This is a genomic window from Halioglobus sp. HI00S01 (assembly GCF_001635445.1).
GTDB lineage: Bacteria > Pseudomonadota > Gammaproteobacteria > Pseudomonadales > Halieaceae > Halioglobus > Halioglobus japonicus.
The window spans coordinates 1-115343 of the sequence record NZ_LWEE01000010.1; the positions used below are offsets into that span (position 1 = coordinate 1).

At 58.1% G+C, this 115343-nt stretch carries 102 protein-coding genes, 4 tRNA genes, 1 other RNA gene and 1 pseudogene (1 of these 108 running past the window's edge); 69 read left to right on the plus strand and 39 right to left on the minus strand.

From position 1 onward, the window contains the following. Positions 1-6: 6 nt before the first annotated feature. Positions 7-171, plus strand: coding sequence for an N-acetyltransferase (locus A3709_RS01985; protein ID WP_255359713.1), 165 nt, complete (start codon positions 7-9; stop codon positions 169-171). A gap of 2 nt (positions 172-173) precedes the next feature. Here the strand turns inward: A3709_RS01985 and A3709_RS01990 are convergent, their stop codons facing one another. The 6 genes from A3709_RS01990 to A3709_RS02015 all read right to left on the minus strand — a co-directional run bounded on the left by A3709_RS01990 (position 174) and on the right by A3709_RS02015 (position 8597). After that, entirely contained in the window at positions 174-1538 is a 1365-nt protein-coding gene (locus A3709_RS01990) for an aminotransferase (RefSeq protein WP_066049319.1), read from the minus strand. 5 nt (positions 1539-1543) lie between these two features. Beyond that, complete coding sequence (locus A3709_RS01995; RefSeq protein WP_066049322.1) at positions 1544-2800, minus strand: aromatic ring-hydroxylating dioxygenase subunit alpha; 1257 nt, start codon at positions 2798-2800, stop codon at positions 1544-1546. Positions 2801-2865: 65 nt separating this feature from the next. Beyond that, complete coding sequence (locus A3709_RS02000) at positions 2866-4245, minus strand: glutamine synthetase family protein (RefSeq protein WP_066049325.1); 1380 nt, start codon at positions 4243-4245, stop codon at positions 2866-2868. Between the two features lie 8 nt (positions 4246-4253). Beyond that, a complete protein-coding gene (locus A3709_RS02005) occupies positions 4254-5432 on the minus strand; it encodes an aminomethyltransferase family protein (protein WP_066049331.1) in 1179 nt (392 codons plus the stop codon). Beyond that, the gene (locus A3709_RS02010) at positions 5432-6988 is read right to left on the minus strand and encodes an NAD(P)/FAD-dependent oxidoreductase (protein ID WP_066049334.1); all 1557 of its coding nucleotides are present in this window, start codon (positions 6986-6988) and stop codon (positions 5432-5434) included. Before A3709_RS02010 ends, A3709_RS02005 begins: the two co-directional genes overlap by 1 nt. Further along, on the minus strand, positions 6981-8597 hold the full coding sequence (locus A3709_RS02015) for an NAD(P)/FAD-dependent oxidoreductase (RefSeq protein ID WP_082849823.1): 1617 nt from the start codon (positions 8595-8597) through the stop codon (positions 6981-6983). Before A3709_RS02015 ends, A3709_RS02010 begins: the two co-directional genes overlap by 8 nt. A gap of 187 nt (positions 8598-8784) precedes the next feature. Between A3709_RS02015 and A3709_RS02020 the strand changes: the two genes are divergently transcribed. The 4 genes from A3709_RS02020 to A3709_RS02035 all read left to right on the plus strand — a co-directional run bounded on the left by A3709_RS02020 (position 8785) and on the right by A3709_RS02035 (position 15447). Further along, positions 8785-9438 (plus strand): TetR/AcrR family transcriptional regulator, encoded by a 654-nt coding sequence (locus A3709_RS02020; RefSeq protein ID WP_066049340.1) that lies wholly within the window; start codon positions 8785-8787, stop codon positions 9436-9438. Continuing rightward, positions 9435-10898: a sulfotransferase gene (locus A3709_RS02025; protein ID WP_066049344.1), complete on the plus strand. Its 1464-nt coding sequence runs from the start codon at positions 9435-9437 to the stop codon at positions 10896-10898. The genes A3709_RS02020 and A3709_RS02025 overlap by 4 nt, the downstream gene beginning before the upstream one ends. 64 nt (positions 10899-10962) lie before the next feature. After that, positions 10963-13434, plus strand: coding sequence for a TonB-dependent receptor (locus A3709_RS02030; RefSeq protein ID WP_066049347.1), 2472 nt, complete (start codon positions 10963-10965; stop codon positions 13432-13434). A gap of 18 nt (positions 13435-13452) precedes the next feature. Next, positions 13453-15447 carry a tetratricopeptide repeat-containing sulfotransferase family protein gene (locus tag A3709_RS02035; protein WP_066049350.1) on the plus strand — a complete coding sequence of 665 codons (1995 nt, stop codon included), beginning with the start codon at positions 13453-13455 and terminating at the stop codon, positions 15445-15447. Positions 15448-15459: 12 nt separating this feature from the next. Here the strand turns inward: A3709_RS02035 and A3709_RS02040 are convergent, their stop codons facing one another. Both A3709_RS02040 and A3709_RS02045 read right to left on the minus strand, forming a co-directional pair. Then, positions 15460-16374, minus strand: coding sequence for a hypothetical protein (locus tag A3709_RS02040; RefSeq protein WP_066049353.1), 915 nt, complete (start codon positions 16372-16374; stop codon positions 15460-15462). Then, a complete protein-coding gene (locus tag A3709_RS02045) occupies positions 16371-16958 on the minus strand; it encodes an aspartyl/asparaginyl beta-hydroxylase domain-containing protein (protein WP_066049356.1) in 588 nt (195 codons plus the stop codon). The genes A3709_RS02040 and A3709_RS02045 overlap by 4 nt, the downstream gene beginning before the upstream one ends. Before the next feature lie 199 nt (positions 16959-17157). Here A3709_RS02045 and A3709_RS02050 point away from each other — a divergent pair, with 199 nt between their 5' ends. After that, a complete protein-coding gene (locus tag A3709_RS02050; RefSeq protein WP_066049359.1) occupies positions 17158-18333 on the plus strand; it encodes an aromatic ring-hydroxylating dioxygenase subunit alpha in 1176 nt (391 codons plus the stop codon). Positions 18334-18340: 7 nt separating this feature from the next. Here A3709_RS02050 and speB read toward each other — a convergent pair whose 3' ends face one another. The 6 genes from speB to A3709_RS02080 form a co-directional block, all read right to left on the minus strand. Further along, complete coding sequence (gene speB, locus A3709_RS02055; protein WP_066049363.1) at positions 18341-19279, minus strand: agmatinase; 939 nt, start codon at positions 19277-19279, stop codon at positions 18341-18343. Positions 19280-19394: 115 nt separating this feature from the next. Next, on the minus strand, positions 19395-20189 hold the full coding sequence (locus tag A3709_RS02060; protein ID WP_066049367.1) for an SDR family oxidoreductase: 795 nt from the start codon (positions 20187-20189) through the stop codon (positions 19395-19397). A 111-nt stretch (positions 20190-20300) separates the two neighbouring features. Then, positions 20301-21818, minus strand: coding sequence for an alpha/beta hydrolase domain-containing protein (locus A3709_RS02065; RefSeq protein ID WP_066049370.1), 1518 nt, complete (start codon positions 21816-21818; stop codon positions 20301-20303). Positions 21819-21929: 111 nt separating this feature from the next. Next, positions 21930-22139 (minus strand): hypothetical protein, encoded by a 210-nt coding sequence (locus A3709_RS02070; RefSeq protein WP_066049374.1) that lies wholly within the window; start codon positions 22137-22139, stop codon positions 21930-21932. Between the two features lie 401 nt (positions 22140-22540). Next, positions 22541-22617: transfer RNA gene (locus A3709_RS02075), tRNA-Arg, on the minus strand. 54 nt (positions 22618-22671) lie between these two features. Beyond that, complete coding sequence (locus tag A3709_RS02080; RefSeq protein ID WP_066049378.1) at positions 22672-23295, minus strand: TetR/AcrR family transcriptional regulator; 624 nt, start codon at positions 23293-23295, stop codon at positions 22672-22674. Between the two features lie 123 nt (positions 23296-23418). Between A3709_RS02080 and A3709_RS02085 the strand changes: the two genes are divergently transcribed. The 6 genes from A3709_RS02085 to A3709_RS02110 all read left to right on the plus strand — a co-directional run bounded on the left by A3709_RS02085 (position 23419) and on the right by A3709_RS02110 (position 29644). Next, the gene (locus A3709_RS02085) at positions 23419-24708 is read left to right on the plus strand and encodes an aromatic ring-hydroxylating dioxygenase subunit alpha (RefSeq protein ID WP_066049383.1); all 1290 of its coding nucleotides are present in this window, start codon (positions 23419-23421) and stop codon (positions 24706-24708) included. Then, positions 24705-25265 (plus strand): aromatic-ring-hydroxylating dioxygenase subunit beta, encoded by a 561-nt coding sequence (locus A3709_RS02090; protein WP_066049388.1) that lies wholly within the window; start codon positions 24705-24707, stop codon positions 25263-25265. Before A3709_RS02085 ends, A3709_RS02090 begins: the two co-directional genes overlap by 4 nt. Before the next feature lie 163 nt (positions 25266-25428). After that, complete coding sequence (locus A3709_RS02095; RefSeq protein WP_066049394.1) at positions 25429-27360, plus strand: transglycosylase SLT domain-containing protein; 1932 nt, start codon at positions 25429-25431, stop codon at positions 27358-27360. 26 nt (positions 27361-27386) lie between these two features. Further along, positions 27387-28349, plus strand: a complete 963-nt coding sequence (arsS, locus tag A3709_RS02100) for an arsenosugar biosynthesis radical SAM (seleno)protein ArsS (RefSeq protein WP_066049396.1) — start codon at positions 27387-27389, stop codon at positions 28347-28349. A gap of 2 nt (positions 28350-28351) precedes the next feature. Next, positions 28352-29026 (plus strand): TIGR04283 family arsenosugar biosynthesis glycosyltransferase, encoded by a 675-nt coding sequence (locus tag A3709_RS02105; RefSeq protein ID WP_180962024.1) that lies wholly within the window; start codon positions 28352-28354, stop codon positions 29024-29026. Between the two features lie 3 nt (positions 29027-29029). Continuing rightward, positions 29030-29644 carry a TIGR04282 family arsenosugar biosynthesis glycosyltransferase gene (locus A3709_RS02110; protein WP_066049402.1) on the plus strand — a complete coding sequence of 205 codons (615 nt, stop codon included), beginning with the start codon at positions 29030-29032 and terminating at the stop codon, positions 29642-29644. Positions 29645-29688: 44 nt separating this feature from the next. Here the strand turns inward: A3709_RS02110 and A3709_RS02115 are convergent, their stop codons facing one another. Together A3709_RS02115 and A3709_RS02120 are read right to left on the minus strand one after the other, a co-directional pair. Continuing rightward, complete coding sequence (locus A3709_RS02115) at positions 29689-30078, minus strand: hypothetical protein (RefSeq protein WP_066049405.1); 390 nt, start codon at positions 30076-30078, stop codon at positions 29689-29691. A 320-nt stretch (positions 30079-30398) separates the two neighbouring features. Then, the gene (locus tag A3709_RS02120; protein ID WP_066049408.1) at positions 30399-30758 is read right to left on the minus strand and encodes a translation initiation factor Sui1; all 360 of its coding nucleotides are present in this window, start codon (positions 30756-30758) and stop codon (positions 30399-30401) included. A gap of 97 nt (positions 30759-30855) precedes the next feature. Between A3709_RS02120 and A3709_RS02125 the strand changes: the two genes are divergently transcribed. The 4 genes from A3709_RS02125 (at position 30856) to A3709_RS02140 (ending at position 34761) form a co-directional block, all read left to right on the plus strand. Beyond that, positions 30856-31083 (plus strand): SlyX family protein, encoded by a 228-nt coding sequence (locus tag A3709_RS02125; protein ID WP_066049410.1) that lies wholly within the window; start codon positions 30856-30858, stop codon positions 31081-31083. Positions 31084-31148: 65 nt separating this feature from the next. Next, positions 31149-32384: an acyl-CoA dehydrogenase family protein gene (locus A3709_RS02130; protein WP_066049414.1), complete on the plus strand. Its 1236-nt coding sequence runs from the start codon at positions 31149-31151 to the stop codon at positions 32382-32384. A gap of 11 nt (positions 32385-32395) precedes the next feature. Next, positions 32396-33514, plus strand: coding sequence for an acyl-CoA dehydrogenase family protein (locus tag A3709_RS02135; protein WP_066049418.1), 1119 nt, complete (start codon positions 32396-32398; stop codon positions 33512-33514). Between the two features lie 125 nt (positions 33515-33639). Beyond that, positions 33640-34761 carry a hypothetical protein gene (locus tag A3709_RS02140; RefSeq protein ID WP_066049421.1) on the plus strand — a complete coding sequence of 374 codons (1122 nt, stop codon included), beginning with the start codon at positions 33640-33642 and terminating at the stop codon, positions 34759-34761. On the opposite strand, the gene A3709_RS02145 is transcribed toward A3709_RS02140, so the two are convergent. After that, complete coding sequence (locus tag A3709_RS02145) at positions 34758-35903, minus strand: epoxide hydrolase family protein (RefSeq protein WP_369795106.1); 1146 nt, start codon at positions 35901-35903, stop codon at positions 34758-34760. The two genes, A3709_RS02140 and A3709_RS02145, sit on opposite strands and share 4 nt — an antisense overlap. Positions 35904-36140: 237 nt before the next feature. Between A3709_RS02145 and A3709_RS02150 the strand changes: the two genes are divergently transcribed. Both A3709_RS02150 and A3709_RS02155 read left to right on the plus strand, forming a co-directional pair. After that, positions 36141-36842, plus strand: a complete 702-nt coding sequence (locus tag A3709_RS02150; RefSeq protein WP_066049424.1) for a class D sortase — start codon at positions 36141-36143, stop codon at positions 36840-36842. Between the two features lie 12 nt (positions 36843-36854). After that, positions 36855-37415 (plus strand): hypothetical protein, encoded by a 561-nt coding sequence (locus tag A3709_RS02155; RefSeq protein WP_066049427.1) that lies wholly within the window; start codon positions 36855-36857, stop codon positions 37413-37415. 82 nt (positions 37416-37497) lie between these two features. Here the strand turns inward: A3709_RS02155 and A3709_RS02160 are convergent, their stop codons facing one another. Next, positions 37498-37833 carry a hypothetical protein gene (locus A3709_RS02160; protein WP_066049430.1) on the minus strand — a complete coding sequence of 112 codons (336 nt, stop codon included), beginning with the start codon at positions 37831-37833 and terminating at the stop codon, positions 37498-37500. Next, positions 37830-38789 (minus strand): MBL fold metallo-hydrolase, encoded by a 960-nt coding sequence (locus tag A3709_RS02165; protein ID WP_231871077.1) that lies wholly within the window; start codon positions 38787-38789, stop codon positions 37830-37832. Before A3709_RS02165 ends, A3709_RS02160 begins: the two co-directional genes overlap by 4 nt. Before the next feature lie 142 nt (positions 38790-38931). Between A3709_RS02165 and A3709_RS02170 the strand changes: the two genes are divergently transcribed. The 4 genes from A3709_RS02170 to A3709_RS02185 are packed head-to-tail and all read left to right on the plus strand — an operon-like array spanning position 38932 to position 45606. Then, positions 38932-39672: a 1-acyl-sn-glycerol-3-phosphate acyltransferase gene (locus A3709_RS02170; RefSeq protein WP_082849825.1), complete on the plus strand. Its 741-nt coding sequence runs from the start codon at positions 38932-38934 to the stop codon at positions 39670-39672. Positions 39673-39695: 23 nt separating this feature from the next. Next, positions 39696-40316, plus strand: coding sequence for a class I SAM-dependent methyltransferase (locus A3709_RS02175; protein ID WP_066049436.1), 621 nt, complete (start codon positions 39696-39698; stop codon positions 40314-40316). Next, positions 40313-42067 (plus strand): autotransporter assembly complex family protein, encoded by a 1755-nt coding sequence (locus A3709_RS02180; RefSeq protein WP_066049438.1) that lies wholly within the window; start codon positions 40313-40315, stop codon positions 42065-42067. Before A3709_RS02175 ends, A3709_RS02180 begins: the two co-directional genes overlap by 4 nt. Next, a complete protein-coding gene (locus A3709_RS02185; protein ID WP_066049442.1) occupies positions 42064-45606 on the plus strand; it encodes a translocation/assembly module TamB domain-containing protein in 3543 nt (1180 codons plus the stop codon). The genes A3709_RS02180 and A3709_RS02185 overlap by 4 nt, the downstream gene beginning before the upstream one ends. On the opposite strand, the gene A3709_RS24925 is transcribed toward A3709_RS02185, so the two are convergent. Further along, positions 45603-46247, minus strand: coding sequence for an OmpA family protein (locus tag A3709_RS24925; RefSeq protein WP_066049445.1), 645 nt, complete (start codon positions 46245-46247; stop codon positions 45603-45605). The genes A3709_RS02185 and A3709_RS24925 overlap by 4 nt on opposite strands. A 147-nt stretch (positions 46248-46394) precedes the next feature. Here A3709_RS24925 and A3709_RS02195 point away from each other — a divergent pair, with 147 nt between their 5' ends. Continuing rightward, complete coding sequence (locus A3709_RS02195; RefSeq protein WP_066049448.1) at positions 46395-47396, plus strand: metal-dependent hydrolase; 1002 nt, start codon at positions 46395-46397, stop codon at positions 47394-47396. On the opposite strand, the gene A3709_RS02200 is transcribed toward A3709_RS02195, so the two are convergent. Continuing rightward, positions 47386-48564 (minus strand): alanine--glyoxylate aminotransferase family protein, encoded by a 1179-nt coding sequence (locus A3709_RS02200; RefSeq protein ID WP_066049450.1) that lies wholly within the window; start codon positions 48562-48564, stop codon positions 47386-47388. The two genes, A3709_RS02195 and A3709_RS02200, sit on opposite strands and share 11 nt — an antisense overlap. A gap of 179 nt (positions 48565-48743) precedes the next feature. Between A3709_RS02200 and A3709_RS02205 the strand changes: the two genes are divergently transcribed. Further along, positions 48744-50279, plus strand: coding sequence for a long-chain fatty acid--CoA ligase (locus A3709_RS02205; protein WP_066049454.1), 1536 nt, complete (start codon positions 48744-48746; stop codon positions 50277-50279). Positions 50280-50323: 44 nt separating this feature from the next. On the opposite strand, the gene ppdK is transcribed toward A3709_RS02205, so the two are convergent. Together ppdK and A3709_RS02215 are read right to left on the minus strand one after the other, a co-directional pair. Beyond that, positions 50324-52927: a pyruvate, phosphate dikinase gene (ppdK, locus tag A3709_RS02210; protein ID WP_066049456.1), complete on the minus strand. Its 2604-nt coding sequence runs from the start codon at positions 52925-52927 to the stop codon at positions 50324-50326. Between the two features lie 93 nt (positions 52928-53020). Further along, positions 53021-53908 carry an LLM class flavin-dependent oxidoreductase gene (locus A3709_RS02215; RefSeq protein WP_066049459.1) on the minus strand — a complete coding sequence of 296 codons (888 nt, stop codon included), beginning with the start codon at positions 53906-53908 and terminating at the stop codon, positions 53021-53023. Positions 53909-54165: 257 nt separating this feature from the next. Here A3709_RS02215 and A3709_RS02220 point away from each other — a divergent pair, with 257 nt between their 5' ends. The 4 genes from A3709_RS02220 to rlmKL are packed head-to-tail and all read left to right on the plus strand — an operon-like array spanning position 54166 to position 58938. Continuing rightward, positions 54166-54873: a hypothetical protein gene (locus A3709_RS02220; protein ID WP_082849826.1), complete on the plus strand. Its 708-nt coding sequence runs from the start codon at positions 54166-54168 to the stop codon at positions 54871-54873. Further along, positions 54870-56003: a hypothetical protein gene (locus tag A3709_RS02225; protein ID WP_066049462.1), complete on the plus strand. Its 1134-nt coding sequence runs from the start codon at positions 54870-54872 to the stop codon at positions 56001-56003. The genes A3709_RS02220 and A3709_RS02225 overlap by 4 nt, the downstream gene beginning before the upstream one ends. A 14-nt stretch (positions 56004-56017) precedes the next feature. After that, on the plus strand, positions 56018-56761 hold the full coding sequence (locus tag A3709_RS02230) for a helix-turn-helix transcriptional regulator (RefSeq protein WP_066049465.1): 744 nt from the start codon (positions 56018-56020) through the stop codon (positions 56759-56761). A 2-nt stretch (positions 56762-56763) separates the two neighbouring features. Beyond that, positions 56764-58938: a bifunctional 23S rRNA (guanine(2069)-N(7))-methyltransferase RlmK/23S rRNA (guanine(2445)-N(2))-methyltransferase RlmL gene (gene rlmKL, locus A3709_RS02235; protein ID WP_066049468.1), complete on the plus strand. Its 2175-nt coding sequence runs from the start codon at positions 56764-56766 to the stop codon at positions 58936-58938. 336 nt (positions 58939-59274) lie between these two features. On the opposite strand, the gene A3709_RS02240 is transcribed toward rlmKL, so the two are convergent. Further along, positions 59275-60300 (minus strand): NADP-dependent oxidoreductase, encoded by a 1026-nt coding sequence (locus A3709_RS02240; RefSeq protein WP_066049470.1) that lies wholly within the window; start codon positions 60298-60300, stop codon positions 59275-59277. A 111-nt stretch (positions 60301-60411) separates the two neighbouring features. On the opposite strand from A3709_RS02240, the gene A3709_RS02245 reads away from it, so the two are divergent. Both A3709_RS02245 and A3709_RS02250 read left to right on the plus strand, forming a co-directional pair. Beyond that, on the plus strand, positions 60412-60867 hold the full coding sequence (locus tag A3709_RS02245) for an NAD(P)H-dependent oxidoreductase (protein ID WP_231871078.1): 456 nt from the start codon (positions 60412-60414) through the stop codon (positions 60865-60867). Further along, on the plus strand, positions 60868-61350 hold the full coding sequence (locus A3709_RS02250) for a PaaI family thioesterase (protein ID WP_066049475.1): 483 nt from the start codon (positions 60868-60870) through the stop codon (positions 61348-61350). It begins immediately after the preceding gene. On the opposite strand, the gene A3709_RS02255 is transcribed toward A3709_RS02250, so the two are convergent. After that, entirely contained in the window at positions 61325-62233 is a 909-nt protein-coding gene (locus A3709_RS02255; protein WP_066049478.1) for a LysR family transcriptional regulator, read from the minus strand. The two genes, A3709_RS02250 and A3709_RS02255, sit on opposite strands and share 26 nt — an antisense overlap. Positions 62234-62341: 108 nt before the next feature. Here A3709_RS02255 and leuC point away from each other — a divergent pair, with 108 nt between their 5' ends. The 19 genes from leuC to A3709_RS02350 all read left to right on the plus strand — a co-directional run bounded on the left by leuC (position 62342) and on the right by A3709_RS02350 (position 83443). Then, positions 62342-63760 carry a 3-isopropylmalate dehydratase large subunit gene (leuC, locus tag A3709_RS02260; RefSeq protein WP_066049482.1) on the plus strand — a complete coding sequence of 473 codons (1419 nt, stop codon included), beginning with the start codon at positions 62342-62344 and terminating at the stop codon, positions 63758-63760. A 12-nt stretch (positions 63761-63772) separates the two neighbouring features. Then, positions 63773-64420 carry a 3-isopropylmalate dehydratase small subunit gene (leuD, locus tag A3709_RS02265; RefSeq protein ID WP_066049485.1) on the plus strand — a complete coding sequence of 216 codons (648 nt, stop codon included), beginning with the start codon at positions 63773-63775 and terminating at the stop codon, positions 64418-64420. Positions 64421-64504: 84 nt separating this feature from the next. Beyond that, positions 64505-65587: a 3-isopropylmalate dehydrogenase gene (leuB, locus tag A3709_RS02270; RefSeq protein ID WP_066049488.1), complete on the plus strand. Its 1083-nt coding sequence runs from the start codon at positions 64505-64507 to the stop codon at positions 65585-65587. A 15-nt stretch (positions 65588-65602) separates the two neighbouring features. Then, the gene (locus A3709_RS02275; protein ID WP_066049491.1) at positions 65603-66628 is read left to right on the plus strand and encodes an aspartate-semialdehyde dehydrogenase; all 1026 of its coding nucleotides are present in this window, start codon (positions 65603-65605) and stop codon (positions 66626-66628) included. A 210-nt stretch (positions 66629-66838) separates the two neighbouring features. Continuing rightward, positions 66839-69118 (plus strand): FimV family protein, encoded by a 2280-nt coding sequence (locus tag A3709_RS02280; protein ID WP_082849827.1) that lies wholly within the window; start codon positions 66839-66841, stop codon positions 69116-69118. Continuing rightward, positions 69111-69950, plus strand: a complete 840-nt coding sequence (gene truA / locus A3709_RS02285; protein ID WP_231871079.1) for a tRNA pseudouridine(38-40) synthase TruA — start codon at positions 69111-69113, stop codon at positions 69948-69950. Before A3709_RS02280 ends, truA begins: the two co-directional genes overlap by 8 nt. Before the next feature lie 78 nt (positions 69951-70028). Further along, positions 70029-70667, plus strand: a complete 639-nt coding sequence (locus tag A3709_RS02290) for a phosphoribosylanthranilate isomerase (protein ID WP_066049499.1) — start codon at positions 70029-70031, stop codon at positions 70665-70667. Beyond that, positions 70668-71888 carry a tryptophan synthase subunit beta gene (gene trpB, locus A3709_RS02295; RefSeq protein WP_066049502.1) on the plus strand — a complete coding sequence of 407 codons (1221 nt, stop codon included), beginning with the start codon at positions 70668-70670 and terminating at the stop codon, positions 71886-71888. A gap of 12 nt (positions 71889-71900) precedes the next feature. Beyond that, positions 71901-72722 carry a tryptophan synthase subunit alpha gene (gene trpA / locus A3709_RS02300; protein WP_066049505.1) on the plus strand — a complete coding sequence of 274 codons (822 nt, stop codon included), beginning with the start codon at positions 71901-71903 and terminating at the stop codon, positions 72720-72722. Positions 72723-72772: 50 nt separating this feature from the next. After that, positions 72773-73714 carry an acetyl-CoA carboxylase, carboxyltransferase subunit beta gene (gene accD / locus A3709_RS02305; RefSeq protein WP_066049508.1) on the plus strand — a complete coding sequence of 314 codons (942 nt, stop codon included), beginning with the start codon at positions 72773-72775 and terminating at the stop codon, positions 73712-73714. Next, complete coding sequence (gene folC, locus A3709_RS02310; protein WP_066049511.1) at positions 73707-75002, plus strand: bifunctional tetrahydrofolate synthase/dihydrofolate synthase; 1296 nt, start codon at positions 73707-73709, stop codon at positions 75000-75002. Before accD ends, folC begins: the two co-directional genes overlap by 8 nt. Continuing rightward, positions 74999-75685 (plus strand): SPOR domain-containing protein, encoded by a 687-nt coding sequence (locus A3709_RS02315; protein WP_066049514.1) that lies wholly within the window; start codon positions 74999-75001, stop codon positions 75683-75685. Before folC ends, A3709_RS02315 begins: the two co-directional genes overlap by 4 nt. 64 nt (positions 75686-75749) lie before the next feature. Continuing rightward, on the plus strand, positions 75750-76262 hold the full coding sequence (locus A3709_RS02320; protein ID WP_066049516.1) for a CvpA family protein: 513 nt from the start codon (positions 75750-75752) through the stop codon (positions 76260-76262). 19 nt (positions 76263-76281) lie between these two features. Next, positions 76282-77805 carry an amidophosphoribosyltransferase gene (gene purF, locus A3709_RS02325; RefSeq protein ID WP_066049519.1) on the plus strand — a complete coding sequence of 508 codons (1524 nt, stop codon included), beginning with the start codon at positions 76282-76284 and terminating at the stop codon, positions 77803-77805. 10 nt (positions 77806-77815) lie between these two features. Then, entirely contained in the window at positions 77816-79018 is a 1203-nt protein-coding gene (locus A3709_RS02330; protein ID WP_066049522.1) for an O-succinylhomoserine sulfhydrylase, read from the plus strand. 21 nt (positions 79019-79039) lie between these two features. Further along, positions 79040-79960 (plus strand): MoxR family ATPase, encoded by a 921-nt coding sequence (locus tag A3709_RS02335; RefSeq protein WP_066049524.1) that lies wholly within the window; start codon positions 79040-79042, stop codon positions 79958-79960. 8 nt (positions 79961-79968) lie between these two features. Beyond that, complete coding sequence (locus A3709_RS02340) at positions 79969-80967, plus strand: DUF58 domain-containing protein (RefSeq protein WP_066049527.1); 999 nt, start codon at positions 79969-79971, stop codon at positions 80965-80967. Next, positions 80964-82949 carry a DUF3488 and transglutaminase-like domain-containing protein gene (locus A3709_RS02345; RefSeq protein ID WP_066049530.1) on the plus strand — a complete coding sequence of 662 codons (1986 nt, stop codon included), beginning with the start codon at positions 80964-80966 and terminating at the stop codon, positions 82947-82949. Before A3709_RS02340 ends, A3709_RS02345 begins: the two co-directional genes overlap by 4 nt. Beyond that, positions 82949-83443: a GNAT family N-acetyltransferase gene (locus A3709_RS02350; protein ID WP_066049533.1), complete on the plus strand. Its 495-nt coding sequence runs from the start codon at positions 82949-82951 to the stop codon at positions 83441-83443. Before A3709_RS02345 ends, A3709_RS02350 begins: the two co-directional genes overlap by 1 nt. Here the strand turns inward: A3709_RS02350 and A3709_RS02355 are convergent. Genes A3709_RS02355 through A3709_RS02365 form a run of 3 tightly spaced genes read right to left on the minus strand, consistent with a single transcriptional unit; the run spans position 83413 to position 86143 of the window. Next, entirely contained in the window at positions 83413-84519 is a 1107-nt protein-coding gene (locus A3709_RS02355) for a DUF2855 family protein (protein WP_066049536.1), read from the minus strand. The two genes, A3709_RS02350 and A3709_RS02355, sit on opposite strands and share 31 nt — an antisense overlap. A gap of 5 nt (positions 84520-84524) precedes the next feature. After that, positions 84525-85703, minus strand: a complete 1179-nt coding sequence (locus A3709_RS02360; RefSeq protein WP_066049539.1) for a trans-acting enoyl reductase family protein — start codon at positions 85701-85703, stop codon at positions 84525-84527. 5 nt (positions 85704-85708) lie between these two features. After that, the gene (locus tag A3709_RS02365; RefSeq protein WP_066049541.1) at positions 85709-86143 is read right to left on the minus strand and encodes an MAPEG family protein; all 435 of its coding nucleotides are present in this window, start codon (positions 86141-86143) and stop codon (positions 85709-85711) included. A 114-nt stretch (positions 86144-86257) separates the two neighbouring features. Between A3709_RS02365 and A3709_RS02370 the strand changes: the two genes are divergently transcribed. The 5 genes from A3709_RS02370 to A3709_RS02385 all read left to right on the plus strand — a co-directional run bounded on the left by A3709_RS02370 (position 86258) and on the right by A3709_RS02385 (position 89486). After that, complete coding sequence (locus A3709_RS02370; RefSeq protein ID WP_066049544.1) at positions 86258-86986, plus strand: TetR/AcrR family transcriptional regulator; 729 nt, start codon at positions 86258-86260, stop codon at positions 86984-86986. Between the two features lie 236 nt (positions 86987-87222). Beyond that, positions 87223-87714 carry a DUF1295 domain-containing protein gene (locus A3709_RS24400; RefSeq protein WP_231871080.1) on the plus strand — a complete coding sequence of 164 codons (492 nt, stop codon included), beginning with the start codon at positions 87223-87225 and terminating at the stop codon, positions 87712-87714. Further along, positions 87711-87977 (plus strand): hypothetical protein, encoded by a 267-nt coding sequence (locus tag A3709_RS24405; RefSeq protein WP_231871081.1) that lies wholly within the window; start codon positions 87711-87713, stop codon positions 87975-87977. Before A3709_RS24400 ends, A3709_RS24405 begins: the two co-directional genes overlap by 4 nt. A gap of 104 nt (positions 87978-88081) precedes the next feature. Then, on the plus strand, positions 88082-88471 hold the full coding sequence (locus A3709_RS02380; protein ID WP_156507538.1) for a hypothetical protein: 390 nt from the start codon (positions 88082-88084) through the stop codon (positions 88469-88471). Then, on the plus strand, positions 88455-89486 hold the full coding sequence (locus A3709_RS02385) for a right-handed parallel beta-helix repeat-containing protein (protein WP_066049550.1): 1032 nt from the start codon (positions 88455-88457) through the stop codon (positions 89484-89486). Before A3709_RS02380 ends, A3709_RS02385 begins: the two co-directional genes overlap by 17 nt. Before the next feature lie 140 nt (positions 89487-89626). Here the strand turns inward: A3709_RS02385 and A3709_RS02390 are convergent, their stop codons facing one another. After that, positions 89627-92428, minus strand: coding sequence for a bifunctional aconitate hydratase 2/2-methylisocitrate dehydratase (locus tag A3709_RS02390; protein ID WP_066049553.1), 2802 nt, complete (start codon positions 92426-92428; stop codon positions 89627-89629). Between the two features lie 191 nt (positions 92429-92619). Here A3709_RS02390 and A3709_RS02395 point away from each other — a divergent pair, with 191 nt between their 5' ends. Both A3709_RS02395 and A3709_RS02400 read left to right on the plus strand, forming a co-directional pair. Continuing rightward, the gene (locus A3709_RS02395; RefSeq protein ID WP_066049555.1) at positions 92620-93090 is read left to right on the plus strand and encodes a DUF1289 domain-containing protein; all 471 of its coding nucleotides are present in this window, start codon (positions 92620-92622) and stop codon (positions 93088-93090) included. A 111-nt stretch (positions 93091-93201) separates the two neighbouring features. Next, positions 93202-93816, plus strand: a complete 615-nt coding sequence (locus A3709_RS02400; protein ID WP_066049557.1) for a tRNA-(ms[2]io[6]A)-hydroxylase — start codon at positions 93202-93204, stop codon at positions 93814-93816. Between the two features lie 30 nt (positions 93817-93846). Here A3709_RS02400 and A3709_RS02405 read toward each other — a convergent pair whose 3' ends face one another. Both A3709_RS02405 and A3709_RS02410 read right to left on the minus strand, forming a co-directional pair. After that, positions 93847-94563, minus strand: coding sequence for a UDP-2,3-diacylglucosamine diphosphatase (locus A3709_RS02405; RefSeq protein WP_066049561.1), 717 nt, complete (start codon positions 94561-94563; stop codon positions 93847-93849). Next, positions 94564-95061: a peptidylprolyl isomerase gene (locus tag A3709_RS02410; RefSeq protein ID WP_066049564.1), complete on the minus strand. Its 498-nt coding sequence runs from the start codon at positions 95059-95061 to the stop codon at positions 94564-94566. It lies immediately after the preceding gene. Positions 95062-95253: 192 nt separating this feature from the next. Here A3709_RS02410 and A3709_RS02415 point away from each other — a divergent pair, with 192 nt between their 5' ends. Continuing rightward, complete coding sequence (locus A3709_RS02415) at positions 95254-96912, plus strand: glutamine--tRNA ligase/YqeY domain fusion protein (protein WP_066049567.1); 1659 nt, start codon at positions 95254-95256, stop codon at positions 96910-96912. Positions 96913-96917: 5 nt separating this feature from the next. Next, complete coding sequence (gene cysS / locus A3709_RS02420) at positions 96918-98294, plus strand: cysteine--tRNA ligase (protein ID WP_066049570.1); 1377 nt, start codon at positions 96918-96920, stop codon at positions 98292-98294. A 61-nt stretch (positions 98295-98355) separates the two neighbouring features. On the opposite strand, the gene folD is transcribed toward cysS, so the two are convergent. Further along, a complete protein-coding gene (gene folD / locus A3709_RS02425) occupies positions 98356-99201 on the minus strand; it encodes a bifunctional methylenetetrahydrofolate dehydrogenase/methenyltetrahydrofolate cyclohydrolase FolD (RefSeq protein ID WP_066049573.1) in 846 nt (281 codons plus the stop codon). 155 nt (positions 99202-99356) lie between these two features. Here folD and A3709_RS02430 point away from each other — a divergent pair. From A3709_RS02430 to A3709_RS24935, 6 genes and pseudogenes are all read left to right on the plus strand, one after another. Next, a tRNA-Pro gene (locus A3709_RS02430) sits at positions 99357-99433 on the plus strand. Between the two features lie 648 nt (positions 99434-100081). Continuing rightward, a complete protein-coding gene (locus A3709_RS24930) occupies positions 100082-100312 on the plus strand; it encodes a helix-turn-helix transcriptional regulator (protein ID WP_082849829.1) in 231 nt (76 codons plus the stop codon). A 48-nt stretch (positions 100313-100360) separates the two neighbouring features. Continuing rightward, complete coding sequence (locus tag A3709_RS02440; RefSeq protein WP_082849830.1) at positions 100361-102211, plus strand: ATP-dependent endonuclease; 1851 nt, start codon at positions 100361-100363, stop codon at positions 102209-102211. A 382-nt stretch (positions 102212-102593) separates the two neighbouring features. Then, positions 102594-102669, plus strand: a tRNA-His gene (locus A3709_RS02445). Between the two features lie 135 nt (positions 102670-102804). Then, on the plus strand, positions 102805-103056 hold the full coding sequence (locus tag A3709_RS02450; RefSeq protein WP_066049582.1) for a hypothetical protein: 252 nt from the start codon (positions 102805-102807) through the stop codon (positions 103054-103056). 18 nt (positions 103057-103074) lie between these two features. Then, positions 103075-103143 (plus strand): annotated as a pseudogene (locus A3709_RS24935) (hypothetical protein); the annotation flags it as partial. A gap of 8 nt (positions 103144-103151) precedes the next feature. Here A3709_RS24935 and A3709_RS24410 read toward each other — a convergent pair. Genes A3709_RS24410 through A3709_RS02465 form a run of 3 tightly spaced genes read right to left on the minus strand, consistent with a single transcriptional unit; the run spans position 103152 to position 104603 of the window. Continuing rightward, the gene (locus tag A3709_RS24410; protein ID WP_156507539.1) at positions 103152-103553 is read right to left on the minus strand and encodes a hypothetical protein; all 402 of its coding nucleotides are present in this window, start codon (positions 103551-103553) and stop codon (positions 103152-103154) included. 24 nt (positions 103554-103577) lie between these two features. After that, complete coding sequence (locus A3709_RS02460; protein WP_066049586.1) at positions 103578-103913, minus strand: hypothetical protein; 336 nt, start codon at positions 103911-103913, stop codon at positions 103578-103580. A 60-nt stretch (positions 103914-103973) separates the two neighbouring features. Continuing rightward, positions 103974-104603: a TetR/AcrR family transcriptional regulator gene (locus tag A3709_RS02465; RefSeq protein WP_066049589.1), complete on the minus strand. Its 630-nt coding sequence runs from the start codon at positions 104601-104603 to the stop codon at positions 103974-103976. Positions 104604-104745: 142 nt separating this feature from the next. Here A3709_RS02465 and A3709_RS02470 point away from each other — a divergent pair. The 3 genes from A3709_RS02470 (at position 104746) to A3709_RS02480 (ending at position 106758) form a co-directional block, all read left to right on the plus strand. After that, positions 104746-104822, plus strand: a tRNA-Arg gene (locus A3709_RS02470). 177 nt (positions 104823-104999) lie between these two features. Beyond that, positions 105000-106283: an amidohydrolase gene (locus A3709_RS02475; protein WP_197484046.1), complete on the plus strand. Its 1284-nt coding sequence runs from the start codon at positions 105000-105002 to the stop codon at positions 106281-106283. Positions 106284-106302: 19 nt separating this feature from the next. Beyond that, a complete protein-coding gene (locus A3709_RS02480; RefSeq protein ID WP_197484047.1) occupies positions 106303-106758 on the plus strand; it encodes a cystatin domain-containing protein in 456 nt (151 codons plus the stop codon). A 471-nt stretch (positions 106759-107229) separates the two neighbouring features. On the opposite strand, the gene A3709_RS02485 is transcribed toward A3709_RS02480, so the two are convergent. From A3709_RS02485 to A3709_RS02500, 4 genes are read right to left on the minus strand one after another with little or no spacing between them, the layout of a single operon-like run. Continuing rightward, positions 107230-108882, minus strand: coding sequence for an amidohydrolase (locus A3709_RS02485; RefSeq protein WP_066049594.1), 1653 nt, complete (start codon positions 108880-108882; stop codon positions 107230-107232). A 46-nt stretch (positions 108883-108928) separates the two neighbouring features. Continuing rightward, on the minus strand, positions 108929-109534 hold the full coding sequence (locus tag A3709_RS02490; RefSeq protein WP_066049596.1) for a TetR/AcrR family transcriptional regulator: 606 nt from the start codon (positions 109532-109534) through the stop codon (positions 108929-108931). Continuing rightward, on the minus strand, positions 109531-112656 hold the full coding sequence (locus A3709_RS02495; protein ID WP_066049599.1) for an efflux RND transporter permease subunit: 3126 nt from the start codon (positions 112654-112656) through the stop codon (positions 109531-109533). The genes A3709_RS02490 and A3709_RS02495 overlap by 4 nt, the downstream gene beginning before the upstream one ends. Position 112657: 1 nt before the next feature. Next, positions 112658-113773 (minus strand): efflux RND transporter periplasmic adaptor subunit, encoded by a 1116-nt coding sequence (locus tag A3709_RS02500; protein WP_197484048.1) that lies wholly within the window; start codon positions 113771-113773, stop codon positions 112658-112660. A gap of 153 nt (positions 113774-113926) precedes the next feature. Here A3709_RS02500 and ffs point away from each other — a divergent pair. Next, an RNA gene (ffs, locus tag A3709_RS02505) (signal recognition particle sRNA small type) lies at positions 113927-114023 on the plus strand. Positions 114024-114118: 95 nt separating this feature from the next. After that, positions 114119-115343, plus strand: partial view of a DNA polymerase III subunit gamma/tau gene (dnaX, locus tag A3709_RS02510; RefSeq protein ID WP_066049605.1) — the 5' portion only. 557 nt of this gene lie beyond the right edge of the window; the window shows 1225 of its 1782 coding nt (coding positions 1-1225); it begins with the start codon at positions 114119-114121; the stop codon falls past the right edge of the window.

Sequence of the window (115343 nt, forward strand, 5' to 3'; positions counted from 1 at the left end):
GGAGGGGTGGGGCGGGCCTTGATGAAGCGAGCGGAGGTTCACGCCCGCAAAATGAAAGCCTGTCGTATCGATCTGGAAACCGCCAGTGACAATATCATCGGTCAGGCTCTATACGAAGACCTGGGCTACGAGCGCGAGACCCACTTCTACAAGTACTCGCTGGAGCTCTAGATTTACCCCAGTAGTTCTTCCTGTGCTTTTAGCAGAGCCTTGCGCAGCGCGCTCACCAGGTCGTCCACTTGCTCGCGGGTCAGAATGAGCGGGGGCGACATGATGCAGACGTTAATCAGTGGGCGCACCAGTAATCCGAACTCACGACAGTGGCTGTCGATCAGGTCGCCCAGGTGGTAATCCTGCTCTAGAAGGGCTTCTCCCTCGGCGTCGCTTCCCAGGCTCATTTCTACTGCGGCCATCATGCCCATGCCCCGCACGTCGGCGACCAGAGGTAGGTCCATCAGGGTGCGCAGCTGGGCCTGGAAATACGGTCCCACATCGCGAACATGTTCCAGCAGCTGTTCCCGTTCAATGATATCCCAGCTCTCGAGTGCTGCGGCGCAGGATACCGGGTTGGCCGACCAGGTGAAGCCGTTGCTATAGCAGTTGCCCTCGGCGTTGTCGCCACTGATTTCTGCCATGAAGGCGTCGGATACGGCATAGCCGCCGAGTGGCAGGTAGCCAGAGGTCACACCCTTGGCAAAGGTGATGATGTCGGGCACCACGTCGAATAGGGTTTCGGATGCAAACCAGTGCCCCAGTCTGCCGAATGCGGTGACTACTTCATCGGCAATATAGGTGATTCCGTGGCGCTTCACGACTTCCCAGCAGCGCCGGTTGTACCCTGTGGGTGGTACCAGTACGCCCCCTGATCCCAGTATCGGCTCGGCGATAAAGCACATGATGTTCTCAGGGCCCAGCTCGGCAATCTTGGTTTCCAGTTCAGCAATCAGGAAATCACAGAATGCTTCCTCGGAGGCAAAATCCTGTTCCTGATAAAAGGCGCAGGGTGCGGTGAGAAAGTGCACCAGGTCGACGGCAGTGTCCATGGCGGTCTTGTCCCGCTCTTTGCCGGTGACGGATGCGGATAGATAGGTACTGCCGTGGTAACCCTTGTCGCGACACAGGATGTGTTTGCGCTGCGGCTCGCCGCGAATGTTTCGCGCCAGTTGGCATAGGCGCAGGGCGGAATCCACGGCGGTAGAGCCGCCGGTGGTAAAGAACACTCGATTGAGATCGCCGGGGGTTTTCTCGGCGATGCGTTGGGCGAGTTCGGCCTCGAGGGGATTGATGGTTGAAAACGCGGTGCTGTAGCCGAGTTCGACAATCTGGGTGGCTACTCTATCCGCTATCTCTTGCCGGCCGTAGCCAGTCTGCATGCACCACATGCCGCCCGGGCCGTCGATCATGCGCTGGCCATTGTCGTCATAAATATAGACGCCTTCGCCGCGGACGATCACCGGGGTGCTGTCGTCTTCGCCCAGATTGGGCAGGTCCGCCCACGGGTGGAGCAGGTGCTGGTTAAATGTATCGCGTACAGACATGGTTGTTACGCCGCCTTGGAAAGGTTTTTGAGATACCACTCGACGAAGTGCTGAAGTGTTTCTTCGTACTCCGGGTGGTAGGGGCCGGGCTCGAAAAAGCGTGAATTGGCGCCTTCGGAGTTGCGGTTGATGATGTATTCATCTTCCATTGTGGTGTGATGCCACAGCCACGTGACTTTGTCTCGCTCGTAGTCTGTTCCTTCTACTGCGTCTCCGCGCACGAACCAGACTACTTCCATGTCTGTTGAGGTCAGGCTGCGAGGAATGAAGCGGTATAAGACGCAGTGATCCGGGTAGTTCAGCATGAATGTGAGGGGCCCCAGCTGGAAGTCACCTGCGCCGCCGTCGTAGCCCTGGATGTTACCCATCAGGGGTGCTACAGGTTGACCGTCCTCGCTACCCGTCAAGTAGCCGTCGAACAGGCCATAGCGGGATGTGTAAGCACAGCAGCCGAAGCCTTTGGCGTCATTAAAGATGGCATAGTGTTCTTTGCCCATGCCCGTTATGCCGGTGACTTCTTCGGTGCGGTCAAGCATGGCCTGCACCACGTCTTCGACCTTGCAGTACAGATCTTTCAGAGTGTGCATGCGCGCGTAGGCGCGATGCGATGTGGCGCAGTGGTAGCACTCCAGATAGTTCTCCAGAACAAACTTCCAGTTGGCGTCAACCTTGTAGGTCTGTTTGTGGGCGATCTTGGCATTCTCAAGATCATAGGCCCCCAGCGGCGCCTGAAGAGGCTCTAATGCGGGCAGGAAGTCTTCGGCCTCTGGGTCGCAATTGATGAAGATCATGCCCATGTGCACCTGAACCCGGGCCTGCTTTAGTCCGTAGTTGGAGGTGTCGAAGCCCTCCAGCATTTCCATATCGCGGGCGGCTTTGAGTGAGCCGTCGGTGCGGTAAACCCAGCCATGGTATGGGCAGACAAACGTCTTGCGTTTGCCGCTGGCCTCCTCGCAGACGCGAGCGCCGCGGTGGCGGCAGACGTTCATCAGGCAGCGCACCTGGCCATCGTCGTCGCGCACGATAATGAGTGAATCCTCGCCGATCTCGAACAGCAGATAGTCGCCGGAGTCCGGGATCTCGGAAATGTGCCCCGCGTAAAGCCAGCTGCGGAAGATCAGTTGATCGAGTTCGCGCTGGTACACCAGGTGTGAGCGGTAAAAGTAGGGGTCCATGGCCCGCCCGTGGTTGGCGATGGATTCCTCGAGCTTCTGCGCCATTTTGGTTGCGGAGTCATCGACGTCGGTGGCGATGAATTTCATTGCGGCTTACCCTGAATTAAATGTCCGTTCAGGATACTAAATGGTCATTTAAATTGAAAGCATTGCTACAGCGCGCGCAGATACCACTCGTAGTCCTGTGTGGGGATTGTCGTGTGATACATCGCTTCCTCTGCGCGCCGCATACTGCTGTAGCCACGGCAGAATTGTTGCCCAAGGTAGGCGGGCATGATTGAGGATTGGCTGAATTTTTCAATTGCGGCGAACCAGCGGGTAGGGATGTGTACTTCCCTGGCGCAGTAGTCGCTGAGTTGTTCCACCATGGGGCCTGGGTCGGTCTGCGTTTCCATACCGTGCAGCATGCCTGCCAGTACGGCAGCAACGACGAGGTAGGGGTTAGCATCCGCACCGGCGACCCGGTGCTCGAAGCGCCGGTTCTCCGGTCCTGACACTGGGATGCGCACAGCGACTTCACGGTGATTGTAGCCCCAGCGTGGCTCCAGTGGCACATAAGCCCCTTCGACAAAGCGCCGGTAGGAGTTCGCATTGGGGGCAAATAGCAGGGTGTTCTCTGCCATGGTGGCTAGAACGCCGCCCATTGCGTGGCGCATCGTGTCAGATATGCCAGGTTCGGTGCTGCCTGCACCGGCGAACAGATTGTTGCCATCTTTGTCGTACAGGCTGGCATGCAGGTGCATGCCACTGCCAGGGTGTTCGGCGAAGGGCTTGGCCATAAACGTAGCTGCCAGGCCGTGGCGGTGAGCGACACCTTTGACCAGCCGACGCAGTAGCAGCGTGTCGTCACAGACTTTCATAATATCTGAGCCGTGACGGGTGTTGACCTCCCACTGGCCCGGTGAAAATTCAGAGTGCAGTGTTGTCAGGGCGATCCCCTGAAGCTCGCAGGCCGTGCGCAGGTCGTCGAGAAAGCCATCCAATTGCCATAGGTCATTGGCTTCTACGTATTGTGTGCCGTGCTGTTCGAGGCCAGTGCCAGGTATGCGGCCGAGTAGGGGGCGTGGCCTGTTGTCATCGCCGGGGGCTATCAGGTAGAACTCCAGCTCGGTGGCGACAACGGGCGACAGTCCATGCTCGCTGAACTTGTTGACGACACGCTGCAGTGCCTGCCTTGATTCTATCCAGCAGGGTGATCCATCGAGCTCGACGTGTGAGGTCAGTACCTGACCCGTGGGAGAGTCCAGCCAGTTGATCCTCGCCAGCGAGCCGGCGATAGGGCTGAGGCGGACGTCGCGTTCGCCTTCCATGTCGTCGGCGTCGATATCCACGCTGTACTCACCCATAGGGGTGATGACGGGTAGGGTAATCGGGCTTTTCTGGTTGCCCTTGAACAGGCCTTCCATTTCATCGCGATGCAGCCGCTTGCAGCGTAGAATACCGTTCAGGTCCGGCATCATGACCTCAAACATTTTCAGGTCGGGGTTTGCCGCAGTAAATGCCTGCCATTCTACAAGGGTGGCCTGTGTCATGGTTCGTCCTAAAAGAGTGCGGGCGGCGTAAGGCGCCGGCGCGCTGGGTTGAAGGGCACTTTGTCCACTACCCGGCAGGGCGCCAGCTCACGGGACCAATGCAGCTCACGCTGAAAATAGATCTCCGCAGTATAGCGCTCACCGACCTGGCCAAACGGGTCTTCCAGTTGGGCGAAGGCGATGTTGGTCTTTGCGGTGGGGCACCAGGCAGCGGAGGTTACGGTGCCGATCACACGTTTGCCGTGAAAAATAAATGAGTTGTGAGCAGGTTTGTTGCCCTCGACATCGAGTACTGCGAAACGATAGCGAGAACCCGCTTGTTGTTCCTCTAGTAGTGCTCTGCGGCCGTTGAATACGGGTTTGTTGAAATCCACCAACCAACCCAGACCGAGTTCGAAGGGGGATCGTGAGCGGCCTGCACGTACTGCATTCAGAGCAGGCACGAAGTCCACGCCCGCCTGAATAAATCCTGCTTCAATTCGCGCCAGGTCCAGCGCGTCGGCACCAATGGGCTTGATCAGGTTGTAGTCGGTCGATTTGAACAGCGCGTCCCATAGCGGCTCTGCGCCCGAGGGCTCAATCCACAGTTCATAGCCGAGGTCACCTGTAAAGCCGGTTCTACTGACCATCAGGGGCAGTCCGGCAAAATCAAATGACATCATGCCAAACGGTTTTAGCTGGTCGAGCCCAGTCAGTCCCATGTTGAGCAGGTTGGCGCAGGATGTCGGGCCCTGAACCGCGAGGGCTGCGACCTGGGCGGTCTCATCTTCAATGCTGACGTCAAAGCCCAGTGCGGAGCAGAGCAGCCAGTCCAGCCCGCGGGCCCATGCGCATAGTCGGAAGTCGTTCTCGTCCAGCCGAAATATCGTGCCGTCGTCCAGTNCCTGCCCCTGTTCATCACACCAGACTGTGTAGCCGACACGGCCCACCTTGATCTTGCTTACATCGCGTGTGACCAGCCGATTGAGATATGCCTCAGCATCCGGGCCGCTAATCCGGTACTTGTTCATGGGGGACAGGTCGAACACCCCAGTCGTGCTGCGAATCGCGAAGTACTCGAGCTCTACGTCGCTGTAGGCGTTGGGGGTGGTATATCCCTTCCAATCTCCCCAGCAGTTGATTTCACAAGCGGCAGCAACCCGGCTGTGGAACGGTGTGTGCAACATCATGGTGTCGTCGCTGCTCATCATTTCTCTCCCTGCCTGAGGACCTGCCGCGCGGCGTTGCGCCCGGCCAGGCCCATGAGTCCGCCGCCGGGGTGAGTGCCCGCTCCACAGAGGAACAAGCCGTCCACCTGGGTGGCATTCTGGCTTGCTCCGGGGAAGGGTCTGTTCATCAGTATTTGGTCCAGGCTCATCTCGCCGTGATGCCAGTGACCGCCAGCCATGCCGAAGCGCTGTTCCAGATCCTGCGGTGTGAGCAGTTCTGCGGCGGTGACCAGATCGCGGATGCCGGGGGCATAACGTTCCAGTAGTGCCAGCAAGCGATCGATAAAGGGCTGTCGATGTTGGCCCCAGCCGCCGTCGGGCGAATAGGGCGCGAATTGCACGATCGCTGAGAGCACATGCTGGCCAGTTGGTGCCAGCGCGGGATCATTGTGCGTGGGAATGCTTATGTCCATAACGGGTTCGGCGGAATATTCGTCGTACTTGATAGCGTTAAAGGCGCGCTCGACATAATCGAGGTTGGGGGCGATAACCAGTCGTTGACCCAGCTGCTCGCCAGTGAGGCCAGTGAAGTTGGGTTCAGCGCTCAGGGCAAGATGCAGCTTGGCGGTGCCACTGCCATGGCGAATCTGGGTTACACGTCTCGCGGTGCCCGCCTCGATACGCGGGTAGCCCACCAGGTCGCGGAAGGTGGTAACAGGGTCGATATTGGATATGACCGTCGATGCGCGGACACTCTCGCCGGAGTCGAGGCGCACACCTACCGCTTTGTCGGCTTCCATGTCGATGGAGTCGACCCGGGAGGCAAGGCGAATGTCTGCGCCGGCGGCGCGGGCACTGTTGGCCATGGCCACGCCCAGCTCACCCATGCCGCCCTCAATCTGGGCGACACCCGTGAAACCAAACTCGGCTGAAAGTTGACGATATAGGTACGCGAAAACACTGCCAGGAGTACGCGGGCCGCTGCGTGAACCGAGAACGGCATCCATGCTAAGGAGAGCTTGCAGTGCTTCGCTTGAGAAAGTTTCCTGCATCAGATCATACATATTCATGAGCACGATGCGCATGAACTCGCTCATATCTTCTTTGCCGAGTAGCTTGAGGCCAAGGCCCAGCTTGAGCAGCGAGAGGCGATCTATCAGGTTGGCCTCAGTGAGTCGGGGAGAGCGTTCAGCAAACAGCTTGGCAAGCAGGCGTAGGTAGCGTTTGTTGCGGGTGTTAAGCACCTCGAGTGCGGCCTGGTCATCGGCGCTCGCGCCGCTGAGCTGGTTCCCCGACAGCACCAGATGCGAACCGCTCTCTGAAAGCGAGATGCTCGCCAGGTCGCGAGCGGCCCATTTCAGGCCATGGGCCTCCAGGGCCATCTCTTTGGCTACAGTGGGATGCAGTTGGTACAACCACTGTGCACAATCCGATACGGTAAAGCCAGGTGCGAACTCTCGGGTAGAGGCGCAGCCTCCCGGTTGATCGGAGGCCTCCAGTACCAGTACTTTGCGGCCTGCTTTCGACAGGTGGGTCGCGCACACCAGGCCATTGTGCCCTGCACCAATAACAATGGCGTCATAGTGATCAGTCATCGGAATACCCCGCTGGCACAATGTTGGGTCGTCGCAGGTCGCGCAGGATTTCCCGCGCTGCGTTGGCACCTGGAGCTGCCATCACGCCACCTCCCGGGTGCGTGGCAGAGCCGCACATGTAAAGACCGCCCAGCGGGCCTCGGTATTGTCCGTAGCCGGGGAAGGGGCGATTGAACAGTAGCTGGTCAAAGGTCAGTTCTCCCTGGAATATGTTGCCTTCGGTGAGGCCGACCTCAGCCTCGATTTCTTTCGGGGTGCGAGTCTCGCAATGCAGGATGAGGTCCTTGAAGTCGGGGCTGTACTGTGCGATCTGGTCAATGACGGATTTTTCAAAGCCGGCCTTGTCTTCCGCGGTCCATTCCCTGCCTTTAATCAGCGGCGGGGCGTACTGCACAAACACACTCATCATGTGCTTGCCTGGCGGTGCCATGGTCGGATCGGTCTGGGTGGGAATTAGCATGTCCAGATAAGGATCTTGAGACCAGGTGCCATCCTTCCAGTCGTCGTAGGCGCGCTCCAGTCGCTGCAGATTGTCTGTGAAGTGCATATCACCCAGCATCAGTACGCTGTCTTTTTCGATACCTTGGAACGTGGGAAGGCCATCGAGGGCGATATTCAGTTTTCCCGACGAGCCGCGAATCTTGAAGTTCTCAGCCTTATTGACGACGTCAACCGGGAGGTCGCCGGGGCGCATGATATCCAGGTAGGTGCGCTTGGGGTCCAGAGATGACACGATAACATCTGCATCGTATTCGTCGCCATTGCGCAGGGCGACGCCTACTGCTCTGCCGCCGCGTACTTTGACGTGACCGACATCTGCATCGCAAATGATCTCTCCGCCGAATGATTTGAAGGCGCTTGCCAGAGCACCGGATACGGCGCCCATGCCGCCGCGGGCAAAGCCCCAGGAGCCCACATTGCCATCCACATCGCCCATATAATGATGCAACAAGACATAGGCGGTGCCCGGCGAGAATACGCCAAGCGCTGTGCCGATGACGCCGGATCCTGCGTAATGCGCGCGTATCACGTCAGATTCGAAGTATTCGCTAAGGTAGTCTCCGACACTCTTGGTCCAGAAGCTGACAGTGTCGGCCAGGCCTTCTTCACCCATTTCCAAAAATGCGCCGGCGAACTCGGCCAGGTCGCGCAGGTCGCGCAGCTTGAGCGATGTTGGATCGGGCGGCCGTTTGAGCAGAAATGGCCGGATCAGACGGGTCTGCTTCTGGGTGTCGGCGGAATAACGCTCGTAGGCATTGGCATCGCGTATCGAGTGGCGCGACATTTCCCGGTAGCGGCGATTACGGTCATAGTAGTTACCGTAGTGGTCGCCATTCTGCATGAATGTAATGCCACCTCCGTAGGGCACAACCTGCAGCCCGTGGCGCGGTAGCTCCAGGTCGCGCACCAACTCGGGGCGCAGGAGGCTGCAGACATAGGAACAGTTGGAGTACTTCCAGCCTTCGTGCAGTTCACGGCTTACCGTTGCGCCGCCGATGTAGGGGTTGCGTTCCAGTACAGCCACCTTGAGACCGGATTTGGCAAGGTAGGCAGCATTGGCCAGGCCGTTGTGACCTGCGCCGATGATAATAGCGTCAAATTTACTCACACCGCTCTCCAGCTTTTGCGGTAACCAGGGATGAGCCGAGCATGCCATGACGCCCGGGGCATGTCCATGCATGAATGAATGATCATTCATTTGAGATTTTTGTTGATCCTGTCACTGCTATCATCTAGTGTTGACGGTAGTAGTTCTGCACAGAATAACCAGCCTAGACAATTACGGAGCGAGCGGCTTGGGAAGTGGCGAGGACAATACAGCGGGGCGGCGGCGCGCCCAACCACGCGAAGTCAGGCGTGATCAGCTGATCAAGGCGACCATGAAGTGCATCGCCGAGAACGGCCTGTCCGGTGTTACCATGGCAAAGGTAACAAAAACCGCCGGTCTCAGCCTTGGCATTGCCAACCTACATTTCGAGAGCAAGGAAAAATTGCTCCTCGCCACGCTGGACTCTGTTACCCGAGAATACAACGACGGGCAGAGCGGGATTCTGACTGACCCCGGCTATGCCACGATTCCCGACCGGATTGACGCTTTATTGGCGTTCGATTTCGGCACCCAAACTACGGATAAATCCAAGCTGGCCGTCTGGTATGCCTTCCTCGGCGAGGCCAAGTCGCGCCCTACCTATCTGGCCAGTTGTTCGCGCCAGGACATCAAGGCCGAGCGTCTGTTGACGAGTCTGTTTGAACAAGCTCTGGTCGACGGCGGATATCGCAATGTTGATCCGAATCTGCTCGCCGCAGGCTACATCAGCCTGGTGGACGGACTGTGGCTGAACGTTCTGCTGGCGCCGCGCCGGCTCAGTCGCAAAAAGGCCATGGCGGCCGCCCGTCAGTACCTGGCCAATGCCCTTCCTGGCCACGTCAATCCGGGGGAGAAAGCATGAATGCCGCTTTAACTGCCAGCGACAACGCCGACAAGTTCAAGGCAGTTCACGGTCAGCTGTTGGCGGTGATCGAGCGCGACCCGAGTGTCGCTAAACCCTACTCGGATCTGGGCGAGTTACTGTTGCAGTCGGGCAGGGTGGTAGAGGCATTATCAGTCTTGGAGAAAGCGACAGATCTGGAGCCCGGGTTTGCTGCCGCCCACTACCATACGGCACGAGCTCTGACCACGCTGGGGGCGCACAGTGACGCGGTGTTTGCCTATAGACGGTGCCTTGACGTGGCGCCAGAGCACGCCGCGGCCTGGTTGGGCCTGGGGCATGCCTGCAATGTTCTCCGGCAGCGCCAGGACAGCATTGCCGCCTACCACCGCTGTCTTCAACTCGATCCCGGGCATAGCGATGCCTATTACAGTCTCTCCCGGCTGGGTTCATACCGGTTCAGTGACAGCGAGATTGACGAGATGGGTCGGCAGTTGCAAGACGATGAGCTGCCAGAAGCTTCCCGTGTGAAGTTACTCTTTTCCCTTGGGCGTGAATTTGAGGCTCGAGGACGCTACCGCCGTGCCTGGCGCTTCTACCGGCAGGGCAATGCCGCCCAGCGCAAGCGGGTCAATTACGATCCGGTGAAAACCGAAGCTGTTGCGGGCAGCTTGGTGAATTTTTTCGGTGGTGATTACTTTAGTTCAATCGCTACAGGCGCTTGCCCGGACCGGGCGCCTGTTTTTTTGGTGGGAATGCGCCGCTCTGGTGCTTCGCTTGTTGAAAAGATCATCGCCGCCCACAGTCATGTTGAGAGTACCGGTGAATTGCCCCACCTTGCCGAGATTGCCGAGGGTTTGGCTGAGGCCGCTGACACAAATAAACCCTTCCCACATGGTCTAGCGGACCTGGATGCTCGGCAGCGCTACGACCTGGGTGAACGCTACGTGCAGATGGCCAGGCCTTATCGCCGCGAGATAACACCCTATTTTATTGATCGAGCGCCTGGAAATTTTAAGCTGATCGGTTTGATTCACAGCATTCTTCCTAACGCGAAAATTATTGATGTCAGGCGTCACCCATTAGATGCCTGCGTGCGCAACTTGACCGAGCTATTCCCCCGGGGACAGGCTTTCAGCTATGATCAGGTCGAAATGGGCGAGTACTACCTGCAGTATTCGCGTGTTATGGATCACTGGGATGAGGTGCTTCCAGGTAAGGTCCTGCGGGTCGATTTCGAAAATCTGGCCCAGGATCTCGAGGCGGAGGTTGTCAGGATTCTGGCGTACCTGGACTTGCCCTGGGAAGACAGTTGTATGAACTTTCATGAGAGTAGCCTGCTAATGCGAGCGGCTCGGAATGAAGGGGCAGATACCGGTAGCGCTGTGGGAGTCGGTAATTGGCGCCGCTATAGAAGAGGATTGATAGCGTTGACAGAAGTTCTCGCACCGGTACTGGGCGGGGCAGCAAAAACCACATAAACCCTATGCGCTGCTCGCAGTGCTGCAACATTTAAAATGGCTTGGTCCACAGCAGGTAAGGAATATGAATAAGAACGTAGACGGTTACCTCGACGAGACATCTGCGGCGGCACTGCCTCCGCGCAAAACAATGGCGTTGCTGGTGTCGGCGGCACTGGGCACGACCGCCGCTTCCCAGGCGCATGCGCAGGCGGTGCTCGAAGAGATTATCGTTACCGCGACCAAGCGAAAATCGAACATTCAGGACTTGCCCCAGTCGATCTCAGCCTTCTCGACGGATGACATTCAGCGTCAGGGCTTTCTCGGCATGGACGACTACGCGGGCAAGATTCCCAGCCTGTCAGTTTCCACTCGGGATCCTGGCGCAACCACCGTGGTGTTTCGTGGCGTAGCTGCCTCGGGTATCCAATTCGGAACTACGCCATCCTCAGGTGTCTACCTGGACGAGCAGCCGATCACCGCCGCTGGTACGAACCCGGATCCACGCCTTGTAGATATTGAACGTGTTGAAGCGCTGAGTGGTCCCCAGGGCACGCTGTTTGGCGATGCCTCTCAATCCGGCACGTTGCGGATCATCACCAACAAACCAGACCCTACTGAATTCAGCGGCTGGATAGAAGGGTCATTGGGAGCGGTCGAGAATAGCGATGATCTGGACACAGACCTATCGGCGATGGTTAACATCCCGCTGCTTGAAGACAAGCTGGCGATTCGTCTGGTGGGCTTTACCGCCGAGGAAGCGGGCTATGTCGACAACGTGCTGGGCACCAATCAGCCCGACCAGTGGGAAGAAAACCGTATTGCTGCGGGTCTTCCGGTGCGCGATCGTTTTGACAATGCCGATAAGATAGAGGATGACATCAACTCCTCAAGTATCAGCGGCGGACGCGTAGGCCTGCGCTGGTTCGTAAATGAGGACTGGACCGTCGATTTGGCGGGTATTGTTCAGCAACTCGATGTGGATGGCTTTGGCGACACCAATCTGGCCGTTGGAGACCGCGAGCAGGTCCGTTTCGAAGACGAATCGATGACAGACGATTGGTATCAGGTGAGCCTGACGCTGGAGGGCAATCTGGGCTGGGCGGATACCGTGTTGACCACGAGTTATTTCAGTCGCGATTTCACCTATGAGGCGGACGCTACTGATTACCTCCACGATTTTGACCAGAAATATGATCCTGCCTATGCGGCTCCGGGTTACTATCCTGCAACGATTTACGACTTTACCGGTGCGCCGCGCGCCAATGCATTTGAAGAATTCGAAGACGAGCGTTGGTCGGTCGAGGGACGTCTGACAACCCCGGCAGATTCCGACAGTCGCTGGAGCGGTCTGGTTGGCTTTTTCTACGGCAAGACGGAGCGGGAGGAACTCTTTACCGCAGACATTCAGGGCTTTAGTGACACCGATTACTATGCCAACCAGGGTTATACTTACCTTAGCTACCTGGCGAATTCACCTTACTACAATCCCAACTACGATACCTTCCACAATACCGACAGCGATAACTTCTTCTTCGGTACTTACGATCTGGAAGTGGAGCAGGTGGCGCTATTCGGCGAAGTGACCTGGCAGGCAACTGACAAGCTCAGTCTGACCGCTGGTGCCCGCTGGTTTGAATACGACGAGGATTTCTCCCTGCTGCAGGGCGCTTTGCTGGAGGGTGACGAACCTGATCTGGAACGCGATTTCTTCAGTACCGCCGAGTCCACATCCATCAAGGATGATGACTGGGTGCCAAAGTTTAATGTCACTTACAACTTCACCGACGATATCCTGGCTTACGGTACATACTCAGAAGGTTTCCGTCGCGGCGGTGGTAACGCCATTCGTGCCAGCTCCATCCTGCCCAGGAGCTATGGTCCAGACCTGCTGAAAAACCATGAATTAGGCTTTAAGAGTACGCTGCTGGACGGCTCGCTGCGCTTTAATGCAGTCGCTTATCACATGGTCTGGGAGGACATGCAGATTCAGGTAAATGACCCTACGGTATTTTCCCTGGGTATTGTGAATTTCTCTGAAGCAGAGGTGAATGGCTTCGAGGCAGACGTCACCTGGGCGGCCACTCAGAACCTGGAGCTGTCTGCGAATATAGGCCTGATCAGTGCCGAGATCTCCGAGGACAACAACATCACCACGGACGATGGAACCTTGATCGTTTCTGTGGACGACGGCACCCAGTTGCCGATTACCCCGGAGGAGCAGGGCAGTGCTTCGGTCCAGTACACTTTTGATAACGAACTTTGGGGAGGCGAGCCCTACATTCGCCTGGACTGGGTTTACGTGGGCGAGTCCGTTAACTCCCTGGCGGGTACGGAGTCCATTGTATTCACTCAGGGCACCACAATTCAGCCTTCCTATGACATAGGCAACCTTCGCGCAGGTATAGATGCCGAGCGCTGGAGTGGCACGGTGTTTGTCTCCAACCTGACTGACGAAAACGCCAAACAGTTCTACAACAATCGTTGGGGCAGTCAGCAGCGCGTTTCTATCAGCAAGCCGCGCACCATTGGCATGACGCTGCGCTGGAAGTTCTAACCACCGAAGTACTGATTTATGCAACAACGGCGTGTACCGCGCAGCGTATTCGAAAACATTCTCAGTGAAATCAAGGAGGGCCGAACCGAACAAGGTTTGGCCCTCTGCGAGGCTGCGCTGGATGACTATCCCGAAGACATTAATCTGCTCGGCTTGTTAGGCATGGCCCAGGGTGACCTGAGACAGTTTGACAAGGCAGAGAACACGTTGCGGCATGTCATGGAGCTCGCTCCTGGATTTGCCAAACCCTACGAGGACCTGGGTACCCTCCTGTTGAAACAGCAACGGACTGAGGAAGCCGTCCCCTTATTGAAGAAGGCCGTCAGGCTCGACCCAAAGCTGGAAGCCGCGCACTTTAATCTGGGTAAGGCGCTTGCAGCGGTCGGGGAGGGGCAGCAAGCAGACGCGGCCTTTGAACGCAGCTTCGAGTTGTCACCACTAAGGGGCATGATGGCCCGCGCCGCGGAACACCATAAGGCCGGCCGTATTCGTGAGGCTGAGCAACTCTGTCGTCAGGTACTGCAAAAACAGCCACGGCATGTAGACGCGTTGCGCATGTTGGGCCTGATCGCCGCCGCGGCAGGTGATTTCGACGAGGCAGAACATCTGCTTAGCCAGGCCCTGGCAGGCGCGCCGGATCATGTCCCAGTGTTATTTGAGTTGGGGCGGGTGCTCAAGGAGTTGGAGCGCTATGAAGACGCGATCGAGATATTTCGCGAAATAACCCGACTGCAACCTGACAATCCCAAAGGTCACTATCGCCTTGGGGGCGTGCTTGGGCCCGCCGCGCAGACCGAGGAATCCGCCGCTGCATACCGCCGCTGCCTCGACCTGTCCAGCAATCATACCGGCGCATGGCTGGGGCTGGGGCATATGCTCAAAACCCTGGGCCACCAAGACGAGGGGGTGCGTGCCTACCAGCGTTGCCTGGAACTCGAGCCAGATTTTGGCGAGGCCTACTACAGTCTGGCCAACCTCAAGACCTACCGCTTCAGTGATGACCAGATCGACGACATGGAGCAACGTGTCGACAGCGATGAGCTGCGCGACAGTTCCCGGGTAAACTTTATGTTTGCGCTGGGCAAGGCGTTTGAGGATCGGGAAGATTACGACAAGGCATGGCATTACTATGAGGGCGGCAATCAGACCCAGCGTATGCTGGTCAGTTACGACCCGGTGCACACAGAGTCGATTAACGACGAGTTGGTGGCTTTTTTCAATGCTGACTTCTTTCAGCAATTGGGTGAGGTGGGTGAGCAGGACCCCGCACCGATTTTTGTTTTGGGGATGCCGCGCTCCGGCTCCACCCTGGTTGAGCAGATTATTGCGAGTCACAGTGCCGTAGAGGGCACCAGCGAGCTGCCCTACATCGGCAGGCTGACCAAATCCCTTAATCGCAACCGGGCAGACGGTATGCGCTACCCAGGGCTGCTGGCGGAGCTGGAACCACGTCATTTTCAGCGTCTGGGTCGCGATTATCTGCAAATGGCGCAAATGCACCGCACCGAGGGGACGCCTCACTTCATCGATAAGATGCCTAACAACTTCCCCTGTGTCGGCTTTATTCACGCGATTCTGCCAAATGCGCGCATTATCGATGCTCGGCGCAATCCGTTGGATGCCTGTGTTGGCAACCTTCGTCAGCTCTACGCTAGGGGCCAGACATTCAGTTACGATCAGTCGGATATTGGCGAATACTACCTGCAGTACCAGCGTATGATGGATCACTGGGATGAGGTGCTACCGGGCAAGGTATTGCATGTGCAGTACGAGGATACTGTGGCCGACCTCGATACCCAGGTCAGACGGATTCTGGATTTCCTCGAGCTGCCCTTTGAGCAGGGCTGTGTCGATTTCCATCAGACCGATCGCGCAGTGCGCACTGCCAGTTCAGAACAGGTACGCCAGCCAATTTACAGTTCCGGTATAGGCTATTGGCGCCGCTATGAAGGGCACCTGGATGAGTTGAAGGATGTGCTTGAGCCGATCCTGGATCAATACCAGATCGGCTGACATGGCCGTTGATCAATAGGGCCAGACTTCCAGCCCGTGAATCGCATTGCGGATATCGTAACTCAGGGTGACCAGGCTGCGAGTTTTGACCGTTTCGAGGTCATGGATGGCAATCGTCGACGGTGAACATCCAGCGGCTATCAACCCTTCACCCAGATCACAGAGGCCGCGACCAAAACCTGCGCGGGCAATACGGGAATCATCCAGCGTCGTGTGGGTTAGTCGCGCAGGGTCAATAGCCGGTACGTCGAAGGAAAGTTCGCGATCCGGGTACACCAACCGTACCTTGTCTGATTCGGTATCGTTGAAGAGCACACCGTCGCCGTAGGGTTGGGCGTTATGCACACCCTGGGGCAGGCGCACACTGCGCGTCACGGTGCGACCGTTAAAGCGAATAACCCCGGCGGTTTTTAGCCCGGAAATGTGCATTCCCTGCGCATTGCAGTGGACGTTGTTAATATGCAGCTGATTAGTTTTACCTGGCCCATTGTCCCCCTCTGGATCAAACGGCGCGCCCTGGAAGCTGCTACCCACTCGGACCAGGTGTAGTCCGAAGCAAAAGCGGTTTTCATCCAGGTCAAAGCCGAGAATGGCGTCGTGGCCCGTGGAGGTGAGGTACAGGCGCCGTTGATACACGGCAATTTCATGGCAGTGCATCAAGTAGGGATTGCGATAAGAGGCCAGCAACTGGAAGTCGGGGCTGTAGACAAACAACTCATTGCTCGCCGCAATGAATACTCGCTCACCGTCGAAGGCGATGCCGCGAAGCCCCCGGTCCCAGCCGCGCCCCTGCCAGTCGATGTCCGGTGCATTCCAATCGATCACCATATTTACCGACTGTTGTTCGAAATCGACAAGATAGACGCCACCGTGGCTCTCCCCCTGGTGGCTTCCCCGAACAACGGAGGTTGCAATGAGAGTCGTCACCTACTGGCGGCCTCGTCGGCGAGGCCGCTTGCGCCGATGTGTTGGGGAGGCACGTAGTCAAAGATGAAATTAATCCGGCCTTCCTGGCCCTTGTTCATCACGCTGTGTTGCATCTGGTTATTGATCTCGTAGACCTTGCCGATCTCCATGCGGTAGGGACGGCCATCAATAGTGAACCTCACGCGGGGGTTGCTAACGATGGGAATATGTATCCGGTGCCCATAGTGGAAGGAAGGGTGCTTGTCGCGATGTGGTTTAATAATCCCGCCGGGCGCCAGCCTGGCGGCCATGGCGCGGATGATGGTGCCACCTGGAGGGTAGTGGTCTTCAATCAGCTTTTGCATAAGCGGCAATGCCGTATCGGCCAGCAGCTCCCAGCCGCGTTCCCGGGTGACCTCAATCTCCGGCCAGCCAGCCCCATCGGTAAAAATCAGTACCACTGATTCCGTCTGCCGATGCACATCGTACTCCTGCTGTCGATAGGTATTGTCTTTCCAGACGGGCTCATCCAGGCCCAGAATCGCCTCTCTGAGTGGCGCAATATCGTACTCGCCAAGCTCCTTCAATGGGACTTCTATATCCATAGTTGTTACTGCGTTTTTATATGTTTGTATATTCGCACAGTCGCGTGATTTTTGCGAAACTTCCCAGTGTTTCTACTAAATGAATGATCATTCAGTTGCTAATGCCGATTCTCCTTTATTTTCCTGTCGGCATTGGCTATAAATTCACGCAAGAGTGAACGTTAGGGGCAAGCCGTTGAAGCTGGCCGGAGTTTCCCGCATGTCGAATATGAGCACGTTTCAAGAGGGCTATTCAGGGCTGACCGAGGGGCGGGAATCGCTGCCCTCTACCTGGTACCGGGATGCAGATCACTACCAGCGCGAGTTGCGCGCTATCTGGTATCGGCAGTGGATGTATGTAGATCGTGTCGACAGCCTGCCCGACCCTGGCAATTATCGCATTGTCCAGATCGGTGACCAGAGCATTATTGTGCTCCGAGGTAACGACGGGGTGTTCCGCGCTTTCCACAACACCTGTCGGCACCGCGGCGCTGAGTTGCTATCTGAGCCATATGGCAATCTGCCGGGCAATATAGCCTGCCCGTACCACGGCTGGAGCTATGATCACTGCGGCGACCTGCTGCGGGCGCCGAGTAATTTCCGACAAACTGATTTTGAGGAAGAGGCGCTCGGCTTATATCCCGTCGCGATAGAGGTATGGCGCGGTTTTCTCTTTATCAATCTGCGTCCCGACGCCCAGCCGCTGACAGAGGGTATGGATTGTGGCGGCCAGGCGCTGGCCAACTGGCCCCTGGAGGGCGTGGTGGTTGGCCACGAATACCGCGAAGAGATCGCCTGTAACTGGAAGTTATTCTGGGAAAACTTCAGCGAATGTCTGCATTGCCCTGGCATTCATCCCGAGTTGAGTGATCTGGTACCGTTGTATAAGCGGCGCATGATGGAGGTACAGGACGATCCGCTATGGCAGCAACACCAGGCAGAAGGGAATCCCCGGTATCGCCCCGGGCTTCGAGAGGGCAGCGCCACATGGTCCGCGGACGGACAACCCTGCGATACCCCGTTTAGTGGCCTTTCTCCTGAGGATTTGGCGCGTGGCCATACTTACGAGGTGTCATGGCCGACTGCATTTATGGTGGGGCATGTAGATTACGTGCGCATCGTCTGGCTAAGGCCGCTGTCGCCCGTCAAAACCGAGCTGTGCGCCCAGTGGTTGTTCCGGCCGGAGACCCTCGAGATTCCACACTTCAATCCCGCTGAATTCGCGCATTATGCAGAAATGGTACTGGGTCAGGACGCCCGCGCGGCGGAGATGAATCAGCGCGGACTTAGTTCTATCGCGCACCAGACGGGCCGGTTAATGGCCGAGGAATACGAGGTACACGCCTTCCAGGAATGGGTGCGCGCGCAATTAGCGCAAGCTGAAGAGTCGCTATAGCGGATTGCTAGCGGCCTGGTCGGCGGGCCAGCAGGCAGAGCTGCTGCACTGCAATCGTCGCGCCAGCCAGGGCAGTGATCTCACTGACATCGTAAGCCGGGGCAACTTCCACCATATCCATGCCCACGAGGTTAATGCCTTCTAGACCGCGCAGTATTTGCAGTGCCTGGTGAGAGGAGAGACCGCCGACCACGGGTGTTCCGGTGCCGGGAGCGAAGCTGGGGTCCAGGCAATCGATGTCAAAGGTCAGGTAACAGGGTTGGTTGCCTACAATTTCCCGTACCTGATTTGCGATGGACTTGCAGCCCTGCTCATGTACCTCGGCCGCGCCGAAAATATTAAAGCCGTGGGTGCTGGCATTATGGGTGCGAATACCAATTTGCGCTGACTTTTCAGGAATGATCAAGCCTCCTCTTGCCGCGTGGTAGAACATGCTACCGTGATCAATTCGCTCTTCTTTTTCTTCCCAGGTGTCTGAGTGGGCATCGAAGTGAATCAATGCCATGGGGCCGTGCTTGTCGTAGTGCGCCTTGAGCAGGGGGTAGCTAATGAAGTGGTCGCCGCCAAAGGTGAGCAGGGCAACGTCCTGCTCGAGAATGCCTGCGGCATAACGATAGATTTCTTCCGGTACCTTGTGCGGCTCGCCCGGGTCGAAGGGGCAGTCGCCGTAGTCAACGACAGCCAGTTCGTCGAAGGGGTTGAAATCCCAGCCGACCACCGACTCCTCCCACGCCAGGTTCGCGGAAATAGCGCGCACGGCACGAGGGCCCAGGCGTGCCCCTGATCGGTTTGAGGTGGCCAGATCATAGGGTACACCCATTACCGCCACATCGACACCCGCCAGGTCGCGGGTGTAGCGCCGTCGCATAAAGCTGGTAATGCCTGCGTAGGTCGCTTCGTCTCCCGCGCCGTAATGGGAATCTCGGGTAATTGCTTGGTCGTTCATTGCAGCTCCCTTGATCTGCTTGATAGAGGGTTCAGGCAATGGAGCTTCACACAGTTACTTTCTTAAAGCAAAGCCTGTTGTGTGTATTGCTGGGAGGGCTGCGTTGATGGCAACGTCAGAACAATGAGTGGTGCTGCCCGCCGTCGATGACGATGTTCTGCCCAACGATAAAGCGCGATAGTGGGCTGCACAACAGAGCAGCCATCGGTGCCATGTCATCCGCGTCAGCCATGAATCCGGCGGGAATTTTATTGTGCTCGATAAAGTGATTCGTGATCACTTCATCTTTATGCTCCAGGCCAAAGGCATCGGCATAAATGGGCATGAGCTCGTTCGCACCTTCCGTGGCGAACATGCCGGGCAGTATGTTGTTGATGTTCACGCCGTACTGCGCGACCTCTCTTGATACGCTGGCGGTATAGTTGATCAGCGCAGAGCGTGCCGGGCCGGACATCAAGCGCCAGATCATCGGATTCTTGGCGGAAAAGGTGGCGATATTCACAATGCGGCCAAAGCCGCGATCCTTCATCCCTGGTATGTAGTTGCGCATGATTTCAATCGGGCCGATCAGCGCTGTTTCGACCGACTCGCGCCACATCCCCGGCGTGACCTTGAGGAAGTCGCCATTGGGCGCGGGCGGTTTGATGGTGATGGCGAGAATATCCGGATCGGGACAGGCCTCGAACAGGGCTTGCCTGCCTTCTTCCTTGGAGGAATCGGCGACAATCGGAGTGACCTTGGTGCCGTATTTCTGTGCAATCTCTTCGGCTGCTTTGCGCAGGCGTTCTTCACGGCGGGCAGTGATCACAAGTTCAGCGCCGGCTTCAGCAAGGCGCTCTGCAGTGGCGCGGCCCATACCGGCACTGCCGCCGGCCATTATGGCTTTTTTGCCCTTGATGAGTAAATCCATGCGTCGTCTCCTGCGTTAGTTCTTGTTATTTCCTATGTCCGTGTTCGCATGGTAGCGCACGGTGATGGGAAGCCCCCTTAGCGCTCCCTAAATACCGTAGACTGCTCTTTTTTAGATGCCAGGGTCAGAGTTAACCTGCTCTCGCCATTGCTCAGGCGCCCAGGCAATGATGGCATCAGCATCTGCCTGGAGTAAGAAGCCGGACTCAACCGCCGCATTGGTAGCTTCAGTAACAGCAGCGACATAGCCTGCCTCGTCGATGTACAGGCTTGCCATCTGGGCGGCGTCAAACAGGGATGTTGTGCCAAATAGGAAGCAGAATCTGTCACCGGGGTTCTCGTTGCCCAAGAGAATTGCGGAGGGGGCATCAACGTAAGGCGTGCGAATCCCGCCGAGCACATTACCCAACGCATCGTAGCGATAGTCAGATTCATCGTCGTTCAACGTAAGTCGTGGCGATGTCGGCGGTAGTATGCCATCCGATATCCACTCGTTCAGAGCGTGCACCGCCGTGTTGAAAACGTAGTGATGGGGGCCGTTGTTGATCGGTAGCCCACAAGTAATGAATCCGAGTACAGTGTTTTCTTCGCGGACTGAGGCAAACTCCGGTGCCCCGATATCGTCGTTGCGGCCGGTGACAAAAGTATACAGGTCGCCGTGCGCGGTGCCGGTGACTTCCCAGGTTCTGATGAGGTCTGTATCGGGTTGGCGTGCGCGTGCGTGGCCGAGGAGTAGTACATCGGTCTCGGTTTTGAACTGCAGCACGGGTACGTTGACGTCGGTACGAATAAGGGCCACGTCTGGTGTTGGTATGGAGGTGAGCGGCTCCTGCGCCAACGGAGCGCCACTGTCGCCCCGCGAGTGCACCATGAATCCATCGAAGATCTGATACAGAGGATGTATGGCGTTAATATAGGTAGTCAGTCTGCCCGCCGATTGCGACTCGCCGTAGGCGATGAGGTTCTCTGCTACCAGGCCTTCTAATGGGTCGATGCCCTGAGGGGAGCGGATCGCCTGGGCTACCTGCTGATAGATATCGAACGAAAAACTATCACCCGGATGCAATAGCGACCCATAGCGCTCCGGATTAGCCGCCTTCAGGTGAAGTGGCAGTAGCGAGCTCTCACTGCCTTCAATGCCGATGAATTGAGCAGAAACGCCCACCCAGGCGGAACCGCCGCGGCGCATTTCCAGGTGCCCCGTGCCCCAGCTGGGAGGGGTTTCGAATCCGGCTGTTACGTTAAGCCATTCGATTAACACGTTGCCGTCAAAGTTGGCGGGGTCAATCGGTCGATAAACGACAATGCGCACGCGGTACTCCGCCGTCTCGGCGGGCTCCGCTGACCAGAAGCCGTCCTCACCTAACTCACTGGTGTTCCTGAAGGCGCTCGCGGAGCCTTCCAGGAAAAACTCAGATTGCTGGTAACCTACCTCATTCAGATCGATATTGAGTGCCAGCAGGTTGATGTTGCCGACATCCGGAGGCAGCGATACTACCGGGTCGGAAACCGGTAGCAGGGTGTCGCCGCCAGCATCGCGGTCTCTACTGTTGTCTGAGCAGGCGGCCAGAGTGATGGCGAGAGCAGCTGAGCATAGCAGTGTGGAAAGGCGCAGTGTGTTTACGAACATGGAGGAGCCTCTAGTCTGACCTCATTGGTCTTGATTTATTATGAGTAGCACTGACTAGCAAACATCAGTTGTTCGTTGATAGTCAAACGGTAGTTGAAACTTAGTCGAAACTTAGTCGTACAGGAGCAGTACAGTCGTGCCGAAGAGCAAGAGCAGCAACAGTTGCACAATGGCGCCGATCCTCAGCAGGTGGCTCGCCAGCGACAGGAGCGAGAATAGCGTAAAGCTCAACAGCAGCGTCAAATAGAAGAGCAGGCGCTGCGTCAGGAGCAGCAGAGGGCCGACAACGAGCAGCGCCACAAGGAGGATAGACTGCGGCACGCTATGCGCGAAGCGACTAATTAACCTGGGCTGTAGTGGCGAGGGTCGCCACCTGTGAAGTGTGTGCCGTTGTCAGTAGGCTCCACAGTGCGGCCCGGTAGGCTCTTATATGCCCCGGCAGAGTTACAAAAGCCTCACTCGTTGGGTGAGGCTTTTGTAGCTGCCCCCCCGGACGCGATTCGAACGCACGACCTGCCGCACAGGAGGCGGCTGAAACGCTAACGTAGATTAACGCAGTGAAATGTAAGGACTCACAAGTGCTTGAAATATAGGGTGTTCGGCTAGATCGTGGTTAGATAGCCAATTTCTGGCTAAACGCTGGCTAGACGCCAAAAATCGGTACTGCATTGTGGTCTTGGTGAAGAACCGCGATAAAAAATTGCTTTATATATAGATTTTTATGGCCCGCCTGGGCCGATTCGAACGGCCGACCTGCCGCTTAGGAGGCGGCTGCTCTATCCAGCTGAGCTACAGGCGGGTAGTGGAGAGGGGAGGCATTAAACCCGGTGAAGCTGCCGTTCGCAAGAGGCAGTTAGTTAATCAGCATGGCGCGAATGACTTTGCGCAGCAGAATCTTCTGGCGGCGCACGTTGTCCGATGACGTGATGTCGCCGTCGACGAGGCTTTCGAAGATTCTGGTGGAGAGGAAATAGCCGGTGACCAGGTTGAACATGGCGATGACATTTAGCGCCAGGGTTTCCTTGTCGGATTCGGCACCGCCCATGTGTTCAATGCTGGCCATGCCCTGGATAAAGAGGTTGTCGAGCCAGCCCTGTACCAGCTGGTTGCCGACTGAGTCGGCATTGCCCTGCAGGGCCTGGTGGAACAGGGCGGCCATTTGCGGGTGCTCCAGTAACAGATCGGTCATCTTTGCCGGCAGGTCGGTGTAGTCGCGCAGACCGACTGCGGCGCCGAGTCGTTCGGTCATGGCCTCGGCCATGGGATTCAGGCCCCGGAACAATACGGCTTCATACAAACCCTGCTTGCTGCCAAAGTGGTTATACAGCCCAGGCTCCTGAATACCCGCACCTGCGGCGATCTGGCGCAGGCTGGTGCCCTCATAGCCTTGCTCGGCAAACAGGCTCTCGGCCACGTCCATAATCCTTGCCGCGGTGCGCGCACCCTTGGTCAGGTTTTGGTCAGTCGGTTCAGTCATTAGAATAAATTATCATACGATCGCTAAAAAACGGCCAGCTCTCCCGAAAATTCGGCCTAAAAAGCCACCAGATCTGACCTATACTAGCTGATAAATTAGGAGTTGATAATTTTTGGATTAGCTATGGCTATTAATTTCGCGGCACTCGTCAACGACGATGCTTCCCTCATCAGTCGTCGCTGTTGGTCCGATCAGGCGGTCTACGAAGTGGAAAAACAGGCCATTTTTGGCAAGGCGTGGTTGTTTCTTGGCCACGATAGCCAGATACCGAATCCCGGCGACTTCGTGCAGGCGTATATGTGTGAAACGCCGGTGATTCTGGCGCGCGGGCAGGATGGTCACCTGCATGCGAACATCAATAGCTGTACTCATCGCGGCGTGCCGGTGTGTCGTGCTGACCACGGTAATACCAAGCGCTTCGTCTGTCCCTATCACAACTGGTCGTTCTCAGTAGAGGGCGATCTTGTCGCCATCCCCCAGGAGCGTGAAGTGCAGTGCGCGCCGGACAAGAGCCAGCTGGGGCTGAAGAAGGTGCCCCGGGTCGAAACCTGGCGCGGCATGGTGTTTGGTAGCTTCAACGAAGACATAGAGCCGCTGGAAGACTACCTCGGCGATATGCGCTTTTACCTTGATGCTTTCTTTGAGCGTTTCCCCGGCGGCGAGGTAGAATTTGCGGGCAGCCCCCATCGCTGGGTGCTGGATGCCAACTGGAAGTTGCCGGTGGAGAACCAGCTGGGTGATGTCAACCACGGCGCGTTTCTACACAGTGCGCTCATTCCCCGGGAAATACAGGACACCATCGCCGAACTCGGCCACAGCGTGGTGACCACACCCGGGCATGGCGCGACCTTCCGATTAATGCCTGAGGACTGTCCGGTGGAAGAGGTGGCCTGGGGGTTTGAAGGGATGGCCGGCGCACTGGGTGGTGACGAGGTGCAGGAATACCTGCGCGAGATTCAAGCCCACGCCAATGAGCGGGTTGGCCCAATCCGCGCTCGCATGAAAGGCCTGACCTACGGCGTATACCCAAACCTCTCGTTCCTCTGGTCGAACTCGTCGTTCAAGGTGTCCCACCCGCGCGGCCCTGGCAAAGTGGAGTATTGGTCCTGGCCGGTGGTGCCGGCATCGGCGCCGGAGCACATCAAGACCAAGCTGCGGCATAACTACAATTCGTTCTTTGGCCCCGGCGGCATGGTGGAGCAGGAAGATGCGGAAGTGTGGGTGCAGCAGTTCCGTGGCGCCAATATCGATTTCGCCGATGACCGACCTTTCTTTTACGGCCTGGGCATGGGTGAAGAGGGGCCGCACCCCGATCTCCCAGGACAGGTGAGCGTCACTGCCAACGAATTTTATGCGCGAGAATTTTTTAAACGCTGGCGCGCGGATCTGGAAGCGGCGGAGGTGCGGGCATGAGCGATGTTTCGATAGTGACGACACCTGAAGAGCAGCGCGAGCTCGAGCGCTTTTACTTTCACGAGGCGCGCCTGCTCGATAGTCGCCAGTTTCAGCAGTGGCTGGCGCTGGTTACGCCCGAGGTGGAATATCTCATGCCGGCCCGGGTGAATACGCAGGTGAATAACCGCGATCGCGGTAGCGAAGCCATGCTCAGTGTGGAGCGCGAACTGGAGGGGCTGGGAGAGCAGGGCAGTCCAATCCGCGAAGAGGGCTATATCCACCTGATGCTGCGAGTGGAGCGGGCGTTCAAGATCAATTCCTGGTCGGAAAACCCGCCGCCGCGCACCAGGCGTATTGTCGGTAATGTGGAGCTCATGGCCAGTGAGGGCGATACCCGTCAGGTGCTCAGTAATTTCCATCTGCATTACGCGCGCCCCGGGGGTGTTGATTTCCTGTATTGCGGTCAGCGCCGCGACACCCTGCAGCAGACCGAGGAAGGTTTGCGGCTGCGTCGACGGGAAGTGATTCTGGATTACAGCGACATCGAGTATCCGACGCTGGGCCTGTTGTTCTGACGCGCAGCCGCCGGCCCCGGATCAACATCCGCGGTGGGGCTGGTGATCGATAGTCGCCGTACCGTGCGTGGCGGCGATTATTTTTCCCGGCGGCTATTGCAATGGTGCGCCTGCAGTATCAATCTAGAGCTTCATCCCGCTGTGATTGAGAGGGTGCTGGTTCATGCGCTTCCTCGCGAGTTTTACCCTGTTTTGTTGCGCTGCCACGCTGGGCACTGCGCAGGCGTCGTTGCCGTCAACGGAAGGGCTTGCGGCTGATCGCCAGGCCTATAGCGAAGCGGTAGAGGCCATCGACAAGGGGCGATGGACGGAATATCGACAACTGCGCCCCGGCCTCGACAACTACCCGCTGGCCATTTATCTCGACTACTACCAACTGACGCGGCAACCGAAGCCGGTGCGCGCCAGCGAGGCGCGCCGGTTTGTCGACTTGAGTGCCGATACGCCTTTGCCAAACCGTTTCCTGTCCAATTACCTGACCCGCGCTGGTCGCGAGCGTCGCTGGGACGATTTCCTGACAGTGAAGCCCGACGAGCCCAATAGTGTTGAGCTCAAGTGCTATTACTTCCGTGCCAAGCTCGGCACTGGTGACCCCCTGGCCGCCTGGGAAGGTGCCGAGCGGCTCTGGGTTCACGGCAAGTCCCGCCCCAAGGAATGTGATCCGTTATTTGACGCCTGGCTCAAGGCCGGGCAGCTGAGCGATGAAGTGGTGTGGGCGCGGTTGATGAAAGCCTTTGAGGCGCGCCAGGGCTCACTCATGAAATACGTTGCGCGTAAGGGTACGACGGAACTTGCTTCCTGGAGTGCGCGGGCCCTGGCAGTGTACGGATCACCTTCTAGAATGCGCAGCGTCACGCTGCCCGCCGGCGATCCGCGCTCCGCCGAGATTGCTGCACACGGTTTGGTCTACCTGGCGCGCTATAACCCGGGCATGGCGCTGGACTACTGGTACAGCTACCAGGATGAGTTAACGTTCAGCGACGAGCAGTCACATCAGGTTGAGTATGAAATTGCCCTGCGCACGCTGTTTGCCGAAGCCGAATCCAATATGGCCTGGCTGCCCGGGGCACTCGCTCGCCTCAAGGAAGACAAGCTGGTGGAAATTCGCCTGCGCCTAGCCCTGCGCGAATCCGACTGGACCGCCGTGGCGAGCCACCTGTCACTGCTGAGCGCTGAGGGCAGGGAACAGGAGGGTTGGCGATACTGGCAGGCACGGGTTCTGCAGGAAGAGGGTGAGAAGGAAGAAGCCCAGGCCATTCTTACGGTCCTGGCTGGCGAGCGCGATTTCTACGGCTTCATGGCGGCCGATGCCCTGGGTAAACCCTACGCCTTTAACCATGAGTCCCTGGTGCTGGAGAGCGCCCGCACCAAGCCCCTGCAAACCCTGCCTGGGGTGCAGCGGGTGGGTGAGTTTTACCATCACGAGGAACAGCGCAATGCGCATTCGGAGTGGTACAAGATGCTCAGCGATGCGGAGGATGCCGAAGCCAAACAGGCTCTGGCGCAACTGGCCGCGGAGCAGGGCTGGCACAGCCTGGCGATTAACGCCGCAGCCAAAGCCAAGGCCTGGGACGCCCTCGACTGGCGTTTCCCTACACCGCACCAGGAAGTCTTCAGCCATCACGCCACCGTACAGCGAGTGTCTCCCACGGAGCTAATGGCCATTGCCCGTCGCGAAAGTGCGTTCTTCCCTGAAGCCCGGTCGCCGGTGGGAGCTCGGGGACTGATGCAGGTCATGCCCGCCACCGGCAAACAGGTGGCTGCGAGCCTGGGGCGGCCTCATACCCGGGCCGATTTATATGAGGTGGAACACAATGTGCTGTTGGGGAGCGCCTATTACCGCCAACTGCTGGATCGCTTCGGCGGCAATCGCATTTTCGCGCTGGCGGCCTACAATGCTGGCCCGCATCGGGTGGATCGCTGGCGCCGGACCAGCGGCGAGACGCTGCCGGTGGATGCCTGGATAGAAACAATTCCCTTCAAAGAAACCCGCAACTACGTGAAAAACGTATTGTCCTATAACGTGGTATTCCAGTACTTGCTGGGCGATACTCATGCGCTGCTGACCGAGGCTGAAAAGTCTGCGGTCTATTGACCCAAAGTCATCGGTACAGGACAACTATGCAGGACACACGCCCGCTCTTAATACAGACGGATTTCCCCCCACTGGCCCGCGGTGAATTGGAAACACTGCAGGTTAACCTCGGCTACAAGTGTAACTTGAGCTGTGTGCACTGCCACGTGAATGCAGGCCCCACTCGCACCGAGATGATGTCTGATGCCACCCTAGACAGCGTCATTGGATTGCTAGAGCAGGGCGCGGTGTCGGTGCTTGATTTAACCGGCGGCGCACCGGAATTACATCCCCGCTTTCGCGAACTCGTGCGCCGTGCGCGGGCGCTTGGCATACGCGTTATGGACCGCTGTAACCTCACCATTTTGTTTGAGCCGGGGCAGGAAGATCTCGCCGAGTTCCTGGCGGCCGAAGGTGTGGAGGTAGTCGCCTCACTGCCATGCTACCTCGAGCAGAATGTCGAACAGCAGCGCGGTAAGGGTGTGTACAGCGACAGTATTCGCGCGCTGCAGGCGCTGAATGCCCTGGGCTATGGTATTGATCCACAGTTGCCACTCAGCCTGGTCTACAACCCCGTGGGCCCGGTACTGCCGCCACCCCAGGGGCCGTTGCAGGATGACTACCAGCGTGAATTGGGTGAGCGCTTCGGGATTCGCTTTAACCATCTGTATACTATTACCAATATGCCCATCAGCCGCTTTGGCGCGGTGTTGTTATCGCAAGGGCAGTTTGAAGAGTACATGGATTTACTGCGGGCCAACTTCACCGAGGCCAACTTGCCGGGCTTGATGTGTCGCTCGCTGATTAGCGTCGACTGGCAGGGCTTCATTTACGATTGCGATTTCAACCAGATGCTGGACCTGCCTATTCTCGCCAGTGACCAGCGGCGCCATGTTGCGGATTTGCTCGATGAAGAATCGCTGGCCGGTTGGGCGATTGCCACCGCTCAGCACTGTTACGGCTGTACGGCGGGGCAGGGCAGTAGCTGCGGCGGCGCGCTAGGCGCCTGATGATGGCATCCGTCAGTTTTGTGCTGCCGGTGCTGAATGAGTCAGCGGCAATCGCCGCTCGGCTGGCCGACTTGAGAGAACGGTTTCCCAGCGATGAATTGATCGTCGTCGACGGCGGCAGCGACGACGATACGGCGGCGCTTGCGAGCCCGCTCTGCGATCAACTGGTGCAGTCAGCGCGAGGCCGCGCCTTACAGATGAATGCTGGGGCCGCGGCTGCCCATGGGGAATATCTGCTATTCCTGCACGCCGATACCCGCCCTGGTGTGGATGCCCAATCTCTCCAGCATTACCTGGTGCAGCGCCCCGGTTGGGGCTTTTGCCGGGTGCGCCTCAGTGGTGAAGAGTGGTGGGCGCGCGTGATCAGCCGGTTTATGAATACTCGTTCTCGCGTCACCCGGGTCGCCACAGGCGACCAGATGTTGTTCCTAAAGCGAGAACTGTTTCACGAAACGGGCGGCTTTGACTCGATTCCTTTGATGGAGGATGTAGCGTACAGCAAGCGCCTACGCCGGCTCGCTGCACCCTGTGTGATTCACGAGCCGGTCACGACGTCCAGTCGTCGTTGGCGGGAACAGGGAGTTCTACGCACCGTGGTGCAAATGTGGTGTCTGCGATTGGCCTACGCACTGGGCGTGTCGCCGCAGCGACTGCATCATCATTACTATGGAGGGTAATACGTGCAGGAAGCACTCATTATCCAATTCGCCAAGGAGCCGGTGCCCGGCCAGGTGAAAACCCGCATGCTGCCCGCGCTCGATCCCGAGCAGGCGGCAAAACTTCACTGCGATCTGGTCTTCTGGACAGCGCAAACCCTGACCTCTGCCGCGGTCGGTGATGTGGAATTGGCCGTCGCCGGCGCCGTTGAATCGCCATTGTTTGAACAGTGCCGCAAGCTGGGAGTTCACGATATTCGCCCCCAGCAGGGTGTTGGGCTGGGCCAGCGTATGTTCCACGCACTTAAGGACGGTCTGTCGCGGTACAGGTATGTGTTGCTGGTGGGGAGTGACTGCCCGCAGATTGACTCAGCTTATCTGCGTCAGGCGCTGGCCGCACTGGCAGACAGCGATGTTGTGCTGGGTCCGGCCGAAGATGGCGGATATGTCCTGATTGGCGTGAAGGCCGTAGCCTGGTCGTGGTTTGATGGCGTGCACTGGGGAACCGATAGCGTTTATCGGCAAACGGTGGCGAGATTGGAGGCGGATGGTGTGCGCTGGGATGCGCTTCCCGTGTTGCAGGATATTGATCGCCCTGAAGACCTGCATCTCTGGAGACGCATTGCGGGTGCCCTGTAGGCGAGGCCGAGCGACAGCAGGGGCACTTTGGTGCCCCTGTTCAATCAGGCGGTGACGGCTTCTTCGCTGACGGTGTCTTCCACGGCAAGCCCAGCCCGCTGGTAGAGTAGCCAGGCAATAGCCGTGCAGTAGCTCAAATTGGTTTGCAGCTCGCTGTCCGGATCGCTCAGGAATGCGCGCTGACTGGCTAGTCCGCGTACGCGGCTCGCCATGTCAGGGNTGAAGGCCAGATAGCGGTCCCACAGGTCGCGGTGTTGTGCCGCGGTAATGTGGAACAGCCCCAGGCCGTCATTGCGTGCTGAGAATAGCCCCAGTTCAGGGGCGTCAATTGCGGCGTCGAGGAGAAACGTCTCACTCGACGGCGTCCATTTACCCAGGTATTTCAGGGTAGGTCGGATAACCTGATCTCTCAGGTGGTCTGCGGTTATATACATGGCCCACTCCCTCGCAGGATGCTAATTCCGTCAGATACTGCCGTTTCACGTTATGGTTTTATGTGGCCGGATTTTTATGGTGCGAGAACTATCCCATTTCCCCGCAGTTCCGTGCTCACAGGTTACTTTTTAGCACAGGAAAAAATAAAATCCAATAAAAATAACGGTTTGCGGGGTTAATTTAATAAAATTTTCGGGAAGAGGGTGTAACTGGGATAAGAAAGTGAATTAGAGAGCGTTCCACCTACGTAATTCTGCGTATAAAAAGCGCAAAAAAGGCGACAAAAGTCGCCATGTTCTTGAAAAGTAGATTTTTGAGCCTATCCGCCCGTAGTTTTTACCGTGTAGCCGCGTTTTTCTAACTCAGCCTTTAGCGTATCCCTTTGGTCGCCCTGGATTTCAATCACATCGTCTTTAAGTGCACCACCCACGCCGCATTTCTGCTTGAGGGCCTTGGCAAGGGCCTTGAGTTCGACACCTGCCAGCGGCACGCCTTTCACCAGGGTCACGGCTTTGCCCCCGCGGCCCTTGGTCTCGCGGTGCAGCCTGACAATGCCATCACCGGTGTAGGCGGGTTTGTCCTTGCCACAGACGCAGTCCCCTACCGGCCGGTGGCACTGAGGGCACAGCCGTCCGCCGTCGGTGGAGTAGACCAGCCGCTGTCCTTTTTTCTTGCTCATGAGGGGTGATTGCCCGTGTCATTCTTGAAAGCGGGGCAGTATATTAGTTAGCTTTGGTAACGCAAGTGGCCGCCGGGAGTGGCCGATAGGGAGTTTCATGTCCGAGCTGGAGCAACTGCAGCAGCAGGTTATCGACCTGCAGAGCCAACTCGCCTTCCAGGAAAATACTATTGCCGCTCTGAATGAGGCCCTGACCGAACAGCAGCAGGAGATCCTGGTGTTGCGCCGGCAGATGACCCTACTCAAGCAGCGCCAGGACGAGCAGGCGGCCTCAATCGAGGCGGGCAGCGGCGCTACCGTGCAGGAGAAACCGCCGCACTACTAGTCAGTACATCCTCTTTTAACCCACATCCGTATTCACCATAACTTTATAAATAGGAAGGAGAAGCCATGTCAGCTGATCAGCAGAAGGACACGCCTGAACAGGCAGAATACAGGGCCCACGCGCAGGCCTGGTTGGCAGAAAATACCCCTGAGCCACCCACCGTCAGGTTGCCGCAGTCACCCCTGGAGATCATGACCACCGATCAGCTGAGCTATCTGCAGGCCTGGCAGAAATCTGCCTACGATGCGGGCCTGGTGGGCTGCGATTACCCCGTGGAAGTGGGCGGCGGCGGTCGACAGAATTGTCAGCGCATCGCCAACGAGGAAATGCGCCGTGCGCGCACGCCCTTTATGCCCAATGTGATCGGGCTGGGTATGGCGGCACCCACGGTGTTTTATCACGCTCAGGAGGAGCTCAAGCAGCGCCTGCTGCCGAAGTTGTTTTCCGGTGAGGACATCTGGTGCCAGGGCTTCTCTGAGCCGGGCGCGGGTTCCGATCTCGCCAGCGTCCAGACGTTCGCCGAGCGCAAGGGCGACAAGTGGGTGATCAACGGGCACAAAGTCTGGACGTCGCTGGCGCATTTTGCGGAGTGGATGATTTTGTTGCTGCGGACTGACAAGTCGGTCAAGCACGACGGGCTCTCGTATTTTGTGGTGCCGATCAAATCTGCACTGGGCAAGGGCGTAACCGTTCGCCCGCTGATCAAAATTACCGGCGAGACCGGTTTTAACGAGGTGATCTTCGAGGATTTGGAGGTGGACGACAGTTACCGGCTCGACGAGCTGGGCAAGGGCTGGCAGGTCGCCATGACCACACTGGCGCACGAACGCGGCGCGGGCGAGCTGGTCACCCCGAGCTCTGGTGGCATGAAGAGCGAGTCCACCCACAATACCAGCGCGATGGCGCTGATCGATCTGGCGCGACGTACGGCCCGCAATGGCGCCACGGCGGCAGAAGATCCCCTGGTGCGTGACCAGATCATGCAGCAGCTGATTCGCGAGCAGGGGCTGGCGGAAAATAACCGGCGTGGACGGGTCACTGAATTGCTGGATCATCCCATGCGCCTGGCGCTGCAAAACAAGCTGCTGATGAGTGAAATCATGCAGGATTCTGCTGGCATCGCCATGGACATCGAGGGCGCAGCCGCGTCGCTTTACCTCGGCGATGGTAGCGCGCCCGATGGCGGCCAATGGCCTATGGCCTACATGAATTCCTTCGGCTTCACTATTGCGGCAGGCACCAGCGAGGTGCAGCGCAATATTCTCGGCGAGCGCGTACTAGGCATGGCGAAATCAAAATAAGGATAACGACAATGACACAACCTGATAATTTTGGTTTCACTGAAGAAGCCGCATTACTGAAAGATTCTGCGCGCAAGCTGCTGGCAGAGAAATTTACCGCAGATGTACTCCACGGCATGGTTGCCGGCGATCCTACCCCTGAGCGCGGCCCCGCACTACATTGGGATGAAGCGCTGTGGGCGCAGATGCAGGAGCTGGGCTGGGGGCTGCTGGCAGTGCCCGAGGCACAAGGCGGCGTCGGTATGCCGCTGGTGGCGGTTGCCGGCCTCTGTGAAGAGCTGGGGCGCGCGGCGTTTCCCTGCCCGCTGTTACCAACACTATCAGCGAGCTATCTGCTGGGCGCCGCTGGCGCCGGTGGCGAGGCACCGCTCGAGGCGATTGCGGAAGGGGCGACTGCCAGCCTGGCTGTGAGTGATGCCAATGGCTCCTGGGATTTGTCCCAGACGCCGGTTGAATGTATCGACGGTAAACTGAATGGGACCGCCTGCTTTGTCCAGGATATCGGCAAGGTAAGTCATTTATTGGTATGTGCCCGCAATGGCGATACCACCGGGCTCTACTGGTTGGCGGTGGACGCGCCGGGTGTTGACGTGCAGGCGGATGCGATTGTCGACCTCAGTCGCGATCAGGGCAGGGTGGTTTTTGCCGGTGTCGAGGCGATGCAGGTCTGCGCCGATGCCAGCGCGGCATTTGCGCGCTCGATGCCAGCGATCTGGACGCTGTACGCGGCAGATATGGTGGGCGCGGGAGAATGGCAACTGCAAACCACCGTGGATTACGCCAACCAGCGTCAGCAGTTCGATCGACCTCTGGGATTCTTCCAGGCGGTCAAGCACCAGCTGGTGGATGTCATGGTCGATATCGATCGGGCCAAGTCTCTGGTGTACAGCGCAGCCTGTGCCTGGGATACGGAGCCGGAGGAAGCGGCGCGCTACGCCCACATGGCGCAGTCCGCTGCCAGTGATATGGCGGCCTCTGCCAGCAGTCGCTCTGTCCAATGCCACGGTGGCATCGGCTTTACCTGGGAGTGTTTTGTGCACCTGTTTTTCAAGCGCCAGAAGCACAGCCAGATGTTGTGGGGCGATGGCCCCTGGCACCGGGCACGGCTCGCCAGCATCGTCATGGGCTAGCGGCGTATCCTGAGTGCCCGGCGGTCGTTTACACTGGCCGGGCATTCCGATATAAATAACCAAACGGCACGGACGCAATGGATGCTCCGCGCGGTTTGCGACCAAGGGGACATAACAAGCAGGCCATGTACCGCTACAGTGTTGATAACGCCGTAACCTATACATCAGAAGACCTCGTTCTGTTTCGCGAGTCTCCCTTCGCCTGCTGGATGGAACGCCTCCATCTCGAAAACCCCGATCACGGTATTCCCCCCGACGCTGGCACTACTGAACCTGGCGACACAATGACCCGTCAGGATGACGTCGCCGAGTCTCTGCTCGCCGAGGGAAAACAGGTCACGCTCATCAATTGGGATATCCGCGAACCCCAGCGCCGCAGCCAGACACTGCAGGCCATGCGCGACGGGGTCGATTTCATTGTCAACGGTCAACTTGCACTCGGCCCCTTGTCGGGTTCGGCTAATTTACTGATGCGTACCAGTGGTTATTCCGAACTGGGCAATTTCCTTTATATACCCTGCGATACCCAGGGTAAGACGACGATTCACTCTGCATTCCGGCTGTGCTTTCTGGCCGACTTGCTCCACGGGCTGCAAGGGCAGCTGCCGCCAAAAATGCTGGTGATTCGCGGCGGCGATTTACTGCCGCTGACCACCGACGATCACATTTATCACTACCGCGCAGTAAAACAGCGTTTCATGAATGCGATGCGTGACTTTCGCAAGCATCGTATGCCTGATCCGGCGGAATCGTCGCACTTTGGACGCTGGGCCGATTGCGCCAACGAGGTTATGCGCCAGCGTGCTGAGCGGGATGAGATAGAAAACTCACCTCTGCAGGCCGAGAGCGAGGCAGTGGCGGATAACGAACCATTGCAGCCAGAGGCCGGCGAAGAAACCCTGCAGGTGCAGTTGCAGAACCCCATCCAGGCGCGGCTGGCGACAGGGCGCGGGTTGAAAGTGAGCGGCACGTTGGCTGACCAGGCGCGGGCATTACAGGTGCAGGTGGTGCCGGATGTCGAGACTACTGAGCCGCAAGCATCTGCTGAGGCCGCTGATCCGGCGCTGGACAACCTGTCGTTTATCGGCCGGGAGCCATCGTCGAAGCTGGAAGATATGGACGCCGGGTTCGACGTCGATTGCATAGATGATTCGGACTATGCGTTGCCCGATTCAGAGGTGGCAGTTAAGCCGGTGCCTCGGCCATTTAGCAATAGCCTCAACACCGGCGACGACTTCGATCGCTAGCGCATTTTGCGAAAGCAGGCGCGCACCTCGTTCACAAAGACTTCCGGTTGCTCCATTGCGGCGAAGTGGCCGCCGCGTTCGAGCTCATTCCAGTACAACAAATTGCTGAAGCGTTTCTCGGCCCAGCGCTTACTGGTGCGCATGATTTCGCGGGGAAAAATTGAGCAACCCACCGGCATATCGATAGGCCCCAGGTTGGGGTTCTTAAAACTCTCCCAGTAGAGTCGTGCAGAGCTGGCGGCGCAATTGTTCAGCCAATACAGCATGACGTTGTCCAGCAACTCATCGCGTGTAAGCACGTTCTCCGGGTGCTTTACGCCATTTATCTTGTTGTCGGTCCAGGCGTAAAATTTCTCCATAATCCAGGCCATTTGTCCGACGGGTGAATCTGCCAGGCCGTAGCCCAGCGATTGCGGGCGGGTCGATTGCTGTTTGGAATAACCCGAGTCCCAGTCATTGTAGAAAGCCAGGTCCGTCAACGCTTGTTGCTCGGCCTCGGTGAGATCATCCATGGTCTCAGGGTCAGGGGCTGCAATGGGCATGTTTACATGAATGCCAGCACAGTGTTCGGTCTCTGACTGCCCCATGGCCTGGGTGACGATGCTGCCCCAGTCGCCGCCCTGTGCGAAATACTGGTCGTAGCCCAGGCGGTCCATTAGCTTGCCCCACAGGCGACCAATGGCATCCGCGCTCATGCCGGTGCGAGTGGGTTTGCCGGAAAAACCATAGCCAGGCAGGGAAGGGGCTACCACATGAAAGGCATCGGCAGCGTCGCCACCGTGAGCGACGGGGTCGGTGAGAGCGTCGATAATTTTGTGGAACTCAATAATGGAGCCGGGCCAGCCATGCGAGATAATCAGCGGGCGCGCATCGGGTTCCTGGCTGCGCTGGTGAATAAAATGAATGTTGAGGCCGTCGATCTCCGTGGTGAAGTGATCCCAGCGGTTGAGCATGTGCTCGCAGCGACGCCAGTCATAGTCTTCCAGCCAGTAGCGGGCCAGCTCACGGGTGTAGGACAGGGGAATTCCCTGATCCCAGCCCTCGCAGGTCTCTGCCTCGGGCCAACGCGTATTGCGCAGGCGGGCACTTAAATCGTCGAGTTCCTGCTGATCGATAGCGATACTGAACGGTTGAATATCCAAGCTGCTGATCTCCGTATTGTTGTTTTCTGTAGTTTTAAAAGTATTTTGTGATTTAGCGCATGGTGTAATGGCGAGAATGGTCTACATTATTGGAAAACAAGATCATGCTGAACAGGGAGCCATGATCTAGGGGCGAGAAGGATTCGTGGATTTGTCACAATATTTGAATAAACTAGCAACATCTCTAGAACCTACTAGAATAAACAAGAGATCTATCAGGGGATAGCGACACATAATATGAGTGTTCGTCCAGCGTTCATCCGCGTCGGTGAAGCTGCCAGTTATGTGGCAGGGGTATTGTTGCTCGGTTTTTTTCTGGTCCAGTTGGCCCAGGGGGAAGTAGAGCGCCGCGGTGCTATCGATGCGTTCCAGGAACAACTTGCGGTTGCCCAGGCTGCCAGCGAGGTCGCGCCTCCCGTCCCTGCTGTGCCTGAGAATCCTGCCGATTTCAAAAACGTTGGCGCCCCCGACACCACCCTCTGGGCCCCTGGCCGGGTGGCCGATTACCAGGCCAGCCTTCTCGAAGATCTGCCGCCGGTACTCGGTGTACTCGAAGTGCCTAGCGTGAACCTCAAAGTCCCTGTTTACCAGACCAATACCGAGTTGGTGATGGACCGCGCTGCAGGTGTAATCGACGGCATGGCCTACCCGCACGAAGGTGGCAATATCGGTATTTCCGGTCACCGCGATGGCTACTTTCGCGCACTCAAGGATATCAAGGTCGGCGATGCGATCGTGTTGCAAACCCTAGAAGGGGAGAAGCGCTTTGTCATCGACGAAACACACATCGTCGAAATCGACGACACCCGCCTGTTGAAAGAGACCCGTGATCAGACAGTCACTCTGGTCACCTGTTACCCGTTTTACTTTGTCGGGCATGCGCCGCAGCGATTTATCGTGACGGCGACACTCGACGAACCCTATGTCAATCAAAACTAAGGAGGAATTGACATGCAGAAGAAGATGGTAGTTGCAGTAGGTATGGCCCTGGCTCTGTCCGCGGGCTCCACAATGGCACAAGACCGTACGGAGAGCAGCGTTACCTGTGCTGATCTGAACTGGTCTGCTGAAGTTCTGGCAGTCAATCCTGACATCGCCCAGACCTGTCAGTCTGTGTACGAGAAAGACGGCGAGCTGTATGCCAAGGCTGTGATCGAAGTGGTTCGCGTGCGTGGTAATCGCATGACTTTCCGCACCGTTCACACCGACGGTACTATGGGTGACAGCCGCTCAGTACAGCTGGATAGCAGCTGGCGTGCCGATATCGGCGGTCGCAGCTATCGTGCATCTGACCTGATGCGCGGCCAGCAGCTGAACGTTTACCTGCCTGAGGATCGCTTTGCACTGGCGGTTCACGACGAGGACGGTCCCGATGCGGCTGATATGGTTGTGATTGAGGAAGAAGTGGTCGAAATGCCCACTACTGCCTCTCCGCTGTTCCTGATCGGTGCAGCCGGTGGTGCCTTGCTGGCCCTCGGTGGTGCACTCACAGGTCTGCGTCGCCGCTCCTGAGCAATACCTCCTGAAATTTAAGGGGCCCCTGTGGCCCCTTTTCTTTTGCCTGCAGCGCCGGCGTTGAGACTGCTATGCCTGGCTAATCCTCAACCCACACCTTTCTCAGTGGTTCACCAAAATCGTCGTAGATAATCTTGCGTCGCGGTTTGCGCAAACGCGAGCGCTTCGGTGCGGGAGTGCGCTTTAGTCGTTCCTTGCGCCGTGCCTCAATCGCCGCAACCACTTCGGGTACGAGCGTGCGCGGCGCACTGGGCTCCACAAACAGGCGTCGATTAAGAAACAGGGGGGCGTCTGCTGGGTCTTTGCCGCTGGTACCTCGCGGCACATTCTGCACCTGGCCGCCCTCGGTCAGGAAACGTTTCGTTTCCTGCTCAAGCTGGGCGCGGATGTCGGCCTTGGAGACGGGCTTCTTCATGGCGTGGCAACGTCGTAGCCGGCAAGGGCAGCCATTCTGGCGAACAGTTCAAATACATCTGATGCGGCCTGTTCACCGCGAAACTCACGGTACAGTGAGTCCACATTGACGGCGATGCGCTCCGGGTCTGACCAGGCCGAGTACTCGGCCAATTCGATATCTTTGGCAGCGTCAAAGGCGCTCATGCCAGCGTCGTAGCGCTGGCGTGCCTGTTCGTGTACAAACTCGAGATACTGGCGCACCGCCGCAACACCGTGCTTGTCGGTGATGGGGCCGTGGCCGGGAACAATGTGATCGACATCCATCGCCTCGATCCGGCGACAGGCCTCGGTCCAGTTGTTCACGGGACCCTCCCAGATAATTGGTGTGCCCTCGATAAACAGAATGTCGCCGGTGTACACCACCCGGTCCTTGGGGGAGTGGACGAGAATGTCGCCGCGGGTATGGGCGGGGCCTACCTCTATCAGCTCCACGGGTTTATCGCCCACCTGCAGGTGTAATTCCCCTTCGAAGGTCTTGGTCGGTGGGGTAAAGGTAATGCCCTCGAACTTGAACTGTCCGAAGCAGTCGAGAAAGTAGCGACCCATTTCGCCCATGTCGGGAGCCATGGCGACAATCGCAGCCATGGCTTCGGGCGGTAGCTCGGCCATCTCTGCGGCTGAGGCGGACGAGGCGATAATCTCTGCGCCGCATACCAGTTCATTGCCGTGGCAGTGGTCGCCGTTGGCATGGGTGTTGACCAGAGTGTCGATGTTGTTCGCCAGGGGCTCGGCGTCGCGCATTTTTGCGAGCATTTCGTCGGTCAGCTCCAGGTCGTAGAGCGTATCTACTAGCAGGCTTTCCTCGCCGTCACTGATCAGCCCGGCATTGCTCCAGCCCCAGCTGTTGCCCGGAGCCAGCCAGGCCCAGGCGCCATTGGCCGGTGGGATTAATCCTGATTGGGGGTTCCTGTGCACGCCATTGCTCCTGAACGTCCAGCAAACCCCATATATTACAGCGGCCATCAAGGCTTAGGGAAGCAGGTATCAGGCTGCGTACAGGTTTTCTCAGTGGGCCTGCTCTGGTTTAATGCACCCCGTGAGTCTTCTGAGGTACTACATGAACGCATTTCGATCGCTGCTGGTGTTCACCTGGTTGGTGGTGTCACTCATCCCCATGGGCCTGGGGTTGCTGATATGTTCCATTTTCGTTGGTGACCGGCTGCTGTGGCGCTGGTTCGGCGTGCCCTGGCTGAGCGGCGTTATTGGCGCGGCCCGCATTGTCGGTGGAGTCAAGTACCGGGTGCGCGGGCAGGAGAACCTGCCTACACCGGATGATATGCAGCGCACTATTCTTTGCCCCAAGCATCAGTCCACCTGGGAGACGTTTTTCTTTCCGGCCTGGATGCCGCGCATGTTGGCCTATGTGTTCAAGCAGGAATTGCTGCGCATTCCCGTGTTTGGCTGGGCCATGGGGCGCCTGAACATGATTCATATTGACCGCAGCAAGCGTTCGGAGGCCTGGACCAAGGTGGCCGGGCAGGGCGAGGTGCTTATGGACCAGGGCAAGTGGATTATCATGTTTCCTGAGGGCACCCGCTCAGAGCGCGGTTCGCAAGGAAAATATAAAACCGGCGCCACTCGCCTGGCCACACTGACAGGCGCGTCGATCATCCCGATCGCTGTGACCTCGGCAAAGTGTTGGCCAAGGGGAACATTCTGGTTTATTCCGGGTACTATAGATGTGTCTATCGGTGCGCCTATTCCATCTGAGGGGCGCGACCAGGACGAGATGATGGTCGAGATAGAAGAGTGGATTGAGTCGGAGATGCGTCGCCTCGATCCTGAAGCCTACCAATAACCTGTCAGCGAGGTAGCCAGGCCATGGGTGTTTACGATAAGTATATTCTGCCTCGCTTTATCAATTGCGCCTGCAGCACCAAGCCCATGATGAAGCAGCGGGAGAAAGTGGTGCCAAAGGCCGAGGGCGTGGTGCTGGAGATCGGTATCGGCACCGGACTCAATCTGCCGTACTACGATGCCGCCAAGGTCGACAAGGTGATTGGCCTGGACCCGTCGGAGGAATCCTGGAAGCTGGCAGGCGAACGCGCTCGTGGCCTCGATTTTGAGGTGGAGTTTATTGGCCTTCCCGGCGAACAGATTCCGCTTGAAGATAACGCCGTTGATTCGGTTCTGGTGACCTACTCGTTGTGCACGATACCCGATCCGGTAGCGGCCCTGGAGGGCATGGCCCGGGTGCTGCGCCCTGGAGGGTGTATTATTTTCTGCGAGCACGGCAAAGCGCCGGATGCGGATGTGCAGCGCTGGCAGGAGCGCCTCAATCCTCTGTGGAGTGCAATGGCCGGGGGCTGCAACCTCAATCGGGATATTCCCGCCATTGTCGCGCAGGGCGGTTTCAGCATTCAGAGCATGGAGAACAGCTATATTCCCGGAACGCCGCGTATTGCCGGCTATAACTACTGGGGCACTGCGACCACCCATTGAAGGCGAGAATTCCACAGGCACTTATAGCACTGCTGGTCCTCGTACTCCCGGCCTGGAACGCTCAGGCCCAGACACTGGAACTTGAGCTAACTGGCCTGTCTGGTGAGCTCCGGGACAACGCCCGGGCCTGGCTGGGCGATCTGCCGGACTCGGCTCAGAGTCGCACCAACTACATTTTCTCCGCCCGGGAGAATGTCACTAAAAGCCTGCAGGCGCTGGGGTATTACAATGCCACGGTGAGCCTGGACCTCGATCGTAGTGCCAACCCCTGGCGCTTGCATATTGAGGTTGACCCGGGCGAACCCGCGCGTTTGCGCATCGTCGAGGTCAAGGTCAATGGCGCGGCGGCCGAGGATGGAGCGTTTGTTGGCTTGCTCGCCGAGCAGACCTTGCAGCCGGGCGATGTACTGAACCATGAGACTTACGGTCAATTCAAGTCGCGCATGAGTTCACTCGGTCTGCGGCGCGGTTATTTCGATGCGCGCTTCGCCCGCAGCGAAGTGCAGGTGGAGCCACTGGGCAACACCGCTGATGTGTATCTTCACTACGAGAGCGGGCCGCGCTACCGTTTTGGCGCCACGCGCTATGACCAGGACTTGTTGCAGGACAGCCTGATTCTGGCGCTGAATGAAGCCGATGAGGGCGCGCCCTACGACCAGGCCCTGTTGCAGCGAACCCAGGCGAATCTGCAGCGCACCGGCTATTTCTCCACGGTAATCCTGCGGCCGGATCGCGATGCGATGACTGAGGAGGAAATACCGCTAGACCTGGCCCTGTATCCTGCTCGCCGCCACAGTGTCGATCTTGGTATTGGTTTCAGCACCGATACCGAAGAGCGCCTGTCCGTCACCTGGCGCACGCCGCGGTTGAATAGCCGGGGTCACAGCCAGGAGACGCGCCTGATGTATTCGCCGGTGAATCCCAGCGGGCGATTTGCCTACTTTATCCCGCTATCTCATCCCAACGACGATGTGCTGCAGTTCGGTGCCCGTCTTGAGGACAATGAATTCGGCGACCTAGATAGCAACCAGGAAGAGTTTTATGTGCGCCGTGAAATTAACAGCGACGATTGGGTGTATGCCTACGGCGTGCGGCATTTGACCGAGTCCTGGGAGGCCGAGGGTATTGATCGCGAGAGCGACTATCTGTTGCCCGGATTTTCACTCTCGCAACGCAAACGCGCGGGTGATCCCCTCAATCCAAGAAGTGCTTTCAGTCAGTGGTATCGGATCGAGGGCGGTGCAGAAGATGCCGGATCCGATATTGATCTGGTGCGCCTGGCGGCCAATTTCGGCTATGTAGGCTCGCTCGCAGATCGCCATCGTGTGGTCATGCGTTCGGAAGTTGGGATGGCCTTTTTGTCCGACGGTGACCGGCCTGAGTTGGCGCCTTCGCTGAACTTCTTTGCCGGCGGTTCTCAGAGTATTCGTGGCTACAGTTATCAGTCCATTGGCAATGAAATCACGGTGCAGGATGAACTCGGAGAAGATGTCACCCTGATCGTGGGTGGCGACCGGCTGTTTACCGTTAGCGCGGAATACCAGTATCAGGTGCGAGAGCAATGGCGGGCAGCTTTATTTGTAGACGCTGGCGATGCTTTCGATGAGGGTGAATTTGACGCCAACGTGGGTGTTGGTTTTGGCGTGCACTACATCACGCCAGTCGGTGCTGTGCGGCTGGATCTGGCGAATCCGGTAACAGAGGATGACCCGTCCTGGCGCGTGCATTTGAGTATCGGAGCCGAGTTTTGAGAGCGGTATACGCCACTCTGGCATTACTGGCGGCGATGCTGTTGGTGCTCTGGCTGTTGCTATTCAGTGATGCTGGCACCCGGCGGTTGATTACCTGGGCCGAGGGCATAGCCCCCGTGCAGTTTGAGTACACCAGCGGAAGCCTGTTCGGCCAGTTGCGCCTGGCACGCGCTGAATTGTCACTGGAAGCCGTCGACATATCGCTGTCGGGTGTCACGCTTTCGCTAGAGCCGGGCTGTTTGTGGGTGAGCGAGGTTTGTTTTGACCTGGCAATGGAACGCGGCAGGGTCGCGTGGCAAGGCGGTGACTGGCAGCATCAGGATGCGCGCCTGTCAGGCACAGCGCGGCGCGATGCTATATCGATTGCGAGGGTGGAGCTGGTACAGGGCGAGCTGACTCTGGACACCGCCGATGAGCCGGGAGAGGAGGCCTTTGTGCCTTCGGAACTGGTATTGCCCCTGGCGCTGGAAATAGACAGCCTGTCGGCGCAGCGCATCGATCTCAATATTAACGCGGCCCGTATGTCGCTGACCGATGCGTCTCTCGCCGGGCGTTGGTCGGGGGCTGATGTGTCTCTTGTTCAGCTATCGGTGTCCTCGCCAGAGCTTGGCGGCCTCCGGGCAAGCGGTACCGCTCAGCTGGCAGATGGCTGGCCGCTGTCTCTGGATGGAAACATTATCTCAGATAGCGCCGCCCTGGAGCCGATCGCGGGGGAGCGAGACATTAGTTTCAATGCCGTGGGTCCGATCGACGACTTACACCTGGCAATGTCCAGCCCTGGCGAGCTGGATGCCAAGGCCACTGCGCAAATCGATCTCACCCAGCCGCAGTTGCCCTACGCCGCCGAGTGGACGCTGACCTGGGCAGAACCCATGCCACTGGGTAACCAGGTTGCGGCGCTGGCTGCCACCGATCTCGCCGTGGCCGGTCCTGTGTCAGGCACTGTGCAGGGAGCCCTCCTGGGAGAGCATCGCGCGGACTTTTCCGCTACGCTGCAAGGCGAGGGCTACAGTGGATTGGCGGTCAGTGGCCGATTGCAGTGGTTGGCGCCCGAGCTGCAGATATCGGATGTGTATTTTCGTGACAGCGGTACTGACAGTGAGCTGCTGCTGTCAGGGGTCGCGTACGCTGAAATACCCTGGCGGGTCGAAGGTGAGCTGCACAGCGCAGGGTTTGCTTTGCCGGTATCCCTGGCACCGGGCCGTTTAAATGGGCGCCTGCAATTCACCGCGGCTGGTGATGAGACGGTGTGGTCAGTGCAGGTTGCCGACATGGCGCTGGATGGAGAAGTTGCTGCACTACCTGCCCACCTGGAGGGGGCCGCCGGGGTGTCTTCCGAGGGAGCGCTGTTGCCGGGCTCTCTGACAGCCGTTGTCAATGGTGCAGCCCTCGATGCGCAGATAACCGAGGACGAGGTGCGCATCGAGGCCAGCGTCGACGATCTGGCGCGCTGGTTGCCCGAGGGGCGCGGCCAACTCGCCCTTAGCGCGGAGGGTGGCACAAAACTGACAGCCTTAAAGATTAACGGTAAAGCCACCGGTCTTGCGTATAACGACCTGAAGATCGGACAAGCGGATTTACGCGGTGAATATGATCTGCCTGGCGCGCACTTTCGTGTCGACCTGAAGGCGGCCGACATCGGCACAGCCGAGCGCAGGTTTGGCGTGCACCTGACGACCGGCGGTAGTGTCGCTGCCCACCAGGCTCGTGTCCGTCTCGATGGCGCCGTGGCGGGAGATTTGCGATTACAGGGGACATTTGTGGAGGGCCAGTGGCGCGGTACTTTGGCGCCAGCTCAGCTGGAGACCGCCGCAGGCCCCTGGCAATTGCGCGATCCGGTGACGCTGGCTTACTCAGCGGCGGAGCAAGAGTTCTCGGTATCCCCGAACTGCTGGTATCACAGCCACTTTGAAGTCTGCGCAGAACAGCTGATTGTCGGTGAGCGCGGCGATGTAGCGCTGGCTATGGCGGGCAATATACGCGCCCTGGAGGCGGCTCTGCCGCCGGGTATGAGATTGCGGGGGCAAGTGCATGGCAGGGCAACGGCCAGATGGCAGCCGGGCCAGGCACCGCAGGTGGAAGGATTGTTGAGTGGCGAAAACCTGCAGGTGGTGCGGCGCTATGGCATGGGTGAGCAGGTGCGGGCGCATTACGAAAAAATCGCTTTACATGCCAAGCGTCAGGACAGCGGCGAGCTGTTGCTTAGTGGCCTGGTAAGACGCGATGGCCGCGATGTGGTGCTCTTAGAAGGATCACTGCCCTCCGATCAAGCTGACGCCATGCAGCTGGGCGTAAAAGTGGATGCGCTAAATATGACCAGCTTCTCACCCTGGTTCCCGCAGTTGTCCAGCCTGGAGGGCAGGTTGTCCGGTACTGCCGAACTGGCGGGCCCAGTCACGTCGCCGCTGGTCAGTGCCGACCTCTCTCTGGTGGATGGCAGAGTGCTGATGGTGACCAATCCCACGGAGTTGTCTGACCTGGCACTGCAGTTGAGGCTGCGTGAGGGTGAGGGGGATATCCGTGGTGAGGCTATTCTCGGCGGCGGTTATGTGGAATTTCAGGGGCCGTTGACGGTGCAGCCCGAGCTGACCTTACAGCTTGCTGTCACGGGAGGGCGGCACCAAGTGCTGATGCCGCCGGCGTCAGAGCTGCTGGTATCGGAAACGCTGGAGATTGGCTATGCGCAGCGACAGCTGAGCATTAGCGGTGAAGTCATGGTCCACGAGGCTGTGTTGCGTCACGAACAGCTGCCCGCGGGCAGTGTGGCGATTTCAAATGACGTGGTCATAGTAGACGCTCAGGGCAATGCGTTGCTCACCGAATCGCCGATTGCCGTGAATGCCGATGTCTGGGTGCGGGTCCGCGATCGCTTCCGGGTTGAGGGCGAGGCAGTACAAGCCGTGCTCGGTGGTGATTTGAAACTTGTGCAGACACCCACTACGCCCCTGCAGGTTTTCGGTACCCTGAATCTGCTTGGAGGTGAGTTGCGCGCTTACCAGCAGCGGCTGAGTATTCAACGTGGCACCATCGCTTTTTCCGGCCCGCCAGAAAATCCGGAACTCGATATCGGAGCAGAGCGCGAGATCCGTGTCGATGGTGTCACCGTCGGCGCACGCCTTACTGGCACGCTGGATGACGCAGAACTGGAGGTGTATTCCAATCCGGTGATGAGCCAGAGCGAAGCCATGTCCTACCTGGTGCGTGGTCGAGGCCTCGATGCGGGTGCCGGCGCCGATGGCACGGCGCTGGCCCTGGCGGTAGGGGCCGATGTCGTGAATCGCAGCGGGATCGTGAACGAACTTAACCGCATGCCGTTAATCAGCGATGTGGCGTTTGGTACCAGCGGTTCGGAAGATGATACAGCCGCTACGGTCAGCGGCTATATCGGCAGTCGAATCTATGTGTCCTATGGGGTGGGTATTTACGAGCCCATTAATGTGTTCACGGCGCGCTTATACCTGCAAAGCCGGCTCTGGCTGGAAGTGGTGAGCCGGCTGGAAAGTTCTGTAGACCTGTATTACTCCTTCGATATCCGCTAGATGGTCTTGGGCAGGATGTAGAGCTCAACGCGCCGGTTGGCGGCCCGGCCGGCGGGGGTAGAATTATCTGCGATGGGCTGATCAAATGCGCGGCCTTCGACGAGCATGCGATCGCGCGCCACCTGGGTGGTCGCCAGATAGTCGGCCACGGATGCAGCGCGGCGCTCAGACAGGGTCTGATTGTAGGCGCGGCTACCGGTGTTGTCGGTGTGACCGGAGACGCGGATGGTGGTGTCATGGTATTTGGCCAACACGGTACCGACGGAATTCAGTACCGGGTAGAAGCTGGATTTCAGGTTGTAGGAATCAGTTTCAAAGGTGATGTTACCCGGCATGATCAGGCGGATATTGTCGCCTTCGCGAGCCACCTGAACGCCTGTGCCCTGCAGTTCTGCCCGTAACTTCGACTCCTGAACATCCATATAAGCGCCGACGCCGGCGCCAATAGCGCCGCAACCAAGGGCAGCATTTCGAGCGTGCTTGCCGGAATCAATGGCGCCGATCAGGCCGCAGCCCAGCGCCGCCGCAGCACCGTAGGTAGCGGCTTTGCTGGCCTGCTGCTCACCGGTGTAGGGATTGGTGGTGCAGGCAGATACCAGCGTCATGCAGGTGACAATGCCGAGAGTTTTGAGGGTTTTCATTACTGGAATCTCCGAGGAACCTACCGTTTTGACCGTGTGGTCGTGTCGGTGTTGCGTTAAAAATTGTTAAAAATAGTAGCCGATGGTCGGTGGTTGCGGGGAGTGCTTTTCTGTAACTTTATTGAGGTTTTTCGCAGGGAACTTTTTATGGATCCACTCACGCAGGGGACACTGGGGGCGGCACTGCCCCAGTCGCTGAGTAAATCACATACCGTCGCCGCCGCAGGCTTGCTTGGGTTTCTTGCAGGCATGGCTCCGGATCTCGATGTGCTTATCCGCTCATCTGAGGACCCATTGCTCTTTCTAGAGTACCACCGTCAGTTCACCCACTCGCTGATATTTATTCCGCTGGGCGGCGCAATCTGCGCGCTGGTTTTACACGGTTTGCTGGGGCGCCGACGCGGGCTCGCGTTCCACCAGACGTGGTTGTTCTGTACGCTGGGTTATGCCACTCACGCCTTGCTGGATGCCTGTACCACGTACGGCACGATGCTGTTGTGGCCGTTCAGCGATGAGCGGTTTGCCTGGAACACCATATCAATTATCGACCCGCTGTTTACGCTGCCCGTACTGCTGTTTGTGTTACTGGCCTGGTGGTTGCGCAAGCCGAGCGTAGCGCGAGTCGGGCTGGTCTGGGCGCTGTGCTACCTGGGCCTTGGCCTGTATCAGCGCGAAGCGGCCGTGGAGATGGGGCGAGAGTTGGCCACTAGCCGCGGTCATATTGCTGAGGGCCTGGAGGCGAAGCCCAGTTTCGCCAATATTCTGCTGTGGAAAACCGTTTATGCACACGATGGACGCTATTACGTGGATGCGGTGCGGGCCACCTGGCGACCGAAAGTGTTCGCGGGCAATTCGGTGCTTAAGTTTGATGCGCAGCGAGATGTGCCCTGGCTGGACCTTGATTCACAGCAGGGGCGGGATATCGAGCGTTTCCGTTGGTTCAGCAATGGCTATATTGCCCTGGATCCAAAACACCCGAATCGGGTCATCGATATTCGCTATTCGATGTTGCCCCATGAGATCGACCCGCTGTGGGGTATTGAGCTCGATCAGCAGGCTGGCCGCTGGGAGCACGTGAAGTATGTGGTGTCCCGGGACGGTGGACCTGATCGGGCCACCATCTTCTGGGAGATGCTAGTCAGCCCTTGAGTTGGGCCTTGGCGGCGGGCAGGGCGGCGCCGGTGGTAGTAGCCGCACCCTGGCGACCGAGCACCGCTTCCAGCGCTGTCAGGCACGCGAGTACATTGCGCTCGCTGCTGGCGTGGCCCATCAGGCCAATGCGCCAGGTCTTGCCTGCCAGAGCGCCGAGGCCGGCGCCGATCTCGAGATTGAAATCCTGCAGCAGTGCGGAGCGCACCTCCGCATCGTTGACGCCATCGGGAATGTTGACGGCATTGAGCTGGGGCAGGCGATGTTCCTCTGCCACAGCCATACTCAGGCCCATTGCCTCCAGGCCGGCTACCAGGGCCTTGTGATTGCGCAGGTGGCGGGCGTGAGCGTTTTCCAGACCTTCCTCCTGCAGCATGACTAGAGACTCATGCAGCGCGTAAAGATCGTTCACCGGGGCTGTGTGGTGGTAGGCGCGTTTGGCATTGGGGCCCCAGTAACCCATAACCAGTTGCATATCCAGGAACCAGCTCTGCACTTTATGCTCGCGATTCTGGATGCGCTCGACGGCAGCGGGGCTGAAGGTGACCGGTGAAATACCCGGTATACAGCTCAGGCACTTCTGGGTGCCCGAGTAGACCGCGTCGGCACCCCATTCATCCACTTTGAGTTCGATGCCGCCCAGTGAGGTAACGGTGTCGACAATACTCAGCGCGTTGTTCGCTTTAGCCAGCGCGCACAGCGCGGCGACGTCAGAGCGCGCACCGGTGGATGTCTCTGCGTGGACAAACGCCAGTGTAGAGGCTTCGGGATGTGCGGCAAAGGTGGCCTCCACCTTGTCTACGCTCACGGGTTGGCCCCAGTCATCCTCGACCATGATGGCGGTGGCGCCACAGCGCTCCACGTTTTCCTTCATGCGTCCGCCGAATACGCCGTTCTGGCAGACAATAACGGTATCGCCGGGAGACACCAGGTTGACGAAACAGGCTTCCATACCGGCTGAACCCGGTGCTGAGACCGGAATGGTGAGTTCGTTGCTGGTCTGAAATGCATATTGCAGCAGGCCCTTGATCTCATCCATTAGCTGGACGAACAGCGGGTCCAGGTGGCCGATGGTGGGGCGGGAGAGGGCGCCCAGTACACGTGGGGATACGTCCGAGGGGCCGGGGCCCATCAGGGTGCGCTGGGGCGGGAAAAAGCTGCTGGTCATGGTGGCTGTCTCTGCGGTGTTGCAAGGGAGCGCAACCCTATCAGGTTTTAGCGTCCAGCTTAATACCAGCTGGATGAATTATGTCCATTCGCCACGGCAATGAACAAGCCGTGAACAGCCCCCCCGGGTTCTGGTAGCATCAGTGGCCTTGCTTAATAACATCAACAAGAGGTACTGCAATGAACCGCCCTGAAATCGACTATAACTTTGCCGCGGCAGCACTGCGTAGAGCGGACCTGAACCCCGACCGGGTTGCAGTGGTCTTTGAAGAGGAAGAGATTACCTACGCTGAATTTGCCGACCGCGTGCGCCGTCAGGCGCAACTGCTGCGCGATGCGGGTGTCTGTGTGGGCGACCGCGTAGGCTACCTTGGCTTCAATCATCCGGCCCTGCTGGAAACCCTGTTTGCGACCCAGGCGCTGGGCGCGATATTCGTGCCCCTGAACTTCCGGCTGACCGCGGAAGAACTCACGTTCATTATCAACGACGCAGGCGTGCACAGCCTGGTGGTGGATGACGCCCTGCGTCCGGTGGTCGAGCCGGCGCTCGACAAGCTGTGCTGCCGTCGTTATTTCAGCTCCGAAAGCGAGGCGGATGGCTGGCGCCACCTGAGTAGCGAGCGGGCAGCCTGCGAACCCCTCACCAGTACAGTGGCCGTTGATCAGCACGAAACAGGCCTGATCATGTATACCTCCGGAACCACGGGCCTGCCCAAGGGCGCCATGCTCACCCATGGCAACTTCGTGTGGAACAACATCAATGCCTCGATGGCGTTTGGTGCGAGTCGCGACAACATCATTCTCACAGCGGCGCCGCTGTTCCACATTGGCGGTCTGAACGTCATGACGCTGCATTCCTTCCACCTAGGTTCCAAGCTGGTCCTGCTGCGCAACTTCGATCCGGCCGCAGTGCTGGAAAATTTCGAGCGCTACAAGGTCACCCACATGTTCGGTGCGCCGGCCATGTACCTGTTCATGGCCCAGTTGCCGCAGTTTGCCGACACTGACCTCAGCTCCCTGGACGTGCTGGTTTGTGGCGCTGCGCCGGTGCCTGAATCGCTGATTGAAACCTATGGAGCCCGCGACGTCAGTTTCTGTCAGGGGTATGGTTTGACGGAGACTGCGCCTTTCTCAGCGCTGCTGACGCCCGAGCATGCCGTGAGCAAACTGGGTTCGGCGGGGCAGGTGCCCTTGTATAGCGGCACCCGCATTGTGGATGCCGATAACCAGCCGCTGCCCGCGGGTGAAAAAGGAGAGATCTGTCTGCGTGGTCCGAATATTATGAAGGGCTATTGGAATCGCCCGGATGCGACAGCGTCTGCCATCGACAGCGAGGGTTGGTTCCACTCAGGTGATATCGGATACCTCGATGATGAGGGCTTCCTGTATATCTGCGACCGACTCAAGGATATGGTGATCTCGGGTGGTGAGAATGTGTACCCGGCAGAGGTCGAAGGCGTGCTGTACAAGCACGAGGCCATTGCCGAGGTTGCGGTCATTGGCACCCCGGATGAAAAATGGGGCGAGGCGGTGACGGCGGTGGTTGCGCTGCACGAGGGAGCGTCCCTTACGCTGGAAGGGCTGCGCGAATTCGCTGATCCGTTCCTGGCGCGTTACAAGTTGCCGCTGCGTATGGAAGTGGTCGAAGCACTGCCGCGTAACCCGGCGGGCAAAGTGCTGAAGTTCGTCCTCAAAGAGCAGATTGTCGGCGAGTGAAACTGAGGTGGGCGCAGCTCTTGCTGCGCCCACCGCTATCAGGCTTAGTCGTCCTGCTGCTCCACGTGGGCCTGGGCCGCGGCAATACGCGCGATAGGCACCCGGAAGGGGCTGCAGGAGACGTAATCCAGACCCAGGTTGTGGCAGAAGCGAATGGAGCGAGGGTCACCGCCATGCTCGCCGCAAATACCGTACTTAATGCCTTTCTTGACCTTGCGGCTTTCAGACACCGCCATTTCCATCAAGCGACCCACCGCTCGCTGGTCTAGGGTGACGAAGGGATCGTCTTCTACCAGTTTCTTCTCGATGTAGCTGGGAATGAACTTGCCCACGTCATCCCGGGAGAAACCGTAGGTCATCTGGGTCAGGTCATTGGTGCCGAAGCTCATGAATTCGACTTCCGGCGCCAGGCGATCAGCACCCAGTGTGGCGCGCGGCGTTTCCATCATGGTGCCGACTTTGTAGGGCACAGACACCAGACGCTCGCGCAGCACTTTCTGAACGCCTTTGTCGATGATCTCGGTAATCATGCGAATCTCACGAACATTCACCACCAGTGGGATCATGATCTCGGGCATGGCCTTATAGCCCGCTTCGACTGCGTCGGCGGCCGCACTCATGATGGCCTGCACCTGCATTTCAGTGATTTCCGGGAACATGATCGAGAGGCGGCAGCCGCGGAAGCCCAGCATGGGGTTTACTTCGGACAGGCTCTCGGTAATTTCGCGAACCTTCTCCACCGGCTTGTCGACAGCCTTGGCCAGGGCCTGCATGTCGTCTTCGCCGTGGGGCAGGAACTCGTGCAGTGGAGGATCGAGCAGACGAATGGTGACCGGCAGGCCATCCATCACCTTGAAAAGTTCGAACATGTCGTCGCGTTGGAACTTGCGCAGTTCCTTGAGGTATTTTTTACGCTCTTTTTTGGTCTCCGACAGAATCATGGCGCGCATTTTCTCGATGCGCTCCGCCTCGAAGAACATGTGCTCGGTGCGGCACAGGCCAATGCCTTCGGCCCCGAGTTCAATCGCCTTGGCAGCATCTTCGGGCGTTTCCGCGTTGGCGCGCACCTTCAGGCGGCGGTGTTTGTCCGCCCAGGACAGCAGTGTCTGGAAGTCATCTGACGAAGAGGCCTCGGCCTTGGGAATGTCACCGAGCATCACCTCACCGGAGGTGCCATCCAGGGTAATGGTGTCGCCCCGTTTCATTTCCACGCCGTCTTCGGTAGTGGCGATTCCATCGGCGTAGTTAATACTCAGGCTGCCGCAACCGGTGATCGCGCAAACGCCCATGCCCCGGGCCACAACCGCGGCGTGCGATGTCATGCCGCCCAATTCGGTGAGAATGCCGGCAGCGACTTTCATGCCGTGAATATCCTCTGGGGTGGTTTCGCGGCGCACCAGAATGACAGGACGGCCCGCCTTGGCGACCTCCTCAGCTTCCTCTGCGGAGAACACGATCTCACCCGTGGCGCCACCAGGGCTCGCCGGCAGGCCCGTGGCCACAATGTCTTTCTTGGCGCGTGGATCCACCGTGGGATGGAGGAAGGCTTCCACATGTTCCGGCGAGACGCGCATGAGCGCCTCGCCTTCGGTGATCAGGTTTTCGCCGACCATCTCCACGGCAATCTTCACTGCAGCGCGTCCTGTGCGTTTACCGCTACGGGTCTGGAGCATGTAGAAGCGACCCTGCTGGATGGTAAATTCCATGTCCTGCATGTCACGATAGTGCTTTTCGAGCAGTTCCTGGGTGCGATACAGCTCGTCGTAGACTTCAGGCATGCGCTCTTTGAGTGCCTCGACGGGCAGGGGGGTGCGAATACCCGCGACCACGTCTTCACCGGCGGCGTTAAACAGAATCTCGCCGAAGAACTGTCGCTCGCCGGTGGATGGGTTGCGGGTAAATGCAACGCCGGAACCTGAATCTTCGCCAAAGTTGCCAAACACCATGGCCTGTACATTGACCGCGGTGCCCAGTGTGTCGGCAATATTGTTCATCTCCCGATAGAAAATCGCGCGGGGAGTATGCCAGGACTGGAACACGGCCTCGACCGCCATTTTCAATTGCGTGAATGGGTCTTCGGGGAAGTCGACGATGGTCTTGTAGATGGCAATGATGGCCTGCCAGTCCTCGGCAGTCATGTCGACGTCGAGTTCCTTGCCGTTGGCCTGTTTGTACTGCTCGATCTCGTGCTCAAACTTTTCGCCGGGTACGCCCATCACCACATCGGCAAACATGGAGATAAAGCGACGATAAGAATCGTAGGCAAAACGAGCATTGCCGGTTTTCTCGGCCAGTCCAGCCGCAATCTCGTCGTTCAGGCCCAGATTGAGAATGGTGTTCATCATGCCCGGCATCGACACGGGGGCACCTGAGCGCACGGAGAACAACAACGGATTACTTGGGTCGCCGAAACGCGCGCCCATCTTCTTTTCGACCATATCGAGGGCAACCCGGTATTCCTGTTCGAGCAGGCCTGGCAATTTGTTGCCGGCGTGGAAATACTCGCGGCAGGTGTCGGTGGTGATGATGAACCCGAAGGGCACGGGCAGTCCCATGGAGGTCATTTCACACAGGTTGGCGCCCTTGCCGCCCAGGAGTTCCCGATCGTCCTTGTTACCTTCGTTGAAAAGATAGACTCGTTTGGCCATTAAGTGTCTCGCGGTGTGTCAATTTGTGGGGTTGCGGTGGCCGCACAGTATACGTCACTTCAGTGCCGTGGAAAGGCCGGATCGGGTGGCAAATTACCCCCGTTTCAGCAATAGCTCGGCCATGGCTTCGATTTCCACAAGCTCTGCCGTGGCGGGCACCAGGAAGACCTCCTCGCAGCCGGCTGCCTCGGCATTGTCCAGTGCCTCACGCACCCCGTCGGCCGAAGAGCGCGAGACTGATTCTGCCATCATGGCGGCGATTTCCGGGCCGGCGATATCCAGGTATTCGTAGACATAGTCGTAAAGCTTTTGCTGGCCATTATCTGCAAGCGTGTACCAGAAACCACCCATATGGTAGGGTTTATCGTTGCGTTCAGCCCGTTCCCAGGCAGCGTCTGCCAGGGCGAAAGCATTTGCCAACTCTTCGGTTTCTCCGTTGCCTGACCAGGCGTACAAGCCATCGGCCCATTGTGCGCAGCGTTCAATACTCTTCGGGCCGATCGCGCCGGCGAGCAATGCCGGGCCTTCCGGGCGCTGACCCTGGGGGCCGATGGGTCCACAGCCGGGAATGATCTCGTCCCCGCTCCAGACATTGCGCATGGTCGCCACCTGTCCGTCCATGCGCCCATACCGGCCTTTGAAAGTGGCGCCTAGCGCCTGGTAATCCTGTTCGCGGCCTCCGTAGCCCAGTGCCACGCGATTCATTCTGCCGCCGGACAACATATCCAGCGTGGCAATTTCCCGGGCCACTTCGACCGCGCTGTGCATGGGAAGGACGTACAGTGTAGGGGTAATCTCGACGTTTTCAGTACAGGCGGCGGCCGCGGCCAGCAGTGCGCCCATGTCGCAGGTGGGTCCGTGGATCCGCTCGCCACATGACACGCTGTGGAAGGGGCCTGAGTCGACCGTGCGAAACCAGGCCAGCAAATCATCACGGTTGATTCCCGCTTTCATGTAGGGAAGACAGATGCCGATTTTCACAGCGCTATTACTCCTGAATTGTTATTAGGTTATGGTAGCCGGATGAAAAGTGATGGATCTTTTTACGCCCAGTTACCCCAGGTCGCCGACGAGACAAAGCGGCTCGCAACGATAGGTCACAATAGAGTGTATACGCTAGAAAGCAGCTGTAATCCTTTCATGCGGTTCGCATTTGCTTCAGAGCGTGCTCGGGGTATGGATATTCCAACCGGTATCGCCGCGCTGACAACCTCATCCGGGAGGGGTGCGCCAGCTTGATGTCTGCTCGTTATCGCTCCCCGACCCTGCTGATTTGCTTTTTGCTGGCGGCCTGTGCCTCAACGCCCGAGCAGAAAACAGCAGCGTCTGCCACGCCTATCAGCACCGCTGCGGTTGATTTCAGCGGTGCCTGGGAGGTCGACTATGGCAAGAGCGAAACCGTGCGCGACCAATATGATCAGGCTATTCGTGAACTCGAACGTGAGGCTGAGCGCCGCCAGCGCAATATGCAGCAGGGCCCTGGTACGCTCTCTACCGGTAATGTCGGCACAGCGAGTAGTCAGGGACTGTATACCCAGGCGCGTATGGCGGAATTGATTACCGATGTGCAGCTACTGGAAATTACTCAGGATGAATTTCACATCGATATCGAGCGCGAGGGCAGTTTTGCGCTGTACTGTGAATTCCACGAAGGCAATGTGTACCGCGATGAAAATGCATTTGGTCGCGAGTCCTGCGGATGGAGTGGCCATCAGCTGGTGTTCGCCATTTCGCTGCCTGACAATTTATCCATCTTTCATCGTATGACACTCGCCCCGGACGGTGAGCGCCTCAATATCGCCACCACTGTGCGCACACCGGGCTCAACCTATCCCTTTACGATCGACCGGGTTTACCGGCGCTACGACCCCACTCGCACGGGAATCCGCTGTCGTCAGACCTTGACCAAGGGCAGGGTGTGCACCACGGAGGCACCGCAATTGTGAGTGCGCGCGCTTTAACGACACTGCTGTTTCTCGGCATTTTCAGCGGGCTGGTCGCTGTCCAGGGCTATGCCCAGGAAGCGCCCGAGCCAGTGGGAAAAGTCAGCCTGCAACGTGATCAGGCCATGGTCGAAGCGAATCGGCTGGACATTGCGGTCGTTGTGTTCGATGACGGCGTGCCGGAGGCGGTGGCTGAACAAAACGCTCGCGGCATTTTGCCCAAAGTGCGCGCCGTTGAATCCACGTTCTTACCGGTCAACCTCCGCCAGGCCCTGCAAGCCAGTGACGCCTGGGGTGTGATTCGCGTCACGCCCGAGGAGAGCCTGCTCGCGCACGTGCAGGTCAAGGTGCGCATTGAGCAGGCCACAGGCCTTGAATTGCGCCTGGCTGTTACCGTCACGGATGCCACCGGGCGGGTGTGGCTGGACCGCACCTATCTGGATTACTCGGCGGAGACGGACTATCCCGTCCCCGAGGAAGTGGATTCAATCCTCGACGGTGATCCATTTGCCGACATCTATGGGGCAATCGCCAATGACATGCTGGCGGCGCGACAGGCACTGGGAGCGCGCGGTCCGCGCCAGATCCAGCAAGTGGCGTTCCTGCGCTATGCGGCAGCGCTGGCACCGGATGCCTTTGGCGACTACATCGCGGAGCAGGAAGGACACTACAAGATTCAGCGCCTGCCCGCCGAAGGCGATGACATGGTGGCTCGGGTAGAGCGCATCCGCAGCCAGGAGTATTTGTTTGTCGATCACGTCGATGAGCAGTATGTCGATCTGCAGCGCGAGATGGCACCTGCCTACAATCTCTGGCGCCAGTACGACCGTGAACAGGCCTTGTATCGCCTTGAGTATGAACAGCGCGCTGCTAAGCGCGACAAGCAGGGGCGTTACGGTAGCTTTTCGGCGCTCCAGCAGGTGTACAACCAGTACAAGGTGTCGAAGATTCAGCAGCAGGATATTCGCCAGCTGGCGCGGGGATTCGACAACGAAACCGCCCCCACGGTTCTCGAATCCAGCGGTCAGGTGTATCGTCTGACCGGCACCCTGGAGCAGCAGTACAGCGACTGGCGGCGTATACTCGGCCAGATATTTGCCCTTGAAACAGGCCTGCCTTCTCCCGCTGAGTAAGCTATCCTAGCAACATGGCAAAAGACGATACCCATGAATCAGACGGTCTGATCGACTCGCTGCGGCGCCTGACTGGCCAGGTGGCCGGTGGCACCTTTGAATTGGCGCGCAACACCGCGACGATGACCGCCATGTTCGGCGAGACCTGGCTGCGCAATACCGTGCTCAACCAGTTTGAGCCCGAGCGCCTGGAAGCGATGGCTGACGCGGGACGATTTTTGCGTGACGCCCGCGAGACAGCCGGCCTTTCAATCAAGGAACTGGCCGAATCTCTGGGCGTGTCTGACAAAAAGGTGCTGGAGGAGGTAGAGCAGGGCAAGGCCATTATGCCCCTGGAACTGATGTTGCGCAGCGCGTCACTGCTGGCCCGCCACGACCCGATTCCGTTTCTTATCAAGTTCATGCGCACCTACAATCCGGCGCTGGAGAAAACCCTGGAACAGTGGGGTGTGTTGGCCCTTCCCAAGCACTATGAGCGCGAACGGCGTTTTACCAATCTGTATCGCCAGCACGATCATTTGCGCAGTTTCAGTGACGAAGAGTTTGAGCGCTACATCGAGTACATGGAAAGCTCGTCCAATCTTGTGCTCGAGGTGATGACCCGTGAGAAAGCGGCAAATACGCCCCGGCGTAAGACTCGCCGCAGCAGCGCATCGACAACCAAAAAGGCACCTGCTAAGAAAGCCGCCAAGTCGGACACCGCAAAATCGCCTGCACCCAAGCGCAAGCGCGCCGCCCGAAAACCCAAGAAGGACTGAACATGACCAGTGAATGGTTTGCCACCTGCCCCAAAGGGCTGGAGGGCTTGCTTGCTGCAGAATTACAAACCCTCGGAGCAGAGAGTAGCCGCGAGACCGTCGCCGGCGTGTATTTTTCAGGGGCGCAGGCAATGGGTTACCGGGCCTGCCTCTGGTCGCGCCTGGCCAATAAGGTGTTGCGCCCGTTGGCCAGTTTCGAGGTCGAAGACGGCGATCAACTTTATACGCAGTTGAAGGGTTTCGATTGGTCGCGCGTGCTCAGTGCCCGCAATAGCATTGCCATCGATTTTTCGGGGACCAATCGCAGTATTCGCAACACCCAGTTTGGCGCTCAGCGCTGTAAGGATGCGGTGGTCGACTGGTTCAAGGAAAACGGTGGCCATCGCCCCGCGGTTGACCGCCGCAGTCCTGACGTTCGCCTCAATGTGCGGCTGAGTCGCGGCAAAGTGGCGCTGGCTATCGATTACTCCGGAGCTAGCCTGCATCAACGCGGCTACCGGCAGCAGCAGGGTGCAGCACCGCTTAAGGAAAACCTGGCAGCTGCGATCTTGTTGCGAGCCGACTGGCCCGGTGCCGCCGCCCGCGGCGGAGCGTTAATCGATCCCATGTGTGGCTCTGCCACGCTGTTGCTGGAAGGCGCGATGATGGCCGCGGATATAGCGCCCGGCCTGGGCCGCAAGCGTTTTGGCTTTGAGAAACTGCCGGAGCACAATGACACGCAGTGGCGCGCGATTCTCGCTGATGCGCGGGGTAGGGCCGAGCGGGGTAGGGCAGCGCAATTGCCCGAGATCCGCGGCTACGATGCCGACCCCAAGGTCATTCGTCGCGCCCAGGAAAATATTGCCCAGTTAGGCATGGAGAAAGTTGTCCGGGTTGCGGTGAAACCGCTGGCCGAGCAGAAGAAGCCCACCCATAAGCCACTGCCTTATGGGCTGTTGGTCTGCAACCCGCCCTACGGTGAGCGGCTGGGTGAAAAACGCAGTCTTGTGCGCTTGTACGGTCAGCTTGGTCAACTCATGAGCCGTGAGTTCGCGGGCTGGGATGCAGCGGTGTTCACCTCTGATCTCGAGCTAGGACGAGCCATTGGGCTGCGCTCCCACAAGCGCTACGCACTGTATAACGGTGCCCTCGAAGCGCACTTGCTGCTGCTTCAGTTAACCGACAATCACTACCGTGAAGTGGCCGCTACCGCGCGCGAGCCTGCTGCTCAGGAAACATCGGCGCAACCGGTGGAACTCACCGAGGGTGCGACCATGTTTGCGAACCGCATTCGCAAGAATCAGCGGCGTTTAAAGAGCTGGCTCAAGCGTGAGCAGGTGCAGTGTTATCGCCTCTATGACGCGGACATGCCGGAGTATGCGGTAGCGGTGGATATTTACGGCGACCACGCCCACGTCGCCGAGTATCAGGCCCCGAAAGGAATTGACCCACAGGCCGCTAGCCAGCGCCTGGACGAAGTGAAACTGGCATTGCCAGAGGCGCTGGGCCTGCCCGTCGAGCGGATCGTGTTCAAGCAGCGCCAGCGTCAACGGGGTTTGTCCCAATACGAAAAACAGGATGCGGCAGGCGAGTTCCTCACGGTCACAGAGGGGCAGGCCCGTCTCCTCGTCAATCTGCGCGATTACCTCGACACCGGGTTGTTTCTGGATCATCGTCCACTGCGATTGCGCATTGGCCGGGAAGCCCGCAGCAAGCACTTCCTGAACCTGTTCTGCTATACCGGCACAGCGTCGGTTCACGCTGCCCTTGGCGGTGCGCACAGTACGACCAGTGTCGACATGTCAAAGACCTACCTTGGATGGCTTAAGCGCAACCTCGCCAGTAACGGCCTCGGAGACGCCTCTAATCGCGTGGAGCAGGGCGACTGCCAGGCCTGGCTTGCCCGGTGTCAGCGTCAATATGACTTGATTCTGCTGGACCCGCCTTCGTTCTCGAACTCCAAGCGTATGGAAGGGACATTTGACGTGCAGCGCGATCAGGTAGCGTTGGTGGAAGCGGCTATGCGTGTGCTGGCCCCGGGGGGCACGCTGTATTTTTCCAATAACCGACGCGGTTTCAAGCTCGACCCGGACCTTGAGGCCAGCTATCAATGCGAGGATATCTCTGGCAAGACGCTCGATCCTGACTTTCAGCGCAACCCCAAGATCCATCGTTGCTGGCAGATTCAGCACGCCTGAAGCGCCTAAAAGCGTCGCGTGAGAGACAACGTTGCTCGCCGAGTTGGCGAGCGCGTTTTATGAAACCAATGAGAAAATATGGCCTCTCATGTAAGGGGTTACTTACGCTTGGCGCTGAACAATATCCACAAAACGCGTGTAGGGTCTATATTTGTAGCGTTTCGTGACAACAGTGCGAAAAAAACACTATAAAAAAACGCTAAGTGATTGATTCTTGAAAATATTGTCTAATTCGAAGTTTTGAACCCGACGCCGCCCAGCGAGGCTGGACGGAGTCGCCGGGCGTCAGGAAACCGTACTATCCACATAGTTATCCACAGGGTGACCGATGGGTAACTAGGTAGGTTCGGCCAGTTGCAGGAGTTGCTTGCCCTGATTCTGGCCCGCGTACAGGCGTTGCAGGGTGGCAGGGATGGCGTCAAAGCCTGCCTGAAGGTCTTCCTGCCAGGCGATCTGGCCACTCATGACCCAATCGGCGAGGTCTGCCATCGCGGTGGGGGCGTGCTCCAGGTAGTCGATTACGATAAAGCCCTGCATCTTGATGCGCTGCATGATCAGGCGATTGATATTGCGCGGCCCGGGCCGGGCTTCACTGTCGTTGTAACTGGCAATGGCGCCACAAAGCACGATTCTGCCGTGCATGGCCATGTGGGCGATGGCCGTTTCCAGCATGTCGCCGCCGACATTGTCAAAGAACAGGTTAATACCTTCCGGGAACAATTCTGCCAGGCGCTCATCGAGGTTCTCACTCTTGTAGTCGATAGCGGCATCCAGTTTGCATTCATCCAGCAGCCACTGGCACTTGTCGCGCCCGCCAGCAATGCCAACCACTTTGCATCCCTTGATACGGGCGACCTGGGCGGCGACTGAACCGGTTGCACCCGCGGCGCCAGACACGAGTACGGTGTCACCTTCTTTCAGCTCGCCGACATTCAACATGCCAAAGTAACCGGTGAGACTGGTGACGCCAAACACACTGAGGGCGAGATTGGGCGGTGTGCCGGGAGGCAGCAGGTTAAACGGAAAGGGGGAGGTCGGCGAGGCGATGCAGTACTCCTGCCAGCCCACCAGACCCTGCACCAGAGTGCCCACAGGAAGGTCAGGATTCTCTGATGACACCACCTGGCCGACGCCGGTAGCGCGCATGACGTCACCGAGTTCCACGGCGGGCATATAGCTGTCTTCAGCTTCCATCCAAACCCGTTGCGATGCATCAAAACCCAACACCAGTGTTTTTACCAATGCTTCACCGGCGGCGAGATCGGGGGTGGGGATGGGGGTTTCAGTGCGTTCGAAATTTTCTTCTGTCACCATGCCAGTGGGGCGAGAGCGCAACAACCACTGGCGATTCATATCAGACATTCAGTTTTCCTTGTTGTTATTTGCATTAGCGAAAAGCGCAAGTATTAGAGCATAAAATGACAGCCCTGTACCGCCTGTGTTCCAATGCGGCGCTGGAAACGGGAGAGTGGTGTGAAAAAACTGCTAGTTGTCTACCACAGCCAGAGCGGCACCTGCGCCCGGCTGGCTCGCGCCGCTGCGCTGGCCGCTGCCGATACCGAGGGTGTTGTTGTAGAGGTGCGTCGCGCCTGTGATGCCAGCACAGAGACCGTTGCCGATGCAGCTGGACTGCTATTGGTCGCTGCAGAAAATAGCGGCACGCTCAGCGGCGAGGCAAAGGCGTTTCTGGATCGGATCTTTTACCCCGCCATCGATCGCGCACTGGTGCTGCCGTATGCGTTGATGATGAGTGCGGGCAACGATGGCCGTAGCGCGGTGCGCCAGGCCGAGCGAATTTTCTCGGGCATTCCCTTCACCTCGGCCTGTGAGCCGATGATTGCCCGGGGTGAATTTACAGATGAACACAAGGCCCAGGCTGCTGAACTTGGAGCGGCTTTAGCCGCCGGTCTTGAAATGGGAATTTTTTGAATGAGCGATACTGTTGAACAAGTCCCCGAAGGTTTTGAACTGCTGCCAGAGGGGCTCGGCTTTACAGATAACCTGCAGCCCTGCTACCGCCGTTTGCGGGGCGATGATCTCGCGTTCGGCCTGATTGTTGCCAGTCAGCATGCGAATTCGCTGGGTATTTGTCACGGCGGTGCGTTAATGACTCTGGCCGATATTGCTGCGGCTTCTAGTGCCAATTTAGCGCGGGGCAAAATTGCCGGTGCGCCCACGGTCAATCTGACCATGGATTTTATTGGCGCCGCCAAGCAGGGCCAGTGGATTCAAACCACCTCTGAGGGCGTGACGCTGAAGCGCCGCTTTGGGTTCTCGCACGGTATCATCTTCAGCAGCCGCGGGATTGTGGCGCGCTACAACGCAACATTTTACTTCCCCGACCACGAAGCGCTGACTCAGGATGGCGTGCCGGGTATTGGCGCCCTCAAAGGGATGCTGGACGCGGACTAGCCAGGTCCTGATCGCCGTGGGCCTGCACGGCCTCGATAAACGCCCGGGCCGCGCGCGACAGGCTACGTCCCCGGTGATAGACCAACCCCAGGGTCCGCTGAATTTCGACTTCCCTGACCGTCAGTTGCGTCAGGGAGGCGTCACCCATGCTGCGCGGCAGAATCGTCCAGCCCAGTCCCACCGAGGCCAGCATGCGAATCGTCTCCAGATAATTGGTAGCCATGGACACCTTCAATTCCAACTGATGCCGATCAAATAGCGATTTAATGATTTGTCCGGTGTAGGTGTTGAGCCCCGGAAGAATCGCGGGGTACTGGCTCATCTCGGTCAGCGTCGGCGCCTGCTTTCCGGCAACCAGCGAGTGGTCTTTGGCGATCATGAAATCCAGCGGATCCTTCCACACGGGAATGGATACGACATTGCTCTGGCCCTGCGGCGCGAGCGTGACCACGGCCAGTTCCACCTTGCCCTGATGGATAAGTTCGTAAGCCTGCTCCGAGTCCATAAAGTCGATATCGATGTGGACTTGCGAAAACGCTGTCGAGAACGCCGACAGCACCGGCGGTAGTCGGTGCAGGCCGATATGATGGCTGGTGGCAAGCTTCAGTTCCCCGCGCGTTTCACCCGACAAATCGCGCACGGATTGCACTGCCGCTGCCAGTTCCTGTTCTACGGCTTTGGCATGGGGCAGCAACGCCAGCCCTGCTTCGGTAAGGGTGACGTTGCGGCCGATGCGATCGAACAAGGCGGCGCCCAGTTCGTCCTCGAGGATGGCTACGCGTTTGCTCACAGCGGGCTGGGTGAGGTGAAGCCGGTCTGCTGCCACGGAGAACGATCCGGTCTCCGCCACAAGCAGGAATGCGCGTAGGTTTTGATTGTCCATTTGCATTCCTATTAGGAATCAATTGAATAAAAATAATAAATTTGAGTAATTTAATAATCAAGCCCATAATTCCCGCCTTTCACACGCTCACATATTTTGAGGCTTCCCATGGCAGGCAAGACGCTCTACGACAAGTTATGGCAGAACCACCTGGTTGAGCAGCGCGAAGACGGCAGCGCGCTGATTTATATCGATCGCCAGTTGATCCACGAAGTGACATCGCCGCAGGCGTTTGAAGGCCTGCGCCTGGCGGGCCGTGAGCCCTGGCGCCGCGATGCCAACCTCGCAGTGCCAGATCACAACGTACCGACCGAGCAGCGCGAGCGCGCCGGCGGTGTGGCGGCGATTGAAGATCCGGTATCCCGGTTGCAGGTTGCCACGCTGGACGACAACTGTGACGACTTCGATATTGTCAAAATCGACATTAACGATGTGCGCCAGGGCATTGTCCATGTGGTCGGGCCGGAGCAGGGGGCAACGCTGCCAGGTATGACCGTGGTCTGCGGCGACTCACACACCTCCACCCACGGTGCGCTGGGCGCACTGGCCCACGGTATTGGCACCTCCGAGGTTGAGCACGCGCTGGCAACCCAGACCCTGGTGCAGGTGAAAATGAAAAACATGCTGGTCAGTGTTGACGGCACATTACAGCCGGGTGTGTCCGCAAAAGATGTTGCGCTGGCCATCATCGGTAAAATCGGCACCGCTGGCGGCACTGGTTATGCGATTGAGTTTGGTGGCCAGGTAGTGCGTGACATGAGCATGGAAGGTCGCATGACCCTGTGCAATATGTCGATTGAGGCCGGAGCCCGGATGGGCATGGTGGCTGTGGACGACACTACCCTGGAATACGTAAAAGGGCGCCCCTACGCGCCTGAAGGTGACATGTGGGACCTCGCCGTGGCTGCCTGGGGTGGCCTGCACAGCGACGAGGACGCGGTCTTTGACGCTGTTGTTGAGCTGCGGGGTGAAGATATCAAGCCGCAGGTGACCTGGGGCAACTCGCCAGAAATGGTAGTGCCAGTCGATGGTGTGGTACCCAATCCTGCCGAGGCGGATGACGCGACGCAGCGCGCGGCCATTGAACGCGCCCTGGAATACATGGGGCTGGAAGCGGGCCAGGCCATCACCGATATCAAACCCGACCGTGTGTTTATTGGTTCATGCACTAATTCTCGGATTGAAGATCTGCGCGCTGCCGCTGACGTCGTCAAGGGACGCCAGAAAGCAGATAGCGTCAAGCAGGTGCTGATTGTGCCTGGCTCGGGCGAAGTGAAGAAGCAGGCTGAAGCCGAAGGCCTGGACAAGATCTTCCTCGAGGCCGGTATGGAGTGGCGCGAGCCAGGTTGCTCCATGTGCCTGGCGATGAATGCCGACAAGTTGGGGGCGGGCGAGCACTGTGCTTCTACGTCCAATCGAAATTTTGAAGGTCGCCAGGGCTTTGGTGGTCGCACCCACCTGGTGAGTCCGGCCATGGCTGCTGCTGCAGCGGTTGCCGGCCATTTCATCGACGTGCGCGATCTGTAAGAGGGATTCACAATGAAAGCATTTACTGTGGTAACCGGCCTGGCGGCTCCGATGGATCGCGCCAATGTCGATACCGACCTGATTATTCCCAAGCAGTTTCTGAAGTCGATCAAGCGCTCGGGGTTTGGCAAGAATCTGTTCGATGAGCTGCGCTATCTGGATGAAGGCAAGCCCGATGAGGACTGTTCGCACCGGCCGGTCAACGCCGAGTTCCCTCTGAACTTCCCCCGCTATCAGGGCGCTTCAGTGCTGCTGACGCGGGAAAATTTCGGCTGTGGCTCCAGTCGTGAGCACGCCCCATGGGCGCTGGAAGATTATGGTTTCCGCTGCATTATTGCGCCGAGCTTTGCCGACATTTTCTACAACAACTGCTTCAAGAACGGCGTGTTGCCGGTGCGGCTTGACGAAGGCATTGTGGCGCGCCTGTTTGATGAAATGTATGCCCAGGAGGGCTATGAGCTCACCATCGATCTCGAACAGCAGCAGGTGGTGACACCCGGTGGGGAGCGCTTTGGGTTTGAGGTGGATGAGTTCCGCCGCCATTGCCTGCTAAATGGGCTGGACGATATTGGTCTGACGCTTGAGAGTGCGGATGCGATTCGCGCCTATGAAGAGCGCACGCGCAAATCCTCTCCGTGGTTGTTTGACGTTATCAATTAATTTAACGCGATCGATGATCGAGATCTGCAGCGGCGGCGTGCGAGTGTGCATGCCTGCCGCTGATGAACGATTAAAGGTAGTAATATGAGTAAAAAAGTACTGGTACTTCCTGGCGACTATATCGGGCCGGAAATCATGGCTGAGGCCGTGAAGGTCCTGAATACTGTTGACGCGCGTTTCGGCCTGGGGCTGGGGCTTGAGTACGGTTTGCTGGGTGGTGCTGCGATCGATGAAACCGGTGTGCCGCTTCCCGATGTCACGCTGGAGCGGGCCCGGGAAGTCGACGCTATTTTGTTGGGCGCCGTGGGCGGGCCCAAGTGGGACAATGTCGAGCGCCACCTGCGGCCCGAGCGCGGCCTGCTGGGAATTCGCTCGCAGTTGGGCCTGTTTGCCAACCTGCGTCCCGCCATCCTGTATCCACAGCTGGCGGATGCCTCCAGCCTCAAACCGGAGATTGTGTCTGGTCTCGACATTCTTATCGTGCGCGAGCTCACCGGTGGCATTTACTTCGGTGAGCCCCGCGGTATTCGCGAACTCGAGAATGGTGAGCGCGAGGGCTACAACACCTACAAGTACAGCGAATCTGAGATTCGTCGCATTGGCCGTCAGGCCTTCGAGGCGGCGCGCAAACGCGGTAAGAAGCTGTGCAGCGTCGACAAGGCCAATGTGCTCGAGGCGACAGTGCTGTGGCGTGAAATCATGGACGAGCTGGCGCCGGAGTACCCCGACGTAGAGCTCTCCCATATGTATGTCGACAATGCGGCGATGCAGTTGGTGATGCGACCCAAGCAGTTTGACGTGGTGGTTACCGGCAACATGTTCGGCGACATCCTGTCTGACACCGCCGCCATGCTCACCGGCTCGATTGGTATGTTGCCGTCTGCCTCCCTCGATAAAGATGGGCGGGGCATGTACGAGCCCTGTCACGGCTCGGCGCCTGATATTGCAGGGGAGGGCAAGGCCAACCCGTTGGCGACGATTCTCTCCGCTGCCATGATGCTGCGTTACACACTGGGTAGTGCCGAGGCAGCTGACGCGATTGAAGCGGCGGTCAGCAAGGTCCTCGACGCCGGCCTGCGCACCCCGGATATTCATTCCGAGGGAACGCAGTTGGTGGGAACGGTAGAAATGGGCGAGGCTGTAGTCGCAGCGCTCGCCAGCGAATAGATTTGGAGTAATTCAATGGCAGATCAATATGATGTAGCAGTGGTCGGCGCCACCGGAGCGGTGGGCGAGGCCATGATCGAAATTTTGGAGCAGCGCGACTTTCCGGTCCGCAATCTCTATCCGCTGGCGAGCAGCCGTTCCGCCGGCAAGACCATTATGTTCAAGGGCAGCCCGGTGACCGTTACCGATCTGGCCGAGTTCGATTTCAGCCAGGCCCAGATCGGCCTGTTCTCTGCCGGCGGCAGTATTTCCGAGAAGTACGCGCCTATCGCGGCGGCCGCTGGCTGTGTGGTCGTCGACAATACCTCGCATTTTCGGCGCGACGACGATATTCCGCTGATTGTTCCAGAGGTGAATATCGAGGCGCTGGCGGGCTACACCACCCGCAATATCATCGCCAACCCCAATTGCTCGACCATCCAGATGCTGGTGGCCCTCAAGCCCATTTACGATGCGGTGGGTATCGAGCGGATTAACGTGTGCACCTACCAGGCGGTGTCGGGCACTGGCAAGGAAGCGATTGAGGAGCTGGCGTCACAGACAGCCCGCTTGCTCAATGGCCAAGAGGCCGAGTGTGAGGTCTATCCCAAGCAGATCGCTTTCAATGTGCTGCCTCATATCGATACTTTCCAGGACAACGGCTACACCCGCGAAGAAATGAAAATGGTCTGGGAAACCCAGAAGATTTTCGGCGACCACAGCATTCAGGTGAATCCCACCTGTGTGCGTGTGCCGGTCTTCTTTGGTCACTCCGAGGCCGTTCATATTGAGACGGTCGATGAAATCAGCGCAGCACAGGCGCGCGAGCTGCTCGAAAATGCGCCTGGTGTCCAGGTGATGGACGAGCGTGCCGACGGGGGTTATCCCACGGCTGTGGGGGACAGCGCCGGCACCGATCCAGTGTTCGTGGGGCGCATTCGGGAGGATATTTCCCATCCCCGCGGCCTGAACCTCTGGGTGGTGGCTGATAATGTGCGCAAAGGCGCAGCGCTCAATAGCGTGCAAATTGCCGAGGCGCTGATTACAACCTACCTTGATTAATGCCTGTAATTCACTGATACTCAGGGATAATTTGGTATTTTTGGTGCATGGAGGCACGGTCCCCCCGGACGCTCAGCGTACTTCAGAAAAGTCGAGAAAATACTTTTTAGGATGGGGGATTTCTAGCACGATACGTTAGTATTACATCGTAGGGGTCCGGCCAGGGGAGGTCGGTGTTTATGCGCAGGAAAAATAATAAGGCGTCGGAGTATGGCTCGTAGGATTGGTGCTGTCGTTTTCTCTCTTGGGTGTCTGCATGCGAGCTTTTCGTATGCGGTGGGTCTCGGTGACCTGACGCTCGAGTCATTTCTCAATGAGCCGCTCAAGGCCCAGGTAGAAGTTCTCAACACGGATGGCCTCAATGAGGACCAGATCCGCATCCGGCTCGCAACTCGCGAAGACTTTGATCGCATGGGTGTTGAGCGGGCCTACTTCCTGACCGGTATCGAGTTCGACGTGCAGTTCAATGCGCGCGGCGAGGCTGTCATTTTGCTCAGCTCCGAGGACCCGGTGCTCGAACCCTATCTCGATTTCATTGTAGAAGCGCGCTGGCCTACTGGCCGTTTGCTGCGTGAATACACGGTATTGGTTGATCCGCCCTTGTTTGACGCCTCCAGCCAGGTGGTATCTGCCTCTGCGCGTGTTGAGGAAGAAGAGGGCATCCCCGCCCCGGATTCGCCCGAAAAAAAAACACAAGACCCGGCCGCCACTAGCGGAACCCGGGTAGATGTAAAGAAAAAGTCCCAGCTCGCGCCGGGTGACATGCCCCAGCGCGATTTCAATGCCGAGGCCGCCGGTTCGCCGCTGAGTGGCTCGCGATACATGATTTCCCGGGACGATACGCTCTGGGAAATCGCCGCCGCAGCCAAGCCCAGCGGTACGACCATCCATCAGACTATGCTTGACATTCAGCGTCTGAACCCCAACGCCTTTATCGACGGTAATATCAACCGCATCAAGGCTGGATACATTATCTATCTGCCCACCGAAGACGATATCAGCTCGCAGGATCTCTCCACGGCGCTGGCTGAGGTCAAGCAGCAGAATGAAGACTGGGAGGCTGGCCGCGCCAGCGCACCGATCAGCTCCGGACCCAGCCTGCGGATATCCGCTGACCCTGTAGAAGAGTCGTCGGCCACGGCTGACCAGAGCTATTCCCCTTCCTCTTCCGCGGCAACTGATGCGCAAGTGGCCGCCGATATGGATCGCGCTGAACTCGAAGGTGAAGTTGAAGACCTCGAACAGCAGGTCGATACACTGGAGCGTATCGTCAGCCTTAAAGACGACCAGATCGCTGCCTTGCAACAGGCACTGGCCGAGGCCGGCGTTGATGCCGAGGATAGCGTCGATGCCCTGGCGTCAGACGATGGCCTTGCTATGGAAGACGGCATGGACATGGCCGACGCCGATGACAGCGGCGTTGTCGATGCCGGGTTTGATGATACCGGCTCTGACGATGTCACGGCGGTCGATGCTGCCACTGATGCCGATGACGCGGTTTCAGGTGATGACACTGCAGCTGATGCGGTAGAGCCCGCGGTTGCGGCCGAGCCTGTGGCTGCAGCACCCAAGCCCGAAAAAGCTATTCCAAAATCCAAGCCTGCTCCCAAGCCCAAGAAAGAAGAGAGCGGCCTGCTGAGCTACCTGTTGTATGGTCTGGGCGCGCTGATTCTGGCCGGACTGGCATTCTTCTTCGTGCGTCGTCGCAAGGCGGATGAAGAGCCCACGGTTACTGTGTCTGCAGAGTCTGACAAGGCTTTTGCGGCTGTTGAGCTCAAGGAGCAGCCCGTCGAAGCCCCCGTTGTCGAGGAGACTGTCGCTGAGCCGGCGCCGGTCGCCGACGAGGCCGCCGCGGAAGACGGCACTCGCGGCTATGGCGAACGTAAACACGACGGTTACGCCTCCGACGTGGATGCAGGTGACGCCCTCGCCGAAGCTGACATTTATATCGCTTACGGTCGCTATCCCCAGGCCATTGATCTGCTCAAGACCGCCATTACCAGTGAGCCTGCAAATGCGGCCTACCGCCTGAAGCTGGTCGAGCTTCTGCTGCAGACCGGCGATCGTCCCGCTGCCGAAGCCCAGATCGCGGAGCTGGAGAGCATGGGTGATGCGGGCAGTGCAGAGCAGGCGCGCGCCATGCTGTCTGGTACCAGTGACGACATGTCTGAGCCGCCTGCTGGCCTCGCCGAAGAAGTGGAGTCGGGCGTAGACGACTTTGCAGGCCTCGAAATCGAAGACAGTCTGGATATCGACGATCTCGATCTGACCTCCGACTTTGACGACGACGTGATCGGCGATGATGAAGACGACGAAGACCTGGTAATCGCCGCTGAGGCAAATACCATGTCCACCAAGCTCGACCTCGCCCGTGCCTATATGGATATGGGCGACGAGGACGGCGCTCGCCAGATTCTCGAAGAGGTGGTTGCCGAAGGCAGCGACGAACAGAAGACCGAAGCCAGCGGGCTGCTGGAGCGCCTTGGCTGATCCATTCCCCGGCCTGTCGGCAGAGACCCTGCCGGCGGGCACTCGTATAGCCTGTCGGGTCGAATATAACGGCGCGAACTACAACGGCTGGCAGACACAACCCCACCTTGATGTCACCACGGTTCAGCAGGAGCTGGAACGCGGCTTGAGCAGTGTTGCGGGCGAGCCCGTGCGCGTGCACTGTGCCGGCCGCACGGATACGGGCGTGCACGGGCATTGTCAGATCGTCCATTTTGATGCTCCTGTACCGCGCCCGCCCAAGTCCTGGGTGTTGGGGGCCAATGCCTCGATGGCGCGGGATGTCCGGGTGCACTGGGCGTTGCCGGTAGAGAAGGAGTTTCACGCGCGTTTCTCGGCGACGGCACGACGCTATCGCTACGTGATTGCCAATGCTCTGGTCCGGCCCGCCATGCTCGGCGGGCAGGTCACCTGGCAGCGTCGGCCGTTGGATGAGGCCATTATGCACAGCGAGGCCCAGGCATTGCTCGGCGAGCGTGATTTCTCGACATTTCGGGCCGCAGCGTGTCAGTCCACCACGCCGATGCGGAATATGATGGACATCAGTGTGTCGCGCCGCGGGCAGCTGGTGGTCATCGACCTCCAGGCGAATGCATTTCTCCACCACATGGTGCGCAATATCGCCGGTTCACTGATGGCCGTGGGCAGCGGGAGGCAGTCAGCCGGTTGGATCGCCGAGCTGATGGAGGGGCGGGATCGCACCGTGGCAGCTGACACTGCGCCGCCCGATGGTCTGTATCTGGTAGATGTGACATATCCTGGACACTTCGGCCTGCCTCAAACGCCCTATGGTCCGTTAATCCTAGGCGCGTAGCGGGTTTCACGTACAGACAGGGGTTGAGGCATCTGCTATCATGTCCGCCTGTTTTTTTGCCGGTGTTCAGGTCCTGTTTTGTCTCGCACGCGTATCAAAGTCTGCGGTATCACTCGGCCGGAGGATGCGCGTGTTGCTGTTGCCAGCGGCGCCGACGCCCTCGGTCTGGTTTTTTATGCTGAGAGCCCCAGGGGAGTATCCCTTGAGCAGGCGCAAGCGGTGGCGCGCGAGGTTCCGCCTTTCGTCACCCTGGTGGGCCTGTTTGTAAACCATGACGCTGAATTTGTCGCTCGCTGCGCTGCCGAGTTGCCCCTGGGCTTGCTGCAGTTTCACGGTGACGAGTCACCGGCGTTTTGTCGCCAGTTTGAGCGGCCGTGGATAAAAGCTCTGCGTGTGCGCCCCGACTCAGATATTGCAGCCTATTGCGATGCCTATGCCGGAGCGCTCGGGATATTACTCGACGCGTGGAAAGACGGCGTGCCCGGTGGTACCGGAGAGAGTTTTGACTGGGATCTGATAGGCAGTGGTCTGTCGTTGCCGGTGGTATTGGCAGGCGGTTTAAATCCCGCCAATGTGGGACAGGCGATTACCACCGTACGTCCCTTTGCGGTCGATGTCAGTGGCGGCGTGGAAGCAGCGCCCGGCGAGAAAGACCCGGTCAAGATTCGTGAATTTATTGCGGCGGCCCAGGCTGTCGATCACATTGAGCAAACCTGAATGAGTAGTGATGCTGTTATGAATGACTTTGCCTCAGTACCGGACGGCGATGGCCGCTTCGGCGTGTACGGCGGCAAGTTCGTTGCCGAAACCCTGATGTCGGCGCTGGACGAGCTCGAAGCCCTTTACGATAAGTTGAAAGACGATGATGCGTTTATCGCTGAGCTGGATGCGGACCTCGCCCATTACGTGGGCCGTCCCTCACCGCTTTACGAAGCCAGCCGACTGTCTGACAAGGTCGGCGGCGCGCGCATCTGGCTGAAGCGAGAAGATCTCAATCATACGGGCGCCCACAAGGTGAACAATACGGTTGGTCAGGCACTGCTGGCCAAACACATGGGCAAAAAGCGTGTTATCGCAGAAACCGGTGCAGGTCAGCACGGTGTTGCGACGGCTACAATCGCAGCGCGCCTCGGGCTGGAATGCCAGGTGTTTATGGGTGAGGAAGATGTTCGTCGCCAGGCCCTGAATGTCTATCGCATGAAGCTATTGGGTGCTGAAGTGATTCCCGTGACCTCTGGCTCGCGCACGCTCAAGGACGCCATGAACGAAGCCATGCGCGACTGGGTGACCTATGTTGACGAAACGTTTTATATTATCGGCACCGTGGCCGGTCCCCATCCTTATCCCATGCTGGTGCGTGACTTCCAGTGCGTCATCGGCCGCGAGGCGCGCGCCCAGTCGCTGGAACAGATTGGCCGCTTGCCCGATGCGCTGGTGGCCTGTGTGGGTGGTGGCTCGAATGCAATAGGCCTGTTCCATCCGTTCCTAGATGATAAAGACGTTGCAATATACGGTGTGGAAGCCGGTGGCCACGGTGTGGCCAGCCAGCAACACGCCGCGCCCCTGACCGCCGGCACCCCTGGCGTGCTGCACGGCAACCGCACTTACCTGATGCAGGATGCCGACGGCCAAATCATGCACACGCACTCGGTATCAGCGGGTCTGGATTACCCCGGCGTGGGCCCGGAGCACTCCTGGCTAAAGGATGTCGGTCGAGTTGAATACGTGGTGGCCGATGACGACGAGGCGCTGGAGGCGTTCCATGCGCTGACGCGAGTGGAAGGTATTATGCCGGCACTGGAAAGCAGTCACGCCATTGCCTATGCCACCAAGCTGGCTCGCGAGCTGGGGCCGGATAAACATATTGTGGTTAACCTGTCCGGTCGCGGTGACAAGGATATTCATACCGTCGCCCAGATCGACGGAATTGAATTTTAAGGAGAAGTTGTAGTGAGTCGTATTGCCGGTTGCTTTGCGCAACTTGCCGAACAGGGGCGCAAAGCCGTTGTTCCCTATATTGTTGTCGGCGACCCTGGTCTTGAGGTCACGGTTGATATCATGCACCAGCTCGTCGACAGCGGCGCAGACATTATCGAACTCGGGGTGCCGTTTTCTGACCCCATGTCTGAAGGCCCGGTGATTCAGCTTGCTCACGAGCGCGCGCTGGCAAACGGCGCGAACCTGCGCGATGCACTGGATACAGTGCGCGCGTTTCGCGAGACCAATCAGCACACACCGGTGCTGCTCATGGGCTATGCCAACCCGGTGGAACACATGGGTTACGCGAAATTTGCCGACGCCGCGCAGGCGGCGGGCCTGGATGCACTGCTCACGGTTGATATCCCGCCGGAGGAGGTCGAACAGGTTAACGCTGAATTACAGCGTGTGGGCATGAACAATATCTTTCTGGTTGCCCCGACGACCCCGGATGATCGCCTGCAACGTATCGTCGACCAGGCCAGCGGCTTCGTTTATTACGTCTCCCTGAAAGGCGTCACCGGCGCCGGCCATCTCGATATCGATAACGTCGCTGATCATGTCAGCCGTATTCGGGCACTGACTTCACTGCCTGTCGCGGTGGGCTTCGGTATCAAGGACGCAGAGAGTGCAGCGTCCGTTGCCAGCGTCTCCGACGGCGTGGTGGTGGGCAGTGCTTTGATCCGCGCCATGGCGCAGGCAATCGACGACGGCGCCGATCATGCGGCAGCTGGTAAGCGAGCAGCTGAACTACTGGCAGAAATTCGCCGTGGAGTGGACAGCGTCGCTTCCTAGAGAGTTGTGTGGCCGGTTATAATGTGGCTTGAACCGTATTGGGGAGCCGTATGAGCTGGATTGACAAAATTCTGCCTTCAGGAGTAAGCAAGGGCGAGGGGCGCAAACGCTCCAGCGTGCCCGAGGGCCTCTGGAAAAAATGCGTCAAATGTGACGCGGTGCTGTATCGCCCGGACGTTGAGCGCAACAATGACGTCTGCCCCAAGTGCGACCACCATATGCGTATCGGCGCCCGCCGCCGCCTGGATATCTTTCNCGACCCGGAATGGCGCGAGGAGATTCTGACCGATATCGAACCGGTTGACCGCCTCAAATTCAAGGACAAGAAACGCTACCGCGACCGCCTGTCCGCCGCGCAAAAGAGCACTGGTGAAAAGGATGCCCTGATTGCCATGCAGGGCACACTGCGGGGCATGCCGGTGGTGGCGATTGCCTTTGAATTCAACTTCCATGGCGGCTCCATGGGATACGCGGTGGGTGAGAAATTTACCCGCGCTGCCCAGGTAGCGCTCGACGAGGGTATTCCGCTAGTGTGCTTCGCCGCCTCCGGTGGTGCCCGCATGCAGGAAGCGCTGATTTCGCTCATGCAAATGGCTAAAACCAGTGCTGTCATCGAGCGTATGAAGCTCGCCGGCGTGCCCTACATCTCCGTGATGACGGACCCGATTTACGGCGGAGTCTCCGCCTCGCTAGCACTGCTGGGTGACATTAACGTCGCTGAGCCGGAGGCCCGTGCAGGTTTTGCCGGCCCTAACATTATCGAACAGACAATTCGTCAGAAGCTGCCCAAGGGTTTTCAGCGCAGCGAGTTCCTGCTGGAGCACGGCGCTATCGACATGATTGTGCACCGCACCGACATGCGCAACACCCTGGCGCGGCTGTTGGCCAAACTGGGCAATGTCGATCTCGATGAGCCGGAGCCCGTTGAAGCGTTTGTCGAATCAGAAACCCCGGAACCCCCCACAGAGGTCGCCGAACCGGCCGATGAATAAGTCCGCGCTGGAGGACTGGCTCCAGCACCTGGAATCTCTTCACCCTACAGCAATGGAACTGGGCCTGGAGCGTGTGCGTTCGGTGGCCCAGACCCTTGAGTTGCTGGCGCCCGGTTGCCGGGTGATTACGGTCGCCGGTACCAATGGCAAGGGCTCTACCGTGGCGGTGCTGGAATCGCTGCTCACAGTGACCGGACATCGGCCGGGCTGCTTTACCTCGCCACACTTTCTGCGCTTTAACGAGCGGATTCGTGTGGCGGGCGAGGAAGTGGACGACGCTGACATTGTCGCTGCGTTTTCAGCCATTGAGCAGGCTCGGGGTGAAACGTCCCTGACCTATTTTGAGTTCGCTACCCTGGCCGCCCTGTGGGTGTTTCGCGCTCGGGAGGTGGACGTGGTGGTACTGGAGGTCGGGCTGGGAGGGCGGCTCGATTCCAGTAATGTCATCGATGCATCAGTGGCCGTGATTACCAGTATCGATCTGGATCATCAGGAATGGCTGGGGGACACCCGCGAAGACATCGGGCGGGAGAAGGCGGGTATCATGCGCGCCGGCAGGCCGGTCGTTATTGCTGACCCTGATCCCCCTGGCTCGCTGCGGCAGTGCGCAGCCGAGGTCGGTGCAGGTCCCGTATTGCAGGCAGGGCGCGACTTCAGCTGGGAGCGGCAGGACGGACGCTGGTCGGGGACGATTACTGGCGCGGATGGCGAAGCTGTTTCCATCGCGGCCGCTGACGGCCCGTTGCTGGCCGCCAATATCTGTGGCGCCTTACAGGCAGCGACATGCCTGGGGGTTGCCTGGGCGCCCGATCAGCTCACCACAGTTCTTGAGAACGTGGTTGTCACTGGGCGGCGACAGCAGCTTGTGATGGCAGGGCGTCATTATCTGCTGGATGTGGCGCACAATCCCGCAGCTATTCATAAGATGCTGGAAATAGTTGACGCAAGTGCTTGTAATGGAAAGGTTATTGCTCTATTTTCGGCAATGAAAGACAAGCCCGTAGCGGACATGGTTGCGCTCTGTGACAAACGCTTCGACGCCTGGTTTGTCGCCGACCAACCCAATAATCCGCGCGCGGCGGCTGGCGAAGATATCGCCGCGGCTCTGCGCGAAGCGGGGCAGAGCATGATCAGTGTCAGCAAGAATCTCCGGCAGGCGTTTCGCCGGGCGCAGACGCTGATGGCCGAAGGTGACCTGTTGGTGGTATTCGGCTCATTTTTTACCGTGGCTGCGGTGGTGCCACTGCTGGACAAGGATCGCGCTAAACGCGAAGCCATAGAACAATGAATGACGTACTCAAACAACGACTGGTCGGCGCCCTGATCCTGGTGGCGCTGGGCATTGTGTTCTGGCCCATTATTTTTGTGGATTCCGGACAGCGCGAGCGCGCTGAGGATGTGCGCATTCCACCGCGCCCGCAGGTTCAGACCACGCCGCTGGAGCCGCCTGATATGGCCGGCTTGCGCCCATCACCGGCCACTGAACGCGCCGCTGCTCCCGAGCCTGATACCGAGTGGCTGACGCTGGATCCTTCGGGAGTGCCTCCCGGTGTCAATGCTGGAGAGCCTATCGCCGACGATCAGTCCGCATCGGCGCCTGAGCCTGCACTTGAGCCCGAGCCCGCACCTCAGCCGAAGCCCGATCCAGAACCAGTGGCCAAACCCGTCGCTGAAGCCCCGAAAACGCGCTCTGAGCCCCCGGTGAAGCCCGCGCTGGACGCTGATGGCTTGCCTATTTCCTGGATTTTGCGTGTTGCCAGCCTGAGTAATGCCACCCGCGCCGAGGAGTTGCGCGCAGAGCTGGTGAGCATGGGGCACAAGGCCTACGTGAAGAAAGTGCCCAGCAACGGCAAGACTTTTTATCGTGTCTACATCGGCCCGAAAGTGGAAAAGGTCAACCTGGAGCGTATCCAGAGCGAGATTAACGCCCGCTTTGGGGTGACTACCATGATTACGCGGTACTATCCTTGAGACAAATTTACGCCTCCTCAGCACCGCATGGCTTTGTTAGAATGCGCCGCGTAAGAGGGTGCTGATGATAGATCTGGCGCAATTTAATCAGGTCGACTGGCTGATTATCGTGGTGCTGACCATTTCGACGCTGCTGAGCTTGTGGCGCGGTTTTGTGCGCGAGGCTTTGTCGTTACTTGCCTGGGTTGCCGCCTTTATCATCGCGCACGGTTTTGTCGACCAGCTCGCCGCACAGATGAGTGGCCTGGTGGCCCATGATACCGGGCGCTATATCGTCGCCTACGCCATCCTGTTCGTCGCCACACTGGTGTTGTTCAATCTGGTGATTTATCTGGCGAGCAAACTGGTGGCAGTGGCGGGACTGTCGGTTCTGGACCGGGTTTTGGGTACCGTATTCGGATTTGCCCGGGGTGTGATCATCATCCTTGTGTTGGCCTATGTGGTGCAGCAATTGCTGCCGCCCGAAGACCAGCAGTGGGTTCAGCAGTCAGTGCTGATGCCCCATTTGAATATGCTTGCGGATTGGGTCCAGGCGGTGTTCGCTAACGTTGGCCCGGTTCCGCAAATGACAACCTGAGAAGTGAGGTAAGCGCAGGATGTGTGGCCTGGTAGGACTCGTAGCGAGTCACAACGTCGCCCCGGATATTTACGATGCCCTGACGGTGCTCCAGCACCGCGGTCAGGATGCGGCCGGTATCATGACCTGCGAAGGCGGGCGTTTCAGTCTGCGCAAAAGCGAGGGCCTGGTGCGCGATGTATTTCGCCAGCATCACATGCAGCGCCTCGAAGGGCAGATCGGGATTGGCCACGTGCGCTATCCCACCGCTGGCAGCTCCGGCCCGGCCCTGGCTCAGCCTTTCTACGTGAATTCACCTTACGGTATTGCCCTTGCTCACAACGGTAACCTGACCAATACCGAGCAGTTGGCGCGCGAGCTGTTTCAGGATGACCTGCGTCATTTGAACACCGACTCGGACTCCGAGGTCCTGCTCAATGTATTCGCCCATGAACTCCAGACACTGGGCAAGTTGAGCCCGGAAGCCACGGATATCTTCAGTGCGGTTGAGTCGCTGCACAAGCGCTGCCGCGGCGGCTATGCTGTCGTCAGCCTGATCGTGAATTACGGTGTCGTCGGTTTTCGTGACCCGCTGGGAATTCGCCCGCTGGTGGTGGGGGAGCGCGAGGGCCCCGATGGCCGCAAAGAGCACATGATTGCCTCGGAGAGCGTGGCCCTGGACGTGCTGGGCTTTAACCTGCTCGGCGACGTTGCCCCCGGCGAAGCGGTATTTATCGATATGGACGGTCAGCTGCATCGCCGTCAGTGCGCGCAAGCGCCGCAACTCAAGCCCTGTATTTTTGAGCATGTGTACTTCGCCCGCCCCGATTCGCTGATGGATGGTATTTCGGTGTATAAAACCCGGATGCGTCAGGGTGCTGCACTGGCCGAGAAGATTAAACGCGAACGCCCTGATCTGGAAATCGATGTCATTATTCCGATTCCCGATACCAGTCGAATTGCAGCGCAGTCGATGGCCCATGAGCTGGGCATCAAATTCCGTGAAGGGTTCATGAAGAATCGCTATATCGGCCGCACATTCATCATGCCCGGCCAGAGTCAGCGCAAGAAGTCCGTGCGCCAGAAACTCAATCCGGTACCGTTGGAGTTTGAGGGCAAGAATGTGATGCTGGTGGACGATTCGATTGTGCGTGGCACCACGTGTCGCCAGATCATTGAAATGGCGCGCGACGCTGGGGCCAAGAATGTGTTTTTCGCCTCTGCCGCGCCACCGGTGCGTTATCCCAACGTGTACGGCATCGATATGCCCTCCGCCAGCGAGCTGATTGCCCACGACCGCACCGTGGATGAGGTCTGCGAATTGATCGGCGCTGACTGGCTGGTGTACCAGGATCTCGATGACCTGGTGCGCTGTTCGGCCGACGGCAATCCCGATATCAGTGGTTTCGATTGTTCGGTATTCAGCGGTGAGTACGTTACCGGTGACGTCGACAAGGGTTATCTCGAGCGCATCGAGTCGCTGCGCAACGATGAGGCCCAGAGCATGAAGCGGGCGGCAGCAACTGAAGAAGGTGCCGTTGTGGGCATCCACAACAACGCGTGAGGCACCCACAATGACTGATACTTTTGACGACCCCCTGGCGGGCACCGAACTGGACACCCTGGCCGTGCGAGCGGGTATTGCCCGCACCCACGAGGGCGAGCACTCCGAGCCCATTTTTACGACCTCCAGCTACGTTTTCGGCAGCGCCGCCGAGGCCGCGGCTCGTTTTGGTGGTGAGGAAGCGGGTAACGTCTACTCGCGCTATACCAATCCCACAGTTCGCACGTTTGAACAGCGCATAGCGGCACTCGAAGGCGGTGAAGCTGCGGTAGGCACCGCCTCGGGAATGGCGGCGATACTGTCGACAGCGATGGCACTTCTCAAGGCGGGTGATCATGTTGTGTGTTCGCGCGACGTTTTCGGCACCACGACCAATCTGTTTGGCAAGTATCTGGCGAAGTTTGGCATTGAGACCAGCTTCGTGCCCTTGCTTGATACCGTAGCCTGGGAGGCGGCAATCCGCCCCGACACTGCGATGCTGTTCATGGAAACGCCTTCCAATCCGCTGTGTGAAGTGGCGGATCTGAACTACTTCTCGCAATTGGCGAAAGCGAATAATTGCCTGTTGGTCGTAGATAACTGTTTCTGCACTCCGGCACTGCAGCAGCCTATTGCCCTGGGTGCCGATATTGTCATGCACTCGGCCACCAAGTACCTGGATGGTCAGGGGCGTTGTGTTGGCGGCGCAGTGGTTGGACGAAGTGAGCATATGGCGGAGGTAGAGACATTTCTGCGTACCTGCGGCCCGACCATGAGTGCGTTTAACGCCTGGGTATTCCTGAAAGGATTGGAAACGCTGCGACTGCGTATGCAGGCACACTGCGATTCGGCCCTGACCCTGGCCCGCTGGCTGCGCGAGCAACCTGAAGTGGAACGCGTTTACTACGCCGGACTGGAAGATCACCCGGGCCACGCCCTGGCCCGACAGCAGCAGCGAGCCTTTGGCGGTGTGCTGTCATTCCAGGTGAAGGGCGGTCGCGAGCAGGCCTGGCAGTGTATCGACGGTACCCGCATTCTGTCGCTAACGGCTAACCTGGGTGACGCCAAAACCACCATAGTGCATCCGGCAACGACTACCCATGGGCGGCTTACCGACGAGCAGCGCGAGTTGGCAGGTATCGGCCAAAACCTGATTCGGGTCTCGGTGGGTCTGGAGGATGTGGCAGATATCCAGGCCGATTTGCGGCGGGGTTTTGACGCCATACTCGCATAACCCACAACGCGGAAAACAATAATGCATATTCAGGGAGTGATCGATAAGGCCGTTGCCGAAGTAGGGCAGATGTTGCTGGGTAAGGAACCACAGATACGTCTCGCCCTGTGTTGCCTGTTTGCTCGAGGGCATTTGCTCCTCGAAGATCTTCCCGGCATGGGTAAAACCACACTGTCGCACGCCCTCGCGGATGTGTTGGGCCTGTCCTGGAAGCGGGTACAGTTCACCAGTGACCTACTGCCAGCGGACATCCTCGGTGTGTCGGTTTATAACCGCGACGATGCGTCGTTCAGCTTCCATCCTGGGCCGGTCTTTACCCAGTTACTGCTGGCCGACGAAATCAACCGCACCACGCCGCGCACCCAGAGTGCACTGCTCGAAGCGATGGCAGAGGGGCAGGTGACTGTCGAGGGCGAAACCCGTCCCTTGCCCGAACCGTTTTTCGTGATTGCCACCCAGAACCCCATTCATCAATCCGGTACCTATCCGCTGCCTGAATCCCAGCTCGACCGCTTTCTTATGCGTCTGGAGTTGGGCTATCCCCATCCGCAAGCGGAGCGGGAGATGTTTCAGCGCAATGCGGCCGAGGTACAGTCGCTGACTCAGGTTGTGAGCCCCGAGCAGCTCACGGCGATTCGTGAGGCTGTGGCCAATGTGCACGCATCGGATAATCTGCTCGACTACCTGCAACGCCTGTTGGCCTATACCCGCCAGAGCCCTGAGTTCGAAGTAGGCTTGTCGCCTCGCGGTGGCCTGGCATTGCTCGACAGTGCGCGCACCTGGGCGGTCATGCACGATCGAGGCCATGTGGTGCCCGAAGATCTGCAAATGGTGCTACCCGCAGTCGCCGGTCACCGGCTGGTGCCCAGTGGCGATTACGCCGGTGACGGCGCGGCGCTGGTGGATCTCATGCTGCGCAACGTCGACGTTATCCGCAACTGATTCCGCCAATGGCCGGCGCAGCGGGAACAGGCTCTAATCCAGGTATTCGCGCCCGCCTGCGGCAGCGTTTCCGGGAGTGGATTAATCGGCGGATTCCGCCGTCAAGATCTGTGGTCCTGGACCAGAAGCGCCTGTTTATTTTTCCGTCCGGAGTCGGGTTCTTCTTTGGTCTTTGCCTGTTGGTCATGCTGCTGGCGGCGATTAACTTTCAGAACAACCTCAGCTATGGCCTGACTTTTCTGCTCGCGACCCTGTTTGTGTTGGCTGTCCTGCATACGTTTGCGAATCTGTCCGGGTTGGAGATACAGGCAATACGCGCCAGGCCCGCCTTCCCAGGGCAGCAAACTGAATTTGAGTTGCGTGTGTCGCGCACCAAGAAACGCGAATACTTCGGCGTATTTTTCCGCTTTGAACAGGGGTCGAGTGCGCGCCTGAATCTGGTGGACGAAGACAGCGGTAGCATCCACCTGATGGCTCCGGTGGAGACACGCGGATGGCATCACCCAGGCAGATTGCGTATCGAGTCGACCTATCCACTAGGCCTGGTGCGTTGTTGGACCTGGATTGATCTCGATTTACATGCGCTTGTCTACCCTCGGCCGCTGCCCAGTGCCGAACTGCCTGGCCTGGCCACAGATCAGCCGGACGGTGCAGTTATGCCGGTGGCAGGGTCCGATGACTTCTTCGGTTTTCGCGACTATCGGGAAGGCGATTCATTGCGGCAAATCCACTGGAAAGGCCTGGCACGCGGCGGCAAGGTGCAGACCAAGCAATACACGGCCTATGCCGATCGCAGTGTGTGGTTGGACTGGGAGATGTTCCCCGGCCTCGGCACAGAGCAGCGTTTGTCCCACCTGTGCTACTGGGCGCTGGAATTTGATCGGCAGGGGCAGGAGTATGGCCTGCGTCTCCCGGACCTGAACATTGCGCCGGACGTCGGTGAACGTCACCGCGAACGTATTCTGCAGGCGCTGGCGCTGTTTGGTATCGAGGGTGGCCCCTCGTGAAGCTCGAGCAACAGATTCCGCGCAATGCGTTGGTATGGATTGTACTGGCGCTGTTTCTGCTGGTAGCGCCCCACGTGCAGCGTGTTCCCATCTGGGTGGTGCTGGTGTTTGTGGCGGCAGCCGGCTGGCGCATTATGGTGTATCGCGGTGTGTGGTCGTTCCCTCGCTGGCCAGTCAAGCTGGGGCTGATTCTGGCTGCTTTTGCGGGCATTTTATTCAGTTTCCGCACCATCGTTGGCCTAGAACCGACGGTGGCGCTGTTGCTCACTGCGTTTGCGCTCAAGCTGCTGGAGTTGTCAGAGCGCAAAGATGCGTATGTGCTCTTGTTCCTGGGCTACTTTGTGATTTTGACGGTGTTCCTGTTCAGCCAGGACATCCTAGTGGTCCTGCTCTGCCTGTTTAACACCGTGGTGGTGACCGCCGCGCTGGTCGCACTGCACAGGCCGGGGGAAGATCGCTTTACGTTCCGTCCCCTGCGGCTGTCGACGGTGATGCTGGCGCAATCCATTCCGCTGATGCTGGTGCTGTTTTTCCTTTTTCCCCGCATAGGGCCTCTGTGGACCGTACCCATTAAGAGCCAGGCCGCGCGCACGGGGATGTCGGATTTTATGAAGCCGGGGGATGTGTCGCGCCTGAGCCGCTCCGGGGACGTGGCATTCCGGGTGCAGTTTGAGGGCGACGTGCCTGCACAGGATCAATTGTACTGGCGCGGTATTGTCATGAGCCGGCTGCGCGGCGGTGCCTGGAGCAGTCTCAGTCACTTTGCGGCGCCGCCGGATGAGCGCAAACCGGTCGAGCCGGAACTTGTCGGTGACTCACTGCGTTACTCGATTATCATGGAGCCCACCCAGCAGCATTGGGTGTACAGCCTGCGCTATGGTCGTTCGAACGACAGTGGCATTGTGAACGCGGCGGACTATCGATTGTTCCGCATGACAGAGATCGAGGACGACTACTTCTACGAAGTGCAGACCTGGCCCGATGCACAGCTTGAGCCGACTCTATCCGAGTGGCGCAGAGAGGTCGAACTGCGTCTGCCCGGCGACAACAATCCGCGCATGCGGGCACTCGCCAGGGAGATGGCCAGTGCTTCCGGTGGCAGTCGTGAAATTGTCGACCAGGCACTGGCGCTGTTTGCCAATGAGCCCTTTGTGTACACATTAAGCCCGCCGCTGTTGCCTGAGCAGGATTCTATCGACGCGTTCTTGTTCGGTACCCGCTCGGGTTTTTGTGAACACTATGCCTCTGCCTTTGTGCACCTGATGCGCGCGGCGGGTGTGCCGGCGCGGGTCGTGGCCGGCTATCAGGGCGGCGAGATCAATCCGGTTAATGGCACTGTTATTGTCCACCAGTTTGACGCCCATGCCTGGGCGGAAGTCTGGCATGAGGGCGAGGGCTGGGTGCGGGTGGATCCGACAGCTGCTGTATCCCCCGAGCGTATCGAGCTTGGGCTCGAGGAGGCGCTGTCGGGCGAGGGGTCTTTTCTTGCTGATTCACCGCTGTCGCCGCTGCGGTTTCGCGGGGTGAACTGGGTAAACCAGTTGCGCCTGCGCTACGACGCGATTACCTACCGCTGGCAGAGCTGGGTGACCGGCTTCGACAGTGATCGGCAGTACCAGTTACTGAGCAACTGGTTCGGCGAATTCAGCGCACAGAAGTTCGCGCTGGTGCTGCTCGGGGCCGGTGTGCTGGTGTTTGCGCCGGTGGTGATTACCCTGATGTTGCAACGCAAAACCGTGCAACAGCGCGAAATGGACAGGCTATACCTCAAGTTCTGTGAGCGCTTGGCCAGAATGGGTGTGGAGCGCGGTGCCGGAGAAGGGCCGGATCAGTATGCGCGACGGGCATCGGCGCAGTTGCCGCGGTTGGCCGAGCAGATTGGCGAGGTGAACAGAGTGTATCAGGCGCTGGCCTATGCACCGGCCGCACAAGAGGCGCGCGGGCTGCAGCAACTGGCGAGCGCTATTAAGCGAGTGAATTGATGATTAGAGATGTCAGTCATGCCGACGCAGCCGCTTTGGCCGCGATCTACAACCACTATATCGAGAACACAGTAGCGACGTTCGAAGAGGATGCCCTGACGGAAGCGGCGTTCGTTCAGCGTATTGACGCTGTGCTTGACGCCGGGTTTCCCTGGTTGGTGCTGGAGGAGGGCGGCGAGCTGCTTGGCTACGCCTATGCGGCGCGTTTCAAGGAGCGTGTCGCCTATCGGTATTCAGTGGAGAGCACGGTATATCTCAAACCTGGTGTCACAGGCGGCGGGCGAGGCACGGCGCTCTATGAGGCGCTCTTTGCGCGCCTGCAGCCGTTAGGTATCCATGCGGTTATCGGTGGCATTACCCTGCCAAACCCTGCCAGCGTGGCCTTGCATGAAAAGCTCGGCATGGAGCAGGTAGCCCACTTTCCGGAAGTGGGCTTTAAGCAGGGGAAGTGGCTGGACGTCGGTTACTGGCAGCTAAACTTTGAGAGTACGTAACCGCTGCGGGGCGAAAAATTCCCGGCCAAGACTTGCTGGTAGGTCTGGGCGATAGCCTCGCGACCTTCGCTGGCATCAATCTCCATCCAGCCGCCGGCGAAATCACAGAAGGCCTGCCATTGGTCTGCCAGGTGTTGGGCAAAGCGCTCGCCACCCCATTCGCTAATCCGTTTCTCAGCCTGGTGGGGCGCAAAAAACATCACCGGATCCGGGCCCGGCATATCCGGGCCTGCGCCAGCGCGTTGGTCCCAATGGGACGCACCCACCAGGCAGGAGTAGCGCAGCGAATCTCCCAGTTGTTCATGGAGAGTACGCAACAGCGTGCCGTCGCCGGCAAAGTCTACAATGGCGCTGGGGGTCTGGTTGCCCAGTGTCGCCGCCTCGTCGTAGGTAACTACCCGGTCGTAACAGTCAAGGGATTCCACAAACGCTTTATTACGCGCTGAGGTGAGCCCGACAATGACATAGTCTGCATCGCGATTCGCGCGGTTGTGCTGTAAACAGAAGGCCATGCCGATCGCCGTTTTGCTCGACGCGCTGGTCAGGTGCAGTTCGCGGGCGCCAAACATGGCCTGGTCGGCAAAGAAATCATCCAGCAGGAAGGACGTCGTAAACAGCGGGCGCAGGAGCATTTGCACTGCTTCCCTGTCTGCGTCGTACAGCGCGTCACTGGACGTACGCAGGTACTGGTTATAAATCACTGGCAGGCTGCGGCGATGTTCTGCGTTGTCGGTGAAACTGGTGTCGGACACCTGGGCTGGCTCCACCAGCAGGTGCGAGGCCAGCGGGTAGAAGCCGTAGAACCGTTCCCCAACCTCTATGCCGTCGCAGTTGGAGGCGACCACGTCCGCGAAGCCCCATACCGGCACAATGCCGCTGCCGGCTGGCGCAGGAAAAAACGCCCAGTACTGCAGGGCGTCGCCGAACGCCGCATAAGTAATGTTATTCGCGGTGAGGGCGAAGTTGTCAATGGCGAGCAGTACCTGGCCATCGGCAGGGCTGGGGAGCGCCTCGCTGTGCCACTTCACATCGTCCAGTTGGTCGCGGTTAATCAGCAAGCGTTGGCGCTCATTCATGGTGTTTACTCTACGTTAAAAGTCAGGCCGGCGTGTGCGCCGAGGCGGGTGATGAGTTTATCACCGAGGGCGGAGGCTGGTGTCCACATGCCACCAGCGGTTTCGACATTGTCGAACGCCAGGGTCAGGGCTGCCTCGGAAATCATTCGCGAGGTGGAGCCATAGCCGGGGTCGCGATCACCGGCGACCGAGACCTTGACCGTGTCGCCTGCGTCATTTTCACCGACGAACAACAGATCGAAATTGCCCGCCACCTGTTCTTCGCGGCTGGGGCCCTCGCCGGGCTGGGGTGTATCTCCCTTGCCAGTGAGGGAAGGAACGGCCATGGCATTGGCGATCTTCTCGCCTTTCTCACCCGGGCCGGTCAACAGCATTTCTGAATAGGTGAAGTCCTCGCCGTAGCTGTAGCCCTGCACGAAGTTCGACCGGTGTACGTTGGGAATGTTGATCACCGCCATGACGAACGGCGCTGCCCAACTGCCGAGGCCCTCGTCGTAGCTGGGCTTGTGGCTGGAGGGCTGCTTGGGGCCATCAAATCCGGGATTCGCGAGGCCATAAGGGTTTTTGAGCAACGCACCCACGGCGGGATCTTTCATGGCTGCACCCATGGTGGCCTGCATGCTCGCTACCGTGCCGCCCGAAGCGCCGCCGTTCATGGCGCGGACACGACCGCGCACGTGGGGCAGGGGCTTGCCCAATTGCGCGGTGGCCTGCTGCTGCAGGAAGTGTACGCCGAGGTCCGAGGGGATAGAGTCAAAGCCGCAGGAGAATACGATGCGTGCTCCGGAGGCCTGGGCTGCTGCCTGGTGTTGGTCGATCATCTCACGCATCCAGTTGGGTTCGCCGCAGAGATCGACGTAGTCTGTGCCGTTGCTTGCACAGGCCTGCACTAACTGTGAGCCGTACATCTGGTAGGGGCCCACGGAAGTGAGAATGACTTTAGTGCGCGCCGCCAGGGCATTCATGGCGTCCTGGTCTGCGGAGTCGGCGGCGATGACGGGTACGTCGGCGGGCAGGCCAGACTCAGCGACGACTGCGGCAATCTTGTCGGCGTTCCGTCCTGCTAGAGCCCAGCGTAGACCGGTTTCCTCAGCCGCTCGTGTGGCCATGTATTCAGCGATGAGTTGGCCGGTAAAACCGCTGGCGCCATAGATGATGACGTCAAATTCTCGATTGTCTTTCATGGAGATCAGGATCCTGTTGATGCCAGCGCGAGGCCGGCTTGAATGAGCAGGGCGATAGTGGCTATCAGCCCCAGAAAAAAGAAGTGCGTACGCGGGCTTGGATTCCTCTCCGTGGCGATCCCGTAGTAGAGCGCCATATGGGTGATACGGGCAAGCGCGTACACCCAGACCCAGATGCCGACCCAGTTCGCGCCTGCGCCGGCGACAATCGCCAGCAAGGCAGCGCCGAGCAGGGCGGGCGTGTTATCGACGGAGTTGGCAAAGGTGCGGTTGGCGCGAAATACAAATGAGGCGTGGCTCAGGGCGCTATCCATTTTGCCGGGAACAGCGCCGGGTTGTTTGGCTTTACTGACAGCCGCCACCAGCATCTGGGTGACCAGGGTGACAACGACAATAAGCAGGCCCAGCAGGGCCAGGTGGTAGGTCTCGGCAATGGGCATGAGAGCGCACTCTGGGTGAATGTGGTGCGATAATAAAAGAGCGAGCGCTCGCTCGTCAACAGGTTTTCCGGTATAGTCGCCCGGTATTACAAGGATGAAGGGAGCTATCCGCCGATGCAGGCAGACCGTTCAAAGGCTGGCGACTGGCCTAACCATCAAAGCTACGAGGCGTTCAGGGCCACGCTGCCGCTGAACGAAGAGAATGTTTACCAGTATTTCTTTAAAGCGAATTGTGACCGGATCAAGGTGCGCAGTGAGACCCAGGCGCTGCCCAAGCTGAAGCTCATCGTGGAGGCGATCTTTGAGATGTCGGCCAACCGCGGTTTTCACGCCATGTCCACCCGCGACCTGTGCGACGCCACGGGGATTAGCATGGGCGGCATATACAACTACATCGGCAGTAAAGATCAGTTTTCGTCGATGCTCATCGAGTTTGTAGGGCAGACCTTTACCGAGGTGAACCGCGCGTTGCTGCCGCCAGAGGAGGCGCGTCACGCGCGTCTGGAGGCCCATGTCCGGGCGCAGATATTCATGACCGAATTGTTCCGCCCCTGGTACTTCTTTGTGTTTATGGAGACCAAGAACGCGCCTGTGGAACAAAAAGGCCAGGTCAAGGAAGTAGAGCAAGTGTTGGTGGAATCACTGGCCTCTATGATTGAAGCGGGTGTAAAGGAGGGTGATTACGATTGTGCATCGCCGCGGCTGGTGGCGGCCATGGTGCTGGCGGTGGTGGATGACTGGTACCTGAAGCCCTGGTACTTCCGCAGTGCCGGCACGGATGTGACGGCCTTTGCAGATTATGTCATAGATGCGTTGAATCGATTGATAGGACACAGGGGATAGAGGCATACCACTGAACTCGCAACTCCCGTGTATTGGCCTGGAGGCCCACGAGTGAACTACATCAAACCACTATCGGTGTTTTTGTTGGGCTGGCTTTTGCTCCTCGTGACTCCGCCGTTATCTTCCATCGCCTGGGTGAATGTATTGACTCAGCTGGCACTATTCATTCCCGTTGTGTGCATACCGCCTGGCGTGCGGGGCGAATCTCTTATGTAGATATCGGCTGGCCCTGGGGGGTGGTAGTTATTGGGGTGATCGTGCTGGCGATGAGCGAGCACCTGAATATCCGTACTCTGGCTGTCAGCGCGATTTATCTGTTTATCGGTTTGCGTATGGTTTTTTTCGCATTGCGCATGTGGCGCGATGGCCACATCGATGTTGAATTGCCGCGCTACAAATACCAGCAACGCCGCTGGGAGAAGGCTGGCATTACTAACATTCCACTGATCCGGCAGGTGGAAGTGCTGGTGCAGGCGCTGGCGAATGCCTCCTTCCTGGCATTACCTGCATTTGTCATGTGGCTGAATCCCTATCCGGCGATCCATCCACTCGAGTGGGTTGCGTTGCTGCTGTGGATAGCTGCGTTTGCCATGGAGAGCGTGGCGGATATGCAGAAAAAGGCCTTCATCAAACGCCCCCAGGCATCAGGGGACAACCTCGCTGTCTGTAACGTGGGCCTCTGGCGCTATAGCCGCCACCCCAACTACTTTGCGGAATGGATGGTGTGAAATGTCTGATGCTGGCGGCGCTGCCGTCCTGGTGGGCGCTGTATGGTGAGTTGGATATGGTGATCTGGGTATTGCTGGGATTGGGGCTGATGTTCACCTCCCGATGTATGTACGTCACGCTCGTGCACTATACCGGTGCCAAGCCTGCTGAGTATTACTCGGTGCAGAAGCGGCCAGGTTGCGCCGCCTATCAGCTGCAGACCAATCAGTTCTTCCCCGGGCCAAGTCGCGCCGGCGGTGGCGTTGAGGCGGGCCCCGCGTGATCTCGCAGAGGACAGTCAACACTCATTGAATGGCGCTAGAATATGGTCAAAATAACATGTGACCCACTGTGCTCCGAGGGCAAAGATTAACACTGGAGTTCATTTTGAAGCGTCATTTTTCCCGTCTTGTGGGCATAGGCTCGCTGCCATTCCTGGCCGCCGCCTCAGGAATGGCTTCGGCCGATACTCAATTCGTCGACCCCGCAAATACCTGTGGTGGCAATGCCAACTGCCATGTGGACATTCAATCGGCGGTGATCGCCGTTTCGCTGCCTGCAGATATCCGCATTTATCCAGGTACCTATAATGAGTTGATTGACCTGGATTTAATGAATGGCGGCCCCCCGGGGGCAATTAGCTTCCAGGCGCTGGACGGTGCGGGTAATCCTGCTGTGGGTGCCGTGACGAAAGGGTGGGACCGATCAAGCCATTGCGGGCAGTCCTATTACCGGCGACTTCTCCGCGGCCGGCCTGATAGTGCAGGCGCCGGGTGACGAGGGCATCGATATCAGCATCGAGGGCGATGTTACGTTAACGGACATCATCGCAAATGACACGGATGGTCACGGTATCCTGGTGGAATTGTCGGGCAACGGTTCCGATTTTATGGGTGACCGCCTGACTGTCAACAATAATGGTGAAAACAATATCGAGGCGTCCCCCGAGCAGATTGTTGGCGGCAGATCCCACAACATCACCCTGCGAAATTCCAGCGCGGATGGTAACGACAGTGGTGTAGGTATTCGCTTTGGCTTTGATCAGGAAACAAGCGAGAACATTGCCGCCAACATTACTATTGATAATGTCACCGTCAGTAATAGTGAGGGGGATGGCTTGCTGAAGCGAGCGACCAATGGCATTGCTCGGGTATCTAACGTCACTGCGTCCGACAACGGCAGTGATGGTATTGATATTGAAGACGCCAATGAGGCATACGTCACTGGTGTTCGCGCCCAAGATAATGATCAGTCTCCTTCTGATGACAGCGGCCTGGAGATTGATGGTCGTTTTGTTGTCGAGAGTAATAACTCGGTCTTCACCGGTCATCCGGATGGTCCTGGTATCGAACTGGATGGATGGTGTGGCGGAGATCTGCCCGAGAAGGCCGCGCGCATGGTGATCTGGGGTGTCGAGGTGAGTGGCAATGGCGTGGGGATGCGTTTTGACTCGGGTGATGCCATGTCGGAAATGTTTGTGTCCTCATCCAATATTTTCGGTAACACCACCGCGGGCATACAAATAGACGCGCTTAACGAAGATCTGCAGGACGGCCTGGTTGTCGACGCCAAGGGTAACTGGTGGGGCAATGCCCCCGGCCCGACGCACCCGAGCAAAAATCCTGATGGTACGGGTGATGCCGCGGCCGATGCGAGCAATGTGATCGATAGCTCCTCCGGCGATATTCTGTTGTCCGGCTTCCTCAGTGCGCCGATTCGCAACCTGGCGGGTGCGGTACGACCTGATTTGCCGACGCCGGTGCCAGCACTGCCTTTGGTCTGCTTTGGCTGAGTGTTCTGGCATTGGCCGGGGTGGGCGCGCGGAGATTGCGTCGCTAGCGTTAGCTTTCCGTCTGACTTTTATACATCACAAAAAAAGGCCCGCTTCGCAAGAAGCGGGCCTTTTTGTTGCTCAACAGAGCGTGAAGGCGATTAGCCGTTCACGATCTTGATCGGTGCTGCCTCGACGGTGAGCTCTTCCTTGGGCGGCTCGAAGTCGGTCAGGTTAATGCCATTAACGGCTGCCTTGTACTCTTCGATGGTTGGCGTACGGCCGAGCACGGTGGAGAGCACGACGACCGGGGTAGAGGAGAGCAGCGACTCACCTTTCTTCTCGTCGCTGTCTTCTACCACACGACCCTGGAACAGGCGAGTGGAGGTGGCCATCACGGTGTCACCTTTCTCTGCCTTCTCCTGGTTACCCATGCACAGGTTGCATCCCGGGCGTTCCAGGTACATGACGTTGTCGTACTTGGTGCGGGCGTCCTGCTTGGGATTGTCGTCGTCGAACTGGAAGCCAGCGTATTTAGACAGAATGTCCCAGTCGCCTTCGGCCTTGAGCTCGTCAACAATGTTGTAGGTCGGCGGTGCGATTACCAGCGGTGCTTTGAACTCTACGCTACCGTTGGCGGCTTCGATATTGCGCAGCATCTGGGCGATGATCTGCATGTCGCCTTTGTGCACCATGCAGGAACCCACAAAGCCGAGGTCTACCTTGGTGTTGCCGCCGTAATAGGAGATCGGACGAATAGTGTCGTGCGTGTAGCGCTTGGACACGTCTTCGTTGTTTACGTCCGGGTCGGCAATCATGGGCTCGTCGATGACGTCCAGGTCGACCACGACTTCGGCGTAGTATTCGGCGCTATTGTCAGGTGCCAGCGGCGGTACGTCGCCACTCTGGATTTCGGCAATGCGCTTTTCGGCGAGCTTGACCAGGCCGGCGAGGGTCTGTGCAGCGTTATCCATACCCTTGTCGATCATGATCTGGATACGGCCCTTGGCGATCTCCAGGGACTCAACCAGGGTCTCATCGTTGGAAATACAGATAGAGGCCTTGGCCTTCATCTCTGCGGTCCAGTCGGTAAAGGTAAAGGCCTGGTCGGACAACAGGGTACCGATGTGAACTTCGATTACACGGCCCTGGAAGACGTTTTCGCCGAACTGCTTCAGCATCTGCGCCTGGGTGGCGTGTACCACGTCACGGAAGTCCATGTATTCCTTCATGTGGCCTTTGAAGGTCACTTTGACGGACTCAGGGATTGGCATGGTGGCTTCACCTGTCGCCAATGCCAGAGCCACGGTGCCGGAGTCGGCGCCGAAGGCAACGCCTTTGGACATACGGGTGTGCGAGTCACCGCCGATGATGATGGCGCGATCGTCAACGGTCAGGTCGTTCAGAACCTTGTGGATCACGTCGGTCATGGCGTGGTAAACGCCCTTGGGATCGCGTGCAGTGATAAGGCCGAACTTGTTCATAAAGGCCATCAGGCGGGGGATGTTGGCCTGGGCTTTCTTGTCCCATACAGAGGCGGTGTGACAGCCGGACTGGTAGGCGCCATCAACGCTGGGTGAGATCACGGTGGCCGCCATCGCTTCCAGTTCCTGGGAAGTCATCAGGCCGGTGGTGTCCTGGGAACCGACGATGTTCACTTTGACGCGCACGTCAGAGCCGGCGTGCAGCGGGTCAGTAGCGGTGACGCCAACAGCGTTGCGGTTGAAGATTTTCTCAACGGCAGTGAGGCCCTGGCCTTCGTGGCAGATTTCCTTGGAGGGGGCGAAGACTGCGGGAGCTTCAACACCCAGAGTCTCGGCGGCGAAGTTCTGCAGCTTCTTGCCGAAAACTACTGCGTAGGAACCGCCGGCTTTCATGAACTCGACTTTCTGCGGCGTGAACGCGGCAGATACGTCGACCAGTTCCTGGTCGCCGTTGTAGAGCTTTTTCTCTTTGGTGTTAATGGTCAGCACCGTGCCGGTTTCAACGGAGTAGGCCTGCTCTAGTACCGCGTCGCCGTTCTCGTCGGTCACAGTGTTGCCGTCGGCGTCGGTCTTCTTCACCCAGTTTTTGAGGTCCAGACCGATACCGCCGGTCACGCCAACGGTCGTCAGGAAGATGGGTGAAATGCCATTGGTACCGGCAACCACTGGAGCAATGTTCACAAAGGGTACGTAGGGGCTGGCCTGCTTACCGGCCCACAGGGCGACGTTGTTCACGCCGGACATGCGCGAGGAACCCACGCCCATGGTGCCTTTCTCGGCGATCAGCATTACCTTGGCGTTGGGGTGCTTGGCCTGCAGGTCCTTGATCTCTGCCTGCGCTTCGGGGGTGATCATGCACTGGCCGTGCAGTTCACGGTCAGAGCGCGAGTGCGCCTGGTTGCCGGGGGAGAGCAGGTCGGTGGAGATATCACCTTCGGCAGCGATGTAGGTAACCACATCGATCTTCTCATCGATGTCAGGCAGCTTGGTGAAGAACTCCGCCGCGGCGTAGCTTTCGAGAATGTCTTTGGCGATGGCGTTACCATCTTTGTAGGCCGCTTCCAGACGGTCGGTGTCTGCTTCGTACAGGAAGACCTGGGTCTTCAGGACTTCAGCTGCTGGCTTGTTGACGGCGTCGTCGCCGGACAGGGCCAGGTCGAGCAGGACTTCAACAGAAGGACCGCCTTTCATGTGTGACAGCAGTTCGAAGGCGAACTCGGGAGCGATTTCTGCAACGTCTGCTTCGCCCAGGATGATTTCCTTGAGGAACTTGGCCTTTACGCCAGCGGCGCTGGTGGTGCCGGGCAGGGTGTTGTAGATAAAGAAGTTCAGGGACGCTTCGCGATGTTCATTGCCAGTGTCCTTGATCTGGGCGATGATCTCAGACAGCAGGTCAGCGCTGTCGATCGGCTTCGGGTGCAGGCCCAGTTCGTTTTTCCGGGTTTCGATTTCTGCCAGATATTCAGAATACAAACTCATGGTGTAGAGCTCCTCTATCGGGTGGTGACAGCCGCGTGCCTGGGGGTAGGGGCAGACGGCCACTGTGGAGTAAAAATCGGCGCGAAGTATATAACAGAGGGCATATAATTTAAATGAATCAAGTTCTATATCGTGCATTCACCAAGGTGATACCGTACACTCGCTGCCCTTTAGAGTAGTCGTTTCCGTCCATGTTGCAGCCCCCCGTCAAAACCCCCTGTATTGGAGTCTGTTCCACCGGCATTGGTGACAGTGTGTGCCGCGGTTGCAAGCGCTTCAGTCACGAAGTGATTCACTGGAACAGTTACTCCCAGGACCAGAAGCGTATTGTCGATGAGCGCCTTGCTGACTTCCTGTCCCAGTGTGTCAGCAATAAGTTACAGGTTGCTGACAAGGCGCTGCTCAAATGGCAGCTCGAGGTGCAGAATGTGCGATTCACTGAGCACCATGACGAATACTGCTGGCTGTTCAGTCTACTGAAAGCCGGCGCCGGGCAGATCGAGACTCCGCAGGATTTCGGCTTCGAGGTGAACCTGCCCTGGCGCGAGACCCCGCTGCCAGTGCTGCGCGACCAGATCGACGCCGAATTCCTGCTACTCTCCCAGGCCCACTACGACCGCTACATCGCGGTCCCCGACTTATTTGGAGGGTCAGGCCGCTAACGCCTCCGAAAACCCTGGGGTCAGGTCTCATTTTTCTCAGACAACTTAGAAAAATGAGACCTGACCCCAGGGTTGTCTGAGAAAAATGAGACCTGACCCCAAGGTGTTTGGATGAGCAAAACGGTTGATATCAGTCATATTCTCGAGTTTCTGGCGTGTCCTACGCCCCGGGCGTGGGTGGAGTGGGCGCTGGAGAATCCTGAGATTATGTTGGTGGACCACGCCAACTGTGAGAAGAAGGCGGCGGGTACGGCGCTGAACCTCATGTATCGGTATGTGGACAATCATAAGTTGCTGAACAAGCTGTCACGGCTGGCGCGGGAAGAGCTGCGTCACTTTGAGCAGGTCATCGCCATTATGAAGAAGAGGGACGTGGACTATCCGCAGATATCTGCCGCTCGCTATGCCGGGTCGCTGCGCAAGCACGTGCGCGGTAATGAACCAGGGCGGCTGGTGGATACCCTGTTGGTGGGAGCCATTATTGAGGCGCGCTCCTGCGAGCGTTTTGCTTGTATTGCGCCCGAGCTCGATGAGGAGTTAGGGAGCTTTTACACCTCGCTGCTGAAGTCGGAGTCGCGTCACTTTACCGACTACCTAAAGCTGGCCGAGGAGGCCTCTTCTGCGGAAGAGGTGGCTGAGCGCCTCGACGTGTTGCTGGCTGCTGAGCGAGAGTTGGTCGAGTCAGCGGATGAGGAATTTCGCTTTCACAGCGGGGTGCCTGCTTAGCTACTTATAGCTTTAATATGTGGCTATAAATTATTGATTAATATCGAAATCAATAAGTTCAATTGAGTCTGATCTGGCGTCTATGTACCAGCCCGACGCTTCCCAGTCCCCCAGTACAATACGCTCGCCGTTCGCCACCTGATGGCGCGCGGGGCGGTGTGTATGGCCGTGTATCAGTCGGCTGACGCTGGCCTCAACCATGATCTTGTCCACCTCGATCGGGGTGACATCCATAATGTCCTCGGCCTTGTTGGAATTGCCTTCGCTGCTGGCAGCGCGGATATGCGCGGCGATCGCGCGGCGCTCGTCCAGGGGCTTGGACAGGATTTCGTCCCGCCAGGCCGGGCTGCGTGCCATTGCGCGAAACTGCATGTATTCCTCATCCAGGGTGCACAGGCTGTCGCCGTGCATGAGCAGGGTGGGGGTGCCATAAAGTTCAATCAGGGTGGGGTCGGGCAATAACTGGCCGCCACAGGCGGTGGCGAAGTCGTCGCCGAGCAGGAAGTCGCGGTTGCCGTGTATGAAATACAGTGAGGGCCCGGCCTTGGTAAAGGCCTGGAAGCGGTCGCGCATCTCGGCAACCAGGGGGGCGTCATCGTCGTCACCGACCCAGACTTCGAACAAGTCGCCGAGAATATAGAGCGCGTCGCAGTCGGTGTTGTGGTCGAGGAACGCCGCCAGGGCCCGAATGACATCGGGCCTGGCAGGGTCCAGGTGTAAGTCAGATATGAAGAGCGTGCGCTGCACTTAGCCTTCAACAACTTCCACGGATTCAATGATGACCGGATCAACCGGCACATCCTGATGGCCGCCGGCGGAACCGGTGGGTACGGCGCGGATCTTGTCCAGCACTTCGGAGCCTTCAGTGATCTTGCCAAATACGGCATAGCCCCAGCCCTGCATGTTCTTGCCGGAGTGGTTGAGGAAGTCGTTGTCTTTCACATTGATGAAAAACTGTGCTGTGGCGGAGTGAGGGTCCATTGTGCGGGCCATAGCAATGGTGCCGAAGTCGTTCTTCAGGCCATTGTCGGCTTCGTTTTCGATGGGCTCGCCCGTGGATTTTTGCTGCATGTCGGCATCAAAGCCGCCACCCTGGATCATGAAGTTATCGATGACACGGTGAAAGATGGTGCCGTCGTAGAAGCCGTCACGGGCGTAGGAGATGAAGTTCTCGACGGTCTTGGGCGCCTTCTCTGCGTCCAGTTCGAGTTTGATTTCGCCAAAAGTGGTGCGAATGATGACCATAGTTCTTCCCTGTGGGTGTATGTTCTTGCGGGCTGGCAATAATACGGGCTTTTTGTTGCCCGCGAAACCGCGGCGCAGCCTAACTTCGGTGAAATTGCCAAGCGCACCCCAAAGCCCCAGCCTGAGCCTATTAGCGCAGCCTTTTCGTGGCTATAATATGCGCCCTTTTAATTTCCAGACCTGACTGACTTTATGGACAATACCCCTGCAAGCAACTTTCTGCAGAACATTATCGCCGAGGATTTCGACGCTGGCCGAGTGACCGAGGTGGTCACCCGCTTCCCGCCGGAGCCCAACGGCTACCTGCATATCGGGCATGCCAAGTCGATTAGCGTGAACTTCGGCCTGGCCGAGGCCAATGGCGGCCGCTGCAACCTGCGCTTTGACGATACCAACCCGGAGAAAGAAAGCCAGGAGTTCATCGAGTCTATCCAGTCAGATGTCGAGTGGCTGGGCTATCGCTGGGACGGCGACGTCCGCTTCGCGTCCTCCTACTTTCAGCAGTTGTATGACTGGGCTGTACATCTGGTAGAGCAGGGCAAAGCCTATGTGTGTGACCTGAACGCCGAACAGGCCCGGGAATATCGTGGCACCTTGACTGAGCCCGGCAAAAACAGCCCCTACCGCGATCGTACCGTCGAAGAAAACCTCGACCTGCTGGCGCGCATGAAGGCGGGTGAGTTCGATGAAGGCGCTAAAGTACTGCGCGCCAAGATCGATATGGCCTCGCCGAACATGAACATGCGCGACCCGATCATGTACCGCATTCGCAAGGTGGCCCATCATCAGACCGGCACTGACTGGGTGATTTACCCTACCTATGATTTCGCCCATGGCCAGGAAGACGCGATCGAGGGTGTTACCCATTCAGTATGTACCCTGGAGTTTGAGGATCATCGCCCGCTGTACGAGTGGTTTATCGACAACCTGCCTGTGGCAAGCCACCCGCGCCAGTTCGAATTCGGCCGTCTCAACCCCAGCTATACCGTGACCAGCAAGCGCAAGCTCAAGCAGCTGGTGGACGAGGGCGTTGTCGCTGGCTGGGACGATCCGCGGATGCCGACCATTTCCGGTATGCGCCGTCGCGGCTATTCCCCTGCGGCCCTGCGCAAGTTCTGCGAGATGATTGGCACGACCCGTAAAGACGGTGTTGTTGATGTCGCCATGCTCGAATTCGCTGTGCGCGAAGATCTCAATGAGAACGCCCCGCGTGCTATGGCCGTGCTCAACCCGCTCAAAGTGGTGCTGACCGACTACCCCGAGGACAAGGTCGAGGAACTCACTGCGCCCAATCACCCGTCACGTGAAGATCTGGGCGAGCGAGTTGTGCCGTTTACCCGTGAGGTCTACATTGATGCAGATGACTTCCGCGAAGAGGCCAACAAGAAATACAAGCGCCTGGTGCTGGGCAAACGCGTGCGCCTGCGAAACGCCTATGTTATCGAAGCGGATGAGGTGGTGAAGGACGATGCGGGCAACATTGTTGAAGTGCATGCCCATACCATTCCCAATACGATTGGTGAAAACCCCGAAGACGGCGTGAAACCCAAGGGCGTGATCCAGTGGGTGTCTGCCGCCCACGGTGTGCCCGCGGAGGTTCGCGTCTACGACCGCCTGTTTAACCACGAAGCCCCTGACAAGGGTGACAGCAACTACATGGATCACATCAACCCGGAGTCGCTGAGCGTGACTACCCATGCAGTGCTGGAGCCCTCGCTGGCCAAGGCCGAAGCAGAGCAGGGCTTCCAGTTTGAGCGCGAGGGATACTTTGTGGCTGATCGTTTCGATCACAGCAGTGATAAGCCCGTGTTCAATAAAACCATTGGCCTGCGCGACACCTGGAACGGATAACACCTATGAGCCTGAAGATCTACAACACCATGGCCGGCGAAAAGCAGGTCTTTGAGCCACTCGTACCTGACACAGTTACCATGTACGTGTGTGGCCCCACGGTTTACAACCTTGCACATATCGGCAATGCGCGCCCGGTGGTGGTGTTCGACACCTTGTTCCGCCTGCTGCAAACTCACTACGGCACGGTAACTTACGCTCGCAATATCACCGACGTCGACGACAAGATTATTACCGCAGCCCACGAGGGCAATCGCAGTATTGATGAGGTTACCGAAGAGTTCACCGTCAAATACCGCGAAGACATGGCCCAGCTCAACGCCCTGCCGCCCACGCTGGAACCCCATGCCACGCACAACATCGAGCCCATGATCCGTCTCATCCAGACGCTAGTGGAGAAGGGCCATGCCTACGAGTCGCAGGGGCACGTATTGTTTGCCGTGGAATCCATGGAAGATTACGGCAAGCTCTCCGGCCGTTCCCTGGACGACATGCTCGCCGGTGCTCGGGTTGAGGTGGCGGACTACAAGCGTCATCCCGGCGATTTCGTACTGTGGAAACCAGCCGATGACGCCGACCCGGGGTGGGACAGCCCCTGGGGCCGAGGAAGACCCGGCTGGCACCTGGAGTGCTCTGCAATGATTCGCGAGCACCTGGGCGAAACCATCGACATCCACGGCGGGGGTCGCGACCTGATCTTCCCGCACCACGAGAATGAGATCGCCCAGAGCCGCTGTGCCCACGGCGGTGACTACGTCAATTACTGGATGCACAATGCCTACCTGGATATCGACGGTGAGAAGATGTCCAAGTCGCTGGGCAATTTCCGCACTGTGCGCGATCTGCTGGACAGTTATCGCGGTGAGGTGCTGCGGTTTGCGCTGCTGTCTGCGCATTACCGCTCACCGCTGAACTTCTCTGCAGAATTGCTCGACCAGGCCCAATCCACACTCGATAGCTTGTACAGCACCCTGCGTGAAGTCGCCGACATCGAACTTGAAATGGATGTGCCGCTGGCGGATGAAGCCTTCTACGCTGCGCTCAACGACGACCTGAATACCCCCGTGGCCATCGCCGAAATTCACGCCCTGGCCAAGGCATTGAACAAGGCCACGGACGCCGACAAGCCGGCGCTCAAGGCACGCATCATCGCCGCGGGTAACCTGTTGGGTATTCTGGGGCAGGACCCGGAGGAGTGGCTGCAGGCCGGTGGCGCCGATGGCGACATTTCAGCGGAAGATATTGAAGTGTTGATCGATGAGCGCGCTGCCGCGAAAAAGAACCGCGATTTTGCACGTGCCGATGAGATTCGTGAATCCCTGCTGGCGCAGGGTGTGGTACTGGAAGATTCCCGCGAGGGAACCAAGTGGAAGCGGGGCTAAGTCCCGGACAAATTAGGCCCCGGTTGAAAACAGGAGCGGCCGCAACCGCTCCTGCCATCAGTTAGCCCAGGCTTTTCTCGCCAGACTCCACGCTCTGATAAATCAGCGTATTAATGGTCATTGGGCCAACGCCGCCGGGCACGGGGGTGTAGGCAGAGGCCTTCTCGGTCAGCGCTGACAGTTCGATATCGCCCAGGCCGCCCGGGTGGTAGCCGGCGTCGACCACCACAGCACCTTCTTTTACCCAATCCGCTTTGATGAACTCGGGCTTGCCCACGGCGCCCACAAGGATGTCTGCCTGGGCGACCAGCGACGGCAGGTCCTGGGTACGCGAGTGGCAAATGGTCACGGTGGCGTTCTTCTGCAGTAGCATCATGGCCATGGGCTTGCCCAGAATGGGAGAGCGGCCGACGACCACAGCGTGCTTGCCTTCAATATCTATGTTGTAGTGTTCGAGGATGCGCATAATGCCTTGGGGGGTGGCGCAGCCGTAGGCCTCTTCACCCATGGCCATGCGACCAAAACCCAGGCAGGTTACACCGTCGACATCTTTGGCCAGGGAAATGGCATCAAAGCAGGCGCGTTCGTCGATCTGGGCAGGCACCGGGTGCTGCAGCAGAATGCCGTGAACATCCGGGTTGTTGTTGAGCTCGTCGATCTTGGCCAGCAGCTCCTCAGTGGTGGTGGAGGAGGGCATTTCCACCGCGAGGGAGTCCATGCCTACCCGGCGACAGGCGTTGCCTTTCATCTTCACATAGGTGGCCGAAGCGGGGTCATCACCCACCAGAATAGTTGCCAGAATCGGTGTCTGCCCGCCAGACTTTTCCTTCAACTGCTCCACACGGGCAAGCAGTTCTGCCTCAGTTTCGGCAGCCAGGGTTTTACCATCGAGTACAAGTGCGGACATGGGTGAGATTCCTCAAAGCGTAAAGCGGCGCATTGTCCCACGATCGATGTAAAAACTGTAGTAAAATCATCGCCGTTGGCGTTGACGCTTACCCACCGGGTGAGTATGATGCGCCCTCCTGAAAACAGGGCGGGTTATCCGCACTGTGGAATTGTCGGGGTATAGCGCAGTCTGGTAGCGCGCCTGCTTTGGGAGCAGGATGTCGGGAGTTCGAATCTCTCTACCCCGACCACTTTTTTATTCTACTTGTTCTACTTCTCTAGAACTGTGTAGCACCGTAGGGCACCGACAGCCCTTTTTTTAGCATGCGTCTGGCTACTCTGCTTGCGCATGGTATATCTCACTCCAGTGCTGGAGAGTTCTAGGTAGAGCGTATGGGTGCCTGAGAGCTGGTGCCTAATAGGGTGGATGTAGAGAGTTCGATAAAGCTACAAAGCCCGTCACTTCACGCTTATTCTAGATAGTCCTGATACGTCTAATGTTTTTCATAGCCTGCCATTTCTTTGTGGCTAGGACTTACTCTTGCTAATCAGCCGGTCAATGGCGCGAGTATTGTAGTAAATGGTTTTGGACCCCTCAGGCCAAAACTTGTAATGCCTATTGAGCTTTATGTGACCGCCCATACGAAGCTTTTTCAGGGTGTTCACATTATGCCCAGTAAGTTCCATGTACTTGTGTGCTCTGACCCAATTAGGAAGATGATCAATATCCGCATGCTTCTCTCGTTCCATCTACGATCTCCGTTTCATGTCCAATCTTAATTCCTTCCTCTAATCGAGCGGTGGAGCCTGAAAATCTGCGTACTTGAAATGATGACTATAGTCCGTCGACTATAGTCACGTCAAATTCCAGTATCTTCCTTTTCCGGGAGGGATTGGGTATGAAGCCTGAAACGGCGTTTGGACAAGTCCTGCGTTCCAAGCGAAGGGACAGGGGCTTGTCTCAAGAGCAGTTGGCCTTGCGAAGTGGATTGGATCGGACCTTCGTTTCTTTGTTAGAGCGAGGGTTAAGGCAGCCATCACTCACGTCCATATTATTGCTATCAAAAACTCTAGGGATTTCCGCAGCAGACATGGTTCAGGAAACGGCTGACTTAACGATTGGTCAATAAAATTAGAAATTATTAATGGGAGATGGGTGAAAGCTCACACATGGATTCGTGTATATCAGTAATGTAAAAATACGGAATTTTCGTTCTTTAGAGTCTCTGAGTGTCAGATTAGACAAGCTGAGTGTGCTCTGTGGCCCGAATAGCTCGGGTAAATCTAATATCTTGAGAGCTCTTACAATGGCTTTCAGCGATATCTCTCTCGACAGGAGGGTGGTCGGTGACTTTGTAAGGGAAAACCTGACGAGAACAAAAATTAATAGCTCTGCATCGATTCAGGTGGAGATTACTTTCACAGATGCCCCGGTCACCTTATTCAATTTGGTGAGCATTCCCCGCTCCAGGAACTTGGTATACAAATTCAAGCTAACAAAAGGCGGCACTGTTACTCGTAAACTTGGTGGAGTGGACCTTGATGACGCTGCCTTTAAGATTCTTTTAGAACGGTTTTCCGTGGTGTATGTGCCTACCATACGAGATTTGGATAATGAGGGACTAAAGCCATTTCTCGCGTTGTTTAAGAGGTCCATACAGACGGGGCATGGTGGCAGAGAGATGAAACAACATCTCGTTGAAATCAAGGCCACGTTATCGAAGAAAGCTTCATCTATTCTGGGTGAGCAGAAAAATCTTGTCCAAAGAATTCTTAACGCAAGGGCAATAGAGTTAAGTACCGATAGCATCAGATTAGACGATGTCTACAAAGACCTTAATCTTCAAATCAAAGACCACTCCAGACAAGTAATGCCGATGGAGTATCTGGGTACAGGTCACCAAAGCGCGGTGATAATTAACCTGTACAAGCAATTTGGAGAGAGTGCGCCTGGCAAGACTTTGTATTTGTTTGAGGAGCCTGATGCTCACCTGCATCCGCCAACGATACGAGCTATCGGCTCGCAGTTGGATGAAATATCAGAAAGCGCGCAAGTCCTCGTCTCCACTCATTCACCGATACTGCTTAGTCAACTTGGCTTGGATAGAGTTATCCATCTCAGAATGAATGGCGTTGATGGAACTGAAATTGCCCCCTCCGGCAATTTGGGAATGACGCAATCACAGTTGAATCATCGTTTATTGAAATATGGTCTTAGAGTTACGGAGGCCTTATTTTCCAAGCTTGTAATATTGGTAGAGGGTGGGACGGATGCTGTCGTCATAGGACGTTTACTTGAGCTGAGGTCAGGGAAGTCTTCAGACCAAATGGACTTTTTGATAACCCCAGCCGGTGGCAAGGAAAACATCGTCGACATAGCGAATATTTTGGAAAGCCTCGGGGTTAAGTGGATTGCGATTTTCGACTTTGATGCCGCGCTCACTACTAGCGCAGTACCACTTACTCATGGAGGTATTTCAGCCCCAGAAGATATCGAGGTGGTTGAAGCTATTGATACCATGCTCGCCGACATAGATGATCGTCAAAAAAGGGGACGTAACGCAAGAACTCAGCTAACCCTTCTTCGAAATGAAATTGAGGAGGGGCCACCTGAACTTGCTTTTTATGAGAACTCGACACTGCAGAAGTTGATGGAGAGTGTTCTTAATATTTCGGCCAGAACTGCAGCTACGCTCAAGTCAGCGATACGAAACAAGAGAGTTACAATGCTTCGGAAAATCCTGGGTTCGCGCGGTGTCTGGTTGATGCGCCCGGATCTTGAATACACATTGATTGGAAGTCGAGGAAGGAACCTACCAATTATAGATCCCATCCTGCGGGGAAATGGAATGCTCAATACTCGTTCTGGAGAGCCGAGCTATGAGCGAGCAGTTGTTAATGCATTGCATCGGTTAGCGAACGAGCCTGAGCTCTTGGTTGCGGTGGTTGATGCGGTAGATGGTGGAGGTGGTTTTAACCGAAGCGATATCAATATGGCGGTGCGTTCGATTCTTGAAGAGGCATGTTAGTCGAGCTACTCAAGCAGGGTTTTAGAGGGCTAAGCATAGCCACATGGGCTAGGTAAGCTTATCCCTCATTGGGGTAGAGAGATCGGCAGAAAATAAAGGCTTCTGTACGCTTCTAAGAATTCTAACTAATTCAGGCAGTTGTGAGACATTTTTTTTCGGAATTCGGCGGGTGACGCTTGATTCGTATCAAAACGCTGGTATTATGGCGCGGCCTGACTGAAGGGGTGGTGCCTAATTGGTACATGTTCTTTGCGGGGGTCGTTAAGTCTATGATTTTAAAGGATATGATCTAAAATTATAGAGTGTTCGAATCTCTCTACCCCGACCAACTTTTCCAGCCGCAATTTGGGCAAGTTGGTCGATTCAATCAGGGCCCACTGTGGTGGCCGTAGCTCATCAGGTAGAGCACCGGATTGTGGCTCCGGAGGTGGGGGGTTCGAGACCCCTCGGCCACCCCATTTATCCCCGCTCTTCTTTTTCCTTGTGATCCTTGTTTATATCTAACGCTGGCGACGTGGTTTTTTACAACCATTATGTGACCCATTGGTCACATAATACTATGCTGGCGAAAATAACATTCAGGGGAATTTCCGATGAGTCATATACCACTCTTGCTGCGCAACTGCCTAAGCGCGCCAGCAGGTCATGGAGAGGGGGGCGCACCGCCTGCCACGCTCGATTTTGAAAACCCGAAAGACAATCTCTATGCCTTTGGCAAGTTGTGGGCGACCTATGCCGATGCGCCGGTTTTCTCTGCATTTCACGGCACCATGTTAGGCATGATTGGGAGCCAGCGTCTCAAGCCGCTGTTCGGTTACACGGGTTTCGGTGGATTCCAGGCGTGACTGCTCGACAACGGCCACGTGCGCCTGCGCGGTAAGGAAATCGGTTATTTCGCCGACCTGGCCAGCGGCGATATCCTCGAGACCTGGGACAACCTCTACACCGGTGAGACCGTTGAGGTATTCAATTTCTCTAACGATCGGATTCTCGGCTGTTGCCAGCCCAGTTGCAGGGCGCGGCGCAGCCGTTGATGCCAGGGTTGCATCGGGCTGGCGCTGGCTGTGACGGTCGCCGTACGTTTCAGCCCGAACCAGGAGAGCAGGGACGAGGCGAAGGCAATGGCGGCCACTGTGTTCAGTGTCTGCTGGCCGGCCGCAATGGCATGGTTGCCTGATGAGTACCACCCCGGCAGGCGCGCCAGCACAAGCACCAGGAACAGGGCGCCCACGCCGATCGCAAATCCGGTCGCCCCGACAAACTTACCCCATGATTTCTCCTGGGGATAATCGGCCTGCAAGGTGGTGACCATGACGTTAATGGCGGCTACGCCCCATGCCATGCCCAGGCGCAGCAACAGCAGCTGTCATTCGCTCTCGACGTGACCGTAGATAGCAAAGCCCGCACCGAGAATGAGGAAGCCAATCGCAAACACGGCTCGTCTGTCAACGGTATCCACCAGCAGCCTGGCGACACCGCAGGCAAACAGCAGCATGAGTTCGCTCAGGAACACCAGGTTGCCGGTAATGGCACCTTGTTGGTCCTCGGGTATTTGCAGGTGCTCGGTGAGAATATAGGGTTGGATAAAGTTGATATAGTTATAGAGCGTAATACCGATAAAGGCCGCGTAGAAAAAGGTCAGCGCGTGGGCGGGCATGACATCCGGGGCGAGGTAGAAGGGGCCGAGCTTACTGCTGGGCATTATTATCTGCTCACAACGGTGGCTATATGATCACAAGCGTAGCTTTAGTAACGCCGGGGATCAATCCAGATAACTGTCGACGAGATTATCGATCAGGCGATCGATGCGTGCCCAACTATTGTCGTCGTTGAGATCCATGCCGAACACCAGAGGGCTGGTCTGGGCGCGCATGGTGAGATAGCTGAACATGCAGTAAAACACCATGCTCAGATCAACCATGCGCTGCTGATCGCCCTCGCCGAGATCCTGCAGAATCGAGGCGAGTTCCCGGCCGATCTTGTCGCTGGCGGATTCCAGCACCTGGGTGACGGCGGTGGGGTGGAGAATTTCGCTGGCCATCAGTCGGGTGATTTCCGGATGTTCGCGCAGGGCGGCCAGGTAATTGCGCTGGATGCGCTTGATTTTGTCTTTGAGTGATAGCGCGTCAAAGCTGTCGCGGTCGCCAACCAGGTCTGCCGCAGTAGGCCAGTTGGCCCGCTGCTCCAGCCAGGCACTGACCAGCCCCGGAAGCCCGTCGAAGTAACGGTAGAGGAGCTGTTTGCCAACTCCGGCTTTTTCGACGACGTTGTTTACGCCGATGCCTTCCGGGCCCTTGCTGAGGAGAATGGCACCACAGGCATCAGTGAGTTTTTGCTCGGTAGCCTCGTGATTGCGGCTGCGGCTCGTGGTTTTCTCCGAGACCTGGCTCATGCTGTCCTTGGGCAAGTTGTCAGGCCACGGAGTATGGCCGCGGCTTGGCGCATGCGCAAGCCGACGGCGCGCCGGTGGAGTTTACGAGACGACTGGGCTATCATTGCGCCCGCTCTCGGGTCCGCCCCGGGAATGTCTCTCCGGGGGTATAGCTCAGTTGGATAGAGCATGCGCCTTCTAAGCGCACGGTCGAGGGTTCGAATCCTTCTACCCCCGCCATTTTTCCCTGATACTGCACTTCGCTAGCCAAGCACCGATCTGGGCCAAGCCACTGCTGCGTTCGCCATCCTCTGCCTGACCAGTTTCCGGGCCCAAACGCCAGAACGGTGTGCCAAGGCCCTAAAGGCGCAGGTTGCGGCTCACATTAAGCATCCCGATCGAGACCAGGCCGTTCCCTTGATAATTTGGGGTTATCACCAGTTGTGGCACGGTGACATCACCCGCAGCACACTGGACAAGTGGTTTGGCGATGAGCCGGTAATGATCTGGCATCGACCTTTCCACGAAATGATTGGTAATACCGCGTCGTTCGAGCTGCTGGGGGTCAGTGAGAAAGATGTTGAAACGCCACACGAAGCAGACTGGGCTAACGGTCACTTCTGGGAAAATGGTCTTGCTGCACTGGTGCCGCGAAAGCCTTTCCTGTTGCAGCCAGATCGTTACAAAGTGGGAATGCAGAACTTTGTAGAAATGCTCCATCGCGGCGGTATCACGGCCGCCATGGACATGGGTGTGGTGGTCTTCGGTGATCCCGTTGGCGAAGCCAGACTAATACACGCGATTATGGATACCCAGGAGGCTCCCGCACGCCTGATGCTCACACCCATTGTTACCGATTTTCTTTCCCGCGGGTTGTCGCCCGAGCAGGCGTGGGAGCAGGTTGAAAGCTGGAATGCGAGTAACTCTGACAGGGTGATGTTCGATAATCACTTCAAGTTAATGATGGATGGAGCGATCTTCTCAGGCCTCTCCCAGTACAGTTTTCCCGTATACAAGGATGGCCATGCCGGCCAGTGGATGGCGCCTGTGCAAGTGACGTACAGCTATGCTGAAACGTTTTGGAATGCGGGTTACCAGTTGCACGCGCATGCCAATGGCGCTGCCAGTGCCGAGGTTTTGATCGACTTTGTCCGCCGTGTGCAGGCACAAAATCCTCGCATAGATCACCGGTTCACGCTCGAACATTTTGCCTACACTACAGAAGATCAGGCCAATCAGATGCATGCGCTAGGTATGCTCGGGTCGGCGAACCCCTACTACCAATATATTCTCGCGGATGTGTACGCAGACCAGTGGCTCGGCGAAGCCCGAGCGCGCAACATGGTGCCACTGGGAACGCTCAAGCGCGAAGGTATGCGCTTTGGCCTGCATTCCGACTGCCCGATGGCGCCGCTCAGCCCGCTGACGCTGGCCTTGGCTGCCGTTAACCGCACCACCATTAACGGCAATAAGAACGCCGAGGCGCAGAAGGTGAGTGTTGATGACGCATTGCGGGCAATAACCATCGATGCCGCTTGGCTGATGCGCATGGAAGACCAGATAGGTTCCATTTGCCCCGGAAAACGCGCAGACTTCGCTGTGCTGGAGCAGGACCCGTACCGGGTTGATCCCCGCAAGCTGAAGGATATTCCCATCCGGGGAACCGTATTTGCCGGAGAGATTCATCCGGTGAACCGCTAATACATAATATGGAGTGAACGTGAGTAAATTGACGAGTATGCCAGTGGCACTGGCCCTGGCGCTGGTTTTGGCCGCCTGTAGCGACAGTGATGGCCCGGTAGAAGTTGCTGATAATAGTGCCGCGCAAGCTCAGCAGCCGGCGGTGGTTGAAGTGTCAGATAAGACTGAAGAAGAGGCAGGGGTGACGAACCCACTGTGCCATGCGGAAGAGGGTATGCCTGGCGGTTGGCAGGATGCCGACGTGACGGAGGACGTCGAGGCGGCCCTGAATTTTGTGTTGCAGCGTATGAATAGCGCTGCCCAGCTTGAGAAAATACTTTCCGTCAAAACCCAGGTCGTGGCTGGCTTGAACTACGCCATCGACCTCAAGCTCGATAATGGCGAAATCTGGAACACCCGCGTCTACCGCGATTTGCAGGGCAATTTCGAGGTGACCCAGCCCGCGCAGCAGGGAAGTATGACCGAAGATTGCTAATATTGACCATCGCGGGCCCTCAAAGGGCCCGCAACCCGCCTCAAGTCCCTGTTTTAGATCAAGTTTTTAGTCCTAAAAGCGTCAAAAATACCAACTATCACTCCGGTGTTATTGCTACCAAAGGTAACACTCCGTATGATCGCGCCCGCACCGTGCACATGTGCCCACGGAAGTCGCCTCGCGCCATGCTGATGTCGCGGACGGCCATGTGGATTAGGGCGGAAACGCCCGACAATAGGCAGCATCCATAGTCCGCTGCCCACCTTGAGGTAATTTTTAGGAGTTTAGTTATGCACAAGTTCGTACCTTTCATATTCTTCGCAATTATGGCTGGCCTGATCGGCGCCAAAGTTGCCGTTGCTGCTGAAGTTCCCGCTGACGTACCTGCGGTTCAGGAGCAGCGTTAAAACGCGACCCTGAGTTGAAAAAGGGGCCCATTGGGCCCCTTTTTTTATGCCTGGCTATTGGTCATTATTCGGGCCTGACATAGACGGGCTCTCCGGCCACCCAGGTCTCCAGTACCGTGCTGCTCCAGATGGCCGATTCCGGCATCTCGAAATAGTTTTCCCTTACCAGAATAAAATCGGCGAAGTATCCCGGGGCGAGACGTCCAATCGCGCTCTCCTGGTGAGCGGCGAAGGCTGCGCCTTCCGTAAACAGTGACAAGGCTTCTGCCCGGGATATCTTCTGGCCCGGTAGCCAGCCCCCGGGTGGGCCACCGGCCTGATCCTGGCGTGTAATGGCAGAATACAGCCCGTAAAACGGGTTGGGGTGTTCCACTGGGAAATCGGAGCCGCCTGCCACCTGTGCACCGTCGTCGAGCAGGCTCTTCCAGGCATAGGCACCCACCAGGCGGTCTTCGCCGAGGCGGTCGCCGGCCATATTCATATCGCTGGTGGCGTGGGTTGGCTGGATCGAGGCAATCACACCGAGTTGGGCGAAGCGGGGGATATCCTCCACCTGCAGGATCTGGGCGTGTTCGATGCGATGGCGCAGCCCCGCGCTGTCCTCCTTCGCGATGAGGGTTTCGTACAGGTCCAGGACGCGCGTATTCGCCAGGTCGCCGATGGCATGCGTGTTCACCTGATAACCGGCGGCCATTGCCCTGCTCATATGTAGCACCAGATCTTCGTCAGACAGCAGAAGCAGGCCCTTGTGGCCGGGCTTGTCCGAGTAGTCTTCGGCGAGCGCTGCGCCCCGCGAACCCAGGGCACCGTCGGCGGATATTTTGACACTGCGAATATCCAGGCGATGGTTCGGGTCGATCTGCGGTCCGCTGGCCAGAGTGGCATCGTTACCGGGGTCGAGCACATCGAGCATCGCATACACGCGCAACGGTAATGTGTTGTTGCTGTGCAGCCGCTGGAGCGCGCTCACTTCGGCGGCAGACACTCCGGCATCGTGCACACTGGTCAGACCGAAGCTGGCGGCACTGAGCAGCGCCTGGCGTTGACTCTCTGCGATGTCGTTTTGCGTCTGTGAGGGTATGGCTCGATATACGGCATCCATGGCGTTATCGATGAGCACACCCGTGGGTTTGCCGTCTGGGCCGCGGATGATTTGTCCGCCATCCGGGTCGACGCTTTCAGCGTGAATCCCGGCCATTTCCAGTGCCGTAGAATTAACCCAGAGCGCGTGGCCGTCGATGCGGCGCAGCGCGATGGGGCGATCCGTATCAATGGCATCCAGCGTGGCGCGGGTTGGAAATTCCCTTACGTCCCACAGCACCTGGTTCCAGCCGCCGCCCTGAATCCAGGGCTCCTTGCTCTGTGCCGCAAACCGGGCAACACGTTGCGCTGCTTCAGCTTCACTGCTGGTGCCAAACAAATTCACACTGGCCAGCGCCTGGCCGTAGCCGGCGATATGCCCGTGGGCATCGATAAGGCCCGGTAACATGGTTGCCCCATTACCATCTAATTTTGTGGTAGCGCTGCTTTGTGCTGCTGCTTCATCTGTCGGGTAGCGCGCGGTAATTTTGCTGCCGTCAAATTCCAGCGCGGAGAATCTGATCAGCTCACCGTTTTCGAGCGAGTAGCCTTCGATGTTGTGAATCAGGGTGGTGGCCGCTGCGGAAGTGCTGGTCACTGCGAGCAGTGTGGCGAGGAGCAATTTTATTAGGGGCATATAGCGTTCCTTTCTCTGGATACGCTACATGTTAGCAAGTTCCGGCTCAGCCGGCTTTTTCGACCCCGTCCAGAAATGCGTTGGTGCTGCTGACCAGCATCTGGATACGATCAGCTTCCGGCATGAAATACTCAAACTGGCCGTTGAGTTCCAGTACAGCCAGACCGTGAGCAAGGGCCCACAGTTTCAAGGCCAGATCCAGAGGCTCGGTGTGCCGCAGTTTGTGGGCCTGGCACCAGGCGTCGACGGCTTCGACAAAAACAAAAAAGCCACGCCGGCCATCCCGGTCGGTGACCGTGGGATCCATGGCCGCAAAGTCGCCCCACATCATGTTGTAGAACTCGGGGCGTTGGGTGACATAGCTGACATAGGTTTTACCCAGCCCGACAACGCATTCGCGGGTGCCCATTTCGTATTGGTCACGGGTAGCCAGAGCCTCAACGCTGAGGCCGTAATAGCAGAGCTCTGCGACGGCTTCGAGCAACGCGCTTTTATCGCGGAAGTGTCGATAGGGCGCTGCGGCACTGACACCCGCGCGCTTGGCGGCCTCGGAAATCGCAACGTCAGCCGAGCCTTTCTCCTGGATGAGTTCGACCGCCGCAAGAATAAGAGCGTTGCGCAAATCGCCGTGGTGGTAGTTGCTCTGGCTCATGCAGTACTGCCCTCAGAAGAGGAAGGCTTCAGGGGGCCGAAACCCATGCCGCGCTGTTTGCGTACGGTCAGCAGGAACAGCGGCGGTACCAGGAAGAAAGAAATGATTGTAGACAGCAGTACGCCGCCCGCGATGGCCATGGCAAACGGCGGCCAGAATTCACTGCCTTCCAGAATCAGCGGCAGAAAGCCGCCAAAGGTGGTGACGGTCGTGGAGATAATATGACGGCTGGAATCCATGACGACCGTGCGAATGGCATATCTGCCACCGGCGACGGCGGCCGGGTTGGCCTGTAGCGCGGTGAGAATAATAATGGCCGCGTTGATTGAAACGCCGATCGACCCAATCACGCCGACCAGTGACATTACCCCGAAGGGATACTGGAACAAGGCCAGGGACAATAGCGATAAGCCCATTGAGCATAAACAGACCAGCAGGGCGATGCCTGTCAGGCGCCATGAGTTAAAGGTCAGGACGATGGTGGCGATCAGCACCGAGACAATCAGTCCCATTGGGGCCATGATTTTCTCAACCACGCGGGCGCGCTCGTCAGTGTCGCCACCGTATACGATCGAATAGCCCGGCGGGAGATTAATCGGATTGTTGACCAGGTCCTGCTGCAGAAGCTTCAGCACCTCCTCCGGGAGAACTCCGCGGGTGATGTAACCCTGCACCGTATTAATGCGAACCCCGTCCTGTCTGGCGATGGGGCTTTGTGCCGGCTCCAGCGCAGGCGAGCCAATGGCGTTCAGTGGCACCCCTGCCAGTGTGTCGCTACCGCCGCGGCGGGGCAGCCGAATGTCGACGATACGATCCGGTGTGCCCCATTCGGCTTCGCTGAGACGGACGCGTACCGGAAGTCGTTCCGTGCCCTCGAGAACTTCGCCACCAACCCGTCCCAGCAGAGAGTCATTGAGTGCGGTAGCTGCGTCCGTGAGTTGCAGGTTAGCCAGGCGCAGGCGCTCCTCGTCGAGGTGGAAAACGACTTTGGGCGCGCCGCCGATCAGATTGGTGCCGGTGTGGATAATATGTGGCAGATTATCCATGCGCAGCCGGAATTCTTCGCCCAGTTCCTGCAGCACGGCCAGGTTGGGGCCGTGAATCTCCAGCTCGATAGGCGCGGTAACCGGCGGTCCCTGGTAAATGCCATTGACGATAATCCGGGCTTCCGGGAAATCCCGGTCGAGCTCCAGTTGCAGCGCGCGAATCAGGTCATCTGTCTGGTTTTCATCCCGGGTCAGCACCAGTGCTTCGGCCCATGAGGGTGTGCCGTCGCGGCTGCGGTACATGTTGTAGTAGAAGGCCGGCGTGCTCTCGCCAAGAGTCCAGTCGACGCGTCGAATCATCGGGTCGGACCTGAGGCGCTCATCCAGACGCTCGACCACTTGCAGGGTGTCGTAAATGGAGCGGCCGTCGGCGAGCTTGACCTGAATATACATCTGGTCGCGGTCCGTGCCCGGGAAAAACTGCGCGGTCAACGTGGGGAAGCTGATAAAGCCGCTCAGCGGCAGTGCCAGTGCGAGGGCGATAGCGGCGGCTGGATGTTTCAGACTCCAATCCATGGCGTTGGACAGGGCCTCACCCATTTTGCCGCCGTCCATGCCGCCGTTATACCAGTGACGGCTGCTCTCCTTGGTCCGCGGTAGCAGCCAGGAGGCCAGCACGGGCGTAACGATAAGCGCCAGTGCGGTAGAAGTTACCAGCATGATGATCACCGCCTGGGCAATGGCCCCCAGAAAATCACCACCGGGGCCGGGCATAATCGCCATGGGCATAAACGCGAGAATAGTGGTCAATGTCGAAGACAGTAACGGGACACGTAGCCGGTCAACGGCACCGGCAATAGCGTTATAGGGCGTGTGTTCCTGGAGCAGTCGTTTGCGAATTTCATCGGTCATGACGATGGAGCCGTCAACCAGCAGGCCCAGGGCAACGATGAGCCCGCAAATGGTCATCTGGTGCAGGGCCATTCCGGTCCGTTCCATGACAACCATGGAAATCAATCCGCACAGCGGCAGGATGATGGCAACCACCACAGCGGCGCGCCAGCCAAGGGTGAACAGCAATACCAGTAGCACCAGAGTGATACCAATGGCGAGGTTCAAGGTAACGTCGGCAAGACGACTCTTGGCATAGGTGCTCTGATCGAAGGTTTGTTCTACCAGCACACTGGCAGGGGCGTCGTTGATGTAATCCCGCAGCAGCAGGGAAAATTCCTGTGCCCAGCGATCCACCTGCCGGCCGTCTTCCATGGCCACACCCACCATGATGCCGGGCTTGCCCTGGACCAGTACCAGCGAGGAGGGTGGGGTAATGGCCGCCTTGTAGACTCTGCCCAGATCGGCAATACGCGTCGCGCTGCCATTGGCCGAGGTGTTGACGATGACTTCACGAATCCGGGTCAGGGAATCGAAATCGCCGGCGATCTCGATCAGCATGTCGGTGCCTTCACCGGTGGCGCGTCCCGAGGACACTTTGGCATCTGCCGCTCGTAATGCGGCCGACACCTCAGCGAGACTGAGGCCGCGTGCGACAAGGGCATCCTCGTTAATCTCTACCCGAATTTCTTCAGCGGGTTCACCGAACAGTACGGCCAGCTTGGTGCCGTCCATATTGCGGGCGCGATCAGCGAGGTCCTCTGCCATACGCCCCAGCAGAGACAGGGGGATGTCTGCATCATCGCGGCCGGACATAGCCACAATGGCGTTGAAGGACTGGAAGCGATCCGTGTCTAGGGTTGGGATGCCAACACCGGGGGGGAACAAAGCGTACGCGTCTGATAAGGCATCCCTGACTTCCGACCAGACTCGCTCTAGCTCGTGATCAGGTAGCGTGTCATCGAGCCTGACCTGCATGGATGAGACACCGGAGCTAGAGGTGGTCATCAGTTTGTCTAATTCAGATATTTTGCGCAGCTCATCTTCAAGCGGTTTGGTAACGAGTGCTTCGACCCGGTCGGGGGTGGCGCCCGGATAAAAGGTGAGTACCGTGCCGCCAAAGTTGGTCAGGGTAGGTTCTTCCTGGCGGGGAATATTGCTGAAGCTGTTAATGCCCACCGCAAATACGCTTATGATGAGCAGCGCAAAATAGCGGGGGTGTTTGAAAATGTACTGGGCAAACACCTTATTCCACTCCGTCGCCGCTAACCGACACCACCGTCCCCGGGGTGATTCGGTGGACACCACTGGCCACCACCTCGGTTCTGTCGGCGAGGGTGCCGTGCACGAAGGCCTGGTCGCCGCGGATCTCGATCACCTCAACCGCCTCCCTGACGGTAATGGCCATATCACCGTCGCGGTCCAGGCGCAGTACTGTCCACAGCCCGCGATTACCTTCCAGCAGCGAAGCGATGGGCAGCCATCCGCCGATGGCGGGCACCTCTTCGGTCAGGCGCAGGGTGACCGGTTCTCCGTCTACGGCGGGGATATCTGCTGGCAGGGAGAATACGGCCGTCGTCACTCGGGTGATCGGGTCTACGTCGGGACGTACTGTGAGTAACGGGCTGCTGACTTCCTGTCCGCGCAGGGTCAGCAGGTACTCATTGCCTGGCTGCAGGGCATCAGCGCGGCTGACGGCAACGCCAATATTCGCTTCCCGTCCTGCATTTTCGATGAAGTGAACCACTGGCGTGCCAGGGTTGACCACCGCGCCCTCATGAATAAAGCGATCACCAATCACACCGTCATAGGGCGCGCGCAGACTCGCCTTGTCGATCTGGATCTGGATGCTTTCCAGGCGCGCCTGCGTGGCCGCAACGCGTGATTCCAGTGCTTCGGCGCGCAGCCGGGTTTCGTCAAAAGCCTCACGGGAAACCGCGCCGGTCGCGCGCAGCTCCTCCTGCCGTTCGGCCTTGAGTCGCGCCAGTTCCAGTTCTGCGCGAGTGGTGTCCAGGTCTGCCTCGGTCGCACGGTAGTGAGTCTGCAGGGCGGAGTCGTCCAGCTGGGCAATGATCTCGCCCTTGGTCACCGGGCTGCCTTCACGCCACGGCAGTTGCGCCACGGTGCCAACGACTTCAAACCCCAGGTCGGCCTTGCGGCCGGCCGAAATCAGGCCGAGGTAGGAAACATCGCGCTGGTAGTACGCCTGCTCGATGTACTGCACAGGTTCCACCGTCAGCGGGACCCTCGCCACGGTCTTGTCGCCCAGGGCAAAGCGAACGTGGAGCGCACTGGTCAGGCCCACGGTAATAAAGATCGCAGCCCCAACGCCGGCCAGGCTACCCAATTTTTGCTTATCCATCCCTACAAACCCACACATGTTAATGGAATTAACATCTATGTTAGTCGCTTTAACATCAAAGTCAATCTCATTGCGCCGAATCGCTTGCAGCGAGGTGTGCTTTGCAGCACAATACGCGCCCTCTGCAACTGCTTGCAGACGCTGTGGTGGCCCAGGCGGTCCCCTCGCAACGATAGATAGTGAACCCGGCCAGGCCCGGAAGGGAGCAACCGTAGCTGTCGACTCGTGTGCCGGGGTGTGGCTGTCTGGGTCATCTCCAATTTCACCGGTTCCGGTGATTAAGCCTCTGGTGTATCCTTCCTCTCTCTCGCGGATAACGCTTTACAATAGAAGGCATAACGGGGCATGTCCTACCAAGTACTCGCGCGCAAATGGCGGCCAAAAAGTTTCAGGGAAATGGTTGGCCAGGAGCACGTGCTACAGGCGCTGATTAACGCGCTGGACCACGACAGGCTGCATCACGCCTATCTCTTCACCGGTACACGTGGTGTGGGTAAAACCACCATCGCCCGTATTCTGGCCAAGTGCCTCAACTGTGAGCAGGGCGTGAGCTCTGAGCCCTGCGGCGAGTGCAGCTCCTGCCTGGAAATCGCCGAGGGTCGCAGTGTCGATCTGTTAGAGGTTGACGCCGCTTCGCGCACCAAGGTCGAAGATACGCGCGAGCTGCTCGAGAACGTGCAATATGCCCCCACGCGTTCGCGCTACAAAATCTATCTCATCGATGAGGTGCACATGCTCTCCAACAGCAGTTTCAACGCGCTGTTGAAAACGCTGGAAGAGCCACCGCCCCATGTAAAGTTCCTGCTCGCTACCACCGATCCGCAGAAGTTGCTGCCCACGGTGTTGTCCCGGTGCCTGCAGTTCAATTTGAAGAACATGCCCCCCGAGCAGATTGCCGGCCACTTGCGCAATGTGCTCGAGCAGGAGATGGTCAGCTTTGAGGACCCGGCCCTGTACCTGCTCGGTCGCGCGGCCTCGGGCAGTATGCGCGATGCCCTGAGTTTGACGGATCAGGCAATCGCTTTTGGTTCGGGCAAGCTGGTGGAGAGCGATGTTCGCGCCATGCTGGGTACGGTGGATCTCACCTTCGTCTACCAGATGCTGGAAGCCGTAGTGGCGGGAAGTGNCAATGAGGTGCTGGCCATTGTCGAGCGCATGTCTGAGCACGCCCCGGATTTTGAAGGCAGTATCGACGAGCTGATCTCTCTGGTGCACCGCGTCGCGGTAGCTCAGGTTGTCCCCGACGCGATTGATAACAGCTGGGGCGATGCCGAACGGGTGGCAGCTTTGGCGGCCGCCATGACGGCCGAGGATGCCCAGCTTTACTACCAGATGGCGGTCAATGGTAAGCGCGACATGGCGTATACGCCTGATCCGCGCGGTGGCTTTGAGATGTTGCTACTGCGGATGCTCTCCTTCCGCCCGGCGGCAGTGATTGATACATCGCTGTCACCGGAGCAATTGCAGGCCGCCCCTGCAGCCGCCGTGGAGGGCGGCGAGCGTGTAAAAAAGCCGATTGAGCAGGTGGCGCCGCCGGTGATGCCTGCGGTAGAGACAGCGCCTGTAGCGG

Bases quoted from the DNA above. Each gene is read 5' to 3' on its own strand.
- A3709_RS02395 (WP_066049555.1), top strand. From the start codon at position 92,620: ATGTTGCAGCCCCCCGTCAAAACCCCCTGTATTGGAGTCTGTTCCACC.
- rlmKL (WP_066049468.1), top strand. From the start codon at position 56,764: ATGACCAGTGAATGGTTTGCCACCTGCCCCAAAGGGCTGGAGGGCTTG.
- A3709_RS02390 (WP_066049553.1), bottom strand. From the start codon at position 92,428: ATGAGTTTGTATTCTGAATATCTGGCAGAAATCGAAACCCGGAAAAAC.
- speB (WP_066049363.1), bottom strand. From the start codon at position 19,279: ATGAACGACCAAGCAATTACCCGAGATTCCCATTACGGCGCGGGAGAC.
- A3709_RS02010 (WP_066049334.1), bottom strand. From the start codon at position 6,988: ATGACTGATCACTATGACGCCATTGTTATTGGTGCAGGGCACAATGGC.
- A3709_RS02465 (WP_066049589.1), bottom strand. From the start codon at position 104,603: ATGAGCCAGGTCTCGGAGAAAACCACGAGCCGCAGCCGCAATCACGAG.
- cysS (WP_066049570.1), top strand. From the start codon at position 96,918: ATGAGCCTGAAGATCTACAACACCATGGCCGGCGAAAAGCAGGTCTTT.
- A3709_RS24410 (WP_156507539.1), bottom strand. From the start codon at position 103,553: ATGGCATGGGGCGTAGCCGCCATTAACGTCATGGTCACCACCTTGCAG.
- A3709_RS02095 (WP_066049394.1), top strand. From the start codon at position 25,429: ATGCGCTTCCTCGCGAGTTTTACCCTGTTTTGTTGCGCTGCCACGCTG.
- A3709_RS02135 (WP_066049418.1), top strand. From the start codon at position 32,396: ATGACACAACCTGATAATTTTGGTTTCACTGAAGAAGCCGCATTACTG.
- A3709_RS02160 (WP_066049430.1), bottom strand. From the start codon at position 37,833: ATGAAGAAGCCCGTCTCCAAGGCCGACATCCGCGCCCAGCTTGAGCAG.
- leuB (WP_066049488.1), top strand. From the start codon at position 64,505: ATGAGTAAAAAAGTACTGGTACTTCCTGGCGACTATATCGGGCCGGAA.
- A3709_RS02320 (WP_066049516.1), top strand. From the start codon at position 75,750: ATGATAGATCTGGCGCAATTTAATCAGGTCGACTGGCTGATTATCGTG.
- A3709_RS02030 (WP_066049347.1), top strand. From the start codon at position 10,963: ATGAATAAGAACGTAGACGGTTACCTCGACGAGACATCTGCGGCGGCA.
- A3709_RS02090 (WP_066049388.1), top strand. From the start codon at position 24,705: ATGAGCGATGTTTCGATAGTGACGACACCTGAAGAGCAGCGCGAGCTC.
- A3709_RS02065 (WP_066049370.1), bottom strand. From the start codon at position 21,818: ATGTTCGTAAACACACTGCGCCTTTCCACACTGCTATGCTCAGCTGCT.
- purF (WP_066049519.1), top strand. From the start codon at position 76,282: ATGTGTGGCCTGGTAGGACTCGTAGCGAGTCACAACGTCGCCCCGGAT.
- A3709_RS02150 (WP_066049424.1), top strand. From the start codon at position 36,141: ATGAGTGTTCGTCCAGCGTTCATCCGCGTCGGTGAAGCTGCCAGTTAT.
- A3709_RS02105 (WP_180962024.1), top strand. From the start codon at position 28,352: ATGGCATCCGTCAGTTTTGTGCTGCCGGTGCTGAATGAGTCAGCGGCA.
- A3709_RS02350 (WP_066049533.1), top strand. From the start codon at position 82,949: ATGATTAGAGATGTCAGTCATGCCGACGCAGCCGCTTTGGCCGCGATC.
- A3709_RS02130 (WP_066049414.1), top strand. From the start codon at position 31,149: ATGTCAGCTGATCAGCAGAAGGACACGCCTGAACAGGCAGAATACAGG.
- A3709_RS02250 (WP_066049475.1), top strand. From the start codon at position 60,868: ATGAGCGATACTGTTGAACAAGTCCCCGAAGGTTTTGAACTGCTGCCA.
- A3709_RS02280 (WP_082849827.1), top strand. From the start codon at position 66,839: ATGGCTCGTAGGATTGGTGCTGTCGTTTTCTCTCTTGGGTGTCTGCAT.
- A3709_RS02080 (WP_066049378.1), bottom strand. From the start codon at position 23,295: ATGACTGAACCGACTGACCAAAACCTGACCAAGGGTGCGCGCACCGCG.
- A3709_RS01990 (WP_066049319.1), bottom strand. From the start codon at position 1,538: ATGTCTGTACGCGATACATTTAACCAGCACCTGCTCCACCCGTGGGCG.
- folC (WP_066049511.1), top strand. From the start codon at position 73,707: ATGAATAAGTCCGCGCTGGAGGACTGGCTCCAGCACCTGGAATCTCTT.
- trpB (WP_066049502.1), top strand. From the start codon at position 70,668: ATGAGTAGTGATGCTGTTATGAATGACTTTGCCTCAGTACCGGACGGC.
- folD (WP_066049573.1), bottom strand. From the start codon at position 99,201: ATGTCCGCACTTGTACTCGATGGTAAAACCCTGGCTGCCGAAACTGAG.
- A3709_RS02275 (WP_066049491.1), top strand. From the start codon at position 65,603: ATGGCAGATCAATATGATGTAGCAGTGGTCGGCGCCACCGGAGCGGTG.
- A3709_RS02355 (WP_066049536.1), bottom strand. From the start codon at position 84,519: ATGAATGAGCGCCAACGCTTGCTGATTAACCGCGACCAACTGGACGAT.
- A3709_RS02205 (WP_066049454.1), top strand. From the start codon at position 48,744: ATGAACCGCCCTGAAATCGACTATAACTTTGCCGCGGCAGCACTGCGT.
- A3709_RS02155 (WP_066049427.1), top strand. From the start codon at position 36,855: ATGCAGAAGAAGATGGTAGTTGCAGTAGGTATGGCCCTGGCTCTGTCC.
- A3709_RS02175 (WP_066049436.1), top strand. From the start codon at position 39,696: ATGGGTGTTTACGATAAGTATATTCTGCCTCGCTTTATCAATTGCGCC.
- A3709_RS02340 (WP_066049527.1), top strand. From the start codon at position 79,969: ATGGCCGGCGCAGCGGGAACAGGCTCTAATCCAGGTATTCGCGCCCGC.
- A3709_RS02330 (WP_066049522.1), top strand. From the start codon at position 77,816: ATGACTGATACTTTTGACGACCCCCTGGCGGGCACCGAACTGGACACC.
- arsS (WP_066049396.1), top strand. From the start codon at position 27,387: ATGCAGGACACACGCCCGCTCTTAATACAGACGGATTTCCCCCCACTG.
- A3709_RS02220 (WP_082849826.1), top strand. From the start codon at position 54,166: ATGTCTGCTCGTTATCGCTCCCCGACCCTGCTGATTTGCTTTTTGCTG.
- A3709_RS01995 (WP_066049322.1), bottom strand. From the start codon at position 2,800: ATGAAATTCATCGCCACCGACGTCGATGACTCCGCAACCAAAATGGCG.
- A3709_RS02360 (WP_066049539.1), bottom strand. From the start codon at position 85,703: ATGAAAGACAATCGAGAATTTGACGTCATCATCTATGGCGCCAGCGGT.
- A3709_RS02195 (WP_066049448.1), top strand. From the start codon at position 46,395: ATGGATCCACTCACGCAGGGGACACTGGGGGCGGCACTGCCCCAGTCG.
- A3709_RS02000 (WP_066049325.1), bottom strand. From the start codon at position 4,245: ATGACACAGGCCACCCTTGTAGAATGGCAGGCATTTACTGCGGCAAAC.
- A3709_RS02500 (WP_197484048.1), bottom strand. From the start codon at position 113,773: ATGGATAAGCAAAAATTGGGTAGCCTGGCCGGCGTTGGGGCTGCGATC.
- A3709_RS02085 (WP_066049383.1), top strand. From the start codon at position 23,419: ATGGCTATTAATTTCGCGGCACTCGTCAACGACGATGCTTCCCTCATC.
- A3709_RS02230 (WP_066049465.1), top strand. From the start codon at position 56,018: ATGGCAAAAGACGATACCCATGAATCAGACGGTCTGATCGACTCGCTG.
- ppdK (WP_066049456.1), bottom strand. From the start codon at position 52,927: ATGGCCAAACGAGTCTATCTTTTCAACGAAGGTAACAAGGACGATCGG.
- A3709_RS02365 (WP_066049541.1), bottom strand. From the start codon at position 86,143: ATGCCCATTGCCGAGACCTACCACCTGGCCCTGCTGGGCCTGCTTATT.
- A3709_RS02485 (WP_066049594.1), bottom strand. From the start codon at position 108,882: ATGCCCCTAATAAAATTGCTCCTCGCCACACTGCTCGCAGTGACCAGC.
- A3709_RS02415 (WP_066049567.1), top strand. From the start codon at position 95,254: ATGGACAATACCCCTGCAAGCAACTTTCTGCAGAACATTATCGCCGAG.
- A3709_RS02400 (WP_066049557.1), top strand. From the start codon at position 93,202: ATGAGCAAAACGGTTGATATCAGTCATATTCTCGAGTTTCTGGCGTGT.
- leuC (WP_066049482.1), top strand. From the start codon at position 62,342: ATGGCAGGCAAGACGCTCTACGACAAGTTATGGCAGAACCACCTGGTT.
- A3709_RS02315 (WP_066049514.1), top strand. From the start codon at position 74,999: ATGAATGACGTACTCAAACAACGACTGGTCGGCGCCCTGATCCTGGTG.
- A3709_RS02170 (WP_082849825.1), top strand. From the start codon at position 38,932: ATGAACGCATTTCGATCGCTGCTGGTGTTCACCTGGTTGGTGGTGTCA.
- A3709_RS02120 (WP_066049408.1), bottom strand. From the start codon at position 30,758: ATGAGCAAGAAAAAAGGACAGCGGCTGGTCTACTCCACCGACGGCGGA.
- A3709_RS02460 (WP_066049586.1), bottom strand. From the start codon at position 103,913: ATGCCCAGCAGTAAGCTCGGCCCCTTCTACCTCGCCCCGGATGTCATG.
- A3709_RS02125 (WP_066049410.1), top strand. From the start codon at position 30,856: ATGTCCGAGCTGGAGCAACTGCAGCAGCAGGTTATCGACCTGCAGAGC.
- leuD (WP_066049485.1), top strand. From the start codon at position 63,773: ATGAAAGCATTTACTGTGGTAACCGGCCTGGCGGCTCCGATGGATCGC.
- A3709_RS02335 (WP_066049524.1), top strand. From the start codon at position 79,040: ATGCATATTCAGGGAGTGATCGATAAGGCCGTTGCCGAAGTAGGGCAG.
- A3709_RS02370 (WP_066049544.1), top strand. From the start codon at position 86,258: ATGCAGGCAGACCGTTCAAAGGCTGGCGACTGGCCTAACCATCAAAGC.
- A3709_RS02490 (WP_066049596.1), bottom strand. From the start codon at position 109,534: ATGAGCCAGAGCAACTACCACCACGGCGATTTGCGCAACGCTCTTATT.
- A3709_RS02450 (WP_066049582.1), top strand. From the start codon at position 102,805: ATGAGTCATATACCACTCTTGCTGCGCAACTGCCTAAGCGCGCCAGCA.
- A3709_RS02025 (WP_066049344.1), top strand. From the start codon at position 9,435: ATGAATGCCGCTTTAACTGCCAGCGACAACGCCGACAAGTTCAAGGCA.
- A3709_RS24925 (WP_066049445.1), bottom strand. From the start codon at position 46,247: ATGAAAACCCTCAAAACTCTCGGCATTGTCACCTGCATGACGCTGGTA.
- A3709_RS24930 (WP_082849829.1), top strand. From the start codon at position 100,082: ATGAAGCCTGAAACGGCGTTTGGACAAGTCCTGCGTTCCAAGCGAAGG.
- A3709_RS02045 (WP_066049356.1), bottom strand. From the start codon at position 16,958: ATGGATATAGAAGTCCCATTGAAGGAGCTTGGCGAGTACGATATTGCG.
- A3709_RS02050 (WP_066049359.1), top strand. From the start codon at position 17,158: ATGTCGAATATGAGCACGTTTCAAGAGGGCTATTCAGGGCTGACCGAG.
- A3709_RS02410 (WP_066049564.1), bottom strand. From the start codon at position 95,061: ATGGTCATCATTCGCACCACTTTTGGCGAAATCAAACTCGAACTGGAC.
- A3709_RS02140 (WP_066049421.1), top strand. From the start codon at position 33,640: ATGTACCGCTACAGTGTTGATAACGCCGTAACCTATACATCAGAAGAC.
- A3709_RS02240 (WP_066049470.1), bottom strand. From the start codon at position 60,300: ATGTCTGATATGAATCGCCAGTGGTTGTTGCGCTCTCGCCCCACTGGC.
- A3709_RS02255 (WP_066049478.1), bottom strand. From the start codon at position 62,233: ATGGACAATCAAAACCTACGCGCATTCCTGCTTGTGGCGGAGACCGGA.
- A3709_RS02200 (WP_066049450.1), bottom strand. From the start codon at position 48,564: ATGACCAGCAGCTTTTTCCCGCCCCAGCGCACCCTGATGGGCCCCGGC.
- A3709_RS02060 (WP_066049367.1), bottom strand. From the start codon at position 20,189: ATGGATTTACTCATCAAGGGCAAAAAAGCCATAATGGCCGGCGGCAGT.
- A3709_RS02035 (WP_066049350.1), top strand. From the start codon at position 13,453: ATGCAACAACGGCGTGTACCGCGCAGCGTATTCGAAAACATTCTCAGT.